The following is a 115,343-nucleotide window of genomic DNA, read 5'->3' on the forward strand; positions in this document are numbered from 1 at the left end:
TCTGCAAATGCTTTGTCTCTATCTTTATCCCTCTTCCACAATTCCACGGCATCCATTGCTCCTGATAAAGAGGCAAAGCTGTTGAAGCGATTGGGAAAAGTGAGAGCCAATTTCGTTGCTCCATAGCCGCCCATGGATAGTCCAGCAACAAAGCTAGCCTCTTTCTGATCGGAAATACGAAACCACTTTCTCACTAATGCAGGTAATTCTTCCGATAAAAACGTCCAATAGCGATTTCCATTTACCATATCTGCATAGTAACTTAAATCCACTTGAGGCATCACAATCGCAAATTCATACTCTGACGCATATCTTTCTAGTGATGTAGCAGTTAACCAAGCTTCGTCATCATCAGACCAGCCATGTAACAGATAGATAACAGGAATAAGGGGGCTATTCCCTTTATCAGGTAGATAAATATTCATAGAAGTTGCTTTTCCTAAAACTTCAGAACGAAAATTCACTTTAGAGACAGCCATTTTTCCACCCCTACTTTTTATTAGAAATAAATGATTTTCCTTCTACAAAACTGGTAATTATCCATTCATCCTCGACTTCTTCATTATTTATCAACTGAACCACTTTTTCCGCGGCAACCATTCCCCAACGATGTTTGGAATAAGAAATTGTCGCTAATGACGGATTAAGAAAAGAGCCAATTTCTATATTATCAAATCCAATAAGGGAAATATCTGTGCCTATCTTTCTATCTTTATCTTTAAAATATTTATAAATCCCTACAGCCATTTCATCATTAAAAGAAAAAATAGTAATCGGTGAGCATGTCATCTTCGAATGAATGATTTCTGCTGCTGCATAACCCGATTCCTCCGTAAATGCAGAGGGAATAACCTCATATTCTACGCCATAGCGTGCTAATTCGCGTTCACTTGCCTCCAGCCTCTGCCGGCTATCAAACGCTTTTTCTGGACCTGTTACCAAATAAACTTTTCCCAGATTACTTGAAATTATTTTTTCCACCGCAAGCGTTGCTCCGCCTTTATTATCCAATAACACTTTTCTAACATTTGGACAACTAATTTCTCGATCCAGCACAACTAAAGAGTGGCCTCGATTAGCAAATTGAATAATTTCATCCGTGCTAAAGGTCCAATCTAGAATAATACCCCCATCTACCATTCTTTCCGGAAGAAACAGATGGGACTTCTGCCCACTGCAAACAATCATATCGTAGTTGTAATAGGCAAGACCCCGTTTAATTCCTTCTAATAGCTCTCCATAGAAGCTCCCGCCATAATCTGCAAGATAGACAGCTATAATTTTTGTTTCCTGCTTTTTCAATGTTCTCGCTGCCATATTAGGAATATAATTGAGCTCATTTGCAATAGCAGTTATTCTTGCACGAGTGGCTTCCGTTACCTTTGGACTGCCATTTAGTGCATAGGATACGGTAGAAATAGAAACACCAGCTGCCTTAGCTATATCTTTAATCCCTACCATTGCCTTCACCCCTTCCTATTAGCAGTATACTTCTAATATATTTTCTTGTTGTAATACTTTCTTCATTGCTTCCTTATTTAAGCATATTCCACCCTGCCGATAAAGATTATCTTCTAGTCTGTTCTCTAGAACATTTCCATTAAAGATCGCCTTCCTATCTTTAGACCTAAGTATATACTTAATCTCTACAGGCTTATCTAATAATTGAAATGTTACAGTTAAACCATTTAAGCTTTCTGGCAGAACTGGATCAATAATAACCTCTGCAGCTGTTTGGCGAATCCCTAACACATTGCTTATTAACTGATTAATATAAATTCCTGGCCCGCTGGAGTATATACGCCAGCCGCCTTTTACAGGAATACCGCTATTTTTAAGTTTACCAAAATTCTCTTGTGCTTCATACCTCGTTTTGAAATCGCCATCAGAACTGCTGAAATAAACATTACTCTGCCGAATAGCTGCATTTTCTACACGATCTTTAAGACCAATTGGATTAATCGTATTTAATCCTTTCCATGTTTCTTCTGCTTTCCCTAACTTCGCCATTGCTTCCGTAAAACGAATATGGGCGTGTACATATTGCAAACCAATTTCCCTTCCAAAGTTAGCAGCCTGTTCCGCACGTTTAAAGTTAGTGCTTACGCCGCCTTTATAAGATGCAGGCCGATTCATTAACCGCACTCCATCCGGAAAATATAAATTTTCTTTTATAATTTGATAATGACGTTCGGCCATCTCCGGTGTGATTAATTCCGCAATCATACTTCTTGTCATGGGTAATAATCGGTATTGAATATTTGTTTTTTTATCATCTGGATGTATCATTAATTCCACATGATCCGAATCCTCCATATAGACAAATCCTGGAATGGTATCTGTACTTAATATAAAACGGTTAAAGTCCGCTTTAATATTTTTAGCCAAATCAAAAAGGTATGCTGCATACAGACTATCATAGCTCTCTAACGCTCTCGCTAAATTACGGATTGTCTGGTAGGTAAGCGCTACTGTCCAGCTGCTAGCCATATTTTTCTTTAACCTGCTATCATATGGCTGTAATGTATCATCCCAATCTCCATCTCCATAACAGGATAAAAACGTATTCGGCAGAAAATTTTCCTCTATATAGTGGATTTGCTTCTTAACATGCTCCATTAACGGATAAGACTCTTCTGTTTTCGCAAATGTATCCCGATCTGTAAATGGAATAGACTCCGCTAATATGCTCGTATCGCCTGTAAATGTTAAATAATCTCCAACTACCTTTAACGGCCATACAATAACATCGCCATGACTTTCATCTGCTTTAATCTTTTCAAAGCGATCAAACATAAACCACTGCGGCCAATTCCCATCATTTTCGAATTGGTTTGCATATACTTTTTTCAAAATCTCACGGACAATTTCAGGGCGATTAACAGCAAAGAAATATTCCACCGGCCCCTGTGAAACGTCCCTTGTTCCCCATGCAGCCCCGCCATATTGCTCTAACCCATGCGGAGACAGATAATGGACTAGCATATTATGAGAATACCATCTACTAAGCAGATTCATTCTCTCTACTTCTTCTTGGATGAGCGGATTCTCATGCTTCATCTGAAAACCATTTAATAATCCATCCAGATAACGTTCATAGCTTTCCGTCTCTATACTTTCGATCTTTTGATGATGCTGATAATTTCCTCTGTGCAAATTCCCCTGAATAGTAAGGTTTACGGTATGTTCTTGCAGCAATTCTAACATGACTAGCGGGAAGTCAGATCCTTCCTTAAGAGAAACAAAAACCGTTTCATCCTTCAACGTAAAGGGTTGTTCAACATGGATATGATAAGTTAGCTCTGGATAGCCTTGATCGACAGTTGAACTTGGTGTGCCATTAAATGTGATGACTTGATTTGATTGTTCCCATTTAAACGGTACAGAATCCTCTCCATCATTCATTAAAATATGATTACTAATGACGAAATCATATTTTTTCCCTTTTTTACTCTCGATGCTCAGCTTAATCTCATGCTCTTCAACAGAGGTATAATTTGTCACTGTAATCAAGTCGTCCGCAAGCTTGTAATACCATTTAGCAACATTAAAGCCCATTTCAAATGCAGATGGCATAGCTAATAACTGCCACTGATTATTTATTTTTATATAAATCCGTTGACCAGATTTCTTCATTATATTAAGTGAATTTCTATTATTGCTCATCATTTTGTTCATGGAAGTGTTCCCTAAAACAATTTGGGAATTAAAAATTCCATACATATAGACCGTTGTAGCCATTACCGGTTTATCTACTACTAAGTCAGTTCCGCTTAAAAGGATATGACCATGCGGCCTTTCCATTTGAACTTCCTTTTCCTTTAATACAACATGACGTTGATTATCGGTAAAAAAGGACAAAAGTTTTTGATCTACTATCTCTTTTTCTAGTTGAATACCAAATAACTCATCTATTTCCTCAGGAGTCAACCTTTCTGTTTTGATAACTTGATTAACGATACACGTCATTTTATTTACTGGTTTTGTAACCTGTTCCAACTTGCTTGCTTCTACCCAAATTTTTTCTATTTGTTCCGTAGTAAAACAAGGTTTCTCTACGGCTGCTGGATGGTTTTCCAAGATAGAACCATAAAAAACGAACGATTGCTTCTCTTGTACATTTCGTTTCTCTGTTTGCAGGGCCGCATAAGCCATTTCATACTGATAAACCTCTGTTGGAAGGCTTTCTCTCTGTAATGCCTCAGGAATATTTGTTTCTTTGTAGGACTTTCCAAAGAATTGGTATCCATCTGTACTAAATCCAATTGTTTTTTGCAAACATCCTTGTTGTAGATACGGAAATTTACCCTCTTGCGGCTGATTTTGTCTGGAGCAAATTGTATATCCATGCTGTGAATCGATGTAATGATCGATATATTGAGACACATACGCTTCATTTGATTGAACGGCTCCTTTTGCCGCAATGCCAATATCCTGTCCATATAATAAGTCTACTGTTTGATTCCCTTGTAAAGAAACTTCCCAGAACCATACATCCTGTAAAGTTAATATAAATTTAACTTCATAGGATACTCCTTGAAAGGTGCCATTCCAAATTAATACACGCTCACCTACTGCCAGCTTGCTATCCGATTGAATACCTAGTAATGGTGTTGAAAGAATTGTCCCATTTTTAAACACACGCAAATAGATCTGGTTAGCACTGCCATCTAATAAATTCCCTATGAGTTGGTTAACCATTATATCCTTATGACAAATCTCATATATATCCCCGCTAGGAAGAAATGAAAATGTCGTATTATTCCCATTCAATGTAACTATTTGAGTATTCATATCTTCATCCCTATCCTCTTATCTTTTTTAATTTAAAACATTTTGATTGAAGTTCTATGCTATTTGGACCAACCATTACTTCAAAATCGCCATCATCACTGATGAATTGCATATTTCTGTGGGTATATCGAAGCTGCTTCTCCGAAATAATAAATGTTACCACTTGCTTTTCTCCGTTTTCTAAATAAACTTGCTTAAAGTCCTTTAATTCCTTAACAGGACGCACCACTTCTCCGACTAGATCACGAATATAAAGCTGGACCGTTTCTGTGACAGGATAGTTGCCTCTATTCTCCACTTCCACCGTAACTGTCACGGCTTCATTCTCCGATATGGTCTCTTTATCTACTTGCAAATTGTTATAAACAACTTCGCTGTAGCTTAATCCATAGCCAAATGGATAACGTGCATAATTTGAAACATCCAAGTATTTAGAAACATATTTATCGTCCGGATTCTCTTCATAAGGACGACCTGTATTATCTCCATTGTAGTAAACTGGCACTTGCCCCACATTTTCTGGGAAACTCATGCTTAAACGTCCACTTGGGTTTACATCTCCATATAAAATGTCACTTAGTGCATTTCCACCTTCTGTACCAGGGAACCACGCTTCTAAAATGGCAGCTGCTCCATCTAGCTCACTAATATCTAACGGTCGGCCATTATACAGCGTAACGATTATCGGTTTACCTGTATCCTTTAATTGCTTAAAAAGCTTTATCTGTTCTTTCGGCAAGGAAATATTACTTCGGCTGGCCGCCTCTCCACTCATCCATTCTTGTTCCCCTAAAGCTAATACAACGACTTCTGCATGACTCGCTGCTTTTAGTGCACTTGAAATCATGTCTTCTGATAGTTCAAAGTAATCACAAGGTACTTCTGCTGAGAGAATATTAGCAGATTTCGTTTGCATCCCTTCAAGTAACGACACAGCTTCATCCATTTTCCCTTGCCATGACCAAGCTCCTAAAATATCCTGTGAATCTGCTCCCGGTCCGACAACTGCTACTTTTTGATTGGCAGATAACGGCAGGACTCCATTGTTTTCTAGCAATACAATTGATTTTGCTGCTATTTCTCTGGATGCATTTCGATGAGATTGTGACAGTATTACTTCTTTTTCCCGATCCGCATCTGCTCCGCGATGAGGATTTTCAAATAACCCTAAATCATTTTTCAATTCTAAGATTCTTAGCACTGCTTCATTTAAAAGTTTTTCGTCTACTACTTCTTCCTCTACTAACTCCTTTAAATAGTGAGCATAACAAGTGGTCATCATCTCAATATCTACTCCTGCCTTTATGGCAAGCTCCGCAGCCTTTTTTTCATTTCCAGCTACGCCATGAGCAATCAATTCCTTCACTGCTCCCCAATCAGATATTACTACCCCATCAAAACCAAACTGTTCCCTTAATATTTTTCTAAAAAGCCACTCATTCCCAGTTGCGGGAATCCCGTCCACTGTATTAAAGGAGGTCATTACTAATTTAGCACCTGCATCAATAGCAGCTTTGTAACTCGGTAAATAGCTTTCCCTTAGTTGCCGTTCAGACATATCGACCGTATTATAGTCTCTTCCTCCCACTGGAGCACCATATGCAGCAAAATGCTTTACACAGGCCGCTAGTCGTTCTGTATCGCTTTTCAAGTCTTCTCCTTGATAGCCGTGCACTAACGCTTTCGCAAATTCACTATTTAAATGAGCATCTTCTCCTGTTGATTCCATCACTCTCCCCCATCTAGGGTCGCGCACTAAGTCAACCATCGGTGAAAAGGTTACATGTAAACCAGATACACTAGCTTCTAATGCAGAAATTCGCGCCATTTTTTCCGCAGCTTCTAAACTCCAGGAACTCCCTAAACCTAAAGGAATGGGGAAAATCGTTCGAAATCCATGGATAATGTCAGCCATCATTAAGGTTGGAATTCCTAAGCGATGCTTTTTCATATATTCCTTTTGGATACGAATAGCTTCTTCAGCTCCCGATAAACCTAATGTAGAGCCAGCTTGTTTGATATTTTCTTCTGTTAACCCTAAATCAGTTAAAGGTCCTGTCATTTCTTCACTTTTTTTTGTATAAAAATCGGCAGAAAGCTGTAGAAGCTGATCTACCTTTTCCTCTACTGTCATTTCATCCACTAATTTAACTAAATCTTCTTGTCTCATTTACATGCTCCTTACTTCAATCCTGATACATTGAATCCTTGCAGGATGTATTTTTGGAATATCATGAATACAATAATGATTGGAATAATCATAAAGGTAGAACCAGCCATCTGCAGAGCATAATTGCTTGCATATTGTCCTTTTAAAAGCTGTAGACCAACAGATAATGTATAATACTTTTCATCATTCGCCATAATTAGCGGCCATAAGAAGGAATTCCACGCACCGATAAAGGTCAATATTCCCTGCACAGCTATAACCGGGCGTGAAACAGGCATAATTATTTTCCAAAATATTTTCCATTCACTCGCACCATCTAATCGAGCAGCTTCTAATAATTCGTTCGATATAGTAGACATAAACTGACGGAATAGGAAAATGGCGAAAGCCCCCACTAGACCCGGAAGAACAATCCCTGCCATTGTATTTGTTAAACCCATTGCGTTTAAAATCAAATAGACTGGAATCATTGTGACTTGCCCAGGTATCATCATTGTCGCAAGCACTAAATAAAAGAGAATATTCTTTCCCTTGAAGTTATATTTTGCAAAGCCGTATCCTGCCATCGCGTTCAAAATTAGTCCGCCAAATGAGCATAGGACGATAATTAATGTATTTTTTAAATACACGGCAAAGTTAAACGCTAAAAACAATTCTTTAAAATTAGCAAAAGTAATCTCCTGCGGCCAAATAGTTGGAGGAAACTGCATAATTTCTGCATCCGTTTTCAGGGAAGAAAGCAGCATCCAAATAAATGGTAAGACCATAAAAAATCCGCCAACAGTAAGAATAATTCCAACAATCCACTTTGAAGTTCTCATTTGCTTTTGAGATGTATGCATAGCTATTTCCTCCTATAATGATTCTTCATCACTCTTACGCTGAATGCGGAATTGAATCAAGGTAACGATAATAATCGCAATAAATAAAATAAATGACCCTGCCGCTGCATAACCAAACTTACTAAATTGGAACCCGTTCCGGTAAATAAATAACGCAACGGAAGTAGTACTATCTAAAGGCCCGCCATTGGTCATAATAAACGGTTCTTCGAAAAACTGGAGCCAGCCAATCATCGTCGTAATCGTTACAAAGAAAGTTGCAAACTTAAGCATTGGTATCGTAATTTGAAATAATTGTTGACGTCGATTAGCGCCATCTAATGAGGCAGCCTCATAATATTCTTTCGGTATACCTTGAAGAGCCGCTAAAAAAATAATCATATTCGTACCAATTGCTCGCCATAAAGCAAGAATAATTAATGACACTTTCGCCATTGTCGGATCTTGCAGCCACGGTACTGGAGAAACATTGATAAGAGACAGTAAATAGTTTAAAAATCCAAAGCTCGGGTTATAAAGATAACTCCAAACCACTGCTACGGCGACCACATTTGTTATCGACGGCGTATAAAAAATCAACCGAAAAAATTGAAATATTTTATTTTCCCCGAAGTTAATCATAACCGCGATTCCTAAGGAACAGGCGATAACTAAAGGCACACCAATCACTACATAAAACAAGGTATTTCCAATAGACTTGAGGAAAACAGGATCTGTTAAGATTTCCTTGTAATTACTTAATCCCACAAAATTGATCTGTGACCAATCCGCTAATCCAACTAAGCTGATATCTGTAAAACTAATAAAAAAAGCTACAACTATAGGAATTAAGGAAAACAACATTAGTAAGAGCAATGCAGGAGAAATGAATAAATATGGGGCTCTTTTACTAGTAAAGTTTCTCAATTTTAAAGCACTTCCTTTACTTTAAATAGAAAGGAGCATCTCTTTAGAGAAAGATTCCTTTTAACACATTCAGATTAGAAAGATATTTTTCTAATCGAACGGTTTATTCAGATAGCTTCCTCTAATGTTTTAGATACTCCTTTCTGCTCATTTATTTACTTAAAACCTTTTCTGATTCTGCATTAAATGCATCCATCTCTGTCTGTACATCTGCTCCACCTAAATAAATTTTCTCAAAATGCTTCAAATAGTTTTGAGCGATTTCTTCAAATTCTGGAATCAATGGCATGGGATGAGAATTTTCCATTTGTGCTCCAAATACTTCATATAATGGATCTCCGGCTAGCTTTTCATCCTTCCACGCTTCTTTTACTGTTGGCATGGCATTTGTTAATTCTAACCACTTTAATTGGTTTTCCTTGCTGACCATAAAATCAATAAATTGTGCCGCTTGATCTTTTTTCTTCGAATGTTCAAATATGGTTAAATTCGATCCACCAAGACTAGAATCATTATTATCTTTTCCAGCAGGAAGAACGGCAGTTGCCCATTTGCCTTCGATATCCGGCACTGTATCATTGACTGTTTTCACCATCCACGGACCACTAATAAACATTGGTACAATAGCATCTCCTGAGAACGTTTGCGAAACATCCATTCCTAAGTCCTGTTTAGGCGCATAACCTTTTTGGATCATATCATTTAAAAACGTCACTGCTTCTACAAACGGCGCTTGGTTAAATCGCGCTTCTTCCTTATCTGACAGTAATTCAGAACCATTTTGTCGAGCAAACATGAAACCAAGTGTTTGTTCTTTCGAATCGACATTTAAACCATACATATTGTCTCCTCGTTCTGATAATTTCTTCGCGGCGTCTTCAAGCTCTTCCCATGTTTTAGGCGCCTCTTTATATCCAACGGATTCTAAAATATCCGTACGATAGAATAAAACTCTCGTTTCTGCCGCCCATGGAATCCCGTAATACTTATCATCAAACTTGGTTGTTTCTACTGACCCTTCGAAAAAGTTTTCTGGCTTTAAATGATCATTTTTATCAATAAATGGCCCCATATCCGCCAATGCACCAGCTTCTTGAAACTCCGGCATCCAAGTAGTGCCCATTTGAAGGACATCAGGTCCTTCCTTCGAAGCTACGGCTGTCAGTAATTTATCATGAGCACTAGCCCAGGGGATTGCTTGAATTTTTACTTCAATGCCTGTTTCTTTCGTAAATTCCTCCGCCATTTTAGGGAGCTGCTTCACTTCATCTCCCATTCCCCAAACGGTTAGTACTTCTGAGTCACTAGCATCATTTTTACTCTCAGAACATCCCGCCATTAATCCTACTGCAAGTAATGCTGTGGTTCCTAGCAATGCAAATTTCTTTTTGAAATTCATTCTTGTTTCCTCCATTTTCAGATGAATTTTATAGAAACGTTTCGATATAAGTTAGTATATATCACGAAAAATTAACTTGCAAGCGTTTTCTAATTAATACATTTAATATTATTAGTAGAAACGTTTCACAAAACACAATAAAAAAGACCCAACAAAGTGCAAAGATTTAAGTAATATCAATGTTTTATATTGACATTCTTTCCTCTTTTACCTCCGTTAGATCTCCCCACGTTCATTGGAACTTATCCTTTAAAAAAGTCTTTTAGTACTTGGAAATCTTCCATTACATCAATCTTATTCGGCTCTGCATTTTGCAGTCTTTCTACCATTGCTGGTATGTCATTTAGATCTTTGTTATCAGTATATTCAATAAAGGATAACTCATGCAGCCAATCATTATAAGAATGTTTTGCTTTTCCATAGCTATTTCCGAACACTAGACAAGGTGTCTTAGTGATAATAGAAAAGATCATAGCATGCAACCGATCTGTAATGATTAACTTTTTGGAACCAATTTTATCAAGCGTTTTTAAGAAGTACTTTTCACGGTCCGCATAATCAATCACATCAACCTCTGATAAAACCGTATCTGTCCGCTCCACAGACTCCGTTTTTCCAAATAACTCCATTAAGTCGGAAACAAAGCTTTCTTCTGTCACCTTCTCCTTATCTGCTCTTAGAACAAATAGAACACCATCACGTTCCAGCTCCCTTGGCTCAATAGACAGAGATAATACCATATCTGGAGTGTAAATAACATTTGCCTGGAAGGTTTCTTTTAAAATATCTAAAGTTTGATTCTCTCTTGCCACTAAAGTTAGATTAGGATTTTGATTGTATGCCTCTTGGCTTTTCCGCTTCTCTTCTCTACCTTCCTCTGTATCCTCAAAAAAGGCGGATTGTGGAAAAACAATTGTTTTGTAGTCTTTAAAGGATGAAACTACTTTTCTACGATCTTCCTCAATATCTACGTATAAACTTCCGAGATTTCCTCCACCTGTAAAACAAACAATATCATCTTCGCTTATAATCTTTTTGACTAGCTCTATTCCTTCTTCTGTTGCATAGTCCATAATTTCAATATATTCATAGTAAGGAAAACAATTTTTAATAAACTTCTCCTCAGCATAGGCAATAGCTTGATCCCCAATATTCGTATAACTTGGCGATCCAAATAGGAATACTTTTCTCTTATTATTAAATAATGCTTCCTTATCTACATTAGGAGCAATTCCTTTTACAATATTCCATTCTTCTTTCCTTGCTTGATTTAACATAACTTTATTCCTCCTTCTCACTTCGATAGAACCTAGGGTTAATTGTCATGTACCCAAAACAAGCTATAAATATTCCGAAAACATTAACTTTCTCCTTTACTTTTTTTGCTTCCATATCAATAGAATTGATTTGCCATCGTTCGGAGAATCTTCTCCATAATTAAAAGGAAGCACGGCAAAAAAAATAAAATAAAAGGAAAAATAAACAAACTGATAGAAAAATGAGCTTTTTGGTAGAACATCCTGAATGATTAAAGAATTAACGACTAGAATCGACAATAAGTTAAATAATACACCTCCCCCATGAATCAATGTCTGCTGCCATCTTTTTTTCTTCTCTATCCCTTTATAGTGGCAGGCAGCATCTACAAAATAAAGTACATGAATATGCATACACCCTATAGAAAACAGTCTTTTTCCCCTGCCAATCGTTAAATCGCCCTTCAACCCAAATATCCATACAAAGAGTTGATGCCCGGCAGCATGAACTAAATTAACAATAGGCAAAACGACGAAAAAGGCCCATGCAAATTTGTCGAGATCACTTAGAGTAAACATCTTCATCCCCCTTCTCTCCCCTTTTAAGATGGGCAGTTTAAGTTACTAGTTATCTTTTAAAATTTGGCTATATGTAAGATACCTCTTCCGCATTGGAACCAATCCCGTATTAGAGATTTGATAGATATTGGTAATATTTATATATAATTTTTTTGGCAGATAGTTGATTTCGAAGGGAGAGTCTCTGGATAAATACCCCTTTCTCGAACAGCTGCTCGAATGACTGCGATGGGGTGTAGTCATTGTACTGCTGGAACCTGCTCTGATTGTTTGAATGATCTGTATGCTATGCAAATATAGAAACCTATATTATTTTATGGTAGGGGTTTTCTTTTTGATAGACGGAGCAAAATCAAGCCAGCCAGTCGCTACGCTCCTGACCGATAATCTATGTGAAACAAGAAAATGACGAAGGGAATGTGGACTTTTTACTCATTTCTGCAAAATATCGTATTCTTTTCTACTGATTTGGATATGTATATGTATATACAATGTAGAAACGAGATGATAGAATGGTTTACAACGACAAAGAAGGAAACCAGAATAAAAGTTCACATGACAAAAAAGGAGGAAAACATATGACAACCCTTCAAAAATGGGGAAATAGTTTAGCCGTCCGCATTCCTACTCATCTTGCTAAAAACATTGGGGTAGATAACGGTTCCGAAATAGAACTTCAATTATGTGATGACGGAATCATGATCCGCCCCGCTAAAACGAAACCTACATTAGATGATCTACTAGCCAAAATAAAAGGGAGACCCAATCCACATTTAGATTATGACTTTGGCAAACCAGAAGGGAAGGAATACATTTGAATAACGCTGTTCCTAAAAAGGGGGATATCGGCTTTTTAGACTTCAATCCGCAATCAGGGGTGGAGCAAGCCGGTCATCGCCCTTGTATTATTTTAAGTCCCGAATCTTTTAATTACGCAACAGGTCTTGCTATCGTCTGTCCGATTCGCACGCGAAGCGGAGATTGGCCGTTTGAAGTAGCCTTGCCTCCTGGACTAAATATTACAGGGTATATATTAACAGACCAATTAAGGAGCGTAAACTGGCGAGCAAGAAATTTCAATAAGCGAGACGAAGCTCCAGAAGAAGTATTGGAATCATGTATGGATCTCATCCATACTTTTTTACCGTAATGAACTCTCTTGTTTTCTTAACCCGTATCGAAATCTCGGTACGGGTTTTCTTTTTGTAGAAACAAGTCGTTCGCTATGCTCACAACCAGCAAATCCTTCGATGTTAATCCAAAAGGAGGCTAATCAGAATGAATGTTGTTGTTTTCTTAGAAGGCGGAGTTGTTCAACAAGTAATAACAGATTCGGAAAATGTTCAAGTTGTCATTGTAGATCGCAATACGGAAAATTTACCAAAAGAAGACATACAAACAATATTAGGAGAGGAAGCTTATGTGTATAATGCCATTTCCGAAGCGGATCGAAATCCGACTCTTGTTGCGGAAGTATTAAAGGATAGGAAATAAAAAGAAGCATGGATAAACAACTGACAGAAACTCTACCTAAAGAGGTTCTCAGTTTGTCGACAAAAAGATATTGGAGAAGTAGAATTGCATTTTCATGCGTTGCTTGGAGTGGAGGGGGTGAGACTCCCTCGAGGAAAGTTGATATACCAACGTTTACAGCGTTATTTTTTTAGTCCAATATTTTTTTAGGAAAACTCTTTGAATCATATTTTAACTAACTATTCCATTAATTATAATATTTGGTAAGTAAGTGGACGCGACGCTAGAGCCAATAGGGATTTATTGACAAATATACACTATTAGATGCATCCGGTATCTCTACTCTTCTTATGAGGACGTACCCTCCCATGTCTCTTAGCGTCGCGCGCTTACATTCCTTCGTTTGGTCTCATCATAAGGCAGAGGCTGGTATCATGCTCCTGTATGGACTCTAAGTCGTAAGTCTCTCTAAAAGCCAGCTTTCCTGTCATCTTTTTGAATATAACCGTCTTATAGATTTTTATTTGGGTTGGAGGATAGAGAGATCTTGTCTCATTCGCTCCTTATCAAACAGTACTTCTTGCTGACAAAGTCCATGAAAAATTTTTAACATTTTATTACATAGAACGACTAATGCTTCTTTCTTCTTCAAAGGGTTTTCTTTTCTAGAGATATAATACTGATATAAATCATAAAAGGTTTCATTATTTCTAATCAAAGGCAAGACAGCACGATAGAGAAGGGCTCGCAGCTTTCTTCTCCCTCTTTTGGAGATTCGCTTTTGTCCAATCATCTTTCCAGAAGAGTTCTCTCGTAAGGTTAATCCCGCTAATTTAATAAGTTGGCGTGGATGTTTATAATGCTTGAGAGAACCCACTTCTGCTAGTAAATCTATAACGGTAGTTTCCCCAATGCCAGGGATTGATAATAAATAATGATATTCCGCTTGTTGCTCTGCTAGTGTCTTTAAACTTTCATTTACCTGTTCTAATTGCTTTGTCAGAAGTTCGTATTGAGTAATTAAAGAGTAAATTTCTATACGAGCCATATTGGAGCCTTCTGTTAATCCAATAGATTGTACCGCCACTCTCTTTAGTTGTGCTATTTTAGGTCTTGCTGGATACTTTAGTTTTTCCTTTTCCAAGTATAAAAGGACTAACTCCTCGATTTCTTTTTCCATTAAGTCTACTGGTAAAGGGGTATGTTTTAATATGGCACATGCATTCAGCCCTAAATCTTTAAATGCTACTTTAAATTCAGGAAAGTAACGATCCGTCCAGCGAATGATACGATTTTTCACTTTCGAAATGTCCTTTTTCAGATTCCACCGAATAGAGGAACCTTCTCTAAGCTCTGCTTCTATTCCTTCTATTTGACGAGGATCACTAAAGTATCCATTGGTTATTAGTTTAGCAATGACTCTCGCATCCTTCTTATCATTCTTCGTTTGTAAGTTATCATCCAACTCCTTGGAACGATTCACATGTAGAGGATTGACCATGACAAAACGAATATCATTTTGGGTAAGAAAAGCAGCTAAATTCATCCAATAGTGCCCAGTAGGCTCGAATCCAATCAATAAATCATCCTTTTGATGAATGGCCTTTAGATTTTGAAGCTTGAGATAAAATTGATGAAAACCATGATGAGACTGGTGGATAGAAAAAGAGGTACTTAACTCAACCCCTCGATCGTCCACCGCACATGCATAGTGTGTATTTTTAGCAATGTCAATTCCAATGATTAAAGTGGAAGTAGACACTTGATTTAAACGGTGATTACGGGTATTATTCATAATAGATTCTCCTTCTGACGCTGTGTTGATTGGTCTCAATATAAGCATCATAAAGGAGGATCTTTTTTTGTGCAATACCACAGAAACTAATCCCACAGGAATGCTCCTGTGGGATCTGCGAGACAGTCTGAGACCCTGCAGGCCGAAAGCAGACCGCGGCTCAGCTCGAGCCCCACGGAAAGCGAACCCCCTATCGTGATCATTGTTCCCGCTGCGGTACAAAGGAATGGAAAACGTGCGCGTAGGTCGGCTACACGCCGAACAGATACCGGAAAGGTTTCCGCTATCTGTGTACGCACACATCCATTCCATTGTATGCACACCGGTTTGAAATACCAGCCAGAAACGCTTGCACCTTTCTGTCTAAACAATCATTTTCAGTGTGCAAAAAGCGTGAAATACCTTCCGGAAATGCTCGCACCTTTCTGGATAAAAGACCGCATTCGAGAGCATAAATACCTTTCTGAAAAGCTTGCACATTTCCTTACAAACACATAAAAAATCCTTTTCTCTCTCCATATACGTACAATTAAAAAACGTTATTTTAAAAACACTTATTTATAATTTTTATTCCAATCTCTAAACTCCATCATTTTGAAGTCAATTTCCTCATCTATTTTCAGTGGGGTAATAAACTCTAAAGAATTTCCATCTGGGTCTTTAAAATATAGAGCAGCGTGGGATTGTGGGTTATTCGGCAGAACAATTGGTTGTTGTTCTGGTTCAAAACCAAAGGCCTTCCGAACACTTACACCTCTTTCTTCCAACCATTCTTTAGCATTTAGTAAATCATCTAATTCTACATGGAATGCAATGTGTCTTAGTGAAGGGTGATAAGGGGTCTCTACCTTATCTGTTTCCCATAAACCAAGCCAACTCTTTCCTTTTTCAATCCAAAAAAATGTTACTGCTTCTCCCTGATAGGCTAACTCTAATCCTAAATTGCTATAAAACTCAGTTGATTTAGATATACTACTCACTGGTAAATGTGCTTCATAAATCCCTTTAATCATATGTAAATCTCCCCCCTTTTTGTTTAATAAGCTAATAAAAAAGCATTAATCCACCTTCAAAAAACACTGTCCTAATGTTAAAGAAAAAGAACTGTAAACATAGAATACTAATCAAACTTTATTATAAGCTATCAACCTTATTTTTAAATATTTCTCACTTTGTTTTAATTAATCATACTTTTTTATAAAAATATAGAAACGAAATTAAAAAGCCTAAACACTTAAAATGATACAATAAAGACAACGACAAGAAGGAGTTGATTTATATGCTATTAAAAAGTGCTGTTTATGGATTTATTACTGGTGATGCACTAGGTGTCCCCCATGAATTTAAAATAAGGGGAACATACGCATGTGAGACTATGACAAATGGCGGAGTATGGAATCAACCTGTTGGCACATGGTCAGACGATACATCCATGTTGCTTGCTACATTAGATTCCATTAATCATGAAAATGGTATAAACATCAAAGATATGAGAAATCGTTTTCTCGATTGGATGCATCATGCGAAGTATACAGCAAGAAATGAAACTTTTGATATAGGATTAACTACACAGCAAGCACTAATGGACGGTATTGGTAAAAGTGATGTTAGATCAAACGGTAATGGTTCGCTTATGCGTATTCTGCCTCTTGCATTTATTGATTGTGATGATAAAAATGTCAAAGAGGTATCATCTATAACACACGCACATGACATATCCAAGAAAGCATGTCTTATTTATGTGGACATTGTAAGAAGGTTAATAAAAAATGAAAACCTAAAAGATATTCTAAATAATCAAACACATGAGGAACCATTCACACGCTTAAATTCATTGCATGAACTTGCAGAATCCGAAATCAAATCGACAGGTTATGTTGTCGATACCCTTGAAGCAGCTCTGTGGTGTGTCTTACAATCACATTCATACAAAGAAACTGTGCTAAAGGCAATCAATCTCGGAGGCGATACAGACACTATCGCAGCAATTGCTGGTGGACTAGCGGGTATTATTTATGGTTATGACGCTATACCGAAGGAATGGATTGACACATTACATAACAAAGAACTTATCACGGCCATACTGTTAAAGCAAAAACTAGAATAACCTTTGCTTTACAGTCCCTTATAAAAAGATAAATACCTTCTTTTTTGGCAGCAAAGAAGTCAAACAAAAATGTCTCTGATTTGAGATATAATTTTAAAAAATATAATAAAAAATTATTTTTGTGACTATTTTTTGGATGTTGGACAACAACACAAATGAATACCATATGTTTCTTCAATCGTTTCTTTTAATGTCTGTAGCTGTTTCGAATATTCAATACAGATATTCTGATACGAATCTTTTTCTTTATTTGTTTTACACGTTTCTATACAATTGGACATTCGTAACAAATCTAGTTTAACCTTATTGAATTTCTTAATATCTTCTTCTAGTATCCACTATCACCTCAAAAAGGCGGCAATCGGATTTGAACCGATGATAAAGGTTTTGCAGACCTTTGCCTTACCACTTGGCTATACCGCCGTGTTCTTTATATTATATAAAGTGAAAAAGCTATGCGAAAAATAAACAGGAAAAAATATTTTTAAAGTTGTTTATTATTTTAGTTCATCCTTCACTTATATAACTAGGGATGTAGCCAAAAGGAAAGGCAGTGTTGAGCACAAACTAGAGTCTTTGGTTCGATTCCAAAGCGTCCCTTGAGAACAATGGTTCTTGCAGCGCGCCTTCTATAGGGGGTTTTTTTAAGTTATTGGTGTTATGTGTAAATGTAACATATAATGGAAATAAATTATATGTAATGGAGACGGGGGCCTTTATGTTTAAGTACAATAAGTTGTATATTATTTTATCTAGTATATTTATGATTTTATGTATAGCACCTTATCTTTCACTAGTTTTTTTCTTTGACAATTCAGTTGTTTATCGCATTGTTACTTTAAACATCGATCCTTCTATTAGCTTAATAATGACACTTTTTTATGGAATATTAGGTTTGATTTTTGCATTATTGTCTAAAGGCAATAGTAGAATATTATTATTAATCTTTAATGTAATATCTTTATTAGTAGCAGCTTTTATAATATTGTTGAGTATGGGATTTAAGACACCTTAAATCCTTTTTTTATTTTTAGGTGGTTTATAATTTCAGTTTTCATTCTCTTTATAAAGAGTAAGTAAATTATGAAGAGGAGATGGAAAGATGAGAGAAGGAATGAAGAATTCGATCGTATTACATTTAATGAAAGTTCAAATTCTGGCCTTAATTGGTTAGATGCTGACCAACAAAAAATTGTAAAAGAGACATTGGAGTATGTTGGAAAAGATTCATTGCTTAATGTTGAACCGTATTCTCAAAATGAAGTAGATACGAAGTTTTATCTTAATGATGGTAAAGGAGATTTAACAATAAAATCAATTATTCTATTGCAGAAAAAAGGGAATCGGTGGTGTGACAGTTATTACTCCAAAGTAGTGGATAGGGGGACGTGAAGAGAACATTAATACAGTTAAGGTGTTTTGGGATGAAAATCATCAAATATTTTTAAAAATTCGAGAAAGCGGTTTATCACGAATAGTTAAAACCGAACCCTTCCTGCCATTAAAGACATAATTGGGGGATTCGAAAATACGTACAGTATATAAAACATAAAGCACATAACCCTAATCTGCTATGTGCTTTTCATCCCTTCCTAAATGCCACCTTTCAAAATAAAAAAAAATTCCCCATTGACAAATCCTACCTCTCTCTATAAAATACTGAATAATTTTGCAAAATTATCAATTTGATTCGCTAAATAGCGAATCAAAATAAAAGGAAGAGATCCATGGACAAAGTAAACATTTGGATTAAAAAACATGTACGTGTCATTTACTCCCCCTTTCGTGAATTGTTAACAAGTTTACATGTTTTACACAATCCAGCTCATCACCTGACGAGGCTAGACTGGGCAGAAAAAACAAAAGAAGAAATATCAAAAAAGCATTGGAAAATGATTCGATTTTTTGGGGAAATTAGTAATGAATGGCTTAATTTTCTCGATTTGAATGATTATCTTTTATTGGAAGAGAAGCATGTTGAGGAAGCCATTGAACGATTACGTTTACTGCCAGAACAGCAATTTCTTGCTTTCCTGATAGGTAAAAGCAATTTTACAGACGCAAATACAAATCAACAAAAGGTTTTAAAAAAACCTAATTATTATCGGAATCTCCTTTGCGATTTGCTCTATGATTACCAGCAAAATTATTTTGCGCGCGAATTATACCGAATGGAGCCGTGGTTAGTTAAATCTGTTCATGAATTAAAAAAGGCAATAGCAGCAAATCCCTATGAAGCGATCAACGCTATCCATCCACGCTTCAAACTTGATCAAAAATCGATACGGTTTTATAAAGCAGACACCTGGATTTTTGCTTATGAAGAGATAGAAACATTGACGATATACCCATCCAGCTTTATCGCTCCACATCTCTTAGTTGGCTTAGAGGTTCCTGCCATCATTGTTTATTTGCATGTCTCCTTTCCTAATCAGCTGGGAGCTAGTCAAGATATAGTCCCAATAGACTTGCTTTCTACTCTCTCTGCATTAGGGGACAAAACGAGATTACAATTATTAAGACAAATGTCCCGGCATCCCTTTTGTACACTGCAATTATCTGAATCTACCGGGCTTGCAAAGGCCACAATTTCTAAGCATCTAAAAATCTTAGAAAAGGCGTGCTTAATAAAAGGGGAAAGACATGGACACTTTGTGTTTTATGAAACAAATTTGCAAAAATTAGACCAACTGAAGGTCGACTTAAATCAGTTTTTTGATTAGCCTTCCCTTGGTCAAAAGGAGGATACATAAATGTGGTTGAGCATTTCTGCTACTTTTTGGCGAAATTATCTCGTGATGAAAAGAGCTTTTCCTTGGTCTTTTTTTCTAGGTCATATATTAAGCGCCATTTATATTATTGTCTTTGCCTATCTTACCTATTTTTTTGTTTTTAAAGGAGAATTATCATCCAGTTTCTCTGCTTATGCGGGGACAGATGACTATCTTTCCTACTGCATTTTAGGTGGATTACTTTATTCCTTTTCAGTGTCTCTTTTAATGATTACAAGTCGGACACTTATCACAGAACTGCGAGAAGGGACCCTAGAATCCCTTCTTCTAACACCATCGACTAGAAAGGGATATTTTCTCGGCTATGTAGCGCAAGGGTTGATTAGAATTATGTTGGAATTCCTTGTGATTATTGCAGCTGGCTCTCTATTCGGCTTGCATTTACAAGGAATAAACTGGCTTCATGTCATAATTGTTCTTACCATTTTGATTCTTTCCACCTTTTCGATGGCATTAGTATTAGGATCGTTTATGCTCTACTTTCGAGATACATATATCACGCAGAACACTTTATTTGTCCTTATGGGACTTGTTTGCAGCATCACTTTTCCCAGCGACTTTTTACCAGAGGGAGTAAAGTGGGTCAGCCAAGTCATGCCACTCACCTATGGGATTGATGCTTTACGAATGGTCTGGATAGAGGGGACCCCACTTCATGAGCTTTTGGCTCCATTACTAAAAATGGCGGCGCTTGGATTAATTTATTTACCAATAGGCTCATATTTGATGAAAAAAATGGAGAAATACGTACTAGAAAAGCATTTTGGATAAGGAGTGAGAAAAATGATCGAAGCAAAAGGAATTAGTAAGTATTACACAGTGAAAAAAAGAAAGAATTTTTTCCGTTCAGAAAAGCAAGTTGTTTGTGCTGTTAAAGATTTGAACATCTCTATTAAAGAAGGAGAAATCGTTGGCTTGCTCGGTTTAAATGGGGCTGGAAAAACTACAACCATTAAAATGCTCAGTACCTTACTAAATCCAACAGAGGGACAAATAACGATTGATGGTTTTGATGCTGTAAAAGAGGCAATGAAAGTAAAAAAGCACATTAATATGATTGCTGGCGGAGAAAGAATGCTATATTGGCGGCTGACTGGATCCGAAAACCTTCGATATTTCGGAAAGCTCTATCAACTATCAGGTCTAGAGCTGGAAAAACGCATCGCCTATCTTCTCGATCAAGTTGGATTAAAAGAGGCAAAAGATATTCCAGTAGAACTATATTCTAAAGGGATGAAGCAAAGGCTCCAAATTGCGAGAGGACTTATTAATGATCCTAAATATTTATTTCTTGATGAACCAACGCTTGGCCTGGATGCACCAGTAGCCAAACAATTGAGAGGATTAGTGAAAAACTTAGCAAAGCAGGAAGACAAAGGAATCTTATTAACAAGTCATTACCTCGAAGAAGTGGAGGAGCTTTGTGATCGCATCTATATTATTGAAAAGGGATCGATTATTTTAGATGGCACACCAGAAAAAATTATTTCATCTGTTGTAAAAAGCTATCATTTGAGGATGGAAACAAGTTCCCTATCAGCAAATGTGCAAAATAAACTCAAACAAGCATTAGTCGATTGCAGCATTCAGTTTAATTGGCTGACAGAGAGCACAGTGATTCTTGTCGATGCACCATATGATCCCACTTCTTTCCTTATTAATATTTGTATGAATGAATCTGTTCCAATCCTAAAGCTGGAGCTTAAGCGGCCAAGATTAGAAGATGCGATTCTAACCTTAGCAAAGGAGAAATCTGCATGAAGTTGTTTTCTATTTTACAAGCAGAAATGGCTAAAAGTCATAAACATAATTTTCATAACAAGTTAATCTATTTTTCCTTACTCTTATGGCCAGCTTTATTGTTTATTACGTCTTATTATTCCTTTAAACCTTTTAACCTAACGAAATCTAGTCCGCTATCGGCCTATATGGATGTTGACCAAATCACTATGTTTTTACTAACTGGGTACTTAGGATATATTTTCTTCTGGAGTCTCGTTCAATCCGCTTGGAATATGAGCTATGAGCGTCAGGCTGGTACACTTGAGCTCATCTTTCTTACACCTGCAAATCGTTTAACTATCATGTTTGCACGCGCAGCTGGAAATTTGCTTGAAGCCGTATGGCTATTCACTACCTTCATTCTATTGGTGCTTATTGTTACAGGAAAGGCGGCAGAAATTTATTGGGCAAATGTCCCACTTGCCTTATTTCTTCTTAGTGTATCTGCCATTGTTTGGGGGGGATTTTTAAATATTGTCTTTCTCTTTTCACGAGATGCTGGAATCCTTTTTACCATTTTTGAGGAACCAATGCAATTCTTCTCTGGTGTACGTATTCCAATCCTTGCCTTTCCAATCTGGGGGAAAGCAATTGCCTACCTTTTTCCACTAACTTATGTACTAGATATCTTTCGAGATCTTGTGCTGAATGGAAAAGGTTTTACGCAAATGGTCGGACAATATTCGCTTTTATTTTCCATTATTCTTATCCTTGCCGCTGCCTCTGTCTTGCTTTTAAAAAAGGCAGAAACCCATGCTAAGAATACAGGAAATATGGTCCTTTATTAAGGATAATAATCATGCCTCTGCGTTTCACGTGAAACACAGAGGCTATTTTCTAGAAAATAGCCTACACTAAAAAGTCCACCAGCTTTACGAAAAAGGACAATGCCCTTACCGTCAGTTTCTTCAAAAAACCTGCTTCTGTTTCCTTCACTTTATCATCTGATTTATAAGCCCCATCTTCTAAAACTTGAAGACTTTGATCATTTACCGTTTTATTTAATTCCTCTTGAAGAAAGTGAGCGAATTCTTCACTATCAATCAATACCATTGTTTCGGTATTTAAAAAAGTACTTCTTGCATCTAGATTATAGGAGCCAATTAAACTAATTTTCCCATCAAAGATATACGTCTTTCCATGAAGCGATTCCGTTTTCGGCTGGTACTCATATAACTCATCAACGAAATGGACAATGTCCTTCCTGCTTGCCCAATATCCAGAAAATGCAACTAAGTTCGGTGAAGAGGCAACGGAATTTGTTAGGACCTTCCAATGATCAATCGCTATTTTCTTTTTATCTACATATGCCAGCATTTTTTGCGTTGGCACAATATAAGGGCTTTCTAAATAAATGGATTTTGCTTGTTCACTTAGTGATACAATTTCTTTCCAAATAAGAGGATCTTTATTAAAGCGCTGATGTGGATTAAAAAGAAAATGAACTTTTTTCGTTGGATATGCATCTTTTTTCCAGTTAATCATTTTATCTATCGACAATGGGTAAACCTCTTTAGCATGTTTTAATAAGTGGATGGCTCTTTTTCGCTTTCGCTCCCCTAACTTTTCCTTCCTTTGTGAAAGTTTCTTTACGGAACTTTTTGTAAAAGGGTGTTCCCAAACATATTGATAATAAACATTCATCTGCTTTAACACACTTGTTTCTAATTTTTCAGTAAACACAAGCACATCGCGATCATTGGAAGCTCCTTTAGATCCTTGTGCACTAAAATATTTATCTCCTATATTTCTACCGCCAACTAACGCAAGTTCTTCATCTATAATAAATAGCTTATCATGAAATCGATTATTCCAAGTCCAAGGCTTTCCTAAATGTAGGGGTTCATAATACTTTAATTCCATATTCGGATGCTGATAAATAGCATAGCTATACAAACGTAAATCCTTATTAAATTGATTGACCATTCCATCCAGTAAAATACGTACTTTTACCCCACGATCTGCTGCTTCAAATAGAGAAGCAAAAAACAAATCTGAATATGTACCTTTTTGAATGGCATAAGTAGATAAATCAATAGATTTCTTTGCATTCTTTATTAACTGCAACCTTGCTAAACCAGAATCTTCCCTGTCTTGAAGTAATACTACTTTATCAGATGACACTACATTCTCTTCGTTCTGCGAGAGGTTCACAGCTGGATTCCAAGAAGAGTTTTCCTTAGGCTTGTAAAAGTAAGGCACGATAACACAGAATACAATAAGGTATAGAAGATAGCATCCAACCAAAACCAAAATAATATTTATGCTTTTATGTATCATAATGTTTCCCACCCATTTAAGTTAGATACAAAGTAGTTTCTCCAATAAATCTTTAATTATGAAAAAGGCCTCTTCTTCTTTTACATAGTTTTGTTTCTTAATTTTTTGAAAACGGTATTCCTATTTTTATAGAAGGCTTGATTATATTATTGATAGGCGAACGAGCCCCCTCTTAATTGAGAATAATCTTTAATAAATGAAAATTAATAGATCGATAACAAAAACACTGCAAATACAGTACTTATGTTGTCTGCTTTTCACAAATTCACGCAAGAGTTATTATTAATAAAAATTAAAATAAGTATTAATAAGTTTTAGATTATCCTTGACAAAATAATTAAGTTTATATAATAATAAATGTTGAATTGTAATAATTATTATTTGCATAAGTTTGGATTATTTGTCCAAACTAGTAATAAATTATTCATATTAGGAGGAATTTTATTATGTCAATTATTGGAAAAGAAGTTTCACCATTTACAGCTCAGGCATTTCATAACGGTGAATTTATTGAAGTAACAGAAGAAAACTTAAAAGGTAAATGGAGTATTTTCTGCTTCTACCCAGCTGATTTTACTTTCGTATGTCCAACTGAATTAGAAGACTTACAAAACGAATATGCAACATTGAAGGATCTTGGAGTAGAAGTTTACTCTGTTTCAACAGACACTCATTTCACTCACAAAGCATGGCACGATCATTCAGAGGCAATCGGCAAAATCGAGTACATAATGATCGGTGACCCAACACAAAGAATTTCTCGTGATTTTGACATTCTTAACGAGGAAGCTGGTCTGGCAGATCGCGGAACTTTCATTATCGATCCAGATGGTAAAATCCAAGCGGTTGAAATCAATGCAGACGGTATCGGCCGTGACGCAAGCACACTAGTAAACAAAATTAAAGCTGCACAATATGTTCGCAACAATCCAGGTGAAGTTTGCCCAGCTAAATGGCAAGAAGGCAGCACTACACTTAAGCCAAGCCTAGACCTTGTTGGCAAAATTTAAGGGAGTGGCTCTATATGTTACTAGATAATGAAATTAAAGGGCAGCTGAACCAATATCTGCAAATGATGGAAGGCGATGTTGTTCTTAAGGTTAGCACGGGATCGGATGAAGTATCCCGTGACATGCTAGCCCTAGTTGATGAACTAGCTACTATGTCAGCTCATATCAAAGTAGAAACTGCTGAATTAGAAAGAACACCAAGTTTTAGTGTAAATCGTGTTGGCGAAGATACTGGAATTACTTTTGCTGGTATCCCTCTAGGACATGAATTCACTTCTTTAGTATTAGCTTTACTTCAAGTAAGTGGTAGAGCTCCTAAAGTCGATCAAAAAGTAATCGATCAAATTAAAGCAATCAAAGGTGAATTCCACTTTGAATCTTACATTAGCTTAACTTGCCATAACTGTCCGGATGTAGTACAAGCGTTGAATGTGATGAGTCTTTTAAACCCTGGTATCACACATACAATGATTGATGGGGCAGCTTTTAAAGAAGAAGTAGAAAGCAAAGATATCATGGCAGTTCCTACCGTTTTCCTTAACGGGGAATCATTTGGCAGCGGTCGTATGTCATTAGAAGAAATTTTAGCAAAAATGGGCAGCACAGCTGATGCTTCTGAATTTGCTGATAAAGAACCATTTGATGTATTAGTAGTTGGCGGTGGTCCAGCTGGTGCAAGTGCTGCAATCTACGCTGCACGTAAAGGAATCCGCACTGGTATCGTTGCAGAACGCTTCGGTGGCCAAATCATGGATACGTTAGCTATTGAAAACTTCATTAGTGTGAAACAAACAGAAGGTCCAAAGCTTGCAGCAAGTCTGGAAGAGCATGTAAAAGAATATAACATTGACGTTATGAACCTTCAACGTGCTAAGCGTTTAGAGAAAAAAGACTTAATAGAAATCGAATTGGAAAATGGTGCCGTTCTGAAAAGTAAATCTGTTATTCTATCAACTGGTGCTCGCTGGCGCAATGTTGGCGTACCGGGAGAAGCAGAGTTTAAGAACAAAGGTGTAGCATATTGTCCACACTGTGATGGACCATTATTTACTGGAAAAGACGTCGCTGTAATCGGTGGCGGTAACTCAGGAATTGAAGCTGCTATCGACTTGGCAGGAATTGTGAAACACGTAACAGTTCTTGAATATATGTCGGAATTAAAAGCAGACTCTGTTTTACAAGAACGCTTAAACAGCCTACCAAATGTTACAGTTCTTAAAAATGTTCAAACAAAAGAAATAACTGGTACTGATAAAGTTAACGGTATTACTTATGTTGAACGCGAAACCGGTGAAGAAAAACATATCGAGCTTGCAGGAGTGTTCGTCCAAATTGGTCTAGTTCCTAATACAGATTGGTTAGAAGGCACAGTGGAGCGTAACAGAATGGGTGAAATTCTTGTTGATAAGCATGGCGCTACAAGCCTGCCAGGTGTATTTGCAGCTGGAGATTGTACAGACAGCGCTTATAAGCAAATCATTATTTCCATGGGTTCTGGTGCAACTGCTTCGTTAGGTGCATTTGATTATCTGATTCGTAATTAATAGATTTTGAGAAAGAGCTTCCCTTTTGCGGAGGCTCTTTTTTAGTTATGTTGAGGTAGGCGTTGGTGGGTGAAGAGAGAGAGATTGGCTAGTATTTTGGGCTTTGGCTGATTTCACCTCTGCTTTGGCTGATATACCACAATTATGAGCTTATATCTACCCCATCTGCTGCCATTCCACTATACCTCATCGACCAAATAAACTCCCCATCACTTTTACCAAATAAAAAAGAGGGTCTGTCCACAAAAAGGATGACCCTAACCACTCCTGCATTATTATTCTAGCTCCAACTCCATCCACTCATCCGTTTCCTTAAAGCCGAACTTCTTATAAACAGGTCTGCCAAGCTTCGAAGCACCCAACCATATTTTCTTAATACCTAAGCTTTTAGCTTCCTCAACTAATTTTGTTAGTAGAGTGGTAGCTATTCCTTTTCCGCGATAAGCATTCTTTGTATACATATTAGTTACGTAGGCCTTTTTTCCGCTCTTGTTCGTATAAGTAGGTGGGAATTCATATATTACGATAGCTCCTGTTGCAATTATTTCATTCTCCTCCATTACAAGCCATTGAATAAGGGAACCTTCTGCTAATTTCCTTTGAAAAAAATCTTCTAGTTCGTTATCAATATCTTTATCTGCAGTAATCCCCTCATCTACTAACTGGAATTTTCTTAGCTCCATTAGCAGATTAATATCTTCCCTAGTCGCTTTGCGATATTCCATTCAATTCCTCTCCTTCCAACTTCCTTATATATAATCTACCCAAAAGCAGGCAGTACTCCTTCAAACTCTATCACGTAACGGATTAAGACAGCAAGAAGAACAACAATCGTTCCTTAATCTCCCCAACACATATCTTTAGAAAGGAATATTCATTATTTTCTAACCTTATCGTTCCATAATTCTGAATCTCTTTTTCTTATAAAATAAAATCCTTCAGATAAAATAGGTCTAAATATACTAAATCTTTCAATAATTATTCAACAATAACTTTACAACTACATCTACTAGTAGGTATAATAATTTTTATAGTTTTGAATGTTCACTAGATAGATAATATTCAGAATTAAACAACATAAACAGGGGGAATACTTCATGAAACGAAAAAATTGGTTATTACTTCTCACGTTTGCATTTGTGCTAAGTGTATTAGCTGCATGCTCTGGCGATAATACCGACGTTTCTACCGACTCAAAGGATAAGGACGGTAAATCAGACGAAAAAGTCCTTAACTTTATAAATCCAGAGGCAATTCCGTCAATGGACCCAGCTTTAGCTACAGATGAATCTTCATTTGTTTATCTTGGTGCTACAATGGAAGGGCTTTACCGTTTAGATAAAGATACACAGCCATCACCAGGTATTGCAACTGATCACAAAGTTAGTGATGATGGATTAACTTGGACGTTTACATTAAGAGAAGATGCTAAATGGTCAAATGGTGACCCAGTTACAGCAAACGACTTTGTGTATGCATGGCAACGCGCTGTTAATCCGGACACTAAATCGGAATATGGTCCTTATATGATGAACGGTGTCATTAAAAATGCTGCTGCTATCAGTTCTGGGGAACTAGCTGTTGATCAATTAGGTGTGAAGGCGGACGGTGATTATACACTTGTTGTAGAATTAGAAAACCCAACACCTTATTTTGAGACATTAACTACTTTTGGTACATTCTTGCCATTAAACCAAAAGTTTGTGGAAGAAAAAGGAGATAAATTTGCAACAAGTTCAGAGAACTTATTAGCAAACGGGCCTTATAGCATTACTGAGTGGGATAGTACAGGTACTTCATGGGTTCTTGCAAAAAATGATAGTTATTGGGATGCAAGCACCGTTAAAATGGATAAATTGACATTTGAAGTAGTAAAAGACCCACAAACAGCTCTTGGTTTATATGAAAAAGGAACAGTCGATCGCATGGATCTTACATCTGATTTAGTTGACCAGTATTCAACTGATGAGAATTATAATGTTTCAGCAGACACATTTGTGTATTTCCTTAAATTTAACCAAACAAAATCAGAAGCTTTAGCAAACAAAAATATTCGTTTAGCTCTTAGCCGTGCATTTGACAAAGATGCTTTAGTTAATGAAATCTTAAATAACGGTTCTATCGTAGCAAATGGACTTGTCCCAGCTGACTTTACTCCAATGCCAGAAACTGGTGAGGACTTCCGCAAAGTTAGTGGAGATCTTGTTACTTATGATTTAAAAGCAGCAAAAGATTACTGGGCAAAAGGCTTAAAAGAATTAGGTACAGATAATGTTTCGCTAGAGTTTTTAGCAGATGATGATGCAACAACAAAAACTTTAGTTGAATATGTGGCTAACCAGTTATCTACAAACTTAGAAGGCTTGAATGTTAAAATTAAACAAGTTCCAAAAGAGCAACGACTTGATCTAGATTCTAGCATGGATTATGAGCTGCAACTTTCTAGATGGGGCCCTGACTTCCTTGATCCATTCACATACATGAATTTGTGGATTACAGATGGAGGAAACAATAAAACAGGCTATTCTAATAAAGAATATGATCAATTAGTTGGCGATACAGCAACTAAACTTGCAACTGATAACGTTGCTCGTTATGATAACTTCTTAAAAGCTGAAAAGCTATTATTTGAAGATGCTCCAATTGCACCTGTTTACCAAGCATCAAGAGCACAATTGATTTCACCAAAAGTAAAGAATGTATTTGTAAATCCATTCGGAGCAACTTATGAATATAAGTGGGCAGATGTAGGAGAATAAGAATTAACTTAAAAAGCGGGAGTATACCTATATCGGTAAACCCCCGCTCTTTACTTTCTAACCATCATGCTTCCTTCATTATGCGGATAAATTCCTCATACATACTTGCCTTTAATATTTTATGAACACTTGTGTGGTCCTCAATAAATTTACCGAGGACATCATACATTTCCTGCAAATCCTCTTGACTGTTCTTTTTTACACATAGCAAAAAGATAATCTGAACCGAGTTATTATTCCAATCGATAGGTTTTTCTAAGGTGCATACACATACAAATGTTTTTTCTGTTTGGGGCGTAATCGGATGCGGGATAGCAACCAAGTTCCCATAAGCGGTTGGCGCTACCTTTTCTCTTTCATATACCGCGTCTAAAAATGGTTTTCCCACTAAACCTTTCTTCATTAACTGTGTATGTAAAAAGGTTAAAACCTCTTCTTGGGAATGGAATGTTTTCTTTAAAAAAATAAGATCTTGGCGAAAAAAGGATTCGATTGGCTGATGATTACTTTGGTTTAGAATAAATTTTTCAATTGCCTTTAAATCACTTTCCTTCAATATTGCATTTACCTCAATGACTGGAATGTCAAAGCTCTCCTTAAACGGAATAGAACTAACGATAAAATCAACTTCATTTAAATTATATTGATCGAGCATATAATATTCTGTCGTCCCAACCACATCTAAATTACTGCCAAAATAAGATTTAAGACGATAATAAATTAACTGGGCGGTTCCAAGCCCAGAAGCACATACAACTAAACAGCGTTTTGGACCTGAACGTAATTTAGTTCTTTCCATTGCTGCACCAATATGAAGCGCTAAATAACCAACTTCATTTTCATCCATTTCGATTCCTGTGTATTCTTTAATGGCCAGTCCTGCAATAATCCCTGCCTCATAGGCAAGTGGATAGTTATTTTTAATTTCTTGCAACATGGGGTTCCTTATATTCATTCCATATTTAATGCGGTTAACTGCAGGCTTTAAATGCATACTCATTCCAAAGATAAGTTCTTCATCCTTTTCAATGCCTAAGTCTAATTTTTCTTCTATTTTGGACAAAACAAAATGAACCAGCTGAAGAATATCATCCTCAATTACATGATCAATATGACCCTTTTTCTGGGTAACTAACTTTGTTCCAAGTAAATGCATGGCAATATAGGCAATCTCCGCCTGTGGAAACTTAATTTGATATAGATCTTCTACTTCCTTCACTATTTCATTTGCTACATGATATTCCCTTTGTTGTTCAATTTCATCCAAATCGGCATGAAATATTGCTACATAATGACCACTAACAATCCGCTTTTGGGCGATTACAATATGAATCAATAAATTATTAATAGCGATATCCGATAAAGTAATTTGATACTTTTTTATTTGTCTTAAAATAATTTCTTGGATATTATCCATTTTCTCTTCATTAAAAATAGAAGGATGAGGACTATCTATTGTACTGATTGTTTGTTTTTTACGGTCAAGTACATACTCTGATAAACAAAAGCGAACTTTAATTTCATCCCCAATTGCTTTAAGTCCATAATTCGGTCGTGCTTCTAATATAATGTCATACTTTTGGAGGCTTTCTTTCACATGCTTAATGTCTTGTTGAATAGTAGACTTACTGACAAACAGTTCATCTGCGAGATCATCTAATTTAAGGTATTGATCATTTAATAAAAACCGGATAATAATATAAGTTACTCTGTCTTCTGGTGTTTTAGGGATACCAGTATGAGAAAGTGAGTTTTCTACAAATATAGAATGTAAATACTGTTGAAATACAGCTTTATCCCAAATCTCCAACGTGTAACCTTTTGAGATAACGGAAATTATTTTTGCACCATGATTATTTAATATAGCATCTAAGTTTTTAATATCTTCTCTTGTTGTTCGCGCTGTCACATGATTAACAGTAGCTAAATATTCACCTGTTACTGGTGTATCCGCTGCCAATAATTCACTTAATACTTGTTTCATTCGGGAGCTTAACAAAATAAAGTCTCCTTCCATTCATTTTTTACTATTTTATCCATATACATTTTTACTCAAAAAGGTTCTGATCTTAACTCTTGATCAGAACCTATCTTCATATCTAGAAAGATTATATCAGAAACATTCATGGTTGTTCCTAAAATCCATTATTGGCTGCTACATTTTTAAACCAGTAAGCACTTTTCTTTGGTGTTCTTGTCTGTGTTTTTAGATCTACTGAAATGAAACCGTAGCGATTTTTATAAGCATTGGACCATGACCAGTTATCCATGAATGTCCATAGATGATATCCTTTAACATTACAGCCTTCTTCAATAGACTTATGCAGCCATTGTAAATGTCCTTCAATAAATTCAATACGATAATCATCTTGAATTTGTCCATCTTTCAAGAAACGCTCTTCATCTTGTACTCCCATGCCATTTTCGGAAATAAAGGATTCCACATTCCCATAGTTTTCCTTTAAATTCACCATGATATCGTAAATACCTTTTTCGTAAATTTCCCAGCCGCGATAAGGGTTCATTTTTCTGCCTGGCATCTCATAGGGATCAAAGAACCATTCTGGCATAAAAGGGCTATAAGGATTGGGTAAATGCTCTTTTGCCTTTACTCGGCGGGGCTGATAATAGTTGACACCAAGAATATCAACTGTATTTTCTTTAATTAGTTCTAAATCTCCTTGCTCACTATTCGGTAGTTGTCCATGTTCACGTAATATTTCTACTAATTCCTCTGGATATTCACCAAGAACAGCAGGATCTAAGAAACTTCTATTAAAGAATAAATCACAAATATTCGCAGCTTTTAAATCATATGGATTCTGGCTTCTTGGGTAGGATGGTGTTAAATTTAAAACAATCCCTATTTTTGTATCTTTGTCTTGACTCCATCCTCGAAAAGCTTGAACAGCTTTCGCATGTGCTAAAACTGTATGATAGGCTACTTGTGCAGCCTTCTTAAAATCTACGATATTCGGATAATGAAAATCATATAAATATCCACCTTCTACCGGAACAATCGGTTCATTGAACGTAAACCATTTTTTCACACGATCACCGAATAGCTGGAAGGATTGCAAAGCATAGGCTTGGTAAGCATCTACAACTTCACGATTTTCCCAGCCACCGATTTTCTGCATCTCTAGCGGCATATCAAAATGATACAGGGTAACGAATGGTTCGATTCCATTAGCTAGTAGCTCATTAATTACATTATTGTAAAAAGTTACAGCTTCTGGGTTCACTTCTCCCCGTCCGTTTGGAATTAATCTAGACCAAGAAATAGATAAGCGGAAAGAATTATGCCCAATTTCCTTCATCAATTGAATATCCTCTTTATATTGATAGTAGAAATTAGAAGTAGTTTCTGGCCCTACATTGTTAAAAAAGCGATTTGGTTCTGCCTCATACCAATGGTCCCAAATGTTTTTTCCTTTTTCTGCTTCATTCGCTGCTCCCTCTATCTGTGTTGCAGATGTGGCACTTCCCCACCAAAAACCTTTAGGAAATTTGTATTGAACAGTCATTTTAAGAAACCTCCAAAATTATTTATTACGATAAATCTCAATTATTTCAGTAGCTAAATCACGAACAGTAATAGCTGTCATCAAATGATCTTGAGAATGAACTAAAATCACATTCACACCCGCACCATTTCCGCTCGCTTCCTCTTGGAGTAGTCTCGTTTGAAAACCATGCGCTTTACCAAGTTCGGAACTTGATTCTTCTAGTAATCGATCCGCTTCTTCAAAGTTTCCTTCTTTTGCTTCTTGTATTGCTTCCATTGCACATGAACGTCCATTTCCAGCAAAAAGAATTATTTGAAAAGCTATTTCTGTCATTTTGTTATCTGTTTCCATCCCTGTCACTCCATTTCTAAAACTAAAGGGGGTTTACACTTAAGGTTAACTAAGGTAAATCCCCTTCCTCTTAATGTAAAACTTATTTCTATCTTGCTGACTGCTTATCCTTTTTTCTCTGTTTCATAATAATTTTTGTCTAGAACTTTTAGGAATGGCCACCAAATCACCATCACAACAAGTAAGTTAAAGATTTGCAGTGCTGCCCCTCTCCAATCATTACCAGTTGCTAAGAATCCACTAATACCAATCGGTGTTGTCCACGGAACAATGATACCTGCTGGTTTCGGAACGATACCTGCTGACATTGTCAGATACGTAATGATTGTTACTACTACTGGCGCTAATAACCACGGAATAAGAACTAATGGGTTCATAATGATTGGTAAACCAAAGATAATTGGTTCATTTACGTTGAAAATTCCAGCTGGTCCACCTAGTTTTCCAAGTTCTTTTGTTTGTCTGCTCTTACCGATTAAGAAGATAAGAATAACAACCCCCAATGTCATCCCAGTACCACCCATACCTACTAGGAACGTATCCATAAATTGTTTTGTGATAACGTTTGGAAGCTCTGTTCCTGCTTGGAAAGCAGTAAAGTTTTGGTCATTCAATGCATACCAGATTGGGTCAAGGACAGAGTTCATAATAATTTGTCCGTGTAAACCGAAGAACCAGAATAATTGAATTAATAATACCACTACGATTGTTGCTGGAAGACTACTACCTAGAGCAGTTAATGGCTCTTGAATAATTGTATAAATAAAGTTTTGTACTGTTTCAAATGGTGTAAAGCTGAAAAGAATACGAATGATTAAAAAGAATGTTAATGTTAGTGTAATGGGAATCAATGCACTAAAGGATCTAGATACAGAGTCCGGTACACCTGGCGGCATTTTAATCGTCCAATTTTTCTTCACAAAGAAGCGATATAGCTCTGCGGAAATAAATGCTGTGAAAATCCCCAAGAACATACCTTGTGCGCCAAGAATAACTGTTGGGATAACCCCAGTTACTTCCCCTAATTCTTGTGGGTTTAAAATAAGGAATGATGCAACCCCTACAACAGCTCCATAAATTGCTTCAAGACCATAATGCTGTGTCAGCTTATATCCAATTCCCATTATGACAAAGAGTCCCATAATACTTAGCGTTGCTGCGGATGCTGGACCTAATGCATTTTGATAAGCTGCATAAGCATCTTCGCTTATCATCTTATCTAGGAAAGGAAAGTTTGCAATTACAACAAAAATTGATCCAAAAATGATTAGCGGCAAGGCAACCATAAATCCATCACGTAATGCTGCTAAATAACGATTGTTGTTCAATTTCTCAGCAATTGGCAATAGAATATTTTCCAAAACCTCCATAAATTTATTCATAAGGTTTTTCCTCTCTTCCTTCTTTTAGTAAATGCTTTCATTTGGAAATAAACGATTACTTGTTATTCTCGATTAATTCTAACGCTTTGTTTAAAACAGCCAATCCATCAATTCGTCCATAAGCAACTGGATCAATAACATCTAATGGAATTCCAACTGATTCTGCTTGAGTAGCTAGTTTCTTTTTTAAAAAGCGCATTTGCGGACCAATTAAAAGGACATCTGCACGTTCCATATCTGTCTGTGCTTTATCTTGAGCAACAGCCCAAATTTCTGCTTCAATGCCTTTTTCCTTTGCAGCGTCTTTCATTTTAGAAACTAATAGACTAGTAGACATTCCTGAAGAACAAGCTAATAATATTCTTTTCAATTTAATGACCTCCGAGTAATTTATTTTAAGTAAATTATTTATGATGATTACTACGCTTTTATCTTACAATGAAAACTCTTACAACTTAACATATTGTTTTTCCGTCTAAAGGGGGAAATGAAATGTTAGCACTTTCATTTTACTTCCGCATATATAAGAGAATATTATGTGCTAGAAAAGGAAAAAAATAAAAACCCAGGAGCTAATTTCCTGGGTTTTACCATTATTCATTTTCTTGATAGCGGAAATATTTAAAGTCTGCTGGTATATTTTGACCACTTGTATCTTGACATTGTATTCCTACAAATGCTCCAGTAAAGAAACCGCCACCGCGAATATAGTCATCAGATAGTTTTTTTGATTCAAATACTATATCTAGTGTATTCCACTCTACTTTATCAAATGAGTAAGAGTAGTAGTAGTATTCATTTTCGACTGTGACTCTTAAGTAAATATATTCTATTTCGGTTGGAACAATTATTTTCTCCTTCAATGGTTGAGAGAAAGAAAAGTTGTCATTAACCATTAAATCAAGGATGCGTCCAAGATTTTCATCATATGTCACTTGCAATGCTGTCCAGTTTTCAGTGTTATAGTAATTTACTAAACCTGCAGCCTGCTGTATATTCTCTGGCGTAAAAGCTACGGCTGTTTCCGCTTCAAATTGAAGGCTTTGCCAACGTCTAGCAACAAAAGATTGTGTAAAGGTTGATGTTAATGATTCTTGGCCAAATAAGCGTAAATGATGAGGTCTTTCTGATAAAGAACCTAATTTCTCTGTAAAAGGAATGCGCAATGTTTGGAAATTGATATTGAGCTTATCTTCCTCAAATTCATCGACAACTGGATAAGTTGGAGGAAATTTTGTTTCTGGAATCTTTGGAGCTTCTACTTCCAAGCTCCCTTCTTTTCCGCCAACTACATATGGCCAGCCATCTCTCCATTCCAGCTTCTGAATCGCTGTTTCCCTTCCTAAAGGACAATATCCCCTTTGTTGGATTATAGAATCATCATCTGGATGAATAGGACGGCCAGTTAAATGAGCTAAATACCATTCATCCGTATGGGTGTGAACAATAGAAGCATGCCCACATTTTTGCAATGGATTTCTAGGATCATGCCAGGAAGTTAAAAGTGGGTTATCCGGATGAACCTCATAAGGTCCTTCTATATTTTTGGAGCGTGCAATTGTTGCAGCATGCTCATATTTCGTTCCGCCTTCTGCTGTTAATAAATAATAGTATTCACCAATATGATAAAGATGCGGCGCTTCTGTTAATTTAATATCCGTGCCTTTAAAAATTATTTGCGGCTTATTAATTAGCCTTTTCTGCTTGGTAGAGTATTCCTGCATAACAATTCCGCCGAAAGGATGACGGCCAATACGCTGATCCCACAGCATATTTAATAAATATTTCTTGCCATCCGCGTCATGAAACAAGGAAGCATCAAAACCAGAGCTATTTAATTTAATCGGCTCTCCCCAATCCCCATCTACCGTTTCGGAAGTAACCAAATAATTGTGACAATCTTTCCAAGCGCCATCCACTACTTTTACATCAGTATAAATAAGCCAAAACTTCCCGTCGCTATAGCTTAAGCAAGGAGCCCAAACACCACCAGAGTTAGGATTTCCTTTCATATCTAGTTGAGAAACTCTTTGTAATGGGTGTGCAACTAATTCCCAATTCACCAAATCCTTTGAATGATGTATTTGTACTCCTGGAAACCACTCAAAGGTAGATACTGCGATATAGTAGTCTTCACCGACTCTGCAAATGCTTGGGTCTGGATTAAATCCTTTCAGTACAGGGTTGATAATTTTCATTTAAAAAATCCTCCTTATGAATAATGATTTAAATAGACTAGTATTTTTCTAATTTGCAATTTTTCAAAATTCCCTCCAACTTTCAAACTTACCCAGCTAATAATTTGTAATCCAAAAGTTAGTTTGTTTGTTGTATAAACAAAGTTAACCATTTTTTGAAAGCGCTTGTCAATCATTTCGCAAAATTTAAATCATTTTTCTATACATATAGAAAAAACATAGGAATAGCGAAGCTTCTATCGGTTTCTCCAAAAGAAAAACTTCCATCCCATGATGAAAGTTTTTTTAAATAAATGTATCTGATTTTGTATTACTTGTTCGAAAAAAATTTTTTCTCTCCTAGTTGAATGGATTAACAATCTAATTTCGATTAATGATGAATAGGGCTTTTTTCAGACAATCGCAATGTTTCTGCTGTTAATGTATGAACGTCATGCAATAGCTGGGGGTTTTCTTTTAGGGATAATCCATACGATGGGATCATTTCCTTTAATTTCGGCTGCCATTCTGGCATTTTTTCTGTAAAACATTTCTGGATTACTTTCAGCATAACGTGAACAGCAGTAGAGGCACCAGGTGAGGCACCAAGCAATGCTGCTATCGAGCCATCTGCAGCACTTACAACCTCTGTTCCAAATTGAAGTGTCCCTTTTCCGCCAGCTTCTGTATCCTTTATTACTTGGACACGCTGCCCAGCTACCACAAGATCCCAATCCTCCGCTTTGGCATTCGGGATAAATTCACGTAATTCTTCTATTCGCTTTTCTTTTGAAAGCATAAGCTGCTGGATTAAATAACTTGTTAAGGACATATTTTTTGCACCAGCTGCCAGCATCGTTAACAAATTATCTGGCTTAACAGATGTAATTAAATCAAACATGGAGCCTGTCTTCAAAAACTTAGGTGAAAAACCAGCAAAAGGGCCAAAAAGCAATGATTTCTGATTATCGATGAATCGTGTATCTAAATGGGGAACGGACATGGGTGGTGCTCCGACCTTTGCTTTACCATACACCTTTGCATGATGTTTTTCGATTATTTCTTGATTTTTGCAGACTAAAAATATACCACTGACTGGGAACCCACCCATATGTTTACCTTCAGGAATACCAGATTTCTGCAGTAAATGTAAACTGCCGCCGCCGCCGCCAATAAAGACGAATTTAGCAGCATGTGTTTCCATTGTGCCACTATTTAAATTTTGTACCTTTGCTTCCCATAAACCATCTTTCGTTCGTTTTAAATCATTTACACTGTGCTTGTAGTTAATTTCTACCCCCTTTTTCAATAAATCAGCAAACAGCAAGCGTGTTAAGGCACCAAAATTCACATCTGTTCCAGAATCAATCTTTGTCGCGGCTATCGGCTCTTTTAATTCGCGATCTTGCATAATGAGAGGTATCCATTCTTTTAGTTTTTCAGGATCCTTTGAAAATTCCATTCCTTTAAATAGCGGATTACTTACCATTGCCTCAAAACGTTTTTGTAAAAATGCTACATTTTTTCCCCCTAGCACTAAACTCATATGTGGCAATGGTCTAATAAAATCTTGTGGATTATGTAATACTTGATTATTTACAAGATGAGACCAAAATTGCAAGGAAACTTGAAACTGTTCGTTAATTTCTACCGCTTTACTTATGTCTACAGAGCCATCTGGTTTTTCTACTGTGTAGTTCAATTCGCATAGTGCCGCATGACCTGTTCCCGCATTATTCCATTCATTCGAGCTTTCTTCACCTGCACTAGCCAATTTTTCAAACACTGTAATTTTCAAATCTGGGTCTAATTCTTTTAAAAGCGTTCCTAGAGTTGCACTCATAATCCCGGCACCAATTAAAATAACGTCTGTTTTCGTCTCTCGTCTGCTCATTTTAACCTTCCTTATACTTTTATTTTCAGAAAGAATGTAAGCGTTCCCTTTTTGATGCATTAAAGTAACCAAGGAATTATTTAAGCTATCATCTTTTCTGGATCAAGCATCACCTTGTTACAGCCCAACTTATTTTCAAAAAATTTTAAATAGTTACCTATAATTATACGCTAATTATTCATTTTTTTAAAGCCAGAATTTCCCCAAAAAGAAAGCCCTATCCTTATAAATAGTTAGGATAAGGCATTGATATGCTATTTATCAGTGAAATATGACTGTCTTTAGACAACCTCTTATTTAAAATGCAGGAATGGCTGTTTCGTCATATTTTTTCTCTAAAAATTTACGAACCTCTGGACTAGTCATTGCTTCCGCTAGCTTTTGAATAGGTTCCCAATCTGCATTATCTTTACGAGCAACTAATGTAATCGCAAAATCATTTTCTACCCCTTCTACTAACAAGGCATCACTTTTTGGTGTTAAGCCAAGTGGGGAAGCATAAGCTGGTGTCATCACGACTAGATCGGCATCATCATACATTCTTGCAAGCATTAATAAATCAACTTCTTCAAACTTATAGTTTTTCGGATTTTCGATAATATCCGCTTTGGTGTAATAAGGACCCGTTTTCTCTTTTAACTTAATGACATCATGTTGAGCCAATAATGCCAAAGAACGGTCTACATTGGATACATCATTAGCAATTGCGATTACAGCACCTTCTGGCACATCATCCATAGAATCATATTGTTTTGAATAAACACCATAATTTGCAAAATAAATAGCTTTTACTGGCACTAATTCAGCGTTATTACTGCGGTTAAACTCTTCCATGTAGGGGACATGCTGGAAAAAGTTTGCATCCACTTCCCCTGCCGCAAGTGCCGTATTCGGCTGTACATTATCACTTAATACTTTAACATCAAGGTTAATACCTTCCTCTGCTAATGTTGGTTTTACTAACTCAAGGATTTCCGTCATTGGTGGTATTAAAGACGCTACTTTTAGCGTTACTTCTTCTTTTTCCTTGGTATTCATTTGCTTTTTATCTGTTTCTGCCTTTTCTTTTCCGCAAGCTGCTAACAGAAATAGGCCTATTATCATTAAAAATAATATTTTTTTCATTTTCTTATCTCCTCATTTATCTTTTATCAATTACTTTTGCTATTGCTGTACCAGTAAACTGAATAGCCTGTACTAATATGACCATAATAATAATCATATAAATCATTAAATCTGTTTTAAATTGTTGATATCCATAACGAATCGCAAAATCTCCAATACCTCCGCCGCCAACAACTCCCATAATGGTTGAATAAGAAATAAAGCTGATAATCGAAGTTGTTAGTCCTAGCACAAGTCCAGAACGAGCTTCTACGTAAAGAAATTTGAAGATAACTTCCCTGACAGATGCTCCCATCGAAATGGCTGCTTCTATTACGCCTTTTGGCACTTCTAGTAATGATTGCTCCACTAAACGAGCATAATGAGCGATGGCAATAATCGATAATGGGACCGTTGCAGCTGCTGTACCCATAGCCGTTCCAATGATGATTCTCGTAAATGGAATAAGAAAGACTACTAATAATAAAAATGGAAAAGAACGAATAATATTTACTATTAAGTTCAGTGTAGAAAAAATTATTCGATTTTCGAGCATCTTTCCTTTTCTACTTAAGAAAAGCAATGTTCCGACTGGCAGTCCGATGATAATCGCTGCTAGGATAGACATGCCTACCATTATAAAAGTCTCCCCAATAGATTGCCAAATTTCCAATCTATATTGAATTAATATCTCAGGCATGGTCTACTTCACCATCCTTTTTCAGCTGTTCTACTAACCTTTTGGAGGTGTTATTTATTTGTTGAATTCCTTTTGGCTGGATTGCAACGGTATCATAAATTTCTCCATCTTCCAAAACTGTCACACGGTTACAGATGCTTTTGATTACCTCCATCTCATGACTGACGATTACAATCGTTACACCTAGACGCTTATTAACGTCCTCTAGAACATGCAAGATTTCCCCTGTCGTTTTTGGATCAAGGGAAGAGGTTGGTTCATCACATAATAATACTTGCGGATTATTCGCAATTGCGCGTGCTATCGCTACACGCTGCTTCTGACCTCCGCTTAATTGTGCAGGATATTTATCCATAAAGCTATCCAATCCAACAAATCGGAGACACTCTATTACTCGATTTCGTCTGTCCTTTCTTGAATAGTTAGCCAATTCTAAAGACACTAGCACATTATCATAAACGGTCTTATTTGCAGCAAGATTGAAATGTTGAAATATCATCCCAATTGATTGACGGGCTTGTCGAAGTTCTTTATAGTTAATACTGGTCAGCTCTCGGCCGTCGACTAGCACTTCTCCTGCTTCCGGAACTTCTAATAAATTCATTAACCGCAGCAACGTGGATTTACCAGCACCACTCGCTCCAATAATTCCGAAAATTTCTCCTTTATGTATCGCTAAAGAAATAGACTTAATGACTTCATCATCCGCAAAACGTTTACTAACATTACGCAATTGAATCATTACATAACCCCCTTTTTCATTTGAAGGGCACTTACAGCCCTCTCATTATAGCGAAATATAAAGGAGATGTCATTCTGAATGCCCAAAGCGGGATGTCATTTTAAGATTATTAGATTTAGACCTAAATAAAGTGCCATCGCCCAAATAATAACTGCTGATACTTGGTTAATGCGTTTAATCAGCTTTCCGCGCCCGGTGATTTGTCCAATCTTTCTCCCTGCTATTGCCAATAAACAAAACCAAATCCAAGATACACTTATACAAGCAGCAGTAAACAAGATTTTCTCCTCTCCAGTATAGGCTAAGGAGCTTGTGCCAATCACGCCGATTGTGTCGAGAATAGCATGTGGATTTAATAGAGAAACAGACGCAGCAAATGCTATTTGGCGGCGTGGAGAAAAGAGTAGCTGTTCTTGCTTGCTCCCCACCATGGCTGCTGTTTTCCACATAGACCATCCCATATACGCTAAGAAAAAGAAGCCAACAGTAAAAAGCACTGTTTTCACCCATTCAAAGGTAAAAACTACTACTGAAACACCTGCAACTGCTAAATAAATAAGTAAACTATCACAAATACTAGCCGTAATTATGGCCGGTAACACATAACTAAATTTTTTATGCGTTGCTCCTTGATTAAATATAAATATATTTTGAACGCCTAATGGTAGTATTAACCCAAATGCTAATAAAATTCCATGTAATATTGGTTCCATCCTTATTCCCCCTTGCTTTTATTGAGCATAACGAAGAATAGGCTATCTGTCTCCATCCAATTGGATGGTTACAACCCCAACCATTTTGTTAAAATAAAAGAAAAAGCAAAGGGAGTATACAATTAATGGCAGAAATGGAATGGAAGCCACAAAAGGATTCAACCGTTTCCTTACACCAACAAATTACTACCTATCTGAAAAAGAAAATAATTCATGGAGAATGGACGATTGGTATGAAACTCCCTTCCCAAAGAAGCTTGGCAAAACAATTCGAAGTCAACCGGAGCACCATTGTTACAGCACTTGAAGAATTAGCTGCTGATGGGTTAATTGAAACAAAAGTAGGAAGTAGAACAAAGGTAATAAATAATACATGGAGTTTACTTGCCTCCACTCCACCTCCTGATTGGACTAGTTATGTTAAATCGAGCATTCATCGACCGAACATATCTATTATCCAAAAAATTAATAAAGCCGAAGCAAATCCGAATATTATTAGACTTGGTACTGGCGAGCTTTCTCCAAAGCTATTACCTAAAGCACGGATGGAAGAAATCTTTCACCTTAAGGACAATCTAAGCTTTTCACTTGGATATACCGAGCCTAAAGGAAGTTTAGCTTTGCGACAAGCGGTTAGTTCTTATTTAAAAAAGAAGGGAATAGTCGCTACCTCTGAATCGATCTTAATTGTTTCAGGCGGGCTCCAAGCACTTCAATTACTATCAATTGGTCTCTTAAAGCGAGGAGCAGCCATCTTTCATGAAACACCATCCTATTTAAGTTCCATCCATGTCTTCCAATCAGCAGGAATGCACTTATTAGGCCTGCCGCTCGATGAAGAAGGAATTACCTGTCATACCATTGGACGGCTAAAAAGACAGCATCAAGCCGGGCTGCTGTATACAATTCCTAACTTTCATAATCCAACTGGCATTGTCATGTCTGAAAGGAGACGAAAGGAGTTAATAGCAATTAGTCAAACAGAAGCAATACCTATCATTGAGGATGATGTATACGGAGATTTATGGTTAGACACTCCTCCGCCCAAGCCCTTAAAAGCACTTGATACACAAGGAAACGTTCTCTATATCGGAAGTATGTCCAAAACATTAAGCCCAGGGCTCCGAATTGGTTGGATTGTAGGACCTGAACCAGTTATCGGGCATTTAGCCGATATTAAGATGCAGACAGACTATGGTTCTAGCAGTTTATCTCAATTTGCTGTAGAAAGATGGCTGCAAAACGGATGGTACGAGGATTTCTTAACAGAAGTAAGAGCAGAGCTAAGACTGCGAAGAGATTTTACAAATAATCTATTAAAGAAAAATTTCTCTGATATTGCTGAATGGACAGTACCTAATGGCGGATTCTACATCTGGCTGAAATTAAAACCAATGATTTCTTCACGCAAGCTATTTGAGATTTCTCTTAAAGAAGGAATTCTTATCAATCCAGGCATCGTATACGATAAAGCAGATGACCGGCATCTGCGAATATCCTACTCCTATGCCTCATTAGAAGAATTAGAAAAAGGATTAATAACCTTAGCACAGCTTATCAACAGGGTAGCAGAGGGATGATTCCACCGAGGACGTTCTCAGTAAAATCGACCCTCTGCGGTCAGTAAAAATTCTTGCAAATAAGCGGTATTGTCCATGTTCTTATTGCATTCGCTGCTATCTGTACAAATCAGGTTTCCGATAGCCTTGTAATAATCTGCATTTTTAGGTTTCTTGTCTTTGGTAATCGTTGAAAAATAGGCAACCTCTCCAAAGCTATTGCAGAAGGAACAAATATTTTTTTTATTAGTCGGCGTCATCTTCCCTTCCACCCCTACTAATTTCCCATCTAATTCATAAATGACAAATTTTCTATTAGACTTTCCATCTGTCCAGCTTAAATAGGTTAATTGATGAAGGTCTATTGTTGCAAAATCAGGTAATCTTAATTTCTTTTGCTTTGGGAATAATTTTTTTAGCTGCTGTTCTGTAATTTTTGGAAACGGCAATACATACTTAGCAAGTCGCTCTATATATTGTTCATATTCATCCTTTGTTTTCCATTTGGAAATATCCAATAACTCTTGCTGATCACTTGTTGCTTGGGGAAAAAGCTCGAAAATTTTTGCCTCAGCTAACTCCATTACTGCAGCTAACACTGTTTTAGGTAAACTTTTATTCATACTTTCTTTAATGTTGGAAATTTGCTTTTTGATAAAATTTAATTGTTCATTTTTTATAAATGCTTCTGTCATATTATTCTCTCCTATTAATGGATTATCCTCTCTTCCTATTTTAGTAAAGACACTCTATTTCTAAAATGGAAAAGATGACTAAGAAACGATTTTTACATAAAAAAACACTGATGAAAACTCACCAGTGCTATTCTTTATTTTTATGTGAATAGACGATTTTTTTAATTGTTTCTGTGGAGAGATGATATTCCTTCGCCAATGCTTGAACGGTGCTTCCATTTACAAAAGCTGCTTTTATCGCATTATTTCTGCGATCCAGCATTAATCTTCCCCCACTTGAAGTTCCCCACTTCTTATGAGCATTTTCTTGTTTTGGAATATATAGAGTCTCGCCCTGGACATATTTTTGAATTTCCAAAATAAGCTTTTCAGGTAAAACATTCATTGCGTTTGTATACTTCAAATTTGCCCGCTCCCTTATTTTTATTTTTGTCTAAAATAAGGTGCAAAGCCAAAATATTAGTCAGCGATAAAATTAGTTGTTTCGCCCCATGCAAAGTATCGCCTTTCCAATAATAGGCTTTGCATGAGTGGAAGTAGTATCAGACAATCGTATATGATTCTCCAACTGTAAGCACCCCCTTTTTTCATTATTATAGCTAATTTTATCAAGTGTTTACATGAAAATTTCAAAGAACTGCTTCTGCCAGCAGTGTATAGGATTGCATTTTTTCTTCAAAATCATAAATGTTCGTAATAATCATCATTTCATCGGTTTGGTAGACTTTACTTAATTGGAGCAGTTCTTCTTTTACTTTTCCCGGGGTTCCAATGATGGCCCGTTTGCGATTTTTTCTTATGATTGCTTTGTCTTCTTCCGAAAGCCTTATACTTTCCGCCTCTTCCTTTGAAAGAAGGAAAGTATCTTGCCCTTTTTCGATTGCTAACAGCCATAGATCTTGACTTAATGCCATTTCTTCGGCTTCTTCTTGGGAAGGTGCACAAACAACAAATACACATACATTTGCCTGCGGATTTGCAAGAAAACTAGACGGCTGGAAGTTCTCTCTATAATGCTGCATGGCAATACTTCCGCTAATGGGGTTTATAAAGTGGCCATAAGTAAAAGCAGTTCCCTTTTCAGCGGCTAATCTAGCTCCTCGCTGTGAGACACCGAGCATCCACATTTCCGGCTGCGTTTCAACAGAAGGATAAGCTTGAACCTCGTGATTAGGCGAAGAACCTATGAGAAATTCTTGAAGTGCTGTTACTTGGCGAGGAAATTCATTTAAGCTTTTTCTAACCCCATCCGTAAGGGCCAAGCGGGTTGGGGTAGACCCCCCTGGAGAACGACCCATTCCTAAGTCCATTCGATTCGGATAAAGTGCTTCTAACACTTTAAAGTCTTCTGCAATTTTAAAAGGACTATATTGGGGCAGTAAAACACCGCCTGATCCCACACGAATTCTGTTTGTCTGAGCGGCAATACTGGAAATAAGTATCTCTGGGGAGGTACCAGCGATGCCACTTGAGTTATGATGCTCCGCAACCCAAAAACGAGTGTAGCCAAGCTCCTCTGTTCGTTTTGCCAATTTAATGGTATTTGCGAGAGTCATGCTCGCATTCCCATTCTTACTTATTACAGATTGATCAAGTACACTTAACTTCACTTAAATACCTCCTTTCCCTTTCATCTAAAAAACTTTTTCACCAAACTTCCTTGGCAATTAGCTCATATGACTTTCTTCGACTCTCATAGCTATTAGTAATGGTTACAATCATGATTTCATCAGCACTGTAGACCGCTTGCAGCTCAGCCAATTGTTGTTTCACTTCTTTTGGGTTTCCAATCATCATCTTTTTGCGCATTTCTTGTATTCTTTCTTTCTCATCGCTTGTAAACGAATAATTTCTTGCTTCTTCCATAGTAGGAATGCGGTTATTTTTTTCACCTTTATCCGTTTGGATTTTTGATAGGAACCAGCTTAAAGCAAGCCCTTCTGCTAGTTCGGAGGTTTCAGCGCAGATAACCGATACAGTTATGATAGCTTGTGGTTTTTGGAGACCGCTGCTCTGTCGAAATGCATTTCTGTATGTATTGACAATCTCGATTCCATCTTTGTCACTCATAAAATGGCCAAATGCATAGGCAGTCCCATAACTTGCTGCTTGAATAGCACTTTTTTCACTGGTTCCAAGGATCCATGGAACAGGAGGTATATCTGGAAGAGGATGTGCTGTTATTTTTGAAAACATCTGATCTGTTGGATAATTATTATATAAAAAATGGAGAAGATCTTTAATTGAGCTAGGCATATTTCGGACATTTTCTAAAAAATTCCCAGAAAGAGCTATCGAAGCTTCGGCCGATCCACCAGGTGCCCGTCCTATTCCTAGATCAATCCGATCGGGAAATAACGTTGCAAGCATATTAAATGTTTCTGCTACTTTATATGGTTTATAGTGTGGCAATAGTATGGCTCCTGCCCCAATTCTTATCTTTTCTGTATTGGCTCCGATATACCCAAGCATCACTTCTGGGGCAGAACTAGCAAGACCAGGGAAATCATGGTGTTCTGCAATCCAATATCTTGTGTATCCCAATTTTTCACCAGATTGAGCAAGCTTCATCGATTCTTTAAGTGCCTCCTGCGCGCTCTTCCCAGATAATACAGGTGCTTGATCTAAAATACTTAATTTCATATAGATAACCGCCCTTTCCGTTTATAGAAGCAAAAAAACAGATCGCTCTATCCACTTAACGGTGATCTGTTTTGCCAAACCCCTTCTAAATTTATTCCACTTCCATTAATTTTAAAGAGAAATCACTAGTACTGTCTTCATCAGAGAAATTGGTATAGGAGGTGGAATACTGATTAATTTCCCCTCTAAATTCCAATGACTTATCAGGAATGCTGACATCGAATATATTCTCATATAAAAACTTCGTAACTACGTGGTATTCTTCCCCACCTCTTACTTTAAACTCAAAGCTTACTACCGTTAACAGCTTCTCTGATTTTTTACTTTTCACCTTTTCCTCTTTAAAATTTGAAACCGTTAATGCAAAATCATTTAAGAAAACCTTATTGACCATTCTAATCGCTCCTTGTTTAAAAATGAGGGACGGTTTCTACTGAGGTCGGGCTAATTGATCTCCGTAGAGCCGTCCCTCTGCTTTCCTATTTTTACTGTTATCTCTGTTCCTTTTCCTATTTGGCTTTTGACTTGGATTTCGCCTTTATGCAAGTCTATGATTTTTTTGACAATAGAAAGACCGAGGCCGTTTCCTCCTATATTTCGATTTCTTGATTTATCTGCTTTATAAAAGCGTTCAAATATATGCATGAGCGAATCCTGTTCCATGCCAATTCCTGTATCTCTTATTTTAACAGTAATAACCTTATTCTCCGATTTAAATGCCTCGACTGTTATAGTACCTCCTTTTGGCGTGAATTTTATACTATTATGAAGTAAGTTAATCCACACTTGATCAAGCATTTCTTCATCTGCCATAATTGTTATGTTCGCAAGAGAGATATCCATATCTATTTCTTTTTCTGTCCATTGTGGTTCATTGGCAAGAATAATTCGACGAAGCTGTCGATCTAATCGGTACTCTTTTTGCTCCAAAGGTAAATGCTCTGATTCTAAAGAGGTAAGTTTTAATAGGTTTTCACTTAATTTGGACAAGCGGATGCTTTCCATTTCAATGATGTCCAAATAGTGATTGCGTTCTTTTGGACTCAAATCATCATTTTTCAAAGCATGAGCAAACCCACTAATAGAGGTTAAGGGAGACTGAATTTCATGAGACACATTGGAGATAAATTCCTGACGCATTTCCTCCATTTCTCCTAATTTTTCTGCCATATGACTAATATTTGTTACTATTTGATAATAAGGATGATCATTGTCACCTTCTCTAAACTGATTTTTATAATAGGAAAGGTCAATATTAAAATTTCCTTCTGCTATCATTTTGATTGCTTGAATGATTGGGTATAAGTGTTTATCCTGTTTGGATCTAATCCACGGAATTTTTGAGATAACTGCTATTATGCATCCGAAGAGAAAGAATCCGGCAATTGAATTAATTAATTGTCTGATGAATTCGCTTGGAGATACTTGGTTTGCTTCATAAAACCATGCTGTTAACCAATAGGATAAGGACCAGCATACCATTAGAAAAATAATAATTGCAAAAATGCCTGCTATTCTTTTCATCCATTGTGAGAACTTCACTATTTAACCTCCAATCGATAACCAAGACCGCGAACTGTCGTTATTTTAAAGGGACAGTCCTCTTGGGCAAATCGCTGCCTTAGACGTTTTATATGAACATCAACGGTGCGCTCATCCCCCTCATAATCATAGCCCCATATATCTTCAATTAATTGTTCCCGCGAAAAAGTTTTCTTTTGATGGGTTGCAAGCTTAAATAATAATTCAAATTCCTTTAAAGGTAATGTAATTTCAGCAACTCCAATAGAAATTTTATAGGTGTCTCGATTAATCACGACATTTCCTATCTCAATCTGATTGGAAACATTAATTTGGTAGCGCTTGAGAAGTACCTTCACCCTAGCAACTAACTCAGCAGGAGCAAAGGGCTTTACTAAGTAATCGTCCGCTCCTAGTTCAAACCCTCTCACTTTTTGTGTTGTTTCTCCTTTTGCTGTCAACATCAAGATTGGCATTGTCTCTGGGTAATAGGTTCGCACTTCACGGCAAAGTGTCCAGCCATCCATATTCGGCATCATAATATCAAGAATAATTAAATCTATTTTTGCTTGCTCGAGTATAGACATCGCGGCTTCTCCATCTTCTGCCTCCATAATAGAGAAGCCTTCCTTTATTAAAATGACACGGATTAATTCTCTAATATGTGGATCATCATCTACGACTAGTATTTTCGCCATATTATCATTCCTTTAAAAAAAATAAGGAGAACCGCTAATTTCATAGCCGTTCTACTTCATAGATTATTCTCTTTATTCTACCATTTAATCCTTCAAAAACTTATGCGCGTCTCATATAAGCCCTTACTGTAATCGGTGCAAAAATAGCTACTATTACGGCTGCTCCAACAAGAGAGATAGTGAAATCCAAGCCAATTGTTCCCGCGTTTGTTAAATCCCTAACTGCTGTAACTAAGTGAGAGATAGGATTAATTTTTACAAACCACTGAAGGAAATTAGGCATAGTATCAGCTGGAACAAAGGCATTGGACAGAAATGTTAATGGAAACAAGACAATCATAGAAATTCCTTGTACACTCGAAGCAGTTCGTGAAATAACACCCAAGAAAGCAAATATCCAGCTAATCGCCCAAGAACAAACAATAACAAGTATTCCTGCCAAGATTACAAAGCCTATACCACCATCTGGTCGATAACCCATAATATATCCCATCGTAAACGTAAGAGTTGTGGCAATGGTATAGCGAATAGTATCAGCAAGCAATGCTCCTGCTAAAGGAGCAATTCTGGCAATCGGCAAAGACTTAAAGCGGTCAAACACGCCTTTATCCATGTCCTCCCTGAGCTGGACACCTGTTACCACTGATGTTGTAATAACAGTTTGAACGAGAATTCCCGGAATAATAACCGGTAAATAGTTTTGCACATTGCCAGAAATAGCTCCGCCAAAAATATACGTAAACATAAGAGTAAAAAGAATCGGCTGTAAGGTAACATCTGATAATTGTTCAGGTGTACGCTTTATCTTAAGCAAACCTCTATAAGCCATTGTTAATGAATTTCGCACTGCTTGACGAAAAGTGGAGTTTCTGTAAACTTTTTGTTCTCTGGTTGGTTTTAATGTAGTACTGCTCATACTAATCCCTCCCCTTTACTAGATTTATCTACATTTGCATTAGAACCAGTAATAGCTAGAAATACTTCATCTAATGTTGGCTTTTGCACACTTAATTCAGCCAATGGAATGCCCGCTGTCTTTAATGTCATAAGCAAATCGGTTACTTTATCCGCATCAGCCATTGGCGCTGTAATTTTTCCACCTTCTGCTGATACAGCTGATTGAACGTTAAGCACACGTTCCACAATCAGACGAGCTTCCTGCATATTTTGTTCGTTTTGGATACTTAAGTGTAAGGAGGAAGTCCCGATAGATCCCTTCAACTCATTCACTGTACCTTCTGCGACCACTTTTCCATGATCGATGACCGCAACTCGATCTGCAAGTTCATCTGCCTCTTGCAAGTACTGTGTTGTCAGCAGGACTGTTGATCCCCCCTTTACTAATTTCCTGATTGTCTCCCACATTTGATTACGCGTTCGTGGATCAAGTCCAGTAGTTGGTTCGTCTAAAAAAATAAGTGGCGGCTGTGCAATAAGGCTCGCAGCTAAATCTAGTCGTCTCCGCATTCCTCCTGAAAAATTTTTCAATGGACGTTTTGCTGCTTCTGTTAAGCCAAACTCTTCTAGTAATTCCATTGCTTTACGTTTTGATTCTGTCCGCCCTAAACCTAATAAACGAGAAAAAATAATTAAGTTCTCTGTCGCGCTTAGGGACTCATCAACAGAGGCATATTGACCTGTTACACCAATTAATTGGCGTACCAATTGCGGCTCCCTACCTATATCGTAGCCGAAAATCTTTGCAGAACCTGCATCTGCCTTCAGCAATGTTGCAAGCATTCTAATTGTAGTTGTTTTTCCCGCCCCATTAGGACCAAGCACCCCATAAATAGAACCTGTGCGAACCTGTAAATCCACTCCATCTACAGCACGGTTATCACCAAATACCTTTACCAGCCCTTCCGCTTCCACAGCCAGTTCTCTACTATCTATAATCTTTTTATTATTAGTCACTTGATTCAAAGTAAATCCTCCTCTATTCATCTTATAAAGTGATAATAAATTACAAATATGAACTAAATATGAACTGGAATAAAGAGATAGGTCGAAGCAATGACAGAAGTCTTTTTGTGAATGAAAATAGATCTCTATTATCAATAAACCTATCTATTTTTAGTGGCAATATTAAATGTATCTTTTTTTGAAATAAGCGCAAAAAGACGGTTCTACCGGGGGCAATAATATTAATTGCCCTCTAGTAGAACCGTCTTTTGACTGCCTTGGCCTTAAAAGTCTATACTTTCTTCACAAATTCCGATTTTAATTTCATTGCTCCAAATCCCGCAATTTTACAATCAATATCATGATCGCCGTCTACTAAGCGAATACTTTTTACCTTTGTTCCTTGCTTTAAAACTGATGAACTCCCTTTTACTTTAAGATCCTTGATAACCGTAACGGTATCTCCATCATTCAAAACATTTCCATTTGCATCTTTGATAACTTTGCTATCATCATTTGCCTCCATATTACTATTGAATGTCCACTCATGTGCACATTCCGGACAAACTAAAAAAGTTCCATCTTCATATGTATATTCAGATTCGCATTTTGGACAATTAGGCAAGGTGCTCATTATTTTATTCCTCCACTGGTTAATTTGTCTTTAAAAATATTATTATAACAAAAAGAAGGAAGCACCCCTATGCTTCCCTTTTCATTAATCTACAGAGGCAGAAGATGTAGCAGCTTGGTCTGCTTTTACACAATCAATTGCAACAACCAAAGCAATCAGTATCGCTTCCATTTCTTCCTTCAGTATTTGCACTTTATAGCTATCTCCCCAGGTAAACCACTCTTTGCTTACCCTGCCGACTTCTTCCCCATTCTGAAAAACGCGAAAATCCATATCCCACCAATTCCCACTTACTTCAATGCCAGCAGCATCAATGGTATAGCGGGATTTAAAGAAAGAAAACTCTTTGTTAATCGTTAAAACATTTTCCCCATTGATTTCTATATAAAACTTCGGTAAAAAGCTAAAGACCTTTTTGGTAATTAGGGCAATTTCATTATTGTTTGCATCCTTTATGGAAAAGGTTTTAGGGATTTTAAAAAAGCTTCCTTCCACATAATAAACATCTTTTTCCTGTTGATCCTTGACTGTAAATTTTTCATTAAGGCTAAAAATCTTTTGCTTCATATAGAGTTGTTTCATTCAGTGCCTCCATAATTAAAATAGTATCCTTTTCTCTACGAAAAGCCATCGGCTAAATCTACTTTCGTATAAAAGAGATGTTATCCTTATATTCAACACTTTATGACATAATACCTTTCTTATTCACTCATAAAAGCAGCGGCATAAAACCAGTTATCTTCTAGTTAAATTCTTGTTTATCTTTTCCTATGATTTATTTTAATTTCTTGATATAATTCTCTAATTCAATTCATTTATTTGTTTAGTTAGCTAACATTTCAGCTGAATGAGTTATTTCATTTGTTGCTTGATAAAGTTGATTGACAATTAAATCACTGTTTTTTATCTCGGTAAATATTATTTCTGTTTTTTCTTTTGATTGCTGAACCGCATGGACAATTTGATTAAAAAACTCGATTGTTTCTTCCGTGATTTTTTGGTTTTTTACGATATCCTCATTAAAATCGGTAACTGAAATATGCACTTGTTTCACTTGTTGAGAAATATCCTTCACTAAAGAACCAATTTCTTCTGTAGATTGTTTAGTTAAACTCGATAATTTTCTAATTTCCCCTGCTACAACTGCAAATCCTTTGCCTTGTTCTCCTGCACGAGCGGATTCAATCGATGCATTTAATGCCAGAAGATTGATTTGATTAGCAATAGAAGTTACTACGTCTACTATACTATCAATCCTTTGGCTAACCATACTCATTTTCCTGATTTCATCTTGCAGAACAAGAATCTGATTTCTTATTAAACTGGCGGACTCTTTTTCTTGGCTCATTCTCCCTTTTCCGTCTTCAGATAATTCTTCTACCTTTTGAATGGCTTGCCCTCCATCTTTAGTGAGTATTTGAATTTTTTCAAATTGGCTGATGAGCTCTTTTAAAGAGGCACTTGTTTCTTCCGAAATTGCTGATAACTCATGAGCGGTTTCTTTCATTGTTTCCTGTATTTTTTCTTTTTCTGCTTCTTTTACTTTACGAAGAGACTCTTCCCTCAATTCATAGGATTCTAATACCAATTGTTGTTCTAAACTAAAGATTTTTTGGAGAGAACTAACAGCTTCAAATAATTCCGCTTTATTTTTAATTTCTTTGTAGAAAACTTCTATAATTGTATTCAGCAGCTGTTGAAAGGCATTAACATACCACTTCGTTCCTAATCCGATTTTGACATGGACATGGGCAATTCTTTTTCTCTGCATGACGTAAGATTCATTTACCTTCCCAGAAAATATTTCTTTAATATGGTGGTATAATGTTTTTCCAAGTTTTTCAACATTGCTATAGGTATTAATAATTGTAATTAAGGAAGGTTCCTTCCCAATAGTTTCATAAAATGAATCTACTAGTTGCTGTGCTTCTCTTTCTATAATTGGCTGCAAAACAAATAATCGCTTCACATCTAGCTCTGTTAATCCAATCATTTCAATTTGGGTTTGTAATTCTTTGGGCAAATTAAAATCAACTTGTATGGTTCCTAAAGAGGAAAAATATAATTCTTCCTTTTTCTTTCCTAATAAGAGCATAATGAGGTCTCTCCTTGTTTGTTAGAAAATGTATATTTATAACTATTATACCATTATATATATAGGTAAATGGACTTATTGATGTATATTGATATAATTAAAGATTCCATTTTTTTATAAACCTTATTTATAATTAACTATTTATTTAAAAATAAAATTGACTCATCCAATATGAAAAACACCATTAAATTATTATACAAAAATAACATTGAAACTATAATTCCATTTATAAATGGCCATAAAAAAAGAGAAGCCCATTGACTTCTCTTTATCTAGTTATGTTATGTTATCTAATCAACCTTGTCACTACTGATGCCATGCTTCACCATTTTTCTCTCTAAATCACCGGAAACTATTTCTCATCATAGAAGAAATTAGAAAATTATACTGCTTTCTTTCGATTCTTTTAACAGATGATTTACAATTTACAAAAGAGAACCACTATAACAAGTCTTTCCATGAAAGTACTATAGGCTGACTTGTGGCTGTACAATGGTGCGCTTTAAGAATTCTTTCGTACGTTCTTGTACAGGATGGTGGAAGATTTGTTCCGGACTTCCTTCTTCCGCAATAACGCCCTTGTCCATGAAGATAACTCTGTTTGATACTTCTTTTGCAAATTCCATTTCATGTGTTACCACTATCATCGTTAAGCCAGAATGTGCAAGCTCCTTCATGACCTTCAGTACTTCTCCTACCATTTCTGGATCAAGAGCTGATGTAGGTTCGTCAAATAGCATCACATCAGGATTCATGGATAAGGCTCTTGCGATTGCCACACGCTGCTTTTGACCGCCTGATAATTGTTTTGGCTTCGCATTAATATACTTGTCCATTCCCACAACATTTAAGTAATGCATTGCTACTTTTTCGGCCTCTTCTTTAGAGCGTTTTAAAACTTTTATTTGGCCTACTATACAATTGTTCAGTACATTATGATTGTTAAATAAGTTAAATTGCTGAAATACCATCCCTAAATTTTTTCGGTAGACCGCAACATCATGTTTTTCATCTAATATATTTTCGCCATGATAGAATATCTCCCCGCCACTTGGCTTTTCTAATAGATTTATACACCGAAGAAGCGTTGATTTACCAGAACCAGAGGAACCAATGATCGAAACCACTTCACCTTTATTAACGGAAAAATCAATATCTCTTAATACCTCATGTTTCCCATAGGATTTATTCAAATGCTTGATATCAATAATTTTGTCCAACCTTATTCACCTTCTTCCTTATTTTAATTTACCCCTTAATGGTTGTGAATCTGTTCCGATAACAGTGTAGCTATCGGACCCTTCTAACTTTCTCTCCATATATAACAATATTCTCGTAACAATAAAGGTCATTACAAAATAAATTAGACACGCTACGAAGAATGACTCAAAATACTTAAAATTATTTCCAGAAATTGATTTTGTCACAAAATATAATTCAGTAACAGAAATAACGTTTAATACAGAGGTATCCTTAATATTAATAACAAATTGGTTACCAGTTGCAGGTAAAATATTACGAATGACCTGTGGCAATACAACGTTCCACATTGTCTGCACATGATTCATTCCAATCGCATGCGCTGCTTCAAACTGCCCTTTATCAACAGAAATAATCCCCCCTCGAACGATTTCTGCCATATAGGCACCTGTATTAATGGAGACTACAATGATTGCTGCAGCAAAAACATTCATGTCTATACCAAATGCTAGCGCAGAACCATAATAAATCACCATTGCTTGAACAATCATTGGTGTTCCACGGAAGAATTCAATATAGATAGACAGGATGATATTAATTACTTTTAAAATAAACTTTTTTATGCCGCGTTCCGGTGTTGGAATAGTGCGGATAACCCCCGCAATCAATCCAATAGCAGCTCCAATAATGGTCCCTATCAAGGCAATGATAAGCGTTAACCCAGCACCACGAAGAAACATCGGCCAGTTTTCTGAAATTATTTTAATGATCCACTCAAGACTCATTTTTTCTCCTCACTTACTGTATAAAACCGCCTGTATTAAGATATACAGCCGGTTTTGTTCTTTTTTATTCTGCTGCTGGTTGATTTTTGATTGCATTATCCATCAAGCTTGTACGTTCTTTCTCTGGGATATCTGCTAAGATTTTATTAATCTTCTCTGTTAAATCACTATCCTTTTGCAGCCCTACAGCAATGGATGTGTCTTCTTCTGATGTTTTAAATCCTTCCTTAAATTCAACCATTGCAAATTTATCATTTGCTGTTGACGCACTAACTGCTTCAGGACGTTCTGATACGTAGCCATCAATAACACCAGACTCTAAAGCAACCCTCATGGCTGGGAAGTTATCCATAGCTGTCTTTTTTTCTACCCCTTCAATTTGGTCAATGACAGAATAGTGAAAGGTATTTAGCTGTGCTGTAACTTTAGCACCTTTAAAATCCTGAATAGAAGAAGCCTTTTCATACTTGCTGCCTTTTTTTACTACCATTACTAAATTTGATTTATAATAGCTATCTGAAAAGTCAACAGTTTCTTTACGGTCTGCAGTTGGTGACATCCCTGCAATAATAGCATCTATTTTCCCTGAAACTAACGCTGGTACTAGCCCGTCCCATTCTGTTTTTACAATGACTAATTCTTTTCCGAGACCTTCAGCCACTTTTTTAGCAATTTCTACATCATATCCACTAGCATATTCTGAAGATCCTTTGATTTTAACAGCCCCATTGGAATCATCGTTTTGTGTCCAGTTAAAAGGAGCATATCCTGCTTCCAGTCCTACTCTAAATGTATTGTCATCTGATGATCCAGAAGCTTGCTTATCACTTGCTCCACAGCCTGCCAATAAAAGCATGGCTGAGACCATTAAAACCATCATCATTAATAATTTGTTTCTCATGTTGTCTCTCCTCCTATTTTTCTTTCAATCTACTAAAACAAAAAAACGACCTGAGATCAACTCAGGTCGTAGTATATGCAATAGCCCTAAAGTCCTCTCTTTATCCCAAATGAGATAGCACAACTCAATAAACTAGGCGTTTATTGAGACAGTCCTGCAGCTCTTAACTACAGACCCAGCATGTAATACGGAGAAATATTACAAACTTCGGCGACATTTCCTTCTCCTTAGCATCATAGCTTCTCAAACTCCACTAAAGACTGTTAAATATCGCGCCTCTACCTCACTGTAAAAAAGTGAGGTCTTATTCAATTAATTTTAATAGTACCGTATTTTGGCAAGATTCGTCAACACGTTTTTCCTTTCTAGTTTTTTCCTTATTTAATTTCACCCTGTCTCGTTAAAAAATTTTTCCTGTGGATTATTTATTCTTTAACGCCTCTGCAAGTTTCCTTAAAGACTGATATTCTTTTATTTGATAATTTCTTCCGTTCTTTTGCAAATATTGTTTTTCACAAAATTTTGTAAGCATGTATAACAAATGGCGATAGGATACCCCTAAATAATCACAAACAATCACATGTTTCTCCTTATAAATTCCATTGTCTGCCGTTTGCAAGATAAAGTCTGCAAGTCTATTTTCAAGGGGAAAAGCAAGGGTTTGCGAATACTTAGCTGCCATTACTGTTGCCTTTTCACTTAAAAACCTTGTAAGCTCACGCAAAAACTTAGCATCCTCCAACAATTTTGTTCGATAATAATAAAACGGAAGAGCAAAACAAATAACTTTAGTTGATGCTTGTATGCCCTTTGTATAATACACATCATGCAGTAATTCCATTTCGCCAATATAATCATTTGCATTAATGAAATTTATTAAAGATACCTTTCCATTTTGATGTGTTACATATATTTTCGCTTTTCCTTCCATTACAAAAAATAAATAATCCGGTCTCATTCCTTCTTTTATAATCCATTCATCCCGCTGGTATTCATGAATTTCTATATACTCTTCTACTTGGAAAGAAAATAGATCAGCAATTGAATTCCTTGTTAAAAATTGCTGCTTTTTATCTCCTTTGTAAATTTGCATCTTCTGCCTCCATAAATAAGAGATATCTCCTATTATTTATCTTTACTTCTATGATACCATGCAAATGAATGAGGAGGATAAGAATGAATACACAACGATGGATGAGTACACGTTTTTTTAGTTTTTTTATGACTTGGGGAATATTCCTGCCTTATTGGTCTGGCTGGTTAATTTATACAAAGGGAATCTCCGTCTCACAAGCCAGCTTCATTATGAGTCTTGGCTTAATCGCTAGAGGGCTGTCAACATTATTTGCCTTTCCTTATTTGTCGGAGAAATTTAGTAGTAAAACGTTATTAAATATAATGGGCGCCGGCACACTTGTCTCTATTAGTGGTTATATGCTAACAAACTCTTATTCCGGTCTATTAATCGTAACGGTTATTTTACATCTATTTTATCCAACTCTAATGCCAGCTTTAGATAGTGCCGCGAGTGTCCTTGTGCAGAATAAACAATTAAAACACTATGGGAGAAGCCGCCAATGGGGATCTATTGGGTTTGTTTCAGTAGGAGTCATATTAACTATTTTTACAGGTAAGTTCGGGGATGAGATCATTTTTTGGGCTCTCTTACTAGGGATTATTAGCTTTGTAGGTCTTAGTTTTATGAATGCACCTGCAATTTTAGCGAAAAAACCACAAGTTAAGCCAGCAGAAAAAATAAGTTTGCTGCAATTATTTCGCATCAAACATTTTATTTTAGTACTTATTATTGTCATTTTGCTTCAAGCAGCCCATGCTGCTTACTATAATTATGGCTATATTTTTCTTCAGGATATACATGCACCTATTTATCTCATTGGAGTAATCATTAACATAGCCGTCATTGCAGAAATCATCTTTTTTTCCATAGCAGATAAACACTTTAGTAGATTCTCTGTCGGTACGTTATTGGCAATAGCAGCAGCTGGTTCTTCTCTGCGATGGATAATCATTTTTGCGTTTCCTAATGTCATTGTTTTCTGCCTAACGCAAACTTTACACGCCTTTTCATTTGCGATGGGACATTACGCCTTTATGAAATATTTGATCAACAATATTCCACAGGCACAAATCCCAAAAGCACAAGGCATATACTCAGCTCTCGCTCTGAGCTGGAGCACTGCCGTATTCACCATGCTTGGAGGCTTTTTATACGAAATAGAACCAAGATATGCCTTTCTTGGTATGCTAGCTTGCAGTCTGCCAGCAATGATGGTTGCACTGATTTATCAAAGGCTAGAGCAGCGAAAACAAGCTTGGATTTCTAATTGATATACCCTTCTTACCAACCAGCTTTTCTGTTGCTTTATTTAAAAAGGATTGGCCACTATGATAGACCAATCCTTTTATCATTATTTAGCCTTTTTGGATACTCTTACGACGTTAAAAATGCTGGCTGCTAAACCACCCCAGAGGATGATCATACCCACTATCATCATAGTGATTGCACTAGCTGACATATCAAGCAACCTCCTTATTTCTTTCTAGAGCTATATTCGCATTCCATTTTTTTCTAGATAGAAGAACTCCAATAATAATGCTCAGCACAACAACAAGTACACCGGCAGTCAGAATCAATTCTGTTGGATATCCTCCGTAATTTTCTCTTAAGTTTTGGCGAATATTATCAAACATCATATAGCCTAGAACAATGGGTGTTATAACACTTAAACAGAACTTCCACCATGCACCAATACGCAAGTCAGAAATAGCATTCGTATGTGACTGTAATCCGTTTAACCCTCTAAAGAACCATGCAATTAAGATTACTTCTACAAATCCTGCCGTAACAATCCCAAAGTTATTAATAAAGTAGTCCACTACATCCAGTAAATATAAACCACCATTTGTTGCGAAAAGCAGGGAGATAACTGTTGCAGCAATTCCACTTGTTAATACTGCTTTTGTTCTTGATACATTAAATTTCTCTTGCACACCTGCTATGAAGGTTTCCACGATTGATATCATGGATGTCAAACCGGCAAAAACAAGAGAAAGGAAAAATAATACTCCAAATAATCCGTTCATACCAGGAAATTCATTGATGATGCTTGGGAAAACCACAAATGCTAGTCCAATTCCACTGCTGACTACATCTTGGACCTCCACACCTTGTTGGTTAGCCATAAATCCAAGAGCAGCAAAAACACCGATCCCCGCTAATAATTCGAATCCAGAATTTGCAAATGCTGTAATAAACGCATTATTATTGATATCTGATTTTTTTGGTAGATAGCTAGAATAAGTAATCATGATGGCAAAACCAATCGATAAAGAAAAGAAAATTTGCCCATATGCAGCAATCCAAACTTTTCCGTCCAAAATCATATCCCAGTTTGGCTTAAAGAAAGCATTCAAGCCTTGGGCAGCTCCATCTAATGTTAAGGCACGAATAACGATTACCAAAAACATCACAATAAGAACAGGAAGGAATATCCTATTTAATTTTTCAATGCCTTTAGAAACTCCACGATACAATACAAATAACGCTACAACCCATACAAAAAGTACTGGAATGACAATACCAGGAACTAACCCGCCAATCGTTCCAGCTGTATCTGCTCTCTTTAAAACATCATTGAAAAAGAAACTTTCCGGATTTGAACCCCATTGGGTCCCAAATGAATAAATAGTGAACTTAATAGCCCATGCGACAATGACAGAATAATAAGTACAGATGACAAAGGCAATTAACAACTGCCACCAGCCAAGCCACTCTGCTTTTTTATTTAAACGGAATAGAGAAAGTGGTGCGGAACCACGAAATTTTTGTCCGATAGTGAATTCTAATATTAATATTGGGATACCTGCTGTTAAGATCGCAAATAAATAAGGTAAGAAAAATGCTCCTCCCCCATTCTCATAAGCAACTGCTGGAAACCTCCAAATATTTCCTAAACCAACTGCTGAGCCTACAGCCGCCATGATAAAGCCATAGCGCGACCCCCATTGCTGACGTTGTTCCATAAGATGACCTCCAATTAAACTATTTTTTGAAAAGATTCAGATAGTTTAGTTTTTTGCATTCTATTAATATAGGGGTTATTAAGATGAATGTCAAACTACTTTTTGAAGTTTTTGTCGAAATTTAGGTGGTTATTTTTCCCAGGCTTTTATAGTGTGATATTTTCCCTCTTTTTAAAAGAAAAAGTAGTATAAATACTTTAGTAATCTGTGTAAATTTGATTAGGACAATTGTTCGCGTTTTTTATTCATTTTAAGAAAGAAGTTAGTAGTAATCATCCGCAGACTGAATACACTTTGGTTTCATGGGACGAGCTTTGTAGGGGGGCTCGAACTATCTCACAGCTCCCCTAAGAGTCTATGCGTATTCAGTCTGCTCCATTTTTTTTAAATTAATCTTGACTGCGAACTGTTCTAAAGCCTTTGTCAGTCCTTCTTTGCTTCATATACCTTCAAGGATTTACCCTTAATTGGTGTATTCTTCATCTTTTCGAGCACGATACGTCCTTTATCATTCAAAATCTCTACATACGAAAAAGTATCCATAATCGTTATAATCCCAATATCCTCTGCTGATACCCCTTCAATTTTTGCAATTGTTCCAACAAAGTCCACTGCTCGAAGCTTCTTTTTTTTACCGCCATTAAAGTATAATTTCATAATATGTTTATTTAATTTCTCATTTTTTGCCTTTTTAATCGCCGGCTCAACCTTCTTTTTTGCCTCAAAGTCAGATCGCTTATCGGCAACTTCCTCCTCTGCAGGAACAGCCCTTGTAGGAATTTTAAAGCCGATATATTCTTCTATCTCCTGTAAAAACTTCTCTTCAAATGGTGTCATGAAGGTAATGGCTCTTCCTTGTTTACCTGCTCGTCCAGTTCTTCCAGTACGATGAACATAGCTTTCCTTTTCTAAAGGAATATCATAGTTGATCACATGGGTGATATTATCAATATCAATTCCTCTTGCAGCTACATCTGTCGCAATTAAGTAGCGGAATTCTCCCCTTTTAAAATCATTCATAACATCCAGTCTATCTTCCTGTACCATCCCGCCATGAATTTGATCACAGTTATATCCTAAGTCCGTTAATTGATCACTCAGCATGTCCACCCTATCTTTTGTCCGACAAAAGATAATACAACTATCAGGATTCTCTACAATCGTTATAGCTTGAAGAAGAGAGAATTTTTCTTTTTCCTCTACTCTTATAAGCGTATGGTCAATTTTATCGGTAGTCAGTCCATTTTCCTTGATTTCAATGTCAATAGGTGTCTTCATATAGCGCTGGGATAGCTCTTTAACTTCCTCCGGCAACGTTGCTGAAAACAGCATAGTTACTCTTTTTTTTGGTAAAGCCCTGATTATTGCCTCTACCTGTTCAATAAATCCCATGTTTAGCATCTCGTCCGCTTCATCGATCACAAGATAGTTTAATTTTTCTAAGGTCAATGTTCCTCTCTCGATATGATCTAATACGCGACCTGGAGTACCAACTACTACATGTGTTTTTTGCTTTAATTCTGTTTTTTGGATGGCAAACGGCTGTTTTCCATATACAGCTGTTGCTTTAATCCTCTTCAGTCTTCCTATATCAATAAAGTCATCTTTGACTTGAACAGCAAGTTCTCTTGTTGGTGTTAATATTAACGCTTGTGGTTTATTCTCTTCCCATTCCACTAATTCACAAATAGGAATTCCATAGGAAGCTGTCTTACCACTTCCAGTTTGGGATTTTACAACAAGATCAATCTTTTCTAACACAAGGGGGATAACTTTATTTTGAACCTCTGTTGGATTTTTATATTCTAAACTATCTAGAGCTTTTACTATTTGATTACTTAAATTAAATGCATGAAAACCTTTTCCACTCATAACAAAGCCTCTTTTATTTTGGATTATTCTTTTATTATTTCCGTAAGCTCCTATTATACGCTATTTTTCACTTGATTCTCCTTGAATATTTAAAATGACGACCTTAAATGAACTATATTGTCATTCATTCATCTTAATTTCAAAATACACTTTGTCGAAATAGAAGAAGACGATCCACTTCATACGTGAATCGTCCTAATGCTATTCAAGGAATCTTTGCATATCCTCACTTACATAAACCCAGCCCTTCCAGCCAATATGAATCGTATCCCTCATAAAATAGGGATCGTGCTCATGGCCGGAGTAATCAGCATAGTTAAAGCCGTTATCGCTTATCTGTTTCTTTATACGATTGTAATAATCTTGCCGCCCTTTTTTAGGAAAGCCTGTGTAATCATAATAAGCACCATTAACTGGAATGATAACAAAAAGCGGTTCAGCTTCTGCCTTTTTTAGAATATCAAGCATCAGCTGAAAATCATCGTACTCCAGCGATTCGGCATAGGAATGGCCTTTGTTCTTTCCTTTCATACTCTTCATATAATCATTCTTATGCTTATATACTTTATCATCAATGTAAAATTTAGAATGCTGTGTCCGTTTTTTGCCATAGGCATCAGCTTGTGCACGTAATTCTTCCCACGTCTTATCCTTCACTTCAGCTGACTGATGTCGATTGGTTGGTTTATCTTTCAAAAGTGTAAAATATAAATCCTTTTTCTTAAGGATGGATATATACCCCTTTGCAGGAACGGATAACATTTTAAACATTGTCTTCTTGTCATTTAGATAGGCATCATAAAGTTGATAGAGTACCGTATCATTCTTGACCGCATTATATGACATCAGCCGCTCCATCAATTTTCGTTTCACCTGCTCATCCACATCCTTATTAAATGGAAGCTGGTACGCTTGCAGGGAAGAATAATTTGGTGCAAAATGCTGTTCGTCTGTCCCGTGCTTTACAAACCATTGCGGCGATACTATGATGACCATTTGCTTGTTCTTCAATTGAGCAGCATGTGTTGCAAAGTTTAAATCATGAATAATAGATGTCATTCCGCCTTTTCCTATTAAATAAGGTGTGAATGGGGCGGAATTCATTTCGAAATAATTTGATGGATGAAATGGATCCCAGCGTGACAACTCCGAAGAGCCATAAATCGGAACATAGGTCGAACTTTTGAGCATCTCATTTTGTAAGTATGTTCCTTGGAACATACTTGGCTCTAAACTGATTGCAGATTCCTCTAACCGATCAGCAGGAACTAGCTTAGCCAGCCATGATGTGGGTATAAATACAACCCCGGCAAACAGGACCAATGCAAGAATGATTGGTCCAAATAAATATTTCTTCTTCATTATTTCAGCTCATTCAGACGTTCAACGATAGCATTTGGTGTATTCCATGTATCTCGGTCGAACTCTGTAATTGGTACATTGATATCAAGTTGTTCCTCAAATTTAACAAGTAATTCTACAGTCCCAAATGAATCGATCAATCCTGAATCGAATAAATCCAAATCATGCTCTTCTTTCACCACATCATCTTGACAAACTTCTGCAATAACTTGTAGTACTTTTTCTTTAAAATTCATAGATAGATCCCCTTTTTATTGAAATGGTTTGCCGGAAAACAGATAAAAACCGAAACAAACGACATGGAAAGTAATAATGATAGAAACCACTGTCATCGCTTTTCCTGTTGGCCAGCGTTTATGTTTTTTATTCCAAGTCTCGAAGAAATTAAAACCGCTCATCATCAGGGCATGATATGCTCCATAAATGATGTATTGAATCTCTAATCCATGCCATACACCCATCAAAAGGAACAGGAGAATATACCCTAAATTTGAAACGAGCATATTGTTCTTTATCCATTTTTTCTTCTTTATTAAGAAAACAAAGCGCATAAACACATAATCACGGAACCAAAATGACAAAGACATATGCCATCGATTCCAGAAATCCTTTATATTACGGCTCATAAATGGCTTATTAAAGTTCTCCGGTGACCGGATACCCATTATATAACTGACTCCGACTGCAAATGCCGTATAGCCGGCAAAGTCAAAGAATAGGTATAGGCTATAGCTGTACATGTATAGCAGGTGATAAGAAAGCTTACCATCTGCAATATAAGTTAAATTCATGATGAAATACGCATTAATGCAATAGCCGATTATAAATTTATACAAAAAACCAAGGAAGATTTTGTTAATCCCTTTATAAAGCAGATCTCTGTATTCCTCTGGTGTCCAACGCTTATTCTCATCCTTCTCAAATCGACGGAAACGGTCAATCGGCCCCGATGAAATGGTCGGATAAAATAACATAAAATTAACAAGCTGATAAATCGAAAGCTGATTTTTAATCAATCCATCTCTTGTTTCAATAATAATTTGGACAGCTCGGAATGTCAGATAAGAGATACCTAGAAAACTCGCCCAATTATCCACTGCCAAAATAGGCAAGACTTTAGATAAAATTAAAGGCAGAATGGATAGAAAGCTTATTACATAAAATACGAGACTACTATTCTTTTCCTGGCGATAATGAATATAGCCTTTTACCAATATCACTTGAAGGATAGTGAAAACTACTAACGAGAAAAAGCCTGCATTCCCACCAGAAAAGATAATGGCCAATACAACAATAGAAACAAATACATTGTAAAAACGCAGGTTCTTGCCCTTTATACCGAGGATTATCGTCGGCAGCAGCAAGATACCTAGAATTATGAAGAAAAGGAAAGAGCTATACGGGGTCATGCGAGTACCTCTTCCTTCATCTTCTTACGGTCTGCTTTTCCATTTATCGTCATTGGAATAGAAGAATGATACGTAAATTTACGAGGAATCATATATGCTGGCAAGCGCAAAGCAAGATCCTTACGGATAGCAGCTGTCAGTTTGAATTCCTTATCAAAATCATGATCCTCTGGAACAACTGCCGCAATCAAGTATTCAATTTCTTCATTTGGTGCATAAGGAATAATAATGGCATTCTTAATATATTCAGACTGATTCAGGTGGAACTCAATTTCTTCCAGTTCCATCCGATAGCCATGCAGCTTGATTTGATAATCCATTCTTCCTTGGCAGTACACCACACCGTCTTGAATGAAGCCTGCATCTCCAGTACGATATACATTCATTCCGTTTATCATGCCAAATGCCTTTTCTGTCAGTTGCGGCTCACCGAGATATCCTTTTGATACACTTGGCCCCGCAAGAATAAGTTCACCTTTTTCTCCTTCTGGGAGCGGATTATCCAATTCATCTAAAACGAAAACCCTCATATCCGATTTTGGATAGCCTACTGGCAGAGCCTTCTCTTTCGTAAGCAATTCTTCCGTGATTTCAATAGACGTCACCGCTACTGTTGCTTCTGTAGGTCCATAGGTATTAAAAATTCTCGCTCTTGGGAAACGCTCCTTCAGCTCCTTGGCTACAGCAAGTGGCAATACTTCCCCACAGAAAAGGAATAGTTCAAGCTCTGGAAGCATCTTTTGATCAAAATCAGGATTAGGAAAACACATTTGCACAAAGGATGGTGTCGAGGTCCATATTTGTATAGACGAATGACTTAAGTTCTCAAACAAAAGCTTCGGTTTATTGCTTACTTCTTTCTCCAGCGTATGAATGGTACCCCCACTCTGTAAGGCTGGATAAAAGTCCATTACAGACAAATCGAATGAAAAGGGTGCCTGGTTCAAGAATACCTTTCCTTCCCCTAACGGAAAGTCCCCTGTCATCCAATCGGTAAAGGATTGTAGATTCGCTGCAGTTATTTGAACTCCCTTAGGATTTCCAGTACTGCCGGACGTATAAATGATATAAAAAACCTCATCACTTTGGACCCAGTACTCTTCTCCAATATGCTCTATTTGTTCCAAATTCATTTCTAGCATTTGTAAAACTATAACACCATCAAAATCCAGCTTGCTAGTTGTCGTATTAATTACCACTCCAGCACCGGACTTTTCGACAATAAGACGTACCCGTTCGATTGGAATCGACGTATCTACCGGTATATAAGGATGGCCGGCCTGAACACAAGCGAGAAACGATACCGGCATATCTATTCCCATATGTCCATACACTACAATTGGCGTCTGCCTCTCAAGCTTAATAGCATGTAATAAGCTTGCCAGCCTTCTTGATTTATCCCAGAGCATTCCATAAGTCAGCATCTGGCCTTCTGTACGATATGCTATCTGTTCTGATTTTCTTACCGCATGCTGCGCAATACGAGTTAAAAGTTTCATTTTATTATCTTCTCCATTTAGAAATCATTATAAATATAGTTGCCTGTATTGGCCGTATGGAAGCCATACATCAAGAATAAGGTAATGAGGATGGCAAAATAAAAACAAGTCTGTAAAGCAAACCGGACGCCAGTATGCCTATACAACTGTTTAAGCTTATTCATCTTCTCTCTCCTTTCTTTTATTCAAACTTATAGCCTGTTCCAATAACAGTCCGGATATGATGGGATTCAAAGCTTAATTTAGCCCTAAGCTTTTTAATATGTGTATCCACAACTCGACTATCACCATCGAAGTCGAATCCCCATACATGATTCAAAATTGTTTCACGTGAAAGGACATTATTTTTATGCTGAAGCAAGAAAACTAATAATTCATATTCTTTTGGCGTCAATTCGACTTGTTGGCCTGCAAGCTGAAGCTGATGAGACTTTGTATTAACAATTGCCTCACCGAAGCTTATCATATGACCGGTCGGCAGATAATGCTCTTTTGCCCGTTTCATTAAAGAATTAGCGCGTGCTACTAACACTTTTGGACTGAACGGCTTGGTAACATAATCATCAGCTCCAAGTTCAAAGCCATGGATTTTATCATCATCACTGGATTTCGCTGTCAGCAGAATAATGGGTACGCCAGAGTTCATGCGAACCTGCTTGGTGACAGCAAACCCATCCATTTGCGGCATCATAATATCAAGAATAACTAAATCAGGATATATAGCATCAAACCAATCTATTGCACTGCTGCCATTATCCGTTTCATATACTTCCCAGCCGTCCTTTTTAAAATAATCAGCTACGACTTCTCGAATTCTCACTTCATCCTCGACAAGCAATACTTTCTTCCCCATCGTGAATCTTCCTTCCAATTTAAAGATATTAACAAGGTTATATGTCTTTCATGTGTCCTAATAAGAAATTATTACCATTAACAAAAGTAAATATAGAAACGCACACCGCCTGGTATGTTTTCTGCTCCATAATGAAAGCCATGCAGGCTAAGTATTTGCTGAACAATGGCCAATCCTAATCCTGTCCCACCCGTCATTCGGCTGCGAGAAGATTCAGCCCGATAGAAACGTTTCCAGATTTTATCCAGCTGTTCTTCTGGTATCTGTGCACCTGTATTTTCGATTTGGAACACACTGTTGCCATTTTCCTGATCTAATTCGATACGAATCCTAATGACAGAGTCAGGTTCGCTGTGGCGGATTGCATTAATAAGAAGATTTTTCATTACCCGTTCCATCCACTCATAATCTGCCAAAATATGCTGTTCATTCTTCGGCATGATTTCAATTACCACATTTTTCTCTTTGGCTATGCAAAATAGTTTATTTGCCAAATCCTCAATCATTTCACTAAGCAAGAAAGATGTTTTCCGTAGTTTGATTGCACCATTCTCCAACTTAGCCAAATCCAGCATATTCTTAATCAGCACTTCCATCTTTTCTGATTCCTCAATAATTACTTCTATATAGTGATCTTGTTTATTAGGACTGATTCCATCTTGCAGTCCCTCTGCAAAGCTTTTAACAATACTAAGAGGGGTCTTCAGTTCATGGGAAGCATGTTCGAAAAATTCACGTTGCTCCTTCTCCATTTGCAGTCGTTTTTCCATATCTTCCTTCAGCTTTCCGTTGGCTTCTTTCAAACCATTTAATGCAATATCCAAGTTTTGCGCCATAACTAGCATGTTGTTCGCCAAACTCCCCAGCTCATCCTTCTGCTTAATCGGCTTCAGCGATGTGAAGTCTAGATGCACCATTTTTTTTGCCATTTCATTTAGCTTAATTAATGGTCTACTAACAAGACGAGAGAAGAATAACGACAATAAAAGAATGAGAATAAAGCCAGCAATCCCGATATATACATAAAATATTCGGAGTGATTCATTGGTATCTCTGATTTCCTGAAGAGATGTGACAGAGAACATAATTTGCATTTCTCCGTCTTTCTTAATTGGCTCCATTAATACTAAATAATGTTTTCCACTCCATGACTCCACCCAATCTAGCTGCAGGCTTTCTCCTTCAGAAAGCTGCTTTATCTGCTTCTCTTGAAGAGGAAACCATTCCAATAGTGCATCATAGAGAATTCCTAACCCTCTACTTGCCACTTTCCCCTTAGGCAGCGAAATACTTTTTACCTTCCCTTTGATGGTCACTTCATTCTCAGCCTGACTTTCTCCGACACTAGAGCTATCCTTCGTAATAATAGATGGATAAATGACTGAAGGAACTAGAGCATCTACTTCCCCTTGCACAATCACTTTATCTCCCTTTGCAATATTTAATGCTTGTACTTGTTTTCCGTAATCTGTGATGAGTAACGAAAGCGATACTTCCACAATTTCGCCATCCTCTGTATCCAACATGATATTAAAAGGATCTTGTACCAACTGATAACCTTCTGTGTCCACAATCGTCAACGGACTTTTTGTCTTCTTTATGTAGGACAAGGTCTGTTTTGTCAGTTCTGCTTCACTCCAAGAATTTTGCTCATATCCCTCTGCTAACTGATGGATGTGCCTTGCTGCTTCTTTCGTTTTATGATGTTGATAAAAACGGTCAAAGAATACTAACTGAAATATCATAATCATGGCGTAAAACACCAAAAAGAATATAGACGTTACAGCGAATAACTTGACAGTAATACTGCGTTTTCTCATGTTATACTCCTTTGTTTCATACGGCAGTTTATTCCTAACTTAAACTTAAGCTATGGATATGTTTTTTGTGTGTCCACATGTAATCCTCCATATAGTAACCACTTTTTTCAAGTTAGGGAACCCCCTTTAATTTGGATCTATTATTTGAAAAGAAGAAATCCTAGTTTAAATGAATATGGATTACAGCAATGGCGATATGCTATTTTTTAAGGAAACATATATTTATGTTGAACATTAACTATAAAATGAAAAGGAGAGACCAATTGTAGTAGTTAAAATGCCTTCTGCAATAGTAAACGGTAAAGCTATAAAAAGATTGAAGGAGCATCATATAATTCTCATGGAAGCTTAAAGAATTATCAAACTAAGGGTCAAAGTTATTCACTTAACAAAGATGACATTGTTAGTCTTAATTGGCCAATAATTGGTACTAATCCGACATGAACAGGTTAGCGATTTCTTACTTACAAAATGCCCCAAAGACATAAACCGAAACATAAGAAATAAAGAAATGAGGTTGTAAATGATGGAGATTGAATGGAAAAAAGAAACTATTATTTTTGAAACTTTAAGAGAATCAGAGGTATGGGCTGATTCTATAGCAAACGAAATACACGGTAGAACAATAAATGGATATATAACTCCAGATTATAAAATAGCATACGCTCTTTCATTTTTTCTAGCTACTAATCCTGATTTTGTTGTTCATACAGAAAAAAGTTTCAGTATTCGTCAAGGATTAAAGGTGGAGGATTCATTTATTTATAAAGTCTGGGTAACTATAAATAGTTAATAGATCTATAAATGATCCACTTGAGACTACAAGAAAGGACTTAATGTTATTAATGGTAGAAACAGCGAGAACTTAAGTTTTATACCCAAACAATAATTCGGAAAGACCAAAAGTAATCCATAGATTGTTTGGGTTTTTATTAAAAAGGAGGTTGTAAGTATAACCCTCCTCCAGGTCATTAAATTATCAGATTAACAACTTCATCAGAAAAAGAAAAAATGTATTTTTCCTTTTTCTGATCTTTCTATCTTTATTTATCTTAAATCAATATTTTTTATTCTATCTGAGGGTGATGTCTTTTTTGATATCGGAGCATTTTTCCCAACGATTACCGAAACGACTACAATTATTGCTGTTACGATCGTTACAAGCGTTATCGACTCATCTAAAAAGATTGTTGCAAAGATAATCATAATAAAAGGTTGTATATATTGAAGCTGGCTAACCCTTGCAACACCTCCTAATGCCATGCCGCCATACCAAACAATGTATGCTAAAAACTGGCTTACAATAGCTAAATAGAATAAGCTAACCCAAGCTTGAAATGGGGCAGTTAACATTTCAACAGAAAAATCCATTACAACTGGAATGACGAAAAATGGCGCTCCAATAACGATGGCCCATGCTATTACTTGCCAACTTCCTATTTCTTTGGAAAGCTTGCCCCCTTCGGCATAACTAAAACCTAAAATAATGACTGCTGTCAAAAGTGCCAAATCTGCAAACTGAAGTTTGCCAAAACCTAAATTAACTGCATAAAAAATTACAGCACCGGCACCGATTAAACTGGCAATCCAAAATCTCACTGAAGGTTTTTCTCCAGCTCTTAACATCGCAATCCCTGCTGTAGCTAATGGCAATAAAGCCACTTCAACCGCTCCATGCGAAACTGGTAGTGCTTGCATTGCCCATGAAGTTAGTAATGGAAATCCTAAGACAGCGCCCATGGCGACAATTACGATACTTTTAAATTGCTGCCGATTAGGAACTCTCTCCTTTCCAACAACAAGCACGATACCAGCTATAATTGCTGCAAGAACCGTTCTTCCTAATCCAACCACGGTAGTACCAAAATATTCAACAGAAATACTGGTAGCTGGTAAGGTTAAACTAAAACAAATTACTCCCACCAAGCCTAATAATAACCCCAATTTTTCCTTTTCCATTCGTTTTCCTCCTACTATTTTTTTCTGTCTTAAGAAACCTAAATATACAGTGACAGTTTTGCTATAATTTAGATAATACCTGATACAGAAACCAAATATACATATCTATTTTCTAAATCTGTCATGGTACAGTTTGAGGAGGTTGGCCATTATTTTGAGCACAAAATACAAAAAAATTGTAGAGGAAATTAAGAATCAACTTACAAATGGGACACTTGTCGCTGGTAGTAAATTACCTTCTGTTCGCCAGTTGTCTGAAATGTTTTCCTGTAGTAAAAATACGGTGATTAAAGCTTACAGTGAGCTAGAAAAAGAACACTTAGTTTATGCAATACCTCAAAGCGGCTATTATATCGTAAATGAATTTGCCCTCTCTGCCGAGGATTCTACCATTGTTGATTTTTTATCAGCTGGACCAGACAACCATTTAATTCCTTATCTAGAATTTCAGCATTGCTTAAATCAAGCTATCGAAATATACAAAAAGGATGTATTCACCTATTCAGATCATCAAGGCTTTTACTCCTTACGTACAGAAATAGTTAAAAATCTTCAAGATTCACAAGTATTCACCGATCCTGATCGTGTTGTAATTGTTTCAGGCTCACAACAAGCTATTCATCTGCTTACAGCACTCCCTTTTCCAAACGGCAAAAAAAATATTCTTATTGAGCAGCCAACCTATTTTGGCATGATTGAATCACTGCAAATACATCAAGTTTCCACCTTTGGGATAGAACTCTCCATGAACGGTATCGATTTAGACCGTCTTGAATATATTTTTAAAAATAATAACATTAAGTTTTTCTATATCATTCCAAGATTTCATAACCCCCTTGGACATTCTTATACGAATAATGAGAAGAAAAAAATAGTGGAGCTGGCAAATAAGTATGACGTTTATATTGTGGAAGACGACTTTTTGGGTGAATTAGACCGCAACAAAAAATCTGATCCATTATTCTCTTATGACACTTCTGGAAGAGTCATTTATATTAAAAGTTTCTCAAAGGTATTTCTTCCAGGGCTGCGTATTGCTGGAGTGGTATTGCCAAAAATAATGATAAATAACTTCTTACGCTATAAATTTAGTTCGGACTTTAATAGTTCCGTCCTTTCACAAGGTGCGTTAGAAATCTATTTAAAAAGCGGGATGTATAAAAGTCATATAAAAAAAATAAAAGAAGTTTATTTTCATAGAATGCAATTACTAAAAAGTGCTTGTGAAGAATTACTTCCTGAGGGGACACATTACACGCAACCGGATAGCGGTTTTTATCTCTCTATTTATTTACCTGAAAATGTATCAGCCAAAAGACTAGCTCTTTTATTATCTGAAAAACTGATATTAATTGATGATGCGGATAGAATGTTCTTGACCCACTACAAGAAGGATAATCTCATCCGTTTATGTATATCACAAGTACAAGATCATCAAATAAAATGGGGAGTAAAAATGATAGCTGAAACCATTACCCTATTGAGTAATAAAAGGAACTATTATTACTCTCTTCTATAATAAAAATAAAAAATCCATACCAATCTTTAATGATTGGTGTGGATTATCATTAACATTTCAATTACTTGTGATACGTTTTCTCATGTTGAAGCAGCCATTCTTTCCTCCATAAACCTCCTGCATAGCCAGTTAATGTCCCATTTGATCCGATTACTCTGTGACAAGGAATGACAATGCTTAACTTGTTTTTTCCATTTGCACTTCCTACAGCTCTAATCGCTTTTTCATTCCCGATAGAAATGGCTATATCCTTATAGGACCCCGTTTCAGCATACGGTATTTTTATTAAAGCGTTCCATACCGCGCTTTGAAAATCTGTTCCTTCCAATTGGTATGGGATGGAAAATTCATGACGCTTGCCTTTAAAATATTCGTCGAGCTGGTTATAGCATTCTACTAAAACGAAAGGAGTTTCTGGTTGTAATGAATTCACGCTCTTATCATTTTCTTCAGAAAATAAAATAGAAATAATTGCTTCATGGGTACCAATTATTTCTATCTTTCCAATCGGCGATTCATAATCTAATTTATGTATTTTTGTCATATAATGACCTCCAAAGATAAAAAGTTGCATATGCCTGCCAGCCTTTCCAACCTTCTGCTAATTCTTCTGTTTTTTCTATAGTCGGTTTACTCTTAAGCTCTAGTACATTCTTTAATGCATTATGAAGGCCGACATCTGAAACTGGGAAGGAGGAGGTGTAGTGGAGGCATTTCATCATGACATACTCTGCCGTCCATGCTCCTATCCCTCTTATCAACAGAAGAGATTTTTTTACTTGATGATCATCTTGTTTCATAAGTAATAATTCTTTTGTTAATTTGCCACTTTGCATATCTTTAGCAATGCCAATGATGTATTCAGCCTTCCTTGTAGTAAATTGAAGTTCCCTTAAATCATCGACATGGATGGACGCAATTTTTTCAAATGAGGGGAATAACCAAAAGGTTTCCTCTTGGAATGTCAGGCTTTCTCCGTATTTTTCAACAAAACGTTTCTTTAAAGTATAAGCAAATGTTAAATTAATTTGCTGACCCATAATTGCCCACACGATCGCCTCAAATAAATCGGGAATGCACATAATTCTTAAACCATGATATTTATGGGTAAGTGTCCTTAACACCTTATCTTTATCTGCGACTTGGTAAAAGCTCTCCAAATCCTGATCCAAATCAAACCATTCCCAAATATACTCCGCCACTTTTTCGTGGATGTCATTGGATTCAGGATTCAATGGAAATTCGACCTTTATGGCATGATTGATTGATCCAACTTTACATAAAATCAACGATTCATTCACTTTTATCAATTTGTATAAAAATCCCTCTTCCATCCGATGAAGCACTTCCTGATTGGATCTGCCTAAAAAAACTAAACACTCTTCAAAATTAAATTCCTTTGGAGGATAAATCTCTATATAAGATTCATAATCAATCCAATTCATGTTGGTATCCCTTGCGATATTCACTAGGAGAACAGTTTTTTATGCTTCTAAATACTTTGTAAAAATTAGAGGAACTCTGGAAACCCACCTCATAACAAATTTCTAGGTTTGTCATAGCAGTGCTTTTGAGAAGGTGGGCCGCTTTATCAATGCGTATTTTTTCTAAATAAGCACGTGGAGTTTCAGCAGTTTCCTTTTTAAACAATCGTTCCAAATAAAAGGGACTCAAACCGACATGGGCTGCTATATCCTTTAATATCAAATTTTGTTTATAATGATTGACTAGGAAGGTAATGATATTTCTGACAAGTTCAATATGAGGAGAATGCTCAACTTCTGGCTGGCACCTTTTGCAAGGACGGTACCCAGCTTTTTCAACTTCATTCCTATCATGGTAAAATTCAACATTTTTCTTTTTAGGCTTCCGTGATCTGCAGGAAGGACGGCAATATATTTTTGTTGTTTTTACTGCGGTAAAAAATATCCCATCATACTTACGATCACAACTGATGATCTTCTCCCACATCTCTTCAAATGAAAGATTGAGATTAGTCGACATATAAACCACTATCCTTTCATCCTAGTGCTTCTTTTTCATACAAAGAGGACGTATCCTTAAGCTCTAATAATTTGCCTGCCTTTTTTTCTAAATAAGCAATTACACTATCAGATAGGGCATTTCCAAAACTAAATCGTCTTACTCCTAATTCTTTAAGCATATTACAATTCGTCAGCCCAGGTAAAGATAATAGATTTAGTGGAGCGCTAACATTCTTTGTAATTTCTTTAATTTCCTTTTCCTCTCTTAACCCAGGAACAAAAATCCCGCTGGCACCACTCTCCACATATGCATGAGCTCGTTCCATTGTTTCCAGCAAGGGATTTTTCCCCTTTAAGTAAGTATCCGTTCTGGCATTGATATAAAAGTCTTTATAACCACTTCTATCTAAGGCTGCCCTCATTTTTTCCATTAGTTTACAATGCTGCGTTATTTCTCTCAATTCATTTGATTTTTTCAATGAATCCTCTATATTGATACCAGCGACTCCAATCTCAGCTGTCCTTAATACATTATTAATAATCTGATCAGGATCCTCACTGTATCCAGCTTCAATATCAGCGGAAACAGGGATTTTTACATTCTCTGTAATCGTTTGGATTATAGCTAAGTGTCGATCAAAATCAATTAATTCTCCATCTGAATATCCTAATGAGTTAGCAATTCCCCAACTAGTTGTACCAATTGCTTTAAATCCAGCCTTTTCTAGTGTTAAAGCTGAAAGAAGATCCCAGGCGTTTCCAAGAAATAATAAATCATCTGAAAAGTGTAGTTCCTTGAATTCCTTCATCTTATTCATTTTTATTGTCCTCCAAATCTTTTATTGGACCTATTTTAACAAGTAATCTACCACCATTTCGTCCTCATTCTTGCTTTTATGGTCTGTCTTTGGAAAAGAAAAGTGAAGGAATATTATGCTCTTCTTAGCTCTATTAAAATGAATCATGAGTGGCTGTCTTCTTTAGATTTACAAGCGTATACTACGAAATTTATCCAATTTACAAATACAATAACAAAGAAGTCCTGCCTAAAGTATAGACAGGACTTCTTTGTTATTTAAGCATCGTAGCTTTTAAAAATTCTTGTGTTCTTTCTTCTTTTGGATTGTTAAAAAATTGCTCAGCTGTACCGTGTTCAATAATTTTTCCATCATGCATATACACAATACTATCTGCTACTTCTTTAGCAAATCCCATTTCGTGGGTTACAACCACCATGGTCATTCCTTCTTCTGCTAAGTCTTTCATCGTTGTTAATACCTCTCCCACTAGCTCGGGATCCAGTGCTGATGTCGGCTCATCAAAGAGCATAATATCTGGTTCCATTGCAAGTGCTCTGGCAATGGCTACCCGCTGCTTTTGCCCACCTGATAGTTTACTAGGATAAACATCTGCCTTATCCTCTAAATCTACTTTTTGCAGTAACTGTTTTGCTTTGGAGATAGCTTTATCTTTGTCTACACCCTTTACCATGATAGGTGCTTCAATAATATTTTCCAGTACGGTTTTATGTGGAAATAAGTTGAAATTTTGAAATACCATTCCTACCTTTTCCCTAATTTTGTTCAAGTTGTCCGTGCTTGGGTTAACCTCATTCCCCTCAATGATAATGCTGCCGTTATCCTTTTTTTCTAAAAAATTCAAACAGCGAAGGAGGGTACTTTTCCCTGAACCACTTGATCCTATTAAACAAACGACATCACTTTCATAAACAGTCAAATCAATATTTTTCAATACATGTAAGTCTCCAAATGATTTATTCAATTGGTTTATTCTGATCATTTCTTTCTTGTCCAATTTCTTCGCCCCTATCTGTCGCTTACTGCTAATTTTAATTCAATTCGGTTTACTACAAATGTCAACAGTGCTACTAGTACTAAATAGTAGACAGCTACAATGAGTAAATAGGTCATTTCGTCAAAATTATTGGATCCTAGTGTTGTTGCTACATTGAACAGCTCATTCATGGAGATGAATGCAGCTAGCGAAGAATCTTTTAAACTAATGATAAATTGATTACCTAAAGGTGGCAGCGCGCGTCTAAATGCCTGTGGAAGAATAATTCTCCTTAATGTCAGTGCCTTTGTCATTCCCAAAGAACGTCCTGCTTCTAACTGACCTTTGTCAACTGCCTGAATTGCTCCACGAAGAATCTCAGAAATATAAGCTCCATTATGGAATGCTAACGCAAGGGAAGCAGCCCAAAAATCAGGAAGAAGGAAAATTCCACTTATTCCGAAATAGAGAATAAATATTTGAACAATCAGCGGTGTCCCGCGAACCAAATAGACATATGCATCGGAAATAAGCTCCAGCACTTTGATTTTAGAAATTTTTAATAAGGCAAAGATCAGCCCAATGACGATTCCGAGTACGATCGAAACAGCTGTCAGCTCTAATGTCAAAAGCATAGCTTTTAGGAATACACCTTTTGTTTCCGCTAGTATGTTAAAAAAATGTGAAAAACTTGGCAAAGTATTACTTCCTTTCTATTCTGGTATAAATTTATTCTGGTTTAGTGGTAATGTCCTCTCCAAAATATTTCATACTAATTCGAGTAAGTGTCCCGTCCTCTCGGAGTTTTTCCAAGGCTTGGTTTACTCGCTTCAATAGTTTTGGATTATCTTGGGGAAGAACTATCGCTTGTTCACTGCGATCAATTAACTGCTGTGCTTTAATCTCAAACCCTTCCTGTGCAGCACTTTTCCCTGTTACAAAATCTGTGATTACTGCATCATGGCGACCGCTGCTTAACGCTTGTAAAGCCGTAATATCACTGTCATATGTTTTTATTTTGTCTGTATACTTGGAGGCAGTATCGGCATATGTAGAACCTTTTGCAACGGCTACTTCCTTTCCTTTTAAATCTTTGACCGTCTTAATTGAACTATCTGGTCTGGTGAAAATTTGCGGGCCCGAGTAGTAGTAAGGGGTACTGAAGGCAACATGTTTGCTCCGCTGCGGATTTATGGTGTGACTGGCAACGGCTGCATCTGCACGTCCTGTTTTCACCCCTTCTACAATCCCTTTGAATTTAATTCGCTTCTGAACTGGTTTAAGCCCCATTTCTTTTGCAAGTGCTTCGCCAACTTCAATATCGAACCCTGACATGGTGAGATCGTTATTTATATAACTAAATGGCTTAAACTCACCAGAAGCAGCAAAAACAAATTGATTTTTATTAATCAGTTCAGATCCATCTGCAAGCTTCTCCTTTTCGGCACAAGCAGATAAAAGGCAGAGCCCGATTAAACTGAAGAACAGTAGTATCTTTTTATTCAACAACATGTTGGCTATCCATCCTTTTTCTTTCATTTACTTTTTACCATTACCTCTAACTTGATATATTGCTTATGGAAATATATACCCCTTATCCATCTGATAAAACAAAAAAGTCAGGTAGATTAATAGTAGGTAATTCCGTTTTGTGAAAAAAACACTATAAATACATGTAAATTTGCCAGCTTGCAATATAGCAAATAACACCCCTAATCGCTTCTTAACAATAGATATTGTCATGGTGCAATCGGGGTGTTATTTTGCTTGTTATTTGGTATGTCATTTTTATTTCATTCAGGAAATTTTTGTAGGATTGTATAGAAAATGTGTGGTCAAATTTAGGTAATTCAATTCTTCAACTAACAGGGCTAATTGAGGAAAAATATTAACAATTTCTTAATGTTTGAGGTATCTGCCTTTAGAATCTAATTACATTTTTTAAAGTTATGGTTAATTTTAAGAAAATGCTGATATGAGGTAAAGTTTTAATTTGGTTTATAGCTTGACTGTCGATATATTATAATATATATTATGAGTATCGATATATCGCTGGTCAATATATGAAGGAAAAGGTGATTCCTATAAATCCATTATCAGAATCTACATATTTAATCTTATTAGCTCTTTATCAAGGACCACTTCACGGTTATGGCATTATAAAAGAAATTGAAAATACCAGTGAAGGAAAGTATATCATCGCACCTGGTACCCTTTACGGAGTATTAAAAAATTTAGAAAAACAAAATTTGATAGAAACTATAGCTGTCGAAAGGGAAAAACGTAAGAAAAAAACATATTGTATTACGGATCAAGGAAAAAAAGTACTTCATTCGGAGTATGAGAGATATATTCGAATGATTAATTATTCAAAGACAATCATTCAAGGGGAGATGGATAAAGGTGAAAAATAATGCTATTAAAAAGGTCACAAAACGTTTTTCAGATTTTTCCAAGGAGGAAGAATGGTTACAAAGTATGTTAAACGAAGGTTGGATACTTAAAGGTTATGATTCTGAGGATATTGGTGACTGTCACTATATCTTCGAACGTACTCAAAGTGAAAAATCTCATAATATAATTTATAAAATAGATTTCCGAAACTTTGATAAAAAGAGAGAATTTGAAGAATATAAAGAGATTTTTCAAGATTCTGGTTGGACCTTGCTTTCAAAAAGCAAGTGGTATTCCAAGCATATTTTTTATAGAGCTTCCTCCACAAATGAACAAAGCGATATTTTTTCTGACCAGGAATCATATATAGAAAGGGAGAAAAGAAAAAGGACTTCTCTCCTAATGTATACCGGTTTGGCTTCTATTGGTTTTATAATTTTTATTGTTTTATGGATAATCTTTGATTATGCTTATTTTGGTGCATTTGGGCTTTCCCTATTATACGTCAGTTATAAGTATACAATTGATTATTTTAAACATAGAAAGTTCTTAAAATCTATTCTTTAGAGTTCTGTAATCTATTACTCATTCTAAAATGAATACTTAAAATATTCGCTTTACTTTTTTATGTCACTATAAGGACTTATCATTATTGAAAAAGATGAATACAGATAAAATCCCTGTAGGTGAAATACTCTTTTAAAAGAGTACTATCTACAGGGAACATTATTAGAATAGATTTCCTCTTTTTGACTTACCTCTACGAAAAAGGCAACATCTGTATAATAATTCCGCTTAATCATAAGGCTATCATAAAATCGCAGATAGAAATATTCAAGTTAACCTCATCTATTCCATCCCTATGCCTTAACGGCAAACGATTATTTGCCGTATAAACTTTCCCTTTGGGACTTCACACCGATCTACTATTTCAAAACCTGCTTCACCCAGTATTCCATCTATATCTTCAGTCGTTACGATAACCATTTTTTTAGCAAAGCGACGGGCGCTTTGCATCATTGCAAATTTTTCCTCATCGGAAACAACGGAGCAAAGATTATATGGCATGTCGATAATTGCCACATCATACATTTCTGTTATGTCTCTGATATCCCTTAAAAATACAGGACCAGAAAGTCCAAAATGGGCGAGATTGTTCCGAATGCCCTTCATGACTAAGGGATTATAATCACTGCCTGTTATATTAACTCCCATCGATAAAGCCTCTACCAATACTGTCCCGATGCCACAGCATGGATCAATCACCTTCACTCCTGTTAATTCTGGAACTGCAATATTCACTAGCGCTCTAGCCACTCTGGTAGTTAGCGCAGTTGAGTAGTTATGAGGTTTCTGTTGGTGAATAAGCCAAATACCCTGATTTTCCGAATAGTACCCAAAATACCATTTTCCTTTTAACTTGGTAATGGCGAATACTATCTCTGGATCATGAAGACTCGCTGCACCTGGAATCAAGCATCCAATTTGTCTAGCAATCCCTTTCCTTTCATCAAAATCCATTTTATCAAGGGGATCGATGTCCCGATAATTGATGCCGATTACCTTATAAGTACTAGGCAAAGAAGGCATTGCCTCTACCCTTTGTTTTAGCTCTTCTAACGTATCACCTGTAAATAGAACCGCTATTTTCTCTTTTATAAAAGGACTCCTGCTTGGGTCTCTATCTATTCTGCTCTCTAAAACAAAGGCATGTAAGTCAGCATGAAATAGAGAACGAACTTCTAATTTACATAAATGTTCTTCTTCCTCCGCATAATTAAAGGTATATAAGAAGGTATTGGGGATCAACCTATTTTGACTCAAGTCCTTTCTCCTCCTTTTTGGATAAGCCCTTGAGCTGTTCCATTTTTCATGAAAATAGTAAAACGCCATACTCTTACATATGGAGTATGGCTGCATTGTTTTCCTACATATTTAAATGGAAGATTTATTAAAGCCTTCTTCCCTTAAGTATTCACAAGCTTCCTCGTAACTGAAAAAACTATTTTCTAGATTGACTCCGGCATATATATTCCAAAACCCTTCTTCTTGAAAAAGGAGGAGCGTATTATTTTCCGTATCAATCCATGTTTCTTCTTCCACGATTTCTTCCTCCACCGTCTCTTCTTCTTGTATATTTGGTCCTAATGATTGAATGGATTTTTCAATAACTTCTATTAATTCTTCTTTTGAAAAATCTCTAATATTGACCATCCCTTTTTCGTCTGTCTCATACTCATTCAGCTTGTCTGCATAAACAAATCCGTTTCCATTGGGATGTAAGTGATATACTACGTTCTTTTTATCACTTCCACTTTCTGCATAATGAAAATTGACGCGTTTTAAAGAAACATTCTTTCGTTCTAATTGAGGGAACAACTCGATAATATTTAGTTTTTCTTCAAATGATAGCATATTTGCCTCCAGGATTTTTATTAATATTATTATAATTAGTCTCCGTTCTAATTGTGGGTAAAACTAATATACCACGTTTTGTTAATATGAATATAGTTCAACTTACTAGGATGTAATTTCTAAAATATTTCCATCTGGGTCTATAACATAGAATAGAGAATGGATAGAACTTCTTCTGACCTTAAAATTTTGTGATTCTAATAGTCGATAAAGATAAAATATTTGCATCGGTTTTACTTCCCGTATAGCTTTAGTAAGTGCGATAATCATTTCTTGATTAGAAAAAGGGATTTCCATATCTTTATTATTATTTTGCAATTTTAGTTTCTTTCTAGACCGATGAAGTGCTGTTTTAATCGCCTCATTACTTATTCTTAACATGGATGCCATTTCTTTTGAAGTGTAGCCAAATACATCCTTCAAGGTAACCAGCATAGCCTGTTTTAAAGGTAAGGTAGTAAGTAAAATTTCTATTAAACTATCGTAATCTATAAAATCGCAAGCCTCTCCGAAAAGATCCTCATTAAATAAAATACTCTCTTTATATTTCCTTGTCTCATCGATAAACTGATTTTTTGCCACCGTACATAAATAAGAAAATGTAAACTCCCTTTTCGGCTCTGTTTTTTTTATTTTGTAAACCTTTAGGATTGTTTCTTGTACTAGATCCTCGGCTGTCCAAGGTGACCCTGACAACCTTAAGCAATATTTATAAAGTTTTTTAATCACAACCTCTATATCTTCAAAAACCATGTTTCCCCCTCTTTATATAAATTTATATATAAGTGTAACTTTTCCACTATTATATTCGTTATAAGGAAGAATTTCATTTCAAGGAGGAAGATTATGTTTAAAGTAGGTAGTATATTTATTCCCGTTACAGATATGAAGAAATCTACCGATTGGTATGTAAAGTTTCTTGGTGTGAAGATAATCGATAGTTGGGAGGATGGTGCCGGCTTTTATTTACCAGCTGGGACAACACAATTAGCCTTAGTAAAAGTAGAATCCCCCCAGCCTACTGAATTTATTATTAAAGGGGAGCAGAAGAACTCCTATTTTAATTTTGTCGTTGATGATCTTGAAGCTGCTCATCAACAATTTAGAAACAATGGCATCGTTACTACAGAAATCGATGATTTTGGCGGAATGAAATTCTTTGATTTCTTTGACTTGGATGGTAACCCATTTAGTGTCGTTAATGAAGTGAGTAATTCTCCCTTCCACTCAGATAATGTAAGGAAAATGCAAGAAAGAGATAAAACAAATAAATAACTATGTATAAAAAAAGAATTATCCATTCTACTTCAATGGTAATTCTTTTTTCTTTTACAGCAGGATATGTTCAAGTCGTTATTATCCCCATTTAAAAATATTTGGACAAAGTTTATCTGATGCCGCCTTCATTACAGCCAGAGATTGAAATGGTCCCATTAACAGTAAATATAATAAAAAAAACAAAATTTTGCTGGCTATATGTGAAGTAAATCACACGTAGACAGCAAAATTTTTTTTATTGTTGTATAGAGGACAAATATGAAATCATAAGAAAGGATATCGGCATATGAAAAAACAAACGATTCAACTAAACCTGCAAACGTTTAATCTTGTCATTGGATTCATGGTGTGGGTGATTTTATCCTCCCTAATGCCTAGTATTCGAGAAGATATTTCATTAACTGCATCACAAGTATCATTAGTGACAGCGCTGCCTGTTATTTTAGGTTCTTTACTGAGGATTCCCATAGGCTTTTATACAAACCGCTATGGAGCAAGACTATTATTTAGTATTAGTTTTTTTATTCTGCTATTTCCCGTCTACTTTATTAGTATAGCTAATTCATTCTCAGATTTAGTAATTGGTGGATTATTTCTTGGAGTTGGCGGAGCTGTCTTTTCCATTGGTGTTACCTCTTTACCAAAATATTATCCAAAAGAAAAACATGGTTTTATTAACGGAATTTATGGGGTAGGTAACATTGGAACAGCTGTTACTTCCTTCGGAGCACCTGTTATGGCAGCAATGCTCGGTTGGAACAAAGCAGTTCAGATGTATCTTATCTTATTACTATTGTTTATAGCATTAACTGTTTTTTTAGGAGATAAGCAGGAAAGTAAAGAGCATGTCGCTTTATCTAAGCAATTTAGAGCTGTATACAAAAATGCGACATTATGGGCTTTAAGTCTCTTCTATTTTATTACCTTTGGAGCTTTCGTGGCATTTACCGTTTATTTACCTAATTTCTTATCCACTCATTTTGAACTAAGTACGGTTGATGCAGGAATGAGAACGGCAGGTTTTATAGCGCTTGCGACTTTCCTAAGACCAGTTGGTGGCTGGCTTGCTGATAAATTTAACCCGTATATTATTTTAATGATAACATTTATCGGCATCACTGCTTCAGGTATCATTTTATCTTTTTCCCCAACCTTGGCTTTATACACGATTGGAACATTATCTGTCGCTGTAACAGCAGGTATCGGAAATGGAACGATCTTTAAATTAGTTCCATTGCACTTTCCGAAGCAAGCTGGGATTGTGAATGGAATAGTTTCTGCCATTGGTGGTTTAGGCGGGTTCTTCCCACCTCTTATTTTAACTGCGGTTGAACAAATAACAGGGCAATATTCGATCGGATTTATGGCATTGTCCCAATTTGCATTGGTCAGCTTCGTTATTGTAGTTTGGATGTATTACCAAGATGAGAAAAACATCGAGAAGCAGATTATAGAAAACACAGCTGAAGCGATTATGTTAACGGATAAAAAACGTGTCATTCAACGGGTAAATTCTGCATTTTCACGGATTACTGGGTATACAACAGAGGAAGCCTTAGGAAATACTCCTGTGCTCCTCCAGTCGGGCAAACACGACAAGTCCTTTTACCAAGAAATGTGGAAATCGATTGATCAGCATGACTTCTGGGAGGGTGAAATATGGAATAAAAGAAAAGATGGCTCCTTTTATTTACAATGGTTGACCATTAGTGCCATCAAAAATAATGTCGGGGAAGTCCGGTATTATGTCGGGATATTTAACGATTTAAGCACAGCAAAAAGGAAAAGAAACCCTTAAGTTCATATAAGTGTAAAGGCGAAGGACCATGATTTACTATCATCCTTCGCCTTCTTATTTTTTTCTCTACTAACTTTGAATCAAAGATTGAGGATAGTCATGTAAATAAATATGATCATTAAGTAATTCACAGAGTATAAAAAATTCCAATGCGCCCATTTCCATTGATCTTTTACCAAGAATCCCGATAAAGCTAAAATAAGCCAGCCCATTGTGAAAACAAATGTCACGATCACAAACACTTTTCCAAATGAAGCAAGGAGAAAGGGAATTGGTAACAGACATGCAATATAAAATAACATGTGATATTTTGTTTTAGTTATTCCCGATACAACTGGCAGCATTGCTACCTTCGCGTCCGCATACTCTTGAAACTTTTTAATAGCGATGGCATAGGTGTGAGGCATTTGCCAGATAAATAAAAGCAAAAATAAGGCAAGTGGGATTTTATGAAGAATAGACCCAACTGCCACCCATCCCATCAATGGGGTCACAGCCCCTGATAAACTGCCTATCAATGTATTAAAAGCATAGCGGCGTTTAGACCACATCGTATATAAAAAGACATACGTAAACCAACCGATGAACGCAAATAACATAGTTTTCATATTCACCATCAGTAAAAAAATAAAGCCAGCTATCGTGAAGCCTATTCCTAAAATAAGCACCGTCTGCAGTGGCACATTACCTGTTACGGTTGGGCGCTTTTGCGTACGCTCCATGATGGAATCAATATCCACATCATACCAATTATTCAATACCAATGCCCCGCCCATTACTAAAGTCGAACCAAGTAAAACAAAAATAAATTCCATCCAGTAATCTAAAAATCCTTCTCTAAGAATACTCAGTGCTAATAAAAAGGAAGTCAGTACTGGCAAAACATTAGCTAATAATACCTTACATTTAATTAACAATAATAAATCGTGAACTGTCCATTTATAAAGAGGCTTCTGTAATTGCTGCTTCGTATCCTTATTTATGTTCATTTCCTTATATTCCTTGTCTCTAATTTATAGCACCAATCCATGCATTTATACTCATGGCTACTTCTTTATTAGATAATCATAATCCCCTTGATAATTCAAATTATAAAAGGGCTCTTCATCTTCCACCTCAACTGTTTTTACCTTTAGCTTTTGAAGGAGCTGATAAACAGCATAGTCCCCAGCTTGCAGCATTTCCTCAATGAGAGGAGCAACGGTCGCATGATATACACCGATTAAGGGTTGCAACCTTCCTTTACAAGATGGAATAATTGCCTGATATCCAGGCTGGATTTCCTTTACGATCAAATGAATCGTAGCTTCTGTCATAAATGGGACATCGGTAGGGATGACCAAATACCATGTACTTCGATTTTCCTGCATAACGGAATACATCCCGGCAAGCGGGCCTTTTTCTTTTACAGAAGGCAAATCTATCATGATAGAAACATCTGCCTCTGCACTTTTTATCTGATCTACATAATGCGGCTGGGTTACCATGTATACATGTTTAACAAAAGGGGTAATAGCATCCAGACTATGATGATAAAAAGCTTTTCCATTATGCTCGGCAAACATCTTCAGCGAACCAAAGCGGCTTGATTTTCCTCCTGCCAACAAAATACCAACGATAGGTTGCTGCATGTCATCACTCCATACTTAGACGCTTATTGTTTAAAAATTGTCATTAAGTTTTAGTTTTTCAACGAGCTACTTGCATTTTTTTCATGCTATCATGGAAATGAAACCATGATAAGGGGGTCTCCACGTGAAAATTCCAATACAAGCATCAAGGAAAAGAATGATTTCTCCAGAACTGCGGCATTTGCTTGTGTCTATTGGTACAAAGAAAAAAATATATAAAGACCATTATCTATTCCGCGAAGGAGAAGAAGCAAAAGAAATTTATTTACTTGAATCCGGTTTAGTTCAAATTAGCAAGCTTACTGCAGAAGGAAACGAACTATTGCTGCGGCTTTGTAAACAAGATGATATCGTCGGTGAGCTAACGCTGTTTGCTGATAATCCAAAGTTTTTATTAAGCTGTAAAACGCTCCAAACCGGTGAGGTCTATGTGATAAAAAGAAGCAAATTAGAAAAAGAATTAATGGCGAACAGCGCCCTCACCTTTGAATTCATGCGTTGGGTAAGTGACCACATGAGAAAATTCCAATCAAAGCTGCGTGATTTACTATTAAATGGAAAAAAAGGCGCTGTCTACTCTACCTTAATTCGCTTATCCAATAGTTACGGTGTCCCTGTGGATGATGGCATCCTTATCGACATGACCTTAACAAATCAAGAGCTAGGAAGGTTCTGTGCAACTACAAGGGAAAGTGTGAACCGCATGCTCGGTGACCTTCGGAAAAACAGTGTTATTTCTTTGAATACACAAGGAAAAATAATCCTTCACGACATTGAGTATTTACGTCAGGCGATTGGCTGTGAAAACTGCCCGCTGGAAATGTGTAATATTGATTAATGAAGCAGATTTTGCTTGTATTGTTCCAGAAGCCAATAGGCCAATTTTTCTAATTGAACAGGCTTAAATATCGGAACAGATATATCTTCTAAAGGGATACTAGAAACTACCGCTTTCAGGTTAGATACTTTATTTAATAGATGGGTATCCTCTTGCTCCCCAATTAGCACAATTTTCGGCTTCGGTTCATGCTTGTATCCTTCTATAAATAGAATATCTACGTTTAATAGCGTGTATAATTGTATAATTACATCTAGATTCCATTCCTTATTTGTCGCAATTTGCAACAGGTTTTCTCCTTGCACACCAGCAAAATCTGCTCCTGCTTGAAGATGTTTCGCATTATCTGTCTTCTCCCACCCTAAAGGAGGGCCTCCATGGCCATGGTGCTTGATTGCTGCCACTTGGTAATGATATTTTGAAAAAAACGCTACTAAATGCTCTACTAAAGTGGTTTTCCCGCGATTTTTATAACCGATAATTTGTACACATTGCATGGGCTATCATCCTTTAATATCAATTGAACTAACTGCTTCACCCGCCGCTGACTGGCGGAATGAGTGCCACCACATCATTTTTTTGGATCATAGCTTGGCTCCTTGCGAATTCTTCATTTACGGCAATCATGACCTGGTCTAAAGAATCAATCCCGTAGCTTTGTTGAAAGGCTTCTTTGAATGTCTGAACGGTCTGTGCTTCCCAATCCAGCTCTAATTCTGATGTGCCAATCTGCTCTTGTAAATGTGCAAACACCAATATTTTCATTTTAAATGCCTCCCTCGTTTGTTGGCCATGGATCATGATAGGGGATTTGCTCGAGCTGATCTCCAATCCATGTTTCGCCGTTTTCCCAATGCTCTTTTTTCCATATTGGTACTATTTGCTTAATTCGTTCAATCGCATACTGATTTGCATGGTATGCAGCTTCACGATGCGGGGAAGAAACCGCTATTACGACGGCAATATCCGTAATTTCCAATCTACCAATTCGATGGGTGATTGCAATTTCGGTATTCGGCCATTTTTCCGTTATCTCATGTCCAATTTGTTCCATCATTTTTATCGCCATTGGAATATATGCTTCGTATTGTAAATAGATGGTACGCTTTCCTTTCGTCCATTCCCTTACCGTTCCAATAAATGTTGTAATGGCACCTGCCTCAGGACGCGTTACTTTGTCAATAAGTTCATCGATTGCAATAGGCTGATCCACGATTTTGTAACGCTTAGTGTCCATGCTGTCTCTCCTTTAATTGATAATTGTTTAAGAACACGGCATCCCCTTCTGCATATTCGAGCAATAAGGCAACCACACTGCTTCCTTGTTCATATCCCCTTGTGCCTCCTGGTAATACAATCAATACATCTGCTTCTCCTAATGAGGAAACGACATTTGATTTATCTAGCCCGATCGGCGTGACAACAGGTTGTGCTTCGGTAAAATAAAGCTTGCCGCGCACAAATCGATCAAAGGGATTTGGCTTTGCAAAATCCGAGCCAAGCCTAGCTTGGATTGCTTTATTATAGGCTAGTGGATTTCCTAAAAAGAACTGGAGCACCGGTCTTACAAAAAGCTCAAAGCCGACATAGCACGCAGATGGATTACCAGATAACCCGAATAACAGTTTGCCAGCTAATTCGGCAACAGTTGTTACACTGCCCGGTCGCATCCCTACCTTATTAAATAATACATTTGCTCCCATTCTCCGATAAATCTCTGGCAAGTAATCATAATCCCCTACTGACACACCACCTGTTGTTATTAAAAAGTCCACCTGTTCAATCGCTGTATTTACTTGGTTATAACATACTTCTAAATCATCGATAAATTGACCGAAATAGATTGCCTTTGCGCCAGCTCGTTCTAATTGAGCCATAATCATATATGAGTTACTATTTCTAATTTTCCCTGGTACAAGTGGTTCATCTACTTCTAGTAATTCACTGCCTGTCGCAATCACTCCTACAGTCGGCTTTTTCGCTACAGGGACTTGCTTATAGCCAAATGTGGCAAGTAATGCGACATTTCCTGGGTTAATTCGAGTTCCTTTTCTAACAATGACAGCATTCTTTGTTGTATCTTCGCCTTGAAAGGAAATGTTATCATTCGGCTTCACTTTACGTTTTATGCAAATCTTGTGCTCGGATACTTCCTCTACTAGTTCTAGCATGATAATAGCATCACATCCAACAGGAATCGGACCTCCTGTCATAATCCGGACCGCTTGATTTTCCCCAACGGTACTTGCAAAAACTTCCCCGGCGCCAATATGGCCGATAACAGATAGTGCGATAGGATTTTCTGTTGATGCTCTGCAAGTGTCACTGGAGCGAATAGCATATCCATCATATGGCGAACGATCAAATGGGGGCACATCATGATCGGCCAGAACATCTTCTGCCAAAACTCGATCCATACTTTGTTCCAATGCTATATGTTCTATGCCGCCTGCTGCCCCATATTGCATGACTCGTTCAATTGCTTCTGTAACTTTTATTGGTTCTCGCCGTTCCATCATTATCCCCCCTTAACCTACTAGCTGATAGTATATTTTTTTCGCTTCTGTAACGGAATTAGTGCCATGTATTAATGTTCTCCCATCAAGGAAAAAGACAATTCGATAGGACTGGTACGTAATCGATACTAGATATTCATTCTGTTTTACACTTGTAAATACTTGAAATCGGGCTGCTAATGCTGCTAAGGAGTGTGATGTATTTGCCCTAAGCTGGACCGTATCTCTTCCACACAAGACTTCCGTCTTCAACTGATTTTGGTATGCTAATGCTGGATATGTCGGGTTCATCCCACAAGTAAGGCACTCATCCCGCTTTACTCCCTCCACTCTAATCGTTTGATAAAGGTTATTCCAGAGATCAAACGTTAAATAGGTGGCTCGTCGTTTATCTGCTGCACCTGTTAGGAGCTTCAATGCTTCAGCTGTTTGATGTGCTACAACCATTTGCACGGCAGGACCAATGATTCCAACTGCATCACATGTCACACCTGTTAAAGGTATCGCGTCAAGCAAACAACGTAAGCAAGGCGTTTCATTTGGAATAACCGTATAGCTCATTCCCGTAGCACCGACACAGGCACCAAAAATCCAAGGTATCCTATGCTGGTGCAACGCATCATTCAAGATAAATCGAGTATCAAAATTGTCAGTTGCGTCAATTACGAGATCCACATCTTTTATTAATGGCTCAAGCGTTTCACCTGTTACATCCATCACATGTGCATGGATCTTTATACACTGATTTATTTCCCGCAAGTGTTTTTGAGCTGCAATTGCCTTAGGGAGCTGCTTTTCTACATCTTTTTCCGTAAACAGATGCTGGCGTTGTAAATTACTCTCTTCTACATAATCTCGATCCACAATAGATACTTCCCCAACTCCCGCGCGGACAAGTGCTTCTGCATTAGCCGATCCTAAAGCTCCACACCCTACTATTAATACGTGCTTTTTCGCAATTTGCTCTTGTCCATGCTCGCCAATTGGCTGAAAACGTATTTGTCTGGAATATCGATTATTCATCGCTTTGCTCTCCCTTATTTATCTATCCACCAATATAGGACATCTCCATTTTCTTTCTATGCTTCGCTGACTCTTCCGTCCGTTCATCTGAATAGCGGTCGTTTCTGTTTTTCCATGTTGGCACAATTGATTGTAAAATTGTCTGGTCATCTGCATTAGATCGTAATAATGTTCGAAGATCGAGCCCGCCGCTTGCAAATAAACAGGTATAAAACTTCCCATCTGCTGCTAGCCTGGCTCGTGTGCACGTAGAACAAAAGGATTCAGAAACTGACGTAATGAATCCAACCTCTGCATTAGTTCCAACATAACGATAACGCTTTGCCACTTCTCCTATGTAGGCAGAATCCACAGGTTCCAGCTCAAAATGTTGGCTTAATTGCTCAAACAGCTGTTTTTTCGTTATCACCTGGCTGAAATCCCAACCATTTGTTTGGCCAACATCCATAAACTCAATGTATCGCAATGGTATTTCCTGTTCTTTAAAGTATTTTGCCATTGGGATTACTTGTTGATCATTCATTCCTTTTTTGACAACCATATTCACTTTTACACTGAGTCCAGCCTTTCGTGCCTGTTCAATGGAGTCTAATATTTTTTTAGTAGGTATACCGCTATCGTTAATTGATTGAAAAACTTTATCATCTAATGCATCCAAGCTCACATTCACACGTTCTAAACCTGCTTGCTTCAAACTTTTTGCCATTTTCCCTAGCAGTATTCCATTTGTTGTCAAGCCAATATCCTCTAACCCATCAATAGCAGCTAATTTCTCAATTAGGGTTGCAATGTCTCTTCGTAATAAAGGTTCCCCGCCTGTTAAACGAATTTTTCTTACGCCTAATTGAACAAATAGTTTAGCTAATCGTTCAATCTCCTCAAAACTTAGCAACTGGTCTTTGGGTAAGAAAGAAAAGTCTTTACCGAAGATTTCCCTTGGCATACAATACGTACAACGAAAGTTACATCGATCAATAACTGATATACGTAAATCTTGTAATGGACGACCGAGCCTATCCTGTAACATGCTAAATTCTCCTCTGTTGGTTGTAACCTCATATTTGATCGCTTTCTTCTCTTTTCTACGATAATACTTCTCTGCTGTTTACTTGCAATTTGACTAGCTTGTTTTCATAGTAAGACTGCTGCTTTGGAAAATCATGACGCTGGTAAAAATCAATTACTGCTGCGAGTGCCTCTTCAGAGAGCGCCTTATCTTTTAGCTTTTCTATCTGTTCTACGCCATACTGGTACCACTCACTTGCTTTCGCAATGTCCTTTTCAGCCTTTTGTTCATAACAATAAGCAAGACGAATACTTGCAAAGCCTAAGGAATCCTTACTAACCGGTCTAAGGCCTTGATAAATATCAATGGCTTCTTGATAGCAGATAAAAGCTTTTTCCATATCGTTTTGTTGAATAAAATTAAATCCAATTGCTTGTAATGTATCTGCATATGCCTTCGATTGTTTTTTATTTGCCTTTTCCAATTGATCTAGGAAAGCTTGATATAGATTTCTCGCTTGTTCATACGACTGTTCTTTCGAATAAATCTTCCCGAGTGCATAAAGGAATTGCATTTGAATACGGGAATGGCCTTTCGTTAACGGCAACCCTTTCTCCAAGTAGTATTTGGCATCCTCTAATTGGTTTACCTTCATAAGTAACGTTCCGATTTTTGAATAGGCATAGACAACCATGAAGTGCTCTTGCTCATGAACTTGTTCCAGCTGTTTAAGGCTTCTCTTATAATAATTGATAGAACGTGGAGCATTTGCTAGATTCTCCTCCAGCTCTGCTAATAGCAAATTCGCCTTTGCTTGGTAAAGCAACACTGGCTGTTCAAGGGCTTTCAATAATGCCAGCGATTGCGTTATTGCTTTCCTTGCCTTTTTCAAATCAAGATAAAAGTAGATTTCTCCCATCCGTAGCAGGATCAAGGCTTGGGTTAACTTGTCATCTGTCTTTTGGTAGTCTTGTAAGGTCTTCTCTTGAAGATACAAGGCGTCCTGATAATGCTCCATGCGAATATACGTCTCTGTTAATTCATTAATAGTCTGATAGATAATAGGATGCTCTTCAGGAATTGCTTTCCGAAAGCAGGTTAATGCTTCTTTAAATTGTTCAACAGCCGTATCAAAAGCCAGATCTTGAAAGCCAATTTGTGCTAACAAATGATAGACGAGACCAAATATATAGTTATCTTCTACCTTATTTTTCTCTAGCTGCATCAACAGTGTTGCTAATAGTTTTCTAGCATTGTCAATCTGGTTATAATCTTTTTCTAGTTTTGCATAGTTTAAATACGCGTCAACCAGCGGTCTAGTTAGTCCGAGCTTTCCTATTTTTGCTTGTTGAATTGCCTGTCTGCTATAATGAGCCGATTTATCATACTGGTTCCTTTTTCGAAAATACTTTGCAAGTGACAACGCAATGGTTAATTGATTCGATACGGCAAACTCCTGTGATCTCGCCTCGTAATGAGGTTCCAATTGGCTCACGATATCTTTTGCTTGTGCCATGTTATTCTCTTGGAGTGTTTTATCGAGCTCTGCCCCCAATAAAAGAATGTCCTGATGGTTCATCCTCATCCCAACCTTATTTGTAAAATTATTTCACTATGATAGGTGCTTCCCATCTCATCCAGCCTTACGTTGAACTCTTCGTTTATAAATCACATAATTTCTACTTAAATAACGAAGCGGAAAACTAAATGCATGAACTAATCGAGTAAACGGCCAAGAAACATATAAAGCAAATGTTGTGTAAATATGGATTTTAAACCAAATGGGTACTTCAGCCATTAGCTCAGGCTGCATACGAAAAACGAATAAACCTCTTAGCCATGGTGCAATCGTTGTCCGGTAATCAAATCCTTGTGAATCGACGTTCATGCTTGTTGCTAATAACCCTGTAAAAATAACGATGATGACCAAGATTAATGCTACCCAATCGCCAATCGAAGAGGTCGCTTTAATACGTTTCACACTAAACCTGCGGTGGGCAAGCAACAGAATCCCAATAAAAGCAACAATTCCTGCAGGTAAACCAAAGATTAGGGCAATTCTATGGTAAAAGTGCTCGGAAATACCAAATGCATTATAGAAAGACACTGGAACAATCAGCCCTGCAAAGTGGCCGCCCAAGACAAAAAATAATCCCCAGTGGAACATGAGCGATCCAATTCGCAGTCTCCTTTTTTCAAAAATTTCACTAGACTTTGTTGTCCAACCAAATTGATCCTTTTGATAACGATAAATTAAACCGCCAATAAAAATGGTCAGGACAATATAAGGGAAAACTCCCCAAAGTAATAAATTGAGTGAGTTCATATTGGTTACTCCTTTTCTTCCAGCTAATATCTCTTATCCTAGCTGGTTCTTAATTAATTGATCTCGCATCTTTGCAAGAATAGCTTGATCTTCTAAATTTGTTATAGGAGTTTGCTTTTCGGCTGTCAGATGATGCTCGAGGCCATCTTGTTCAAACAGCTGAATCAAAACATCAAAAAGTAAGCTATAAAAGCTTTTAATTGATAAGAGAGATTCTCTAATTTCCCAAATTGCTTGTTCATGCATTTTCCAAAGCTCTTGTCTGATATCAGCTGAAACCTGTGCAGAAAATTCAAGCATTAACGGTATATAATCTGGCAGTTCTGTTTCAACAATGTCAAAGCCGGCTGCTTGATAAAATTTTTTTAGTTTTAGAAGCTCTAGGCCTCGCTCTTTTTGTTCACCATTTTTGAAATACGTAACGTAAAGATTCGTTTTCCGGTCGAAGTCAAATTGGCTTACATAATGGTTAATCCAATCATCCAATGGTGTTTGCTCTACCAGCTCTATAAATTGAAGTAGTTTTTGACGAATTCTCGTGTCGCCCACTTCCTGTATTTCTGCTGTTAATCCAAGTAGAATCTGCCTAAATTCTTCATTTGGATAGCGTAATAAAAATGCTAGCATTTGATAAAGCTCTGTTTGTTTCATGTTTGTTCATCCTTTTTGTCAGGTTACTTATTATCGCAAAGCAGGTTTATTGTGTGGCTAGTAATCCATTGCCTATCTCGAATTGGGCGGGCGCTGCTATAGATTGTTGCGCCCTGTCCCAGCTTATGCTTATGCTTTTCCCGCGAAATTCTAGCAGCTACAGATTCCTAGGATTGTGGTTTCCCCACGCAAATCCCTTCATTCATATTTGCTCTAATCATTTATTCTCCTCGTGAAAGGGTGGAACCATTTATCAAGATAAGACGCCACAGGCGCCAGGCCCGCCAGCAAAATCCAATCCACAAGCGCCTTGGTCATAATAAAGATCTGCTATATCTTCCTTATGGCTTTTAGGAATAACGAAGCGATCATTATATTTGGCAATAGCTAGCAGTCGGTACATCTTTCTAATGTCGTTTTCCTCGAGCCCCAGCTCTTCAATAATAGAGACATCAAAGGATTTCCCTGTTTGTTCGGCCCGCATATAGCTACGCATAACTGCCATTTTCTTTAATACAGTACGAATATGAGCCGTATCCCCAGCAGTTAATAAATTAGCTAGATATTCAATCGGAATGCGCATTTCGTCAATAGCCGGGAAGATATCTTCTGTATCTGCTTGACTGCCTTTTCCTTCTATCATATTCATAACTGGGCTAAGTGGTGGAATATACCACACCATTGGCATTGTTCGGTATTCAGGGTGTAATGGTAAAGCAATCTTCCAGTCGATGATCATTTTATATAATGGAGATTGCTGCGCGGCTTCAATCCAATCCATTGGGATGCCTTCTTTTTTCGCTTCCTTCACTACTTCTGGGTCATTTGGATCTAAGAAAATATCTAATTGTGCCTGATACAATTCTTTCTCTTCTTTAACAGAAGCTGCCTCCAATACTTTATCAGCATCATAAAGCATGACACCGATATAACGGATTCTGCCAACACATGTTTCGGAGCAAATGGTTGGCTGGCCATTTTCAATTCTTGGATAGCATAGTGTACATTTCTCCGCTTTACTTGTTTTCCAGTTAAAGTACACTTTTTTATATGGACAGGAGCTGACACATTGTCTCCAAGCACGACAAGCATTCTGATCTACAAGTACAATGCCATCTTCATCACGTTTATACATCGCGCCAGATGGACAGGAGCTCACACAAGGTGCGTTAATGCAATGTTCACATATTCGCGGCAAGTACATCATAAATACATCTTCAAACTCCGTTTTTATTGATTCCTCCATTTGCACAACGTTTGGATCACGCAAACCAGTTATATGCCCGCCAGCAAGGTCATCTTCCCAGTTCGGTCCCCACTCTAAGTCCATAAACTCGCCAGTAATAGCTGACTTTGCTCGGGCAACAGGTTGATGCTTACGTTCCGGACTGTTTGTCAATGTTTCATAATCATAATTCCATGGTTCATAATAATCATCAATCTCTGGTTGATTTGGGTTATAGAATAGGTTGAATAATCGATTTACTTTAGAACCTGATTTCAGTTTTAGTTCACCCTTTTTATCCAGCTCCCAGCCGCCTTTATATTTCTCTTGGTCTTCCCATTGTTTCGGATAGCCGATCCCAGGTTTTGTTTCGACATTATTAAAGTACATGTATTCTGCGCCTGGACGATTGGTCCACGTATTTTTACATGTAACACTACATGTATGACAGCCAATACATTTATCTAAATTCATCACCATGCCAATTTGCGCTTTAATCTTCAAGCCACTCCACCTCCTTCATCTTTCTAATGACCACATGCAAATCCCGTTGGTTTCCAGTTGGTCCATAATAGTTAAATCCATAGCTTAGTTGGCCATAGCCACCAATCATATGCGTTGGCTTAACATGGATTCGCGTAGGACTATTATGTGTCCCTCCTCGGTTTTTCGTAAGATTCGTGCCAGGAACATGAATATGTCTGTCTTGAGCATGGTACATAAAGGCAACACTTCTAGGAATTCGATGAGAGACAACCGCTCTGGCAACAACCACACCATTTCGGTTAAAGCATTCAATCCAATCGTTATCTTCTATATCTACTTCTTTGGCATCTTCCTTGTTCATCCATATCGTTGGTCCACCTCTGAACAATGTCAGCATCGGCTGTGCATCATAATACATACTGTGAATAGACCATTTATTATGTGGTGTTAGATAATTTAACGTAATTTCTTTTCCTTCCACCTTTGGACGATCTTGCTGAAAAGGTGTATGGTGGAGCATTGGCTTAAATGTCGCCATTTCTTCTCCAAATTCCTTCATCATTTCATGATCTAAATAAAAGGACTGTCTTCCTGTAATGGTATGGAAAGGAATCATTCGCTCAATATTTGTTGTAAATGGTGAATACCTTCTCCCGCCTTTTTCCGAACCAGTGAAGGCAGGTGACGTAATGACCGTTTTGGGTTGAGCATTAATTTGTTCTAATGTAAATAGATCTTCTTCACGCTCTGCAGCTAAATCTTTTAACTTCAAGCTTGTTTGCTGTTCCAGTGATTCCCAAGCCTTGACTGCAATTTTGCCATTTGTCGTAGATGACATCATGAGAATGGCCTGACAGGCGTCTCTTGCACTTTCAATATTTGGGAGACCTTTGGAAATGCCTTCTTCTTCTACTACACCGATCGCATGCTTGACTTGTTCATACTCTTTTTCCATGGACCAGCTTATCCCTTTACCGCCATATGGATTTTTGGCAACATTCGGACCCAGAGATATCATTTTTTTATAAATCTGCTTATAATCTCGTTCTACCACATGAATATTTGGCATGGTTCGGCCTGGAATTGCTTCACAATCACCTTTGGACCAATCCTTAATCTCCCCAAAAGGCTGGGCCATTTCTTGTGGTGTATCGTGCTGCAGCGGTGTAGCTACAACTTCTTTAATTACGTCCATATCGATTTGTTCAGCTAGCTCTGAAACTCCTTTTGCTAGTTTCTTGAATATATCCCAATCTGACTTCGATTCCCAAGGCGTAGCAACTGCTGGATTAAATGGATGTACAAAGGGATGCATATCTGTGCTTGATAGATCAAATTTTTCATACCAGGTCGCGGCTGGTAAGATGATATCGGAATACAAGCCCGTTCCTGCCATCCGGAAATCAAGATCGATTAAAAGATCCAATTTTCCTTCTGGTGCCTCTTCCCGCCATTTTATTTCATCTGGTCGAATACTAGATTGATCATCATTCAACAATCCGTGTGTTGTTCCAAGTAAATGTTTTAGAAAATATTCATGCCCTTTTCCAGAGCTTGAGATTAAATTGGCGCGCCAAACAAATAACGTACGAGGAAAATTGACTGGATTATCTGGGTCTTCTATCGCAAATTGCAATGATTTATTCATTAACTCTTTTGCCACATATTGCGCAATTTCCTCTTGTGTTTGACAGCCCTTCGCCACTGCCTCTTTATAAATATCAATGCCATTTTTATTAAATGTTGGATAGGATGGCAGCCATCCTAATCGAGCTGCTAGCACATTATAATCCCCATGATGGTCATATCTTGCTTTCTCAACTGTAGCAGCCGTTATTTCATTAACAGACGTTTCTTCGTAACGCCACTGGTCTGTAGCAAAATAGAAAAATGACGTCCCATTTTGCAGTTTAGGCGGTGCCTGCCAATCTTTTGCTGTAGCTAATGTATTCCACCCTTCTGCTGGTCGAAGCTTTTCTTGCCCTACATAATGTGCCCAGCCTCCCCCATTTACTCCTTGTGCACCAACCATTAAAATTAAGTTGATGATGGCACGATAGATAGTGTCAGAATGGAACCAATGGTTAATACCAGCACCCATGATAATCATGGAACGACCTTTTGTATCGATAGCATTTTGAGCAAATTCTTTTGCGATTTTAATAACTAAGTTTCGGTCGACATTACTAATACTCTCTTGCCATGCTGGAGTAAAAGGCGCAATGTCATCATAGGATTGCGCGACTTCTCCACCGATGCCCCGATCAATTCCGTAATTAGCAAGCATAAGATCATAAACTGTTGTGATATATTCTGTTTGCCCATTTAATTCAACTGCTTTTACTGGAACGGCACGATTCATAACGGAACGCTTTTCTGCATCAAAGTAGGGCAATTGAATTTCCATCACCTCATCTTCTAGCCCTAGAAAGCTTAGCGTTGGATCAATTGCTTCTCCTGTATATTCATCCACTAAATGCAGATTCCATTTCCCTTTTTTATCCCATCGCGAACCTATTGTTCCTTGTGGAATAGCAAAATTCCCCGTGCGCTCATTATACAAAGCAGGCTTCCACTCATTGTGCTCACCAGAAAGGCCTAGATCCTTTGCATGTAAAAAGCGGTCAGCCTGGTAGCTTGATCCCACTTTTTTCAAACGAACGGCGAAAGGAAAATCAGTATATTGTTTCGCATAAGATTCAAAGTATGGAATTTGTTTTTTATGATAAAACTCATTTAAAATAACATGTCCCATTGCCATGGCTACCGCACCATCCGTCCCTTGCTTGACAGCCATCCAGTCATCAGAGAATTTGGTTGATTCCGCATAGTCTGGACTAACAGAAACCACTTTTGTTCCTTTATATCTTGCCTCGGCAAGGAAGTGAGCATCTGGTGTACGTGTTAAGGGAACATTAGAGCCCCATGTCATAATATAGCCAGCATTAAACCAATCAGAGCTTTCTGGAACATCTGTCTGATCTCCCCAAATTTGTGGAGATGCAGGTGGCAAATCCGCATACCAGTCATAAAAGCTAAGCATCGGTCCTCCTATTAGGGACATAAAGCGGCTTCCCGCTGCATGACTCACCATGGACATCGCTGGAATTGGAGAAAAGCCAACATTGCGGTCAGATCCGTATTTTACCGTTGTATACAAAACAGCCGCTGCAATAATTTGCGTAACTTCTTCCCAATCAGCCCGTACTAATCCGCCTTTTCCGCGAACACTTTTATACTGATTGGCCTTTTCTTTATCTTCCACAATGCTTTTCCAAGCATCTAATGGTTTCTTGTGTTCCGCTATGGCCTCTCGCCATAAATATAGTAGCTTTTTGCGAATATAAGGATACTTCACACGCAGCGGGCTATATAAATACCAGGAAAAACTTGCACCTCGCGGACAGCCCCTTGGCTCAAATTCTGGCATGTCTGGTCCTGTTGTTGGGTAATCCACATTTTGTCCTTCCCATGTCACAATGCCGTCTTTCACGAAGATGTTCCAGCTGCAAGAACCCGTACAGTTCACTCCATGAGTGGAACGGATTACTTTATCATGCTGCAATCTTCTGCGATACACATTTTCCCAATCTCGGTCTCCTTCTTGTAATTGACTATGGTTATTGCTATATGTTTCTTTTGGTTTCAAATAGTTTAATCGTTGCCAAAGTGGAGATGGTTTTTTCTTCATCTTTATCCCTCCATATTCCGACCTGTCATCAAAGCAGGTTGCTTATAAGCTTATTAAAACATCCTCCAATAGCTTAAGGTGTGAAATACATCACACATGGATGCATTAACTGCGGCGTGCCCTCTTTTGAATAAAAAGCAGCATAACAAAAGAAATAATCACCATCATCATCACCCAGCTCCATGCGAGTGCAAGTTTGTTAGATTCAAAAGCAACATAAATCGCTAATGGAAGCGTTTGTGTTTGTCCCGGAATATTTCCTGCAAACATAATCGTTGCACCAAATTCCCCTAAGGCTCTGGCAAAACTTAATATTGTGCCTGTGACAAGAAAGGGAGAACATAATGGTAGTGAAATATGTCGAAATAGACGCCAACTATTTGCACCATCTACTCGAGCTGCATCCTCTATTAATGGATCCATACTCGCAAACCCATTTTTCACCGATTGATACATTAATGGGAAAGCAACCACAACAGCTGCAAGGATAGCTCCCGAAACGGTAAACATTAAGGATTGGCCAAATGAAAAATCAAGAGCTTTCCCAATCACACCCTTCTTGCCAAATAGCATAATCAGCAGGAAACCAATCACTGTTGGTGGTAACACAATTGGTAATAGCAGAATGACTTCTATGATCACCTTGCCCGGAAACTCTTTTTTCGTCATGAACCATGCCGTTACAATTCCTAATATGATTACAAAAAGCGTCGCGCTAATTGCAATTAATAAAGAGAGCTCAATAGGCTGCCAAAAGCTACTTTTCATTCTGCACTCTCCTTTACTTGTTTACGGTGGTGAACCCATACTTCGCAAAAATAGTGTCTGCCTTTGTACTTCGCAAAAAGTCATAAAAGGCGACTGCTTCTTCCTTATGCTTGGTATCTTTCAAAATTCCGATTGGATACTGGATAGGATCATGCCATTCTTGATCGACTACTCGCTCTACTTCTACTTGCTTAGCGGCTATTACGTCCGTGGCATACACGAATCCAAAATCAACACTTCCCGATTCCACATACTGTAATACTTGGCGAACATCTTTTGCATAGACTAATTTAGATTCAAGGGAATGAAATATCCCTACATGTTCGAGCGCCTGTTTTGCATAGATACCTGCTGGGACACTTTCTGGTGTCCCAATAGCAATTTCTTGTACCTGTTCGTCTAGTAAATCCTTAAATTCGCTGAACGGAGAGAAGGTATCTTTTCTTTTAATCAGGACTAACTGATTACGTAATAATAATTCTTGATGTGACTTATCTAGCAAATCCTGTTTATTTAAATAGTTAAATGGCTCTTCGGCCGCTGAGAGGAAAATGTCAACTGGTGCACCTTGACTAATTTGTTGTTGTAATGCTCCTGAAGATGCTAGGTTTAGTGATATAGCTATATTAGGTTCCCTTGATTCAAATGCCTCAACAAGCTCCTCCATCGCATCCGTTAAACTCGCGGCGGCTGACACGGTTAGCTTCACTTCTCTTTTCTCCGAGGAACAGCCCGCTAGAAAAAAGAAACAGATACAAATAATGATCAAGCCTTTCCATTTATACATATGGTCCTCCTTTATCTTTTTTAGCCGATAATGATGCAAGACGCATCCATTTACTTTTGTTATACTACAAACAAGGAGTGATATTAGTGACAAACTTCACACATTTTAATCAGCAAGGCAGGGCAAAGATGGTTGATATCACCGACAAGCAGGAATCATCTCGCACAGCTATTAGTCAATCAAGTATTATCGTGAATGAACTTATTTATAAAAAAATAACAAACCATGAGTTTGCAAAAGGAGATGTGCTTGCTGTTGCACAAGTTGCTGGTATTATGGCAGCAAAGCAAACTTCTTCGATTATTCCCATGTGTCACCCCCTTTCACTAAGTGGGGTTGATATACAATTTAATTGGAAACAAAATGAGGATAAATGGGAGCTTATTATACAAGTAGAAGTAAAAACTAAAGGAAGCACTGGGGTCGAAATGGAAGCATTAACGGCCGCCGCAGTTACAAGCTTAACCATTTATGATATGTGCAAGGCTGTCGATAAAGGGATGGTAATCGGGCCAACCTTTCTAGTGGAAAAGTCTGGCGGGAAAAGTGGCGATTATAAGCGAGAGGAAATGTGAGATTTAAGTGAGGAAGCTGGATCAAGCAGATACGTTTGATCCAGCTTTTTTTAATACTCTCCCCTTCCATGATTGCACCCTAATTTATAAATAGGTAATCGCTTGGAAAGAAAGGGAGAATCTATTAACTAAATGCTCCTATTCTATGAAAAATAAGATATTCCCTGTTAACTTTATTGCATTTGGGGAATACATCTAGAATAATAGATGGAAGAAATCCATACATAAGGAAGTGACAGCATGAAAAGACTAGCCTTGCTATTTTCAGGAGTACTACTTGTTGTGCTCCTCATCTCTTGTTCGAAAAATACTCCTACTATTAAAGAAACTGAACAACATGATGAAGAACAGACACAGGAAGAAAAGACTTCTAGTGAGAAGAAAGCAATAGAAGAAGAGAACCCTCCTCCATCCTACAAACCGCTGGAACCAACAGAAGGTGCTTCTCCTCTTGACGAAAAGGTTGCTGAAGAGGAAATAGAGAAGATGCCACGTGCAGAAGCTCGTGGGGAGGATCCCACTAGAATGGTTCCACTTGGAGAAACATTGGTAAAAGGCGCTGATGATCAAACCGATGGTCCCTTAAAGAATCATAGACTTATAGCGTATTACGGACATCCAAACTCTACCAAAATGGGAATATTGGGAGAAATGGAGCCAGATGAATTAATGGCAAAATTAAAAGAGCAAACCCAAGCATATTCAGATGCAGACCCTTCACGCCCTGCTGTACCAATGATTGAACTCATTTCTACCGTAGCTCAGCGTGATCCAGGGACGGATGGGAAGTACTACCATCCAACTTCACCAGAGCAAATTGATGAATATTCTACTCTCGCGGAAGAAAACAATGCCCTGCTTATGCTGGATGTTCAACTTGGAACAGATTCCGTTCTAAATCAGGTGAAATTACTTGAGAAATGGCTGAAGCTCCCTCATGTCCACCTAGCGATTGATACGGAATTTCATGTAAAAGAAGGACAAACTCCAGGTGTTAATCTTGGTCAAGTAGACGGAGCTGAAGTACAAGAAGCAGTGCAGTACTTAACGGAAATGGTAAAAGAAAATAATTTGCCCGATAAAATTGTCCTTGTCCATCAATTTATGGACGAAGCATTAACGAACAAAGAAGCCATCAAGCCAACCGAGAATGTAGAAGTAGCCTTAAATTATGACGGGTGGGGCGATTCTAATACTAAAATGGCACTCTATCGCAAATTCGTGCGCAATGAAGCAGTGCAATACGGTGGATTTAAAATCTTTTATAACAAAGATAAACCTGTGCTAAGTCCCGAAGAGGTCTTAAAGCTGGATCCAAGCCCAGCGATTATTAATTATCAATAAAGAGTTAATGTTTGTGAAAAAAGGGAGTTTCATTACTCCCTTTTTATTATGATCCCCCTCTTCTTCATTCATATAATCTTCTACAAACTCGTGCAAAAGCTCATAGTATTGAAAACCTACTTTTCTCTCATTTCATCCCTTGATCTGCCACTATTTATGATAAACTTCATCACTCTATTATTCGATTAATATATGAGCCACTCGAATTATAAAAGGTATATATCAACTATTCCACTTATTCTCTAGTATTCCTGATATGACAGATGGTGCTATACACTCCGCCTAGGTAAAAAGGTAAAAAAATCCACTAAGCGGTTGCATGTCAAAAAGGAGTTTAGTCTCAAGACAGGGTGGAATGTTAAATAACACATAAATAATTAGGGAGGCGTTACAATTGAGTAAATTAGACGAACAAACCATATTATCAAATGGAGTCACTCCTTAAAAACAATCCGAGCAGCCGGGGATTGAAAAGGAAATGGACCCTATCCCGATTTATGAGCTAGAAACCCATGTTGGTTCTGGAAAATTGAAAGGAAAAGTGGCCTTGATTACTGGAGGAGACAGCGGAATTGGTAAGGCAGTAGCGATTGGATATGCAAAGGAAGGCGCGGATATTGCTATCGCCTACTTAAATGAACAAGAGGATGCGGAAAATACGAAAAAGCGTATTGAGCAAGAAGGCGTAAAATGTACGTTGCATGCTGGAGATGTAGCGGATGAGGCATTTTGTAATCAACTAGTTGAAGATGTCATTCAGCAGCATGGAAAACTGAATATCCTTGTTAATAACGCAGCACGTCAGGAAGTAAAAAACAGTGTGTTAGAAATCTCTGCTGAACAATTGAAACGTACATTTGACGTAAACTTTTTTTCAATGGTGTATTTAACTAAAGCTGCCATTCCCCACTTATCAGTTGGTGATAGCTTAATCTATACCGCTTCTATTAATGCATATGTTGGCAATAAGGCATTGATTGATTACACATCTACCAAAGGGGCTATTGTATCCTTTACTCGTTCCATTGCGCAAGAACTTGCCTCAAAGGGAATTCGAGTTAACGGTGTAGCACCTGGACCGATTTGGACACCACTTATTCCAGCAACCATGACAACCGACCTGCAAGAATCATTTGGCGTTTCTACCCCTCTTGGTCGTCCTGGTCAACCAGCAGATCTTGTAGAACCATACATCCTGCTTGCTTCTGAAGGTTCTGCCTATATGACTGGCCAATTCATCCATGTGAATGGTGGACAATATATGTCTTCTTAATTAGATAAATATGTCATTCGGACAGCAAAAAAAATCAAGCAGTATTTTCCTCATGGTAGGGAAATACTGTCTTGATTGCTGCTATCTATTCAATGTCTCGCATAATGGAGGAGGGTAGCCAATATGGAAGGTTCAAGTTATATCCAGTTTGACCATTATCAGGATAAGGGAGAATTGAAGAAACATATATTTAAGACACTTCATTTTTATTATCCGGCCTGTATCGATGAGGAAAAGGGCGGATATATTAATGGGTTTTTAGATGATGGTACTATTAATGACACAGATACTAAACATTTAGTAGCGACTAGCCGGTATATTTATATTTTTAGTATTGGTGCGATTTTAGATGGCCCAGACTGGTGTTTAGAAGCCGCACGACATGGGATCCAATTTTTGCATGAACATCATTTAGATAAACAGTATAATGGATACTACTTTGAAATGAATGGAACGGATGTAAAAGATGCTGCTAAAATGGCCTATGGTCATGCCTTTACATTATTAGCATCCTCTATCGCCTACCAAGCTGGCATAAAAGAAGCCAGAGAAGTGATGGAAAACGTCTTTAATGTGGTGGAAAATCACTTTTGGGATCCGGAACATGGATATTACAAAGACCAATGGGATGCTGCGTGGACCACTCTTTCCTCTTATAGAGGGCAAAACCCAAACATGCATATGTGTGAAGCCATGCTGACTGCATATGAAGCAACAAATGAAGAAAAATACTTAAAGAAGGCCTACCAGCTAGCAGAGGGCGTTACCCAGGAATTAGCAGACCGTGCAAGTGGAATGATTTGGGAAAACTATACAACGGACTGGCAGCCTGATTATCAATTCAATAAAGACAACACAAAAGATGAATTCCGCCCATATGGATTTATCCCTGGTCATCAATTTGAATGGAGTAAACTCTTAATGTGGCTTGTCAGACATCAATCAGAACCTTGGATGCAGGAGACTGCAGAGAAATTATTCGCAAAAGGATGGGAACAAGGTTGGGATGTAAAATATGGAGGTATTTATTTTGCCCTATCGCCAAGCTTAGAAGTCATTGATACGGATAAAAATTACTGGGTTATGTCAGAAGCAATCGCTGCCGCAGCCTTACTAGCTGCAAAAACAAAGAATCAAAAATACTGGGATTATTATAATCAGTTATTCACTTATTCCGCCCAGTATTTCATGGATCATGAACATGGTGGTTGGTATACACTGCTTAACCGGGAGAATGAAAAATATAGCAATGTAAAAACCTCACCTCCCAAAACAGATTACCACCCCATCTCAGCCTGCTATCAATCCATACTAGCTCTGCCATAAGCCAGATGTCTAAAGAATGGCCTGGATTATGATATTAAAAAGCATCTTTTAGTGGGTTTGGCTAAAAGATGCTTTTGTCTCTAGATTTTCCACTATCTTCCGATTATTTTTCTATTATTTGTCTCTTAGTGGCCTGATTAGCACTTGATTTAATTATTTCCAATCCCTTGATCCATCTGTATTTTCTCTTCTCTCGAGCTAAAATAAATAGCCATAAAGATAAGGCATAGTCCTATTAGATGGTAATAATAAAGTGGTTCTTTCAAAAGGAAAAATGATAGAACTACTGTGCTTAGTGGCAAAACGCTTGTTAATATACCTACTGTCGCAGCAGATAATACAGCAATGCCTTGATACATAAGCAAAAAAGCCAAAACAGTAACAACCATTCCAAAATAAAAAAGCAAAAGCCAATCATAACCAGAACCGAATGAATAATTAGCAGTTATGCTATCATAAATAGCCATTGGTAAAAATAACAATCCCCCTATAACAGACACTCCTGTTGTTATAGTTAATGGACTTACTTTTTTTGATATAGACTTACCTAAAATGATAAACAATGCTTCTCCCATCACTGCCCCCAAAACAAGGAAGTTACCTACTATTTCTAGATGACTGCCCGACATCTCTTGCATCACTCCTGAAACGTTAAGAATGATGACTCCTAAAATAGCAGTTATTATACCCGCTATTTTATTTCTTGTAAGTTTCTCTTTAATTATAAAGTAAGCAAGAAGAGCAACCATTGCTGGTAAAGTACTAGTAACTATTCCTGCCTCCATTGCAGTAGTATATTTTAAACCATACAGCATAAAGATACTAAATAAAAATACTCCCATCAGAGATTGAAAAAAGAGAATGACAATATCCCTTTTACTTAAGGAAGGAATCCCCTCCTTGTAAATCAGTAAAGGGACTAATATCAGGGAGGCTACTAAAAACCTTAGCTCAGATGCTAAAAATATCGGCATCGTTTGAATTAATATTTTTCCTGCAACCACCGAACTCCCTACAATGGTCATTGCCGCAATAACTTTAAGGTATGCTACAATCCTTTCACTCAATATAACCAACTCCATCTCAAGTAATTATTCCATTTAAACTGGTGTTACAGTAAAATTAACATTGTAAATTGGTTTATTAAAGGACCAATTATCATTTATTTTTAAAACCAATATGAACACTTTAGGTGATAATGATGATTTGGATTGAATTAGATAGAACTTCAGAAAAACCAATATTTCAACAAATATACGTGAAAATTAAAGAACAGATTTTACGAGGAGAACTTCTTGAGGGGGACCGACTTCCCTCGAGTCGTGATTTAGCTGCCATTTTAGACGTGTCTCGAAGTGTCGTTCTCGAAGCCTATGATCAATTAATCGCTGAGGGATACATTAAATCTAAACAAGGAGTTGGAACTTTCGTGGAATTTGGAATATCACTAGAGGGCTTTCCTACGAATGAGGAACGCCCTATCTCTGAAAAAAGTACTGATTCAATGAGTAAGGTAAGGACAAATAATTTCATTGACTTTCGTTCCGGCGTACCTTGTTTAAAAAAGTTTCCTCGAAAAAAGTGGGCCAGTATAGGAAAGGACGTTTTTGAAACGATTGAAGACTCATTATTTGGTTATAGTTCACCTGAAGGAAGTGAAGAGTTACGGGTGGTATTATCAAGCTACCTTTATAGAACTAGAGGAATAAGCTGTCATCCTAGTCAAATTATCATCACCTCTGGAGCTACTCAAGCATTCACACTTCTAGCTAAACTATTAGTAAAGACTAACTCCGAAGTATTAATAGAGGATCCAGTAACGAAAGAAATTCCTGAAATTTTTATTGAACGAGGTGCTAATATTACTCCTATTCCAGTCGATGAATTTGGAATGCAAACAGAATGGCTTACAACGAAAAAAAAAGAAAACATTATTTTCGTTACTCCCTCTCATCAATTCCCTTTAGGTGGAATATTACCAATTCAAAGAAGAATTCAACTTATCAATTTTGCTAAGGAAACAAATAGTTATATTCTAGAGGACGATTATGATAGTGAATTTCGCTATTCTGGTCATCCAGTAAGTTCACTACAAGGATTATTTCCTGAACGAGTTATTTACATAGGGACTTTTAGTAAAATCTTATCACCCAGCCTGCGAATTGGTTATGTCATTTTGCCAAATGCACTGGTAGAAGAAGCCAAAAATCTTAAAAGATACACTGATTATCACTCTCCAACTATTGAGCAAGTAATTTTAGCACGTTTTATAAAAGATGGACACTTAGAGAAACATGTAGTTAAAATGAGGAAACTATATAAAAAAAAGAGAGATTTCTTAATAGGATGTCTAAAAAAGGAATTTGGAGACCTAATTGAAATTCTTGGTGCTTCAACAGGCATTCACCTAGTTGTTAAATTTAGTTTTAAGTTCCCACAAAAGATCTTAAATGAAATCAAAAATAAAGGAGTTAATATCTTTTCCGTAGAGAAACATGCTTTAATTAAAGGAAAACACAACAACAAGCTTATTTTCGGATATGGAAATTTAACTGATACGGAATTAGCAGAAGGAGTAAAGCTCTTGAGAAATGTGATAGAAGCAGAGTCGGGACGGAAAAATTAAACAACACTACTAAATAATCCAATAATAGCTGATTTGAAGAAATCCCTTTTTAATGGAGGGCAGATATTGGTAAAGCAATTGACAACTGATTTATGAAAGCAGGAATATCATTGAGCATGACATCATTCTCTTCTGATTATCATGCAGTTACAACGGATACGCTTAGCATGATTCGTCTCTCACTTGTCAAAAGCAAACCAATACCTTATTTACTGGTTCAACGTAATCTATATAAATATGGTCTAACAAGCATTGATTATGGACAATATAGGAGTAGTCTCTTTTGTAAACCTTCCAAGATTTCTACAGGCATTTCCCTAACCTTGATATCCTCACCTAGGAATAATAGCCAATTTGTTATTTCGGTTAATTCTTCGGAATGATTAACATTGATAAAAGTCTTTAGAATGGCTGTAGTTTGGTAAGGATTCGTATAAGAAATGGACATTCTTAACGGATGGTATTTCTTATACTGTGCAATTGCCTTTGGACCAAGTTCAAGGACAAGATTGATTACTTCCTCCTGCTTACTTAGTTTTTCTAAAATCTTTTTCCTACTTAATCTATTATTGGTAGTGCATGGTTCTACATCTGTGAGATTGTCGACAGGCAAAATCCGTTTCTTCTCTTCCTTTAAATCAAAGCCTTCAATCAGCCACAGGCTTTTTTCACGATAAAGGTTCAAGAGGTAAATAGGATAGGACTTTATGACTTTCTCCTCTCTAATAGTAATTAGTAAATATCTATCCATAATAAGTAATTGGATTAATTTTTCTAACATGGGATGAGGAAGATCTGACAAATCAAGCAGATCAGGATTATTCGGGTTGGTCCCTTCAAATAGCAAGATGCGATTTAAAAGAACAAGGTCATCTTGCTGGGTTTCCGAAATGAGTCCTAGTAATTTTTCAGCTAGTGACTGACGACTCTTTAAATAAGGGAGCTGTTGGTTTCTCGTAGCCATAAAGGCAATAAAAAGAGCCTTAATTTCATTATCGGTAAAGCGAACAGTTGGCAGGACAGAATTATTCATAACAAAATATCCCCCGTCCCTTCCAACTTCTGCGACAAGTGGCATCCCCATCGCTTCAATTTCTCTGATGTCTCTAATTGCTGTCGAACGAGAGATGTTAAATTCTCTCATGATTTCAGAAATTGTAAAGTTGGCGCGGTTGTTAATATACCGCATAATGGTATTAATTCGTTCAACCTTTTTCATCCCGTCCCCCTAAACAGTATCATTTTTTGACATGGTTTAAGTTTATTATATATCTATCAAGTGAAAAGAAAAATCATTTGATTAAATTCTTAAAGAGGAAGTGTTGAATATGGCAGATTATATGCTAGAAGAAAAAGACAGCTTTATCGTTTTAGGGATTGGAACTGAACTTAAGAGTGATTACACAGACTATGCGGGCATAACAAAGGAAAAAGCGGACTTTTGGCAAGCAGTCAAACAAGAAGGAAAGCTTGACACCTTAAAAGCCATTGCCACAAATGACTATATTTTTATCGTAAACGAAGCAGTAAACAACAAGATGATGCATTATGTCGGGGTCATGACAGAGCAATCATTACCAGAAGCGGACAGAATGATTCAATTTCCTAAAGGAGAATACTTAGTAGTTAAAGGGGAAAGTAAGAGCACTGATGAATTGCAGAATATGCTTACTGGCATTGCATTTGGTCAAATCTTGCCTGAAGCTAAGAATTTCGCCTATGTTGGTGGACCAAATACAGTGGTAGAAATGGGACAGCGAAACGGCTTATTACTTGGTGAGATGTGGATTCCTGTTGTAAGGAAATAAGAAGGATATGGAGGGATAGGAATGGCCTATATCGTTGATTTTAAAAATGTGTCTACGATTGGTTTAGAATCTTCACCTATAGCAGAAGCAATTGCTGGCTTACGAGCTAACGAGGCTCGTTACTTTATGAACAAATATAAGCATGAATTTACGGTTGTACCAGCTAATGAGTCCTGTGAAACCCTAAATTATGTAAACCGAATTTTAAAAGAAGAACGTGGTATTGAATTTGCAGCCAAGCCTTTAGAAACTTCAACCTTTCAAGTAGAATATATCAAATGGACCTACGTCTTTTATGAGGATGGTCTTGCAATTAACGTTCTGTATACAGTAGATGACCCGAAAAAGCGCGCCGTTGGTTTTAAGCTTTCAGATGGGATGGAAGTACCAAAGGAATTAGAAGGGAAATTTAAGTTTGCTAGGCAGAAATCTAAGTTAGCTGGAACAATCCGAGGCTCGTTTTTTGTTATTAAAGGCGAATATTAACGTTAGTAAAGCAGCACCTCTTCATAAAAATAGAGGTGCTGTTTTTATTTTTGCTTAGCTTATTTACTTGTGGTACGGTTCTCCCCTCATAATCCGAAAAGCCCGATAAACCTGCTCCACCAGAATCAACCGCATCAATTGATGGGGAAATGTCATCTTGCTAAACGACAACTTGTCATCTGCTCGCCTTAACACTTCATCGCTTAATCCCAACGATCCGCCAATAATAAATGTCACTTTGCTCTTCCCATATGTACCTAATTTATCAATTGTGTCGGCTAACTCTTCGGATGACTTTTGCTTGCCCTCTATTGCTAGTGCAATAACATGTGCATCAGCTGGAACTTTGGCAAGGATTCTTTCTCCTTCTTTTTTCTTCACTTGCAGCATCTCGGCATCGCTTAAAATTTCTGGTGCCTTTTCGTCTGGCACTTCTATAATTTCTATTTTAGAATAGCTTGAAAGTCTTTTTGTATATTCTTCGATTCCAAGCTTTAAATATTTTTCTTTTAACTTTCCTACTGTAATAATTGAGATATTCACATGCTTTCCTCACTTTACAAACAAGATATCCACAATACTTATCCACATATCCACATTTTTAATCCACATATAGTATGGAATCACTTGTTCGCCACCATATATATGGCATTATTTTTACAATATTCACAGGTTGTTGATAACTTTTCTTCTTCTGAAATTTGTTCTAAAATCGGAAAGGTTTCATACTCATTTACAACGGAATCTATTGCTATATCAACGTGTTCAGCACAACTATAAATCATATCTTCTTCTCCTTTTACCTCTTGCTGTTTTCATTTTTCTATAAATAATTGTGGATAATATTTCTTCTTGACCTTATTATTAGTTATCCACATTCCATCTTATCATTCTATCTAAAAACTGCAACTACTCTAATAAAATTCCTCAGCCTTTTTCGATAAAACCTTATCCACAAGCATTTTATTATTTTTTACAGAAACTATTTCGCTCCATTACATCTATTCAGCAATAGTATCTCCATTCAAAAAATACATACACATAAAAAAAGTAGAGCGATACCTAAATAAGGCTTCGCTCTACTTCCTTAACTACATTTCTTCCTCTGATAACGTAAGCTCTGTTGTTTCTAGCTTACCGTTTCGATAATATTTCACTTCCATTTTATCGCCGATTTTCTTCTCCGTATATAAATGCTTTCTTAACGCAATTAAATCGACTATTTCTTCCCCATCTAGTTCCACGATAACATCTAGCTCTTTTAATCCTGCTTTTTGTGCTGGAGAATTTCGTGAAACATCTTTTATCGCAACACCTGTTGTAACATCATTCGGTAATTTCAAAGCTTCCTGCTGATAATAGCCTGGAATATCACTAACAGATTGTAGTTCTACCCCCATATAAGGCCGCTGCACTTCTCCATGTTGTTCTAAATCCTCAATAATTGGAATCGCTGAGTTAATCGGAATCGCAAGTCCAATTCCCTCTACCGCAGATTCAGCAATCTTCATGCTATTAATACCAATAAGCTGTCCTTCGATATTAACCAGTGCACCACCACTATTTCCTGGATTAATCGCTGCATCTGTTTGAATAACTTCTGATTGCCAATCAGGTGTCCCATCTTCATTTATATCGACAGGGATGGTCCGCTGTAAGCCAGATATGATTCCTTGCGTGACAGAACCAGAAAACGTTAATCCAAGAGGATTCCCAATTGCAATGACTGGTTCACCTGCCTTTAAGCTATCAGAATTGCCGAACTCTGCTACTTTTGTTATCTCTTTTGCAGCTACTTCGACTACTGCTAAATCGGTCCAAATATCAGCACCTATTAGCTTAGCGTTAATTTTTTTTCCATCGGATAACGTGACCTCAAGTTCCGTTGCTCCTTGGACTACATGATTATTTGTGACAATAAATGCTTTGCCCCCACTTTTCTTATATATAACTCCAGAACCTGTGCCCGCTTCTTGGGCTGTTGTTTCATCTGCCCAGAAATTAGAGGACTGCAGATTGGTAATTCCGACAACTGAGTCCGCTGCTTTATCCACTGCCTTTGTAATATCCGTTTCCACGTTCAATGAAATATTCTGTGTTTTTATCCCATCAGAATTAGTTACGATTTGCTCATTTTCATTTCCATTCTGAAAAATCGCTAAGTCCGTCAAGCGGGGGCTTAATAATAATACTAGTAATGCTCCTATCACCGCACCTATAAATCCAGAGAAGAAATAGCCTCTTCTTGAGCCTCTCTTTGGCCCATCTCCCCGATTACCGTAATCATACTCCACAAGCTTCATTCCTTTCTAAAGACATAATCTAAAAATCATCCTTAACCTATATCCTTATTATTTTTCCTGTTTTTTAAAAAAACAAACGAAATACTTCAAGAAGTTTTCTCCCTATCATGCCCAAAAGCCTTCCTGCCATACTTTTATTTCTCTAGTAAAAAAAGCGAATATCTAACTATCCGCTTTTTTCAATCCTGCTATATAGCCATTAGCTTTGTCGGTATCCTTGGATCGGTATCAAATAAATGAACCTGTTCCCCCAAACCAACGCCACGGCTTTCTAATGTCTGTCCAACTGACATCCTTGCTAGATCCTTCATATTATTATCTAAGCTTAAGTGCGCAAGGTATATATGCTTTGTACGATCTCCAATCACTTCACTCATGGCTATCGCAGCATCCTCGTTACAGACATGTCCCACATCACTTAAGATACGTCTTTTAATATTCCATGGATATTTTCCCATCCGCAGCATCTGCACATCATGATTGCTTTCAAATACATACGAATCTGCATTGGAAATAATTCCTTTCATTCGATCACTTACGTACCCAGTATCTGTGATAAGAACGAGCTTTTTCTCCCCTTCATGAAATACATAAAACATTGGCTCTGCCGCATCATGAGATACGCCAAAGGATTCAATGGATACATTGCCGAATGTCTTTACGGTTTCCATATCAAAATGAAATTTCTGCTCGACTGGAATTTCCCCAATGAGTGGATCCATTGCTTTCCATGTTTTTTCATTCGCATAGATCGGCAGTTTATACTTTCTTGCAACAATACCTACCCCTTTAATATGGTCGCTATGCTCATGTGTTACTAATATGCCTGTTAGATCACTCATTTTTCGTTCAATGCCTTGAAATAAGCCTTCCATTTGCTTTCCGCTTAATCCGGCATCCACTAAAAAGGAATGTTCTCCTGATTCAACAAAAATGGCATTTCCTGTACTGCCACTTGCGAGAACACTAAACCGCATTTTCTCTCACTCCACTTTCATTTCCTCTGTTTCTGGCTGAATAACTTGTCCATCTAGGGCGTTCACATAAAAATCTTCTTCGTTCACTGTTACTTTCCAAGTTGGTGCAAGCAGCTGTGCCGAAGTATCAAGCTGTGTATAATACCCTAGTTCTATATGACTTACATATGAACCACTTTCAATGAAATTATTTTTAAATAAGTTAAGAATAGCATCAGGCGGCTGCATAATGACCTCTTCTTTATCCATTTCTTTAATGTTTTCTAAATATGTCTGGTTATAAGAAACAATTTTATTTTCTTCATTGACATTAAAGGTAAGCTCCGCTTTAGGATTGCGATACAATGTTTTTCCTGCATGCTGCTGATAGTACTTTATCGTGTTCCCCTTCTTTTCCAAAAAGCGATACTCTGCACCGTTAAGTACGGAATTAAGCAGAAAATCAGTCAAATCATCGGGATCGAACTCTTTATCTATACTGATTGGTTTCTCTAGGACTGCTTGAAGATATATGCTATCTCTTACCGTAATTTCTTGACCGCTTAATAATCCCTTTTCCAACTTCTTGATCTCATCATCGGTAAATTTCTTCGATTTGGCAGATAAATATTGATCCTTCACATTATTCACTGGCAGTTTCTCTTTATCGTAATCAATTCCTAGCCGTGACAATGTGTGTGTTGGTGGTTCTGTTGGTAAATCATCGGCCCGCTGGTATTCCTTAATTTTTACATATTCATAAATTAAATAAACATCTAATAGTAAAAAGGCAATGATAAATATCGTCTTTATCTTACTCCAGTCCATCTAAGCTGCCCCCTGTTCCTTCCGAATATAGGGAATACCATTTATGATCATATTGGTAAAACCAAGTTGGCTGTAAAGAAACGATACTTTGCGAATCGACCTGCATATCGTATCCCAGTACGATCTTCTGGAGTTTTTCCATCTTCAGTTTTTTATTGCTTTTAAGATAATTTAGA

The 115,343-nt window shown here is 37.1% G+C and carries 112 protein-coding genes, 1 tRNA gene and 1 riboswitch (2 of these 114 cut by a window edge); of the genes, 28 read left to right on the plus strand and 85 right to left on the minus strand.

All coding sequences use genetic code 11. The features are described 5' to 3' along the window. The 9 genes from MHH96_RS04965 to MHH96_RS05005 all read right to left on the minus strand — a co-directional run. A protein-coding gene (locus tag MHH96_RS04965) for an alpha/beta hydrolase (RefSeq protein ID WP_095258300.1) crosses the window boundary here: on the minus strand, positions 1–479 show its 5' portion. 280 nt of this gene lie to the left of the window's left edge; the window shows 479 of its 759 coding nt (coding positions 1–479); it begins with the start codon at positions 477–479; its stop codon lies beyond the left edge, outside the window. 10 nt (positions 480–489) lie between these two features. Next, positions 490–1,461 (minus strand): LacI family DNA-binding transcriptional regulator, encoded by a 972-nt coding sequence (locus MHH96_RS04970; protein WP_047940934.1) that lies wholly within the window; start codon positions 1,459–1,461, stop codon positions 490–492. 18 nt (positions 1,462–1,479) lie between these two features. After that, a complete protein-coding gene (locus MHH96_RS04975; protein WP_095321958.1) occupies positions 1,480–4,794 on the minus strand; it encodes a GH36-type glycosyl hydrolase domain-containing protein in 3,315 nt (1,104 codons plus the stop codon). 10 nt (positions 4,795–4,804) lie between these two features. Continuing rightward, on the minus strand, positions 4,805–6,964 hold the full coding sequence (gene bglX, locus MHH96_RS04980) for a beta-glucosidase BglX (RefSeq protein ID WP_095258302.1): 2,160 nt from the start codon (positions 6,962–6,964) through the stop codon (positions 4,805–4,807). A gap of 11 nt (positions 6,965–6,975) precedes the next feature. Beyond that, positions 6,976–7,806 (minus strand): carbohydrate ABC transporter permease, encoded by an 831-nt coding sequence (locus MHH96_RS04985; protein WP_061797067.1) that lies wholly within the window; start codon positions 7,804–7,806, stop codon positions 6,976–6,978. A gap of 12 nt (positions 7,807–7,818) precedes the next feature. Next, positions 7,819–8,649, minus strand: coding sequence for a carbohydrate ABC transporter permease (locus tag MHH96_RS04990; RefSeq protein ID WP_369988880.1), 831 nt, complete (start codon positions 8,647–8,649; stop codon positions 7,819–7,821). 214 nt (positions 8,650–8,863) lie between these two features. After that, a complete protein-coding gene (locus MHH96_RS04995) occupies positions 8,864–10,111 on the minus strand; it encodes a sugar ABC transporter substrate-binding protein (protein WP_144544966.1) in 1,248 nt (415 codons plus the stop codon). A 242-nt stretch (positions 10,112–10,353) separates the two neighbouring features. Next, positions 10,354–11,388, minus strand: a complete 1,035-nt coding sequence (locus MHH96_RS05000; RefSeq protein WP_061797073.1) for a polysaccharide pyruvyl transferase family protein — start codon at positions 11,386–11,388, stop codon at positions 10,354–10,356. Positions 11,389–11,484: 96 nt separating this feature from the next. Further along, a complete protein-coding gene (locus MHH96_RS05005; RefSeq protein WP_235844443.1) occupies positions 11,485–11,952 on the minus strand; it encodes a hypothetical protein in 468 nt (155 codons plus the stop codon). A 572-nt stretch (positions 11,953–12,524) separates the two neighbouring features. Here MHH96_RS05005 and MHH96_RS05010 point away from each other — a divergent pair. The 3 genes from MHH96_RS05010 to MHH96_RS05020 all read left to right on the plus strand — a co-directional run bounded on the left by MHH96_RS05010 (position 12,525) and on the right by MHH96_RS05020 (position 13,440). Further along, entirely contained in the window at positions 12,525–12,764 is a 240-nt protein-coding gene (locus MHH96_RS05010; protein ID WP_061797075.1) for an AbrB/MazE/SpoVT family DNA-binding domain-containing protein, read from the plus strand. Next, positions 12,761–13,096, plus strand: a complete 336-nt coding sequence (locus MHH96_RS05015; RefSeq protein ID WP_061797077.1) for a type II toxin-antitoxin system PemK/MazF family toxin — start codon at positions 12,761–12,763, stop codon at positions 13,094–13,096. Before MHH96_RS05010 ends, MHH96_RS05015 begins: the two co-directional genes overlap by 4 nt. A gap of 128 nt (positions 13,097–13,224) precedes the next feature. Further along, positions 13,225–13,440, plus strand: a complete 216-nt coding sequence (locus tag MHH96_RS05020; RefSeq protein WP_095321955.1) for a hypothetical protein — start codon at positions 13,225–13,227, stop codon at positions 13,438–13,440. A gap of 499 nt (positions 13,441–13,939) precedes the next feature. On the opposite strand, the gene MHH96_RS05025 is transcribed toward MHH96_RS05020, so the two are convergent. Together MHH96_RS05025 and MHH96_RS05030 are read right to left on the minus strand one after the other, a co-directional pair. Next, positions 13,940–15,214 carry an IS110 family transposase gene (locus MHH96_RS05025; RefSeq protein WP_047945042.1) on the minus strand — a complete coding sequence of 425 codons (1,275 nt, stop codon included), beginning with the start codon at positions 15,212–15,214 and terminating at the stop codon, positions 13,940–13,942. A 554-nt stretch (positions 15,215–15,768) separates the two neighbouring features. Then, positions 15,769–16,227: a VOC family protein gene (locus MHH96_RS05030; RefSeq protein ID WP_095321953.1), complete on the minus strand. Its 459-nt coding sequence runs from the start codon at positions 16,225–16,227 to the stop codon at positions 15,769–15,771. Positions 16,228–16,493: 266 nt separating this feature from the next. On the opposite strand from MHH96_RS05030, the gene MHH96_RS05035 reads away from it, so the two are divergent. Next, the gene (locus tag MHH96_RS05035) at positions 16,494–17,321 is read left to right on the plus strand and encodes an ADP-ribosylglycohydrolase family protein (RefSeq protein WP_095321951.1); all 828 of its coding nucleotides are present in this window, start codon (positions 16,494–16,496) and stop codon (positions 17,319–17,321) included. Between the two features lie 352 nt (positions 17,322–17,673). Here the strand turns inward: MHH96_RS05035 and MHH96_RS05040 are convergent. Further along, positions 17,674–17,744: transfer RNA gene (locus tag MHH96_RS05040), tRNA-Cys, on the minus strand. 660 nt (positions 17,745–18,404) lie between these two features. Here MHH96_RS05040 and MHH96_RS05045 point away from each other — a divergent pair. The 5 genes from MHH96_RS05045 to MHH96_RS05065 all read left to right on the plus strand — a co-directional run bounded on the left by MHH96_RS05045 (position 18,405) and on the right by MHH96_RS05065 (position 22,683). Continuing rightward, the gene (locus MHH96_RS05045; protein ID WP_095321948.1) at positions 18,405–18,713 is read left to right on the plus strand and encodes a hypothetical protein; all 309 of its coding nucleotides are present in this window, start codon (positions 18,405–18,407) and stop codon (positions 18,711–18,713) included. A gap of 335 nt (positions 18,714–19,048) precedes the next feature. Beyond that, positions 19,049–20,044: an ArsR/SmtB family transcription factor gene (locus tag MHH96_RS05050; protein WP_095321946.1), complete on the plus strand. Its 996-nt coding sequence runs from the start codon at positions 19,049–19,051 to the stop codon at positions 20,042–20,044. A 30-nt stretch (positions 20,045–20,074) separates the two neighbouring features. Further along, positions 20,075–20,884 carry an ABC transporter permease gene (locus MHH96_RS05055; RefSeq protein WP_095320395.1) on the plus strand — a complete coding sequence of 270 codons (810 nt, stop codon included), beginning with the start codon at positions 20,075–20,077 and terminating at the stop codon, positions 20,882–20,884. Between the two features lie 12 nt (positions 20,885–20,896). Beyond that, positions 20,897–21,874: an ABC transporter ATP-binding protein gene (locus MHH96_RS05060; protein WP_047940946.1), complete on the plus strand. Its 978-nt coding sequence runs from the start codon at positions 20,897–20,899 to the stop codon at positions 21,872–21,874. Then, positions 21,871–22,683: an ABC transporter permease gene (locus MHH96_RS05065; protein ID WP_061797093.1), complete on the plus strand. Its 813-nt coding sequence runs from the start codon at positions 21,871–21,873 to the stop codon at positions 22,681–22,683. The genes MHH96_RS05060 and MHH96_RS05065 overlap by 4 nt, the downstream gene beginning before the upstream one ends. A 61-nt stretch (positions 22,684–22,744) precedes the next feature. Here the strand turns inward: MHH96_RS05065 and MHH96_RS05070 are convergent, their stop codons facing one another. Beyond that, positions 22,745–24,175 carry a phospholipase D-like domain-containing protein gene (locus tag MHH96_RS05070; protein WP_341116856.1) on the minus strand — a complete coding sequence of 477 codons (1,431 nt, stop codon included), beginning with the start codon at positions 24,173–24,175 and terminating at the stop codon, positions 22,745–22,747. A gap of 446 nt (positions 24,176–24,621) precedes the next feature. On the opposite strand from MHH96_RS05070, the gene ahpC reads away from it, so the two are divergent. Next, positions 24,622–25,185: an alkyl hydroperoxide reductase subunit C gene (gene ahpC, locus MHH96_RS05075; protein WP_047940949.1), complete on the plus strand. Its 564-nt coding sequence runs from the start codon at positions 24,622–24,624 to the stop codon at positions 25,183–25,185. A gap of 14 nt (positions 25,186–25,199) precedes the next feature. Further along, positions 25,200–26,729, plus strand: coding sequence for an alkyl hydroperoxide reductase subunit F (ahpF, locus tag MHH96_RS05080; protein ID WP_047940950.1), 1,530 nt, complete (start codon positions 25,200–25,202; stop codon positions 26,727–26,729). Between the two features lie 275 nt (positions 26,730–27,004). On the opposite strand, the gene MHH96_RS05085 is transcribed toward ahpF, so the two are convergent. After that, positions 27,005–27,454, minus strand: a complete 450-nt coding sequence (locus MHH96_RS05085) for a GNAT family N-acetyltransferase (RefSeq protein ID WP_047940951.1) — start codon at positions 27,452–27,454, stop codon at positions 27,005–27,007. 372 nt (positions 27,455–27,826) lie between these two features. On the opposite strand from MHH96_RS05085, the gene MHH96_RS05090 reads away from it, so the two are divergent. Beyond that, positions 27,827–29,488, plus strand: a complete 1,662-nt coding sequence (locus MHH96_RS05090) for a peptide ABC transporter substrate-binding protein (RefSeq protein WP_047940952.1) — start codon at positions 27,827–27,829, stop codon at positions 29,486–29,488. Between the two features lie 64 nt (positions 29,489–29,552). Here the strand turns inward: MHH96_RS05090 and MHH96_RS05095 are convergent, their stop codons facing one another. The 11 genes from MHH96_RS05095 to MHH96_RS05145 all read right to left on the minus strand — a co-directional run bounded on the left by MHH96_RS05095 (position 29,553) and on the right by MHH96_RS05145 (position 42,060). After that, on the minus strand, positions 29,553–31,487 hold the full coding sequence (locus MHH96_RS05095; protein ID WP_095258306.1) for a BglG family transcription antiterminator: 1,935 nt from the start codon (positions 31,485–31,487) through the stop codon (positions 29,553–29,555). A 136-nt stretch (positions 31,488–31,623) separates the two neighbouring features. Beyond that, on the minus strand, positions 31,624–33,015 hold the full coding sequence (locus MHH96_RS05100) for a glycoside hydrolase family 1 protein (RefSeq protein WP_341116857.1): 1,392 nt from the start codon (positions 33,013–33,015) through the stop codon (positions 31,624–31,626). Positions 33,016–33,033: 18 nt separating this feature from the next. Next, positions 33,034–33,348 (minus strand): PTS lactose/cellobiose transporter subunit IIA, encoded by a 315-nt coding sequence (locus MHH96_RS05105; RefSeq protein WP_047940955.1) that lies wholly within the window; start codon positions 33,346–33,348, stop codon positions 33,034–33,036. A 104-nt stretch (positions 33,349–33,452) separates the two neighbouring features. Beyond that, the gene (gene celB / locus MHH96_RS05110) at positions 33,453–34,730 is read right to left on the minus strand and encodes a PTS cellobiose transporter subunit IIC (RefSeq protein WP_047940956.1); all 1,278 of its coding nucleotides are present in this window, start codon (positions 34,728–34,730) and stop codon (positions 33,453–33,455) included. Between the two features lie 55 nt (positions 34,731–34,785). Beyond that, positions 34,786–35,100 carry a PTS sugar transporter subunit IIB gene (locus MHH96_RS05115; RefSeq protein WP_061797114.1) on the minus strand — a complete coding sequence of 105 codons (315 nt, stop codon included), beginning with the start codon at positions 35,098–35,100 and terminating at the stop codon, positions 34,786–34,788. 223 nt (positions 35,101–35,323) lie between these two features. After that, entirely contained in the window at positions 35,324–36,928 is a 1,605-nt protein-coding gene (gene xynB, locus MHH96_RS05120) for a xylan 1,4-beta-xylosidase (RefSeq protein ID WP_144544975.1), read from the minus strand. A 370-nt stretch (positions 36,929–37,298) separates the two neighbouring features. After that, positions 37,299–38,861: a malate:quinone oxidoreductase gene (locus MHH96_RS05125; protein ID WP_082138246.1), complete on the minus strand. Its 1,563-nt coding sequence runs from the start codon at positions 38,859–38,861 to the stop codon at positions 37,299–37,301. A gap of 237 nt (positions 38,862–39,098) precedes the next feature. Continuing rightward, positions 39,099–39,926 carry a MetQ/NlpA family ABC transporter substrate-binding protein gene (locus MHH96_RS05130; RefSeq protein ID WP_047940959.1) on the minus strand — a complete coding sequence of 276 codons (828 nt, stop codon included), beginning with the start codon at positions 39,924–39,926 and terminating at the stop codon, positions 39,099–39,101. Between the two features lie 16 nt (positions 39,927–39,942). Further along, the gene (locus MHH96_RS05135; RefSeq protein ID WP_047940960.1) at positions 39,943–40,605 is read right to left on the minus strand and encodes a methionine ABC transporter permease; all 663 of its coding nucleotides are present in this window, start codon (positions 40,603–40,605) and stop codon (positions 39,943–39,945) included. Then, a complete protein-coding gene (locus MHH96_RS05140) occupies positions 40,598–41,347 on the minus strand; it encodes a methionine ABC transporter ATP-binding protein (protein ID WP_047940961.1) in 750 nt (249 codons plus the stop codon). Before MHH96_RS05140 ends, MHH96_RS05135 begins: the two co-directional genes overlap by 8 nt. 95 nt (positions 41,348–41,442) lie before the next feature. Next, on the minus strand, positions 41,443–42,060 hold the full coding sequence (locus MHH96_RS05145; protein WP_061797121.1) for a LysE/ArgO family amino acid transporter: 618 nt from the start codon (positions 42,058–42,060) through the stop codon (positions 41,443–41,445). Between the two features lie 125 nt (positions 42,061–42,185). Between MHH96_RS05145 and MHH96_RS05150 the strand changes: the two genes are divergently transcribed. Beyond that, entirely contained in the window at positions 42,186–43,640 is a 1,455-nt protein-coding gene (locus MHH96_RS05150; RefSeq protein WP_341116860.1) for an aminotransferase-like domain-containing protein, read from the plus strand. Positions 43,641–43,657: 17 nt separating this feature from the next. Here the strand turns inward: MHH96_RS05150 and MHH96_RS05155 are convergent, their stop codons facing one another. The 16 genes from MHH96_RS05155 to yeiL form a co-directional block, all read right to left on the minus strand. After that, positions 43,658–44,314, minus strand: coding sequence for a FusB/FusC family EF-G-binding protein (locus tag MHH96_RS05155; RefSeq protein ID WP_047940964.1), 657 nt, complete (start codon positions 44,312–44,314; stop codon positions 43,658–43,660). 127 nt (positions 44,315–44,441) lie between these two features. Next, positions 44,442–44,717, minus strand: coding sequence for a CD3324 family protein (locus MHH96_RS05160; protein WP_047940965.1), 276 nt, complete (start codon positions 44,715–44,717; stop codon positions 44,442–44,444). Between the two features lie 226 nt (positions 44,718–44,943). After that, positions 44,944–45,924, minus strand: a complete 981-nt coding sequence (locus MHH96_RS05165) for an LLM class flavin-dependent oxidoreductase (RefSeq protein ID WP_328283388.1) — start codon at positions 45,922–45,924, stop codon at positions 44,944–44,946. 37 nt (positions 45,925–45,961) lie between these two features. Further along, positions 45,962–46,957: an LLM class flavin-dependent oxidoreductase gene (locus MHH96_RS05170; protein ID WP_328283389.1), complete on the minus strand. Its 996-nt coding sequence runs from the start codon at positions 46,955–46,957 to the stop codon at positions 45,962–45,964. Between the two features lie 91 nt (positions 46,958–47,048). Continuing rightward, positions 47,049–47,351 carry a DUF3219 family protein gene (locus MHH96_RS05175; RefSeq protein ID WP_047940968.1) on the minus strand — a complete coding sequence of 101 codons (303 nt, stop codon included), beginning with the start codon at positions 47,349–47,351 and terminating at the stop codon, positions 47,049–47,051. A 50-nt stretch (positions 47,352–47,401) separates the two neighbouring features. Next, positions 47,402–48,499, minus strand: a complete 1,098-nt coding sequence (locus tag MHH96_RS05180) for a sensor histidine kinase (protein WP_328283390.1) — start codon at positions 48,497–48,499, stop codon at positions 47,402–47,404. Further along, entirely contained in the window at positions 48,499–49,176 is a 678-nt protein-coding gene (locus MHH96_RS05185) for a response regulator transcription factor (protein WP_047940969.1), read from the minus strand. Before MHH96_RS05185 ends, MHH96_RS05180 begins: the two co-directional genes overlap by 1 nt. A gap of 100 nt (positions 49,177–49,276) precedes the next feature. Next, positions 49,277–50,092, minus strand: coding sequence for an ABC transporter permease (locus MHH96_RS05190; protein WP_047940970.1), 816 nt, complete (start codon positions 50,090–50,092; stop codon positions 49,277–49,279). After that, complete coding sequence (locus MHH96_RS05195) at positions 50,089–51,099, minus strand: ATP-binding cassette domain-containing protein (RefSeq protein ID WP_095258314.1); 1,011 nt, start codon at positions 51,097–51,099, stop codon at positions 50,089–50,091. The genes MHH96_RS05190 and MHH96_RS05195 overlap by 4 nt, the downstream gene beginning before the upstream one ends. 271 nt (positions 51,100–51,370) lie before the next feature. Further along, positions 51,371–51,712: a zinc ribbon domain-containing protein YjdM gene (locus tag MHH96_RS05200; protein WP_047940971.1), complete on the minus strand. Its 342-nt coding sequence runs from the start codon at positions 51,710–51,712 to the stop codon at positions 51,371–51,373. 84 nt (positions 51,713–51,796) lie between these two features. After that, positions 51,797–52,294: an LURP-one-related/scramblase family protein gene (locus MHH96_RS05205; RefSeq protein WP_047940972.1), complete on the minus strand. Its 498-nt coding sequence runs from the start codon at positions 52,292–52,294 to the stop codon at positions 51,797–51,799. Between the two features lie 241 nt (positions 52,295–52,535). Beyond that, the gene (locus tag MHH96_RS05210; RefSeq protein ID WP_053215592.1) at positions 52,536–53,807 is read right to left on the minus strand and encodes a globin-coupled sensor protein; all 1,272 of its coding nucleotides are present in this window, start codon (positions 53,805–53,807) and stop codon (positions 52,536–52,538) included. 467 nt (positions 53,808–54,274) lie between these two features. Beyond that, positions 54,275–55,027, minus strand: a complete 753-nt coding sequence (locus tag MHH96_RS05215) for an ATP-binding cassette domain-containing protein (protein WP_144544979.1) — start codon at positions 55,025–55,027, stop codon at positions 54,275–54,277. An 18-nt stretch (positions 55,028–55,045) separates the two neighbouring features. Further along, a complete protein-coding gene (locus tag MHH96_RS05220; protein ID WP_095320380.1) occupies positions 55,046–55,792 on the minus strand; it encodes an amino acid ABC transporter permease in 747 nt (248 codons plus the stop codon). A gap of 64 nt (positions 55,793–55,856) precedes the next feature. Then, entirely contained in the window at positions 55,857–56,693 is an 837-nt protein-coding gene (locus MHH96_RS05225; RefSeq protein WP_144544981.1) for a transporter substrate-binding domain-containing protein, read from the minus strand. Positions 56,694–56,800: 107 nt separating this feature from the next. Next, positions 56,801–56,982: riboswitch (Lysine riboswitch) on the minus strand. A 132-nt stretch (positions 56,983–57,114) separates the two neighbouring features. Continuing rightward, positions 57,115–57,786: a transcriptional regulator YeiL gene (yeiL, locus tag MHH96_RS05230; RefSeq protein WP_144544983.1), complete on the minus strand. Its 672-nt coding sequence runs from the start codon at positions 57,784–57,786 to the stop codon at positions 57,115–57,117. 83 nt (positions 57,787–57,869) lie between these two features. On the opposite strand from yeiL, the gene MHH96_RS05235 reads away from it, so the two are divergent. Then, positions 57,870–59,042 carry an MFS transporter gene (locus MHH96_RS05235; protein ID WP_047940977.1) on the plus strand — a complete coding sequence of 391 codons (1,173 nt, stop codon included), beginning with the start codon at positions 57,870–57,872 and terminating at the stop codon, positions 59,040–59,042. Between the two features lie 80 nt (positions 59,043–59,122). Here the strand turns inward: MHH96_RS05235 and MHH96_RS05240 are convergent, their stop codons facing one another. From MHH96_RS05240 to MHH96_RS05285, 10 genes are all read right to left on the minus strand, one after another. Beyond that, positions 59,123–59,230, minus strand: coding sequence for a methionine/alanine import family NSS transporter small subunit (locus MHH96_RS05240; protein ID WP_123258587.1), 108 nt, complete (start codon positions 59,228–59,230; stop codon positions 59,123–59,125). A gap of 1 nt (position 59,231) precedes the next feature. Continuing rightward, entirely contained in the window at positions 59,232–60,737 is a 1,506-nt protein-coding gene (locus tag MHH96_RS05245; protein WP_047940978.1) for a sodium-dependent transporter, read from the minus strand. A 423-nt stretch (positions 60,738–61,160) separates the two neighbouring features. Then, on the minus strand, positions 61,161–62,609 hold the full coding sequence (locus MHH96_RS05250; protein WP_047940979.1) for a DEAD/DEAH box helicase: 1,449 nt from the start codon (positions 62,607–62,609) through the stop codon (positions 61,161–61,163). 201 nt (positions 62,610–62,810) lie between these two features. Further along, the gene (gene dltD, locus MHH96_RS05255; protein WP_341116864.1) at positions 62,811–63,971 is read right to left on the minus strand and encodes a D-alanyl-lipoteichoic acid biosynthesis protein DltD; all 1,161 of its coding nucleotides are present in this window, start codon (positions 63,969–63,971) and stop codon (positions 62,811–62,813) included. Further along, a complete protein-coding gene (gene dltC / locus MHH96_RS05260; protein ID WP_047940981.1) occupies positions 63,971–64,207 on the minus strand; it encodes a D-alanine--poly(phosphoribitol) ligase subunit DltC in 237 nt (78 codons plus the stop codon). The genes dltD and dltC overlap by 1 nt, the downstream gene beginning before the upstream one ends. Before the next feature lie 15 nt (positions 64,208–64,222). Then, complete coding sequence (gene dltB / locus MHH96_RS05265) at positions 64,223–65,380, minus strand: D-alanyl-lipoteichoic acid biosynthesis protein DltB (RefSeq protein WP_047940982.1); 1,158 nt, start codon at positions 65,378–65,380, stop codon at positions 64,223–64,225. Then, complete coding sequence (gene dltA / locus MHH96_RS05270) at positions 65,377–66,879, minus strand: D-alanine--poly(phosphoribitol) ligase subunit DltA (RefSeq protein ID WP_172885209.1); 1,503 nt, start codon at positions 66,877–66,879, stop codon at positions 65,377–65,379. The genes dltB and dltA overlap by 4 nt, the downstream gene beginning before the upstream one ends. A gap of 17 nt (positions 66,880–66,896) precedes the next feature. Continuing rightward, a complete protein-coding gene (locus tag MHH96_RS05275; RefSeq protein ID WP_082138248.1) occupies positions 66,897–67,043 on the minus strand; it encodes a teichoic acid D-Ala incorporation-associated protein DltX in 147 nt (48 codons plus the stop codon). Between the two features lie 17 nt (positions 67,044–67,060). Beyond that, positions 67,061–67,732 carry a response regulator transcription factor gene (locus tag MHH96_RS05280; protein WP_047940984.1) on the minus strand — a complete coding sequence of 224 codons (672 nt, stop codon included), beginning with the start codon at positions 67,730–67,732 and terminating at the stop codon, positions 67,061–67,063. 77 nt (positions 67,733–67,809) lie between these two features. Then, complete coding sequence (locus tag MHH96_RS05285) at positions 67,810–69,552, minus strand: sensor histidine kinase (protein WP_047940985.1); 1,743 nt, start codon at positions 69,550–69,552, stop codon at positions 67,810–67,812. A 532-nt stretch (positions 69,553–70,084) separates the two neighbouring features. On the opposite strand from MHH96_RS05285, the gene MHH96_RS05290 reads away from it, so the two are divergent. Then, positions 70,085–70,345: a hypothetical protein gene (locus tag MHH96_RS05290; protein WP_047941052.1), complete on the plus strand. Its 261-nt coding sequence runs from the start codon at positions 70,085–70,087 to the stop codon at positions 70,343–70,345. A 254-nt stretch (positions 70,346–70,599) separates the two neighbouring features. Here the strand turns inward: MHH96_RS05290 and MHH96_RS05295 are convergent, their stop codons facing one another. Further along, positions 70,600–71,511: a DMT family transporter gene (locus MHH96_RS05295; RefSeq protein ID WP_047940986.1), complete on the minus strand. Its 912-nt coding sequence runs from the start codon at positions 71,509–71,511 to the stop codon at positions 70,600–70,602. Between the two features lie 154 nt (positions 71,512–71,665). Here MHH96_RS05295 and MHH96_RS05300 point away from each other — a divergent pair, with 154 nt between their 5' ends. Next, positions 71,666–73,030, plus strand: coding sequence for an aminotransferase-like domain-containing protein (locus MHH96_RS05300; RefSeq protein WP_047940987.1), 1,365 nt, complete (start codon positions 71,666–71,668; stop codon positions 73,028–73,030). 61 nt (positions 73,031–73,091) lie between these two features. On the opposite strand, the gene MHH96_RS05305 is transcribed toward MHH96_RS05300, so the two are convergent. The 7 genes from MHH96_RS05305 to MHH96_RS05335 form a co-directional block, all read right to left on the minus strand. After that, the gene (locus MHH96_RS05305; RefSeq protein WP_047940988.1) at positions 73,092–73,574 is read right to left on the minus strand and encodes a methylated-DNA--[protein]-cysteine S-methyltransferase; all 483 of its coding nucleotides are present in this window, start codon (positions 73,572–73,574) and stop codon (positions 73,092–73,094) included. Further along, positions 73,558–74,475, minus strand: a complete 918-nt coding sequence (locus MHH96_RS05310; protein ID WP_047940989.1) for a DNA-3-methyladenine glycosylase family protein — start codon at positions 74,473–74,475, stop codon at positions 73,558–73,560. The genes MHH96_RS05305 and MHH96_RS05310 overlap by 17 nt, the downstream gene beginning before the upstream one ends. Beyond that, entirely contained in the window at positions 74,462–75,034 is a 573-nt protein-coding gene (locus MHH96_RS05315; protein WP_047941053.1) for a bifunctional transcriptional activator/DNA repair enzyme AdaA, read from the minus strand. The genes MHH96_RS05310 and MHH96_RS05315 overlap by 14 nt, the downstream gene beginning before the upstream one ends. 16 nt (positions 75,035–75,050) lie before the next feature. Beyond that, positions 75,051–75,833: an isocitrate lyase/PEP mutase family protein gene (locus MHH96_RS05320; protein ID WP_047940990.1), complete on the minus strand. Its 783-nt coding sequence runs from the start codon at positions 75,831–75,833 to the stop codon at positions 75,051–75,053. A 253-nt stretch (positions 75,834–76,086) separates the two neighbouring features. Continuing rightward, complete coding sequence (locus MHH96_RS05325) at positions 76,087–76,815, minus strand: amino acid ABC transporter ATP-binding protein (RefSeq protein ID WP_061797312.1); 729 nt, start codon at positions 76,813–76,815, stop codon at positions 76,087–76,089. Between the two features lie 26 nt (positions 76,816–76,841). Then, on the minus strand, positions 76,842–77,507 hold the full coding sequence (locus MHH96_RS05330) for an amino acid ABC transporter permease (protein ID WP_047940992.1): 666 nt from the start codon (positions 77,505–77,507) through the stop codon (positions 76,842–76,844). A gap of 31 nt (positions 77,508–77,538) precedes the next feature. Next, on the minus strand, positions 77,539–78,321 hold the full coding sequence (locus tag MHH96_RS05335; RefSeq protein ID WP_047940993.1) for a transporter substrate-binding domain-containing protein: 783 nt from the start codon (positions 78,319–78,321) through the stop codon (positions 77,539–77,541). Positions 78,322–78,884: 563 nt separating this feature from the next. Between MHH96_RS05335 and MHH96_RS05340 the strand changes: the two genes are divergently transcribed. Together MHH96_RS05340 and MHH96_RS05345 are read left to right on the plus strand one after the other, a co-directional pair. Beyond that, positions 78,885–79,223, plus strand: a complete 339-nt coding sequence (locus MHH96_RS05340) for a PadR family transcriptional regulator (protein ID WP_053215593.1) — start codon at positions 78,885–78,887, stop codon at positions 79,221–79,223. Continuing rightward, entirely contained in the window at positions 79,213–79,770 is a 558-nt protein-coding gene (locus tag MHH96_RS05345) for a DUF2812 domain-containing protein (RefSeq protein WP_053215594.1), read from the plus strand. Before MHH96_RS05340 ends, MHH96_RS05345 begins: the two co-directional genes overlap by 11 nt. A 300-nt stretch (positions 79,771–80,070) precedes the next feature. Here the strand turns inward: MHH96_RS05345 and MHH96_RS05350 are convergent, their stop codons facing one another. The 3 genes from MHH96_RS05350 to MHH96_RS05360 form a co-directional block, all read right to left on the minus strand. Further along, positions 80,071–81,027, minus strand: coding sequence for an RsmD family RNA methyltransferase (locus MHH96_RS05350; RefSeq protein WP_144544990.1), 957 nt, complete (start codon positions 81,025–81,027; stop codon positions 80,071–80,073). A gap of 111 nt (positions 81,028–81,138) precedes the next feature. Continuing rightward, positions 81,139–81,618 (minus strand): hypothetical protein, encoded by a 480-nt coding sequence (locus MHH96_RS05355; RefSeq protein WP_144544992.1) that lies wholly within the window; start codon positions 81,616–81,618, stop codon positions 81,139–81,141. A 105-nt stretch (positions 81,619–81,723) separates the two neighbouring features. Further along, positions 81,724–82,371 carry an RNA polymerase sigma factor gene (locus MHH96_RS05360; RefSeq protein WP_047940997.1) on the minus strand — a complete coding sequence of 216 codons (648 nt, stop codon included), beginning with the start codon at positions 82,369–82,371 and terminating at the stop codon, positions 81,724–81,726. Between the two features lie 93 nt (positions 82,372–82,464). On the opposite strand from MHH96_RS05360, the gene MHH96_RS05365 reads away from it, so the two are divergent. Continuing rightward, complete coding sequence (locus MHH96_RS05365) at positions 82,465–82,893, plus strand: VOC family protein (RefSeq protein WP_047940998.1); 429 nt, start codon at positions 82,465–82,467, stop codon at positions 82,891–82,893. A 289-nt stretch (positions 82,894–83,182) separates the two neighbouring features. Then, entirely contained in the window at positions 83,183–84,694 is a 1,512-nt protein-coding gene (locus tag MHH96_RS05370) for a nitrate/nitrite transporter (protein ID WP_047940999.1), read from the plus strand. An 80-nt stretch (positions 84,695–84,774) separates the two neighbouring features. On the opposite strand, the gene cyoE is transcribed toward MHH96_RS05370, so the two are convergent. Together cyoE and MHH96_RS05380 are read right to left on the minus strand one after the other, a co-directional pair. Continuing rightward, on the minus strand, positions 84,775–85,683 hold the full coding sequence (gene cyoE / locus MHH96_RS05375; RefSeq protein WP_047941000.1) for a heme o synthase: 909 nt from the start codon (positions 85,681–85,683) through the stop codon (positions 84,775–84,777). 57 nt (positions 85,684–85,740) lie between these two features. Continuing rightward, positions 85,741–86,325: a molybdenum cofactor guanylyltransferase gene (locus MHH96_RS05380; RefSeq protein ID WP_047941001.1), complete on the minus strand. Its 585-nt coding sequence runs from the start codon at positions 86,323–86,325 to the stop codon at positions 85,741–85,743. A gap of 157 nt (positions 86,326–86,482) precedes the next feature. Between MHH96_RS05380 and MHH96_RS05385 the strand changes: the two genes are divergently transcribed. Next, positions 86,483–87,163, plus strand: coding sequence for a Crp/Fnr family transcriptional regulator (locus tag MHH96_RS05385; RefSeq protein WP_047941055.1), 681 nt, complete (start codon positions 86,483–86,485; stop codon positions 87,161–87,163). Here MHH96_RS05385 and mobB read toward each other — a convergent pair. The 13 genes from mobB to modA all read right to left on the minus strand — a co-directional run bounded on the left by mobB (position 87,160) and on the right by modA (position 101,642). Further along, positions 87,160–87,660: a molybdopterin-guanine dinucleotide biosynthesis protein B gene (gene mobB, locus MHH96_RS05390; RefSeq protein ID WP_047941002.1), complete on the minus strand. Its 501-nt coding sequence runs from the start codon at positions 87,658–87,660 to the stop codon at positions 87,160–87,162. The two genes, MHH96_RS05385 and mobB, sit on opposite strands and share 4 nt — an antisense overlap. A 37-nt stretch (positions 87,661–87,697) precedes the next feature. Further along, positions 87,698–87,928, minus strand: a complete 231-nt coding sequence (gene moaD / locus MHH96_RS05395; RefSeq protein ID WP_047941003.1) for a molybdopterin converting factor subunit 1 — start codon at positions 87,926–87,928, stop codon at positions 87,698–87,700. A 1-nt stretch (position 87,929) separates the two neighbouring features. Continuing rightward, positions 87,930–88,400, minus strand: coding sequence for a molybdenum cofactor biosynthesis protein MoaE (locus MHH96_RS05400; protein ID WP_047941004.1), 471 nt, complete (start codon positions 88,398–88,400; stop codon positions 87,930–87,932). Next, a complete protein-coding gene (locus MHH96_RS05405; RefSeq protein WP_047941005.1) occupies positions 88,390–89,682 on the minus strand; it encodes a molybdopterin molybdotransferase MoeA in 1,293 nt (430 codons plus the stop codon). The genes MHH96_RS05400 and MHH96_RS05405 overlap by 11 nt, the downstream gene beginning before the upstream one ends. Positions 89,683–89,691: 9 nt before the next feature. Then, a complete protein-coding gene (locus tag MHH96_RS05410; protein ID WP_047941006.1) occupies positions 89,692–90,702 on the minus strand; it encodes a ThiF family adenylyltransferase in 1,011 nt (336 codons plus the stop codon). Between the two features lie 22 nt (positions 90,703–90,724). Beyond that, positions 90,725–91,729: a GTP 3',8-cyclase MoaA gene (gene moaA / locus MHH96_RS05415; protein WP_047941007.1), complete on the minus strand. Its 1,005-nt coding sequence runs from the start codon at positions 91,727–91,729 to the stop codon at positions 90,725–90,727. 55 nt (positions 91,730–91,784) lie between these two features. Continuing rightward, positions 91,785–93,287 (minus strand): tetratricopeptide repeat protein, encoded by a 1,503-nt coding sequence (locus MHH96_RS05420; protein ID WP_047941008.1) that lies wholly within the window; start codon positions 93,285–93,287, stop codon positions 91,785–91,787. Between the two features lie 54 nt (positions 93,288–93,341). Continuing rightward, positions 93,342–94,034, minus strand: coding sequence for a respiratory nitrate reductase subunit gamma (gene narI / locus MHH96_RS05425; protein WP_303985686.1), 693 nt, complete (start codon positions 94,032–94,034; stop codon positions 93,342–93,344). A gap of 33 nt (positions 94,035–94,067) precedes the next feature. After that, positions 94,068–94,685 (minus strand): nitrate reductase molybdenum cofactor assembly chaperone, encoded by a 618-nt coding sequence (gene narJ, locus MHH96_RS05430; protein ID WP_053215595.1) that lies wholly within the window; start codon positions 94,683–94,685, stop codon positions 94,068–94,070. Positions 94,686–94,938: 253 nt separating this feature from the next. Further along, on the minus strand, positions 94,939–96,414 hold the full coding sequence (gene narH, locus MHH96_RS05435) for a nitrate reductase subunit beta (RefSeq protein WP_047941010.1): 1,476 nt from the start codon (positions 96,412–96,414) through the stop codon (positions 94,939–94,941). Next, positions 96,404–100,087, minus strand: coding sequence for a nitrate reductase subunit alpha (locus tag MHH96_RS05440; RefSeq protein ID WP_047941011.1), 3,684 nt, complete (start codon positions 100,085–100,087; stop codon positions 96,404–96,406). The genes narH and MHH96_RS05440 overlap by 11 nt, the downstream gene beginning before the upstream one ends. Positions 100,088–100,192: 105 nt before the next feature. Continuing rightward, positions 100,193–100,855, minus strand: coding sequence for a molybdate ABC transporter permease subunit (modB, locus tag MHH96_RS05445; RefSeq protein ID WP_047941012.1), 663 nt, complete (start codon positions 100,853–100,855; stop codon positions 100,193–100,195). A 13-nt stretch (positions 100,856–100,868) separates the two neighbouring features. Then, complete coding sequence (modA, locus tag MHH96_RS05450; protein ID WP_053215596.1) at positions 100,869–101,642, minus strand: molybdate ABC transporter substrate-binding protein; 774 nt, start codon at positions 101,640–101,642, stop codon at positions 100,869–100,871. Between the two features lie 86 nt (positions 101,643–101,728). Between modA and moaC the strand changes: the two genes are divergently transcribed. The 4 genes from moaC (at position 101,729) to MHH96_RS05470 (ending at position 106,160) form a co-directional block, all read left to right on the plus strand. Further along, positions 101,729–102,217: a cyclic pyranopterin monophosphate synthase MoaC gene (moaC, locus tag MHH96_RS05455; protein WP_047941013.1), complete on the plus strand. Its 489-nt coding sequence runs from the start codon at positions 101,729–101,731 to the stop codon at positions 102,215–102,217. A gap of 240 nt (positions 102,218–102,457) precedes the next feature. Next, on the plus strand, positions 102,458–103,561 hold the full coding sequence (locus MHH96_RS05460) for a hypothetical protein (protein ID WP_047941014.1): 1,104 nt from the start codon (positions 102,458–102,460) through the stop codon (positions 103,559–103,561). Positions 103,562–104,027: 466 nt separating this feature from the next. After that, positions 104,028–104,834 (plus strand): SDR family oxidoreductase, encoded by an 807-nt coding sequence (locus MHH96_RS05465; RefSeq protein ID WP_341118106.1) that lies wholly within the window; start codon positions 104,028–104,030, stop codon positions 104,832–104,834. A gap of 123 nt (positions 104,835–104,957) precedes the next feature. Next, positions 104,958–106,160 (plus strand): AGE family epimerase/isomerase, encoded by a 1,203-nt coding sequence (locus MHH96_RS05470; RefSeq protein WP_341116878.1) that lies wholly within the window; start codon positions 104,958–104,960, stop codon positions 106,158–106,160. A 149-nt stretch (positions 106,161–106,309) separates the two neighbouring features. On the opposite strand, the gene MHH96_RS05475 is transcribed toward MHH96_RS05470, so the two are convergent. Then, positions 106,310–107,227 (minus strand): DMT family transporter, encoded by a 918-nt coding sequence (locus MHH96_RS05475; protein WP_328283401.1) that lies wholly within the window; start codon positions 107,225–107,227, stop codon positions 106,310–106,312. Between the two features lie 134 nt (positions 107,228–107,361). On the opposite strand from MHH96_RS05475, the gene pdxR reads away from it, so the two are divergent. Beyond that, positions 107,362–108,786 (plus strand): MocR-like pyridoxine biosynthesis transcription factor PdxR, encoded by a 1,425-nt coding sequence (gene pdxR / locus MHH96_RS05480; RefSeq protein WP_328283402.1) that lies wholly within the window; start codon positions 107,362–107,364, stop codon positions 108,784–108,786. 256 nt (positions 108,787–109,042) lie between these two features. Here pdxR and MHH96_RS05485 read toward each other — a convergent pair whose 3' ends face one another. Then, entirely contained in the window at positions 109,043–110,005 is a 963-nt protein-coding gene (locus MHH96_RS05485) for a helix-turn-helix transcriptional regulator (protein WP_328283403.1), read from the minus strand. A gap of 109 nt (positions 110,006–110,114) precedes the next feature. On the opposite strand from MHH96_RS05485, the gene MHH96_RS05490 reads away from it, so the two are divergent. Further along, positions 110,115–110,594 (plus strand): GyrI-like domain-containing protein, encoded by a 480-nt coding sequence (locus MHH96_RS05490; protein ID WP_095321899.1) that lies wholly within the window; start codon positions 110,115–110,117, stop codon positions 110,592–110,594. A gap of 21 nt (positions 110,595–110,615) precedes the next feature. Next, entirely contained in the window at positions 110,616–111,080 is a 465-nt protein-coding gene (locus MHH96_RS05495; protein ID WP_328283405.1) for a phage tail protein, read from the plus strand. Between the two features lie 63 nt (positions 111,081–111,143). Here the strand turns inward: MHH96_RS05495 and rlmH are convergent, their stop codons facing one another. The 6 genes from rlmH to MHH96_RS05525 form a co-directional block, all read right to left on the minus strand. After that, positions 111,144–111,623 (minus strand): 23S rRNA (pseudouridine(1915)-N(3))-methyltransferase RlmH, encoded by a 480-nt coding sequence (gene rlmH / locus MHH96_RS05500; RefSeq protein WP_047941020.1) that lies wholly within the window; start codon positions 111,621–111,623, stop codon positions 111,144–111,146. Between the two features lie 80 nt (positions 111,624–111,703). Next, positions 111,704–111,865, minus strand: a complete 162-nt coding sequence (locus MHH96_RS05505; RefSeq protein ID WP_016201499.1) for a CxxH/CxxC protein — start codon at positions 111,863–111,865, stop codon at positions 111,704–111,706. 306 nt (positions 111,866–112,171) lie between these two features. Further along, positions 112,172–113,383, minus strand: coding sequence for a S1C family serine protease (locus MHH96_RS05510; RefSeq protein ID WP_095320359.1), 1,212 nt, complete (start codon positions 113,381–113,383; stop codon positions 112,172–112,174). A gap of 188 nt (positions 113,384–113,571) precedes the next feature. Beyond that, on the minus strand, positions 113,572–114,360 hold the full coding sequence (locus MHH96_RS05515; protein ID WP_047941022.1) for an MBL fold metallo-hydrolase: 789 nt from the start codon (positions 114,358–114,360) through the stop codon (positions 113,572–113,574). A 6-nt stretch (positions 114,361–114,366) separates the two neighbouring features. After that, positions 114,367–115,167, minus strand: coding sequence for a two-component system regulatory protein YycI (locus tag MHH96_RS05520; protein ID WP_047941023.1), 801 nt, complete (start codon positions 115,165–115,167; stop codon positions 114,367–114,369). After that, a protein-coding gene (locus MHH96_RS05525; protein WP_047941024.1) for a YycH family regulatory protein crosses the window boundary here: on the minus strand, positions 115,154–115,343 show its final stretch. 1,124 nt of this gene lie beyond the right edge of the window; 190 of the gene's 1,314 nt are visible here — the last part of the coding sequence; its start codon lies beyond the right edge, outside the window; the stop codon is at positions 115,154–115,156. The genes MHH96_RS05520 and MHH96_RS05525 overlap by 14 nt, the downstream gene beginning before the upstream one ends.

The sequence above is a fragment of the Niallia sp. FSL K6-0212 genome (assembly GCF_038007605.1).
In the GTDB taxonomy this organism is placed as follows: domain Bacteria; phylum Bacillota; class Bacilli; order Bacillales; family Cytobacillaceae; genus Niallia; species Niallia circulans.

Bases quoted from the DNA above. Each gene is read 5' to 3' on its own strand.
- MHH96_RS04970 (WP_047940934.1), bottom strand. From the start codon at position 1,461: ATGGTAGGGATTAAAGATATAGCTAAGGCAGCTGGTGTTTCTATTTCT.
- MHH96_RS04975 (WP_095321958.1), bottom strand. From the start codon at position 4,794: ATGAATACTCAAATAGTTACATTGAATGGGAATAATACGACATTTTCA.
- bglX (WP_095258302.1), bottom strand. From the start codon at position 6,964: ATGAGACAAGAAGATTTAGTTAAATTAGTGGATGAAATGACAGTAGAG.
- MHH96_RS04985 (WP_061797067.1), bottom strand. From the start codon at position 7,806: ATGCATACATCTCAAAAGCAAATGAGAACTTCAAAGTGGATTGTTGGA.
- MHH96_RS04990 (WP_369988880.1), bottom strand. From the start codon at position 8,649: ATGTTGTTTTCCTTAATTCCTATAGTTGTAGCTTTTTTTATTAGTTTT.
- MHH96_RS04995 (WP_144544966.1), bottom strand. From the start codon at position 10,111: ATGAATTTCAAAAAGAAATTTGCATTGCTAGGAACCACAGCATTACTT.
- MHH96_RS05000 (WP_061797073.1), bottom strand. From the start codon at position 11,388: ATGTTAAATCAAGCAAGGAAAGAAGAATGGAATATTGTAAAAGGAATT.
- MHH96_RS05005 (WP_235844443.1), bottom strand. From the start codon at position 11,952: ATGAAGATGTTTACTCTAAGTGATCTCGACAAATTTGCATGGGCCTTT.
- MHH96_RS05010 (WP_061797075.1), top strand. From the start codon at position 12,525: ATGACAACCCTTCAAAAATGGGGAAATAGTTTAGCCGTCCGCATTCCT.
- MHH96_RS05020 (WP_095321955.1), top strand. From the start codon at position 13,225: ATGAATGTTGTTGTTTTCTTAGAAGGCGGAGTTGTTCAACAAGTAATA.
- MHH96_RS05025 (WP_047945042.1), bottom strand. From the start codon at position 15,214: ATGAATAATACCCGTAATCACCGTTTAAATCAAGTGTCTACTTCCACT.
- MHH96_RS05030 (WP_095321953.1), bottom strand. From the start codon at position 16,227: ATGATTAAAGGGATTTATGAAGCACATTTACCAGTGAGTAGTATATCT.
- MHH96_RS05035 (WP_095321951.1), top strand. From the start codon at position 16,494: ATGCTATTAAAAAGTGCTGTTTATGGATTTATTACTGGTGATGCACTA.
- MHH96_RS05045 (WP_095321948.1), top strand. From the start codon at position 18,405: ATGAAGAGGAGATGGAAAGATGAGAGAAGGAATGAAGAATTCGATCGT.
- MHH96_RS05050 (WP_095321946.1), top strand. From the start codon at position 19,049: ATGGACAAAGTAAACATTTGGATTAAAAAACATGTACGTGTCATTTAC.
- MHH96_RS05055 (WP_095320395.1), top strand. From the start codon at position 20,075: ATGTGGTTGAGCATTTCTGCTACTTTTTGGCGAAATTATCTCGTGATG.
- MHH96_RS05060 (WP_047940946.1), top strand. From the start codon at position 20,897: ATGATCGAAGCAAAAGGAATTAGTAAGTATTACACAGTGAAAAAAAGA.
- MHH96_RS05065 (WP_061797093.1), top strand. From the start codon at position 21,871: ATGAAGTTGTTTTCTATTTTACAAGCAGAAATGGCTAAAAGTCATAAA.
- MHH96_RS05070 (WP_341116856.1), bottom strand. From the start codon at position 24,175: ATGATACATAAAAGCATAAATATTATTTTGGTTTTGGTTGGATGCTAT.
- ahpC (WP_047940949.1), top strand. From the start codon at position 24,622: ATGTCAATTATTGGAAAAGAAGTTTCACCATTTACAGCTCAGGCATTT.
- ahpF (WP_047940950.1), top strand. From the start codon at position 25,200: ATGTTACTAGATAATGAAATTAAAGGGCAGCTGAACCAATATCTGCAA.
- MHH96_RS05085 (WP_047940951.1), bottom strand. From the start codon at position 27,454: ATGGAATATCGCAAAGCGACTAGGGAAGATATTAATCTGCTAATGGAG.
- MHH96_RS05090 (WP_047940952.1), top strand. From the start codon at position 27,827: ATGAAACGAAAAAATTGGTTATTACTTCTCACGTTTGCATTTGTGCTA.
- MHH96_RS05100 (WP_341116857.1), bottom strand. From the start codon at position 33,015: ATGACTGTTCAATACAAATTTCCTAAAGGTTTTTGGTGGGGAAGTGCC.
- MHH96_RS05105 (WP_047940955.1), bottom strand. From the start codon at position 33,348: ATGGAAACAGATAACAAAATGACAGAAATAGCTTTTCAAATAATTCTT.
- celB (WP_047940956.1), bottom strand. From the start codon at position 34,730: ATGAATAAATTTATGGAGGTTTTGGAAAATATTCTATTGCCAATTGCT.
- xynB (WP_144544975.1), bottom strand. From the start codon at position 36,928: ATGAAAATTATCAACCCTGTACTGAAAGGATTTAATCCAGACCCAAGC.
- MHH96_RS05125 (WP_082138246.1), bottom strand. From the start codon at position 38,861: ATGCATCAAAAAGGGAACGCTTACATTCTTTCTGAAAATAAAAGTATA.
- MHH96_RS05130 (WP_047940959.1), bottom strand. From the start codon at position 39,926: ATGAAAAAAATATTATTTTTAATGATAATAGGCCTATTTCTGTTAGCA.
- MHH96_RS05135 (WP_047940960.1), bottom strand. From the start codon at position 40,605: ATGCCTGAGATATTAATTCAATATAGATTGGAAATTTGGCAATCTATT.
- MHH96_RS05140 (WP_047940961.1), bottom strand. From the start codon at position 41,347: ATGATTCAATTGCGTAATGTTAGTAAACGTTTTGCGGATGATGAAGTC.
- MHH96_RS05145 (WP_061797121.1), bottom strand. From the start codon at position 42,060: ATGGAACCAATATTACATGGAATTTTATTAGCATTTGGGTTAATACTA.
- MHH96_RS05150 (WP_341116860.1), top strand. From the start codon at position 42,186: ATGGCAGAAATGGAATGGAAGCCACAAAAGGATTCAACCGTTTCCTTA.
- MHH96_RS05155 (WP_047940964.1), bottom strand. From the start codon at position 44,314: ATGACAGAAGCATTTATAAAAAATGAACAATTAAATTTTATCAAAAAG.
- MHH96_RS05170 (WP_328283389.1), bottom strand. From the start codon at position 46,957: ATGAAATTAAGTATTTTAGATCAAGCACCTGTATTATCTGGGAAGAGC.
- MHH96_RS05175 (WP_047940968.1), bottom strand. From the start codon at position 47,351: ATGGTCAATAAGGTTTTCTTAAATGATTTTGCATTAACGGTTTCAAAT.
- MHH96_RS05185 (WP_047940969.1), bottom strand. From the start codon at position 49,176: ATGGCGAAAATACTAGTCGTAGATGATGATCCACATATTAGAGAATTA.
- MHH96_RS05190 (WP_047940970.1), bottom strand. From the start codon at position 50,092: ATGAGCAGTACTACATTAAAACCAACCAGAGAACAAAAAGTTTACAGA.
- MHH96_RS05200 (WP_047940971.1), bottom strand. From the start codon at position 51,712: ATGAGCACCTTGCCTAATTGTCCAAAATGCGAATCTGAATATACATAT.
- MHH96_RS05205 (WP_047940972.1), bottom strand. From the start codon at position 52,294: ATGAAACAACTCTATATGAAGCAAAAGATTTTTAGCCTTAATGAAAAA.
- MHH96_RS05210 (WP_053215592.1), bottom strand. From the start codon at position 53,807: ATGCTCTTATTAGGAAAGAAAAAGGAAGAATTATATTTTTCCTCTTTA.
- MHH96_RS05220 (WP_095320380.1), bottom strand. From the start codon at position 55,792: ATGAGTCTTGAGTGGATCATTAAAATAATTTCAGAAAACTGGCCGATG.
- MHH96_RS05225 (WP_144544981.1), bottom strand. From the start codon at position 56,693: ATGAGAAACAAATTATTAATGATGATGGTTTTAATGGTCTCAGCCATG.
- yeiL (WP_144544983.1), bottom strand. From the start codon at position 57,786: ATGCAAATTTACAAAGGAGATAAAAAGCAGCAATTTTTAACAAGGAAT.
- MHH96_RS05235 (WP_047940977.1), top strand. From the start codon at position 57,870: ATGAATACACAACGATGGATGAGTACACGTTTTTTTAGTTTTTTTATG.
- MHH96_RS05240 (WP_123258587.1), bottom strand. From the start codon at position 59,230: ATGTCAGCTAGTGCAATCACTATGATGATAGTGGGTATGATCATCCTC.
- MHH96_RS05245 (WP_047940978.1), bottom strand. From the start codon at position 60,737: ATGGAACAACGTCAGCAATGGGGGTCGCGCTATGGCTTTATCATGGCG.
- MHH96_RS05250 (WP_047940979.1), bottom strand. From the start codon at position 62,609: ATGAGTGGAAAAGGTTTTCATGCATTTAATTTAAGTAATCAAATAGTA.
- dltD (WP_341116864.1), bottom strand. From the start codon at position 63,971: ATGAAGAAGAAATATTTATTTGGACCAATCATTCTTGCATTGGTCCTG.
- dltC (WP_047940981.1), bottom strand. From the start codon at position 64,207: ATGAATTTTAAAGAAAAAGTACTACAAGTTATTGCAGAAGTTTGTCAA.
- dltB (WP_047940982.1), bottom strand. From the start codon at position 65,380: ATGACCCCGTATAGCTCTTTCCTTTTCTTCATAATTCTAGGTATCTTG.
- dltA (WP_172885209.1), bottom strand. From the start codon at position 66,879: ATGAAACTTTTAACTCGTATTGCGCAGCATGCGGTAAGAAAATCAGAA.
- MHH96_RS05275 (WP_082138248.1), bottom strand. From the start codon at position 67,043: ATGAATAAGCTTAAACAGTTGTATAGGCATACTGGCGTCCGGTTTGCT.
- MHH96_RS05280 (WP_047940984.1), bottom strand. From the start codon at position 67,732: ATGGGGAAGAAAGTATTGCTTGTCGAGGATGAAGTGAGAATTCGAGAA.
- MHH96_RS05285 (WP_047940985.1), bottom strand. From the start codon at position 69,552: ATGAGAAAACGCAGTATTACTGTCAAGTTATTCGCTGTAACGTCTATA.
- MHH96_RS05295 (WP_047940986.1), bottom strand. From the start codon at position 71,511: ATGGAAAAGGAAAAATTGGGGTTATTATTAGGCTTGGTGGGAGTAATT.
- MHH96_RS05305 (WP_047940988.1), bottom strand. From the start codon at position 73,574: ATGACAAAAATACATAAATTAGATTATGAATCGCCGATTGGAAAGATA.
- MHH96_RS05310 (WP_047940989.1), bottom strand. From the start codon at position 74,475: ATGAATTGGATTGATTATGAATCTTATATAGAGATTTATCCTCCAAAG.
- MHH96_RS05315 (WP_047941053.1), bottom strand. From the start codon at position 75,034: ATGTCGACTAATCTCAATCTTTCATTTGAAGAGATGTGGGAGAAGATC.
- MHH96_RS05320 (WP_047940990.1), bottom strand. From the start codon at position 75,833: ATGAATAAGATGAAGGAATTCAAGGAACTACACTTTTCAGATGATTTA.
- MHH96_RS05325 (WP_061797312.1), bottom strand. From the start codon at position 76,815: ATGATCAGAATAAACCAATTGAATAAATCATTTGGAGACTTACATGTA.
- MHH96_RS05335 (WP_047940993.1), bottom strand. From the start codon at position 78,321: ATGTTGTTGAATAAAAAGATACTACTGTTCTTCAGTTTAATCGGGCTC.
- MHH96_RS05355 (WP_144544992.1), bottom strand. From the start codon at position 81,618: ATGCTATCATTTGAAGAAAAACTAAATATTATCGAGTTGTTCCCTCAA.
- MHH96_RS05360 (WP_047940997.1), bottom strand. From the start codon at position 82,371: ATGGTTTTTGAAGATATAGAGGTTGTGATTAAAAAACTTTATAAATAT.
- MHH96_RS05365 (WP_047940998.1), top strand. From the start codon at position 82,465: ATGTTTAAAGTAGGTAGTATATTTATTCCCGTTACAGATATGAAGAAA.
- MHH96_RS05370 (WP_047940999.1), top strand. From the start codon at position 83,183: ATGAAAAAACAAACGATTCAACTAAACCTGCAAACGTTTAATCTTGTC.
- cyoE (WP_047941000.1), bottom strand. From the start codon at position 85,683: ATGAACATAAATAAGGATACGAAGCAGCAATTACAGAAGCCTCTTTAT.
- MHH96_RS05380 (WP_047941001.1), bottom strand. From the start codon at position 86,325: ATGCAGCAACCTATCGTTGGTATTTTGTTGGCAGGAGGAAAATCAAGC.
- MHH96_RS05385 (WP_047941055.1), top strand. From the start codon at position 86,483: ATGATTTCTCCAGAACTGCGGCATTTGCTTGTGTCTATTGGTACAAAG.
- mobB (WP_047941002.1), bottom strand. From the start codon at position 87,660: ATGCAATGTGTACAAATTATCGGTTATAAAAATCGCGGGAAAACCACT.
- moaD (WP_047941003.1), bottom strand. From the start codon at position 87,928: ATGAAAATATTGGTGTTTGCACATTTACAAGAGCAGATTGGCACATCA.
- MHH96_RS05400 (WP_047941004.1), bottom strand. From the start codon at position 88,400: ATGGACACTAAGCGTTACAAAATCGTGGATCAGCCTATTGCAATCGAT.
- MHH96_RS05405 (WP_047941005.1), bottom strand. From the start codon at position 89,682: ATGATGGAACGGCGAGAACCAATAAAAGTTACAGAAGCAATTGAACGA.
- MHH96_RS05410 (WP_047941006.1), bottom strand. From the start codon at position 90,702: ATGAATAATCGATATTCCAGACAAATACGTTTTCAGCCAATTGGCGAG.
- moaA (WP_047941007.1), bottom strand. From the start codon at position 91,729: ATGTTACAGGATAGGCTCGGTCGTCCATTACAAGATTTACGTATATCA.
- MHH96_RS05420 (WP_047941008.1), bottom strand. From the start codon at position 93,287: ATGAACCATCAGGACATTCTTTTATTGGGGGCAGAGCTCGATAAAACA.
- narI (WP_303985686.1), bottom strand. From the start codon at position 94,034: ATGAACTCACTCAATTTATTACTTTGGGGAGTTTTCCCTTATATTGTC.
- narJ (WP_053215595.1), bottom strand. From the start codon at position 94,685: ATGAAACAAACAGAGCTTTATCAAATGCTAGCATTTTTATTACGCTAT.
- MHH96_RS05440 (WP_047941011.1), bottom strand. From the start codon at position 100,087: ATGAAGAAAAAACCATCTCCACTTTGGCAACGATTAAACTATTTGAAA.
- modB (WP_047941012.1), bottom strand. From the start codon at position 100,855: ATGAAAAGTAGCTTTTGGCAGCCTATTGAGCTCTCTTTATTAATTGCA.
- modA (WP_053215596.1), bottom strand. From the start codon at position 101,642: ATGTATAAATGGAAAGGCTTGATCATTATTTGTATCTGTTTCTTTTTT.
- MHH96_RS05460 (WP_047941014.1), top strand. From the start codon at position 102,458: ATGAAAAGACTAGCCTTGCTATTTTCAGGAGTACTACTTGTTGTGCTC.
- MHH96_RS05470 (WP_341116878.1), top strand. From the start codon at position 104,958: ATGGAAGGTTCAAGTTATATCCAGTTTGACCATTATCAGGATAAGGGA.
- pdxR (WP_328283402.1), top strand. From the start codon at position 107,362: ATGATTTGGATTGAATTAGATAGAACTTCAGAAAAACCAATATTTCAA.
- MHH96_RS05485 (WP_328283403.1), bottom strand. From the start codon at position 110,005: ATGAAAAAGGTTGAACGAATTAATACCATTATGCGGTATATTAACAAC.
- MHH96_RS05490 (WP_095321899.1), top strand. From the start codon at position 110,115: ATGGCAGATTATATGCTAGAAGAAAAAGACAGCTTTATCGTTTTAGGG.
- MHH96_RS05495 (WP_328283405.1), top strand. From the start codon at position 110,616: ATGGCCTATATCGTTGATTTTAAAAATGTGTCTACGATTGGTTTAGAA.
- MHH96_RS05505 (WP_016201499.1), bottom strand. From the start codon at position 111,865: ATGATTTATAGTTGTGCTGAACACGTTGATATAGCAATAGATTCCGTT.
- MHH96_RS05510 (WP_095320359.1), bottom strand. From the start codon at position 113,383: ATGAAGCTTGTGGAGTATGATTACGGTAATCGGGGAGATGGGCCAAAG.
- MHH96_RS05515 (WP_047941022.1), bottom strand. From the start codon at position 114,360: ATGCGGTTTAGTGTTCTCGCAAGTGGCAGTACAGGAAATGCCATTTTT.
- MHH96_RS05520 (WP_047941023.1), bottom strand. From the start codon at position 115,167: ATGGACTGGAGTAAGATAAAGACGATATTTATCATTGCCTTTTTACTA.